Below are 112,119 nucleotides of genomic sequence, written 5' to 3' on the forward strand. Positions count from 1 at the left end.
CCCGGCGGCCAGACCGACCGGATTGGGCAGGTCCAGACCGGCGACACGGGTTTTCAAACGGTCCGACGTGACAGGACCCGGCGAGGGCGCAAGGCCCGAGGTCAGTGCCTTGATCGACAACCCATGCGCGGTTTCGGGATCAAAACGATGCAGGGCGGCCAGCCCCAGTTTCTCGGTCAGTTTCATCCGAAGGAAGCTCCACCTTCTGTCGGCGCGCAGCGGATCAGGCGCGAGGTTTCAACAGCCGCCTGCCGATGTATCACGGCGGTGCGATAAGACGGGTCCGTCACCATTTCCAGAAACGCATGGGCGGTGGGATAGCGGGCGATGAACACCTCGTCCCATGCCTCGTCCTGCGGGCCGATCAGCGTTGTCTGGAATGTGCCGCGCCAGAGGATCGATGCACCGATACGGGCGATGATGGGCGCGGTCTCGGCCCCATAATTGCGATAGGCCTGCGCGCCGGTCAGCCCGGCACCAGCGAGTGGATGGTCAGAGGGATATTCCGCCACAGCACGGAATTTCACCAGATTGAGCATTTCGATCGGGTGTTCCCGGTCGAGGCCTTTGAACGCCTCGAACTGTTCGCGCTCGGGGTCGACGAAACCGGTCATTGCATATCCGCCGGGAACTGGTGGACCTGACCGTCAAAGGGTAGCGGACGTGCCCATATCATGTCCGACATGCGAAGCTGGCGGTAGAGATGCGGAAACAGGGCTCCACCGCGCGAAACCTCCCATTTCAGGTCGTCGCCCATGACGTCGGTGTCGCAGGCCAGCAGCGTCAGGCCATCGACACCGGCAAAATGCTTGGCGGCTGTTTCGGCTGCCTGCGTGGCGGTCGAGAAATGGACGAACCCGTCGGATACATCAATCGGCGCACCATTCGAGGACCCTTGCGCTTGCAACGTCGCCCATTCATCGGCGCGAAGTATCTTGTAAATCAGCATGCAGCCCTGATGCCCCGCGCGAAGGGTAGAATCAAGCCGGATTTCCCCCTTTGACTCTTCGCCGCACAAGGCGCACCATCGCGCAAAACAATCACAGGGAGTTTCACGATGTTCACCCGATTTCTGGCTTCGGCTGCGGTACTCGGCCTGTCGGCTGGCATGGCGGCGGCCGAATATAAGCTGACCATTCTACACACCAATGATTTTCACTCGCGCATTGAGCCGATCAACAAATATGACAGCGGATGCGGTGCCGAAGACAATGCCGAGGGTAAGTGCTTTGGCGGATCGGCGCGTCTGGTGACAGCGGTGGAAGAGGCGCGGGGACGGGCGGAAAATTCGATCCTCGTGGATGGGGGCGATCAGTTTCAGGGTTCTTTGTTCTATACCTACTACAAGGGCAAGGTAGCCGCCGAGTTCATGAACAAGCTGGGCTATAACGCGATGACCGTGGGCAACCACGAATTTGACGATGGCCCCGAGGTGTTGCGCGGTTTCATCGACTCGGTCGATTTTCCTGTCCTGATGTCAAATGCGGATGTCGCGGACGAAGAGCTTTTGACAGACAAAATAAAGAAATCCGCCGTAATCGAGGTGGGCGGTGAAAAGATCGGCCTGATTGGACTGACGCCGGAAGACACACATGATCTTGCGTCGCCCGGTCCGAACATCACCTTCTCGGACCCGGTACCTGCGGTTCAGGCCGAAGTGGATAGGCTGACCGGAGAGGGCGTCAACAAGATCATCGTCCTCAGCCATTCAGGTTATGGGGTCGATCAGCGCGTGGCGCAGGAAACCACGGGTGTCGACGTGATCGTTGGCGGCCATTCGAACACCTATCTGTCGAACACGTCAGACAAAGCGGCGGGGCCGTACCCGACCGTGGTGAATGGGGTGCAGATCGTGCAGGCCTATGCCTATGGCAAGTTCCTGGGTGAACTGAACGTGACTTTCGACGATGATGGCAATGTCGTTTCGGCTGTCGGTGAACCGCTGATCATGGACAATTCCGTAGCCGAAGATCAGGGTTCGCTGGACCGCATAGCCGAACTGGCGGCTCCGCTTGAGGAAATTCGCAACAAGGTTGTGGCCGAGGCGGCAGCGCCAATTGAAGGCGACCGGTCGATTTGCCGTGTGCAGGAATGCGAGATGGGCAACCTTGTCGCGGACGCGATGCTGGCGCGGGTCGCAGAACAGGGCGTCCAGCTTGCGATTGCGAACTCGGGCGGTCTGCGGGCATCGATCGACCCGGGCGAGGTGACCATGGGCGAAGTTCTGACCGTGCTGCCGTTCCAGAACACGCTCTCGACCTTCGAGATCAGCGGCCAAGGCGTCATCGACGCGTTGGAAAACGGGGTGAGCCAGGTGGAAGAGGTCAAGGGCCGTTTCCCGCAGGTGGCAGGGATAACCTTTACCTGGGACCCGTCGGTTGCCCCGAACGAAGGCCGGATTGTCGAGGTGATGGTCGCCAATGGCGATGGATTTGCGCCTATTGATCCCGCAGCCACCTATCTGGTTGTCACAAACAACTATGTCCGCAACGGTGGTGACGGGTACAGCGTCTTCTCAGGTGATGACAAAAACGCCTATGATTTCGGACCAGATCTGGCGGACGTCACGGCCGAATACCTGGCCGAGAACGCGCCTTATCAGCCCTATCTGGACGGGCGCATCAAACAGAAATGATTTTCTGAATCTTTACAAGATAAAGGCCGCCTGTACGGGCGGCCTTTTGCATTCAGTCGAGATCGTATTCCGGCCAAAGCTGGGGATCAAATCCGTCAAGCATCGGCTGGATATGCTCCGCCACCTCGCGCCATCCGCCGATGGAACTGGTCGAGATTTTCTTGCGGACCTGATCGATGCTGGCGGTGCGGACCTGTTTGGTATTCTCTTCGGGATGCATCATCCGTTCATCCCACGCAATGTCGCAGAACGCGGCGACTTTCTGGCTAAAGGTCCTGGGGTCCGAGACGAGCTGTTCATACGGGATCGTCAGGATGCGATCGCCGAACACCTTGTCCCAGTGCGCCATGTACCGCCGGTAGAGATTGGCCGAATGCGCGATTGCTTTCAGGTTTGACGCATAGCGCATACCCGGAGCCGGGAAACGCCTGATCCACTTTGATAGCCCCACATCTCGGGGATCGCGCATCATGTTGATCACGCGGGCAGTAGGAAACGCGGAAAGCAAGAAGCCAACACGTTGATAATTATGTGGCATCTTGTCGACAAATGCGGCGGAACCTTCCGGGATCGGCGGCATCAGCTTGCGGAAATCCCTTGCGTATTCAGTTGCGGCTTTCGCATCGAATGGTTGTTGTTCTTCAACAATGGGAACGGAAAGATCAGCGCCCAGCGTCAGCTCTCCGCAGCCGACAATATCGGGCAGCGAACTCAGCATCATCTCCATCAGGGTCGTGCCGGATCGGGGCTGCCCGATCACGAAGATCGGCTTGGGGCCGTCATCCTCTGTCGCGTAAATAACCTCGTCTCTGGATGGGAAAACATTGCAGGTATCTGCGACCTTTTTCTCTTCCAGATCAAAGTCATACGGATTGGCTTCATGCTGCGCCTCGTTGGCATGTGCAAACTGCGGCAAAGCTGCGGCCATTCCATCACGGCGCGAGATTACCTGTGCTTTGGCAAACTCCAGCACAGAGTTGACGTGATCGCTCTCAGCGATTGCATGGTCGATGGCCTCAGCCAGCGGTCCGGCTTCGTCTTTTGCGACGGACATCGACAGCTGATAAAGCGCTGCGGCACAGTGCGGATTGACCTTAAGGACAGACTGGAAAATACGAGTCGCGGCTGCCTTGTCACCCGACTGATGCAGGTTGTTGGCCATTCCTAAGGCAATATCTTCAATCTCTGGTGCAAGTGCGTAGGCGCGCGCAATATCCGCCGAGCTTTGATCAACAAAACCAATTTTTTCATAAGCCCGTGCGCGGACAGCCAGAAAGTTTGAGTTCTCGGGGTCTTTCTGCAGACGTTGCGTAGCGTGATCGATGATCAGGCGCCAGTTCTTGCCTTTCAACTGAATCTCGTCGATGACGCGATTGAGTTCCTTATTGTTTGGAAACTGATCAAGCTTTTGTTCGGCATAGGACAGCGCGCGCGGTATCTGACCTGTCTGCATCAAAGCGTTCGCGAGGTTTTCGACGAATTGGACATCGTCAGGTTTTATGCGTGATGCCTCGACGAAGTGCGGAATCGACTGCTTATAGCGTTTCATTTCGGTCAGGACGAAACCCGCAATCGCATGATAATCCGAGTCTTTCGGGAACTTTTTGACACCCAACTGCGCTTTCTTCAGGGCTTGGGGCAGTTTGCCCGCATCAAGATCACTCAGCGCTTTGCTTTTGAGGGATTTCACTTGTTGTTGTGCCATCTGGGCGCGCTTGCCTTTGTCTCTGTGAAAAACCGATGCAACTGGTTCATTACCCATGCAGGGGCAGTTTGCAACATTCCTCATCAGGTTGGCTGTATCGGCGACGATCTTTCCTTTCCCGGGTACTCGGGATAGACCACGTGCATGGCTCTGAATTTCCCCGATCTGGCGCAGCTTTACGCTCATGCTTTCGACGACATCATCGACGTGCGCAGCCCGGCGGAATTTGCCGAAGACCACCTGGCGGGTGCGATCAACCTGCCGGTTCTCGACAATGAAGAACGGGCGCGGGTCGGAACGATCTATGTCCAGCAAAGCCCGTTTCTGGCGCGCAAGCTTGGTGCCGCGCTGGTGTTCCGCAATGCGGCCAGCCACGTCGAAAAAAGCCTGAGCCATCATGAGGGCAACTGGCGGCCGCTGGTCTATTGCTGGCGCGGCGGGCAGCGGTCGGGGTCCTTTACGTGGATGCTGCAGCAGATCGGCTGGCGGGCCGAAGTGGTCGAAGGCGGCTATCGCACCTATCGCCGACTGGTGAAGCGCTATCTCTATGACGATCCGTTGCCGCATCGACTGGTTGCGCTGGATGGCTATACCGGCACCGCCAAGACCCAGCTTCTGGCGCATCTGCAGGCGCAGGGCGTGCAGGTGCTGGACCTTGAGGGGCTGGCCAATCATCGCGGGTCTTTGCTGGGCGAAATGCCGGGCGGGCAGCCGAGCCAGAAGGCGTTCGAATCCGCTCTGGCCGCCGCCTTGTGCCGGTTGGATACGGACCGGCCCGTGGTGGTCGAGGCGGAATCGTCCAAGATCGGCGCTCTGATCCTGCCACCCTCCGTGTGGACGGCGTTAAGGGCCGCGCCGCGCATTCAGATCACGGCGTCGCTCGCGGCGCGCACGGCATATCTGGTGGGGGCGTATAACGATATCCTGTCAGATACCCAGCGGTTGCGGGACCGCTTGTCGCCGCTGCGCTTGCATCGCGGCCATGAGGTGGTCGATGGCTGGATGACCCTGATTAAAGCGGGTGATAAGCGGGGGCTGACACGGGCTCTGATGGAACAGCATTATGACCCGGCCTATGCCAAATCCCGACGTGGCCGGGCAGTCGATCTTGTTGCGGAAATCGAGGCCCCGGCGCTGGATAACACGGGCCTTGCGACGACAGCAGAGCGGATCGCGCAGGCGCTGGATCAGCTTTGAAGCCGTAGCCCGGGTTCCCGGTCTATTTGCCCGATGATTGCGGCGGGGTAGCCCGCAGCAATCAAAGTGGCGCAGAGATTGTCAGCCTGATCGGCGGGAACCGCGGCCAGCAACCCTCCGGCGGTTTGCGGGTCGTAAAGCAGGTCTGCCTTACCACCAACGGGCAGATCCGGCGTAATCGCACGGTTGTCGGCATAGAGGGTCGAGCGGATGTTCCGCTCGCTCAGTTCCAGTGCGCCTTGCATCACTGGGATCGCATTCAGATTCAGCGTCGCTCCGCAGCTGGAGGCTTCGCATATTCCCTGCAAATGACCTGCCAGACCAAAGCCGGTGACATCCGTCATCGCATGAGCGACGTGCAGGATATCAGAGGCATCTCCCTGCGGTTGGACCATCTGCGCAAAGGCTGCCGCAACCCATGCCCCGTCGGCCTGACCGGCCATCTCTGCCGCCATCAACACACCGCTGCCAAGGGGTTTGGTCAGGATCAGCGCATCGCCGGGTTTCGCACCACTCAGGGTGATCGGCTCGGCGTCGCACAGGCCGGTCAGCGTGAACCCGATCGTCATCTCATCTCCCATCGAGCTGTGGCCCCCGACGATCTCGGCCCCCGCATGGCGCATGACGTCACTGGCGGTGGTCATGATTTCGGCCATGGTCCGTTGCTGCAACTCTGCTGACATTCGGGGCAGAATGATCGTTGCGGTCGCGGCCTGAGGCTTTGCCCCCATAGCCCAGATATCGCCAAGCGCATGAACGGCGGCAATGCGGGACATCAGCGCGGGATCGTTGGTGAAGCTGCGCAGGTGGTCCGAGGTCATCACTTGCCGCACGCTACCCGTGGTGATCAGCGCCGCATCATCTCCGGGCAGGGGCGTCACATCCGACCGTTCGGGCGATGGCAGAGATTGTAGGGCGCTTTGTAGCGCGCCGCGCCCCACCTTGGCACCGCAACCGCCACACATAGGCTTCTCGCCCAAAGCGTCCTGCACTCCATCGGCATGAAGCCGGGGCAGGGCCGGGGGCTGCATCTGTGGCAACTCGCGAAAGCGGTTCATAAAAGTCTGATCGATGTGGTTTTTCCATTTCCACATCAGCGGACCGCTAAACGACGTGCCCAGCCGCTCGGCCAGAGCAGATTTGCCACCCAGCGAGATCAGCTTCAGATAGTCCTTCTGCGGCGAGTAACGGTGCATCTGACCAGCGCCCAGCGCCGCCCTGAGGTTGTCGAACAGCACCGGCGCTTCGCGCACCGCATAGACCCCTGCCTTGGGGCGCGGATTTTCGGCCAGATGGGCGCAATCTCCGGCGGCGAAAATCGCCGGGTCGCTGGATTGCAGATAGCCGTTCACGCGGACATAGCCGTCTTGAAGATCCAGACCGCTGTCGGTCATCCAATCGTAAGGGCGTGCGCCCGCTGCGCCGGTTATGAACTCTGCCGGAATTGCGCGGCCATCATTCAGTTCGATCCGTCCGGCAGAGATTTGTTTGATCGCGCTGTTTTCAAGCAACTCGACACCGAGCTGTCCCAAGGCCCGCCGGATCGTCGCGCCGGCTTTCGGCACCGTCGCGGTCAGGGCGGTGGCACTGTCGATCAGGGTGACCTGCGCCGTGCGTTCTTTGTTGCGCAACGCATGGGCCATCGCCATCACCAGCTCGACACCGGCAACGCCCCCGCCAATCACGGCCACCGATGCGGGGCCGGACCCGGCCAGATAGGCGGCCCATTGCGCGGCGAACGGACCCAGCGGTTTGGCGGGAACCGCGTGTTCGGTAAAACCGGGCAGGGCGGGCATGTCCGATGTGATGCCTACATTGACCGAGGCGACATCGAATGCCACCGGAGAGTGACCGGGCACGTGGACCAGACGCGCCTCGGGGTCGACGCCCTGAACTGCGCCCAAAATGACACGCGCACCTGCAAAACGCGCCAGCCTGACCAGATCGATATCCAACTCCCACCGGTCATAGTGACCGGCGACAAAACCCGGCAGCATTCCTGAATAGGGTGCGGTCGGGCCGGGATTGATCACCGTAACCCGCGCGCCGGGCAGCGGGTCCATACCCCATTTGCGCAAAAGCAGCGCGTGGGTGTGACCTCCGCCAATCAGCACCAGATCGCGGGTCAGGGGCAGCGGAGGTGTGTGCATGGATCTCAGTTCGTACTGTGGTCAGGGACGTCCTCGACCTGTTCGACCGCGTGGGTGGCCCAAAGCTCATCCTCGCCCGCGTCTGGCAGATCGCTGGGCTTTTCATGGCGGTGTATGTGCCATTTGGCAATGAACAGGGCCGTGATCGGGGCGGTCAGGAACAGGAACAGGGTGATCAGCAGCTCGTGCAGGGACAGTTTGCCCTCAAGCAGAACGGAATGCGCGATCGAGGCCAGCAGCACGCCGCCCACCCCCAGCGTCGTGGCCTTGGTGGGTGCGTGCAGGCGGGACATGGGGTCTTTCAGTTTGATCATGCCGAAAGAGCCGACAAAACCGAATATGCCCGAGACGATCAGGAAGAAGGTGATGAGCAGTTCGAAGATGAATGTCATGCCGCCCTCACTCGATAATATTGCCGCGCAGCATGAAGCGCGCGTAGGCCACGGTTGAGACAAAGCCCAGCATGGCGATGATCATGGCGGATTCGAAGAAAATCTCGGTTTCGACGCTCAGGCCGTAAAGGATCAGCAAGGCGATGGTGTTGATCACCATCGTATCCAGCGCCAGAACACGGGTGCCGACACCTTCCGCCGAAATGATCCGGTACAGGCACAGCATGATGGCCGCGCCGAAACACGCGAAGGCAAAGTAGATCGCATAGGTGATCATTCGAAAATCTCCTTCAGGCGGCGTTCATAGCGTTGCTTGATCTGGTCGCGCACCTCTTCGGGGTGCGGTGCGTCCAGACAATGGACCAGCAGACAATGCCCTTGCGCGGACAGATCGCAACTGACGGTTCCGGGGGTCATGGTGATGGTCCCGGCCAGCACGGTTATGGCCTCGGGCGTGCGAAGCTCAAGCGGGACGCTGACAAAGGCGGGCTGACGGTCCGCGTCGCGTTTGAACAGGATGATGCGGGCCACCGCGATATTGGCCATCACGATATCCCACAGGACCACCAGCATATATTCCGCCACCATGGGCCAATTGCGCAGCTTCGGTCGATCTGGCCAGTAGGGTTGGGTGATGAACGGAATGATGATCCCCAGCAACAGACCAAACACGACCGAGTTCAGCGACCCGTTATTGGCCAGCAGAACCCAGACAAAGGTCAGCAGGACGGTCAGATGGGGGTGCGGAAATACCCGGCGCAGAAGCTTCATCATTCTTCCCCTCCCAGCACGGCCGAGATGTAGTCATCCGGCGTATACAGTTGCACGGCGGTGTTGCTGGCATAATCCAACGCCGGCCCCGCAAACAGCGTCAGCAGGACAAGGCCCAGAAGCGCGCCAAACACCGAAGCGAAGGCGAGACCCGGATAGGGCTCGGGCGCGGTCGGGGCGCTGGCCTCTTCCTCACTAGGTTCAACGGCATCCATTTGCTGCGCATCGTAGCATTTCCAGAAGATCATGGTACCGGCGCGCGCGAGACCCACGATGGTGACGAAGGACCCGATCAGGATCACGGCCCAAACGGCATTGGCATCCGGTGACCCGCGCGAGGCGTCCAGAACCAGCAGCTTGCCGATGAAACCCGACAGCGGCGGCATACCCGCCATTGCAATCGCCCCGACGAAGAACAGGGATGAGATCAGACCGGTTTGCGGCATCGGTGCTGTGGGTGCGATGGCGCCTCCGCGGCGCTGCATCACCATATCCGCCACCAGGAACAGCAGCGCCGTCGCCAATGTGGAATGGAAGATGTAATAAAGCGCTGCAGCCGTCGCGGCCTCGTTGAACAAAGAGATTGCGATCAGCAATGTCCCCATTGAGGCGATGGCGCAGAAGGCCACCATGCGCGCGATGTGCTGTGAACCCAGAATACCGATGGCACCCACCGCCAGGGTGGCCAGCGCCGCCGGTTGCAACCATGCGCCGACCAGCCCTTCGGTTGCGGCAACATCCGGCCCGAAGACCAGCGTATAGACCCGCAGGATCGAATACGCCCCGATCTTGGTCATGATCGCGAACAGCGCCGCCACAGGCAGCGGCGCATTGGCATAGCTGGCGGGCAGCCAGAAATGCAGCGGCAGCACGGCCGCCTTGATACAAAAGACCAGCAACAGCAGGACTGCCCCGACCCGAAGCAAGGCGGTGTCCTCGGGCGGGATTTCGGCCACCCGGACTGCCAGATCGGCCATATTCAGCGTGCCGGTCACCGCATAGATGGTGCCCAGCGCAAACAGAAACAGGGTCGAGCCCAGCAGGTTGTAGGCGACATATTGCACACCGGCCTTCAGACGCACCGCACCGCCCCCATGGGTCATCAGCCCGTAGGAGGCGATCAGCAGGACCTCGAAGAAAACGAACAGGTTGAAAGCATCGCCGGTCAGGAAAGCGCCGCACACACCCATGAGCTGGAAATGGAACAGGGCGTGGAAATGTTTGCCGCGCTCGTCCCAGCCCGAACCTATGGCGTATAAGACGATAGGCAGCGCCAGCAAAGCGGTCAGCAGCACCATCATGGCCGACAGTTTGTCCAGTACCATGACGATGCCAAACGGAGCGGGCCAGTTGCCCAGCTCATAGACCTGGATATCTCCACTTGTGGCCTGAGCGGTGATGGTCAGGGCGATGCCCAGCAACCCCACGACACCCGCGACCGAGAAGATGCGCTGCAGGTCCAGGTGATAGCGCAGGACCATGATGATAAAAGGGGCCAGGATCGCGGGCAGGACGATCGGCGCAACGATCCAGTGATTCATGCGTCTTCTCCCGGCGCGTCCACGCTGTCCTGCGCGGTCATGTCGATATGGTCATCCTTCGAGGACAGATAAGCGGAAAGCGCAATCATCACGATCACCGCCGTCATCCCGAACGAAATCACGATGGCCGTCAGTACCAGCGCCTGCGGCAGCGGATCGGTATAGGGGACGTCCTTGTACTTGTTCAGCACTGCAGGCGCGTTCAGCGCCAGCCGTCCGGTGGCGAACAGGAACACGTTCACCGCGTAAGTGATCAGGGACAGGCCCAGGATCACCGGGAATGTCCGGCGGCGCAGGATCAGGAAAATCCCGGCGGCGGTCATGACGCCTACGGCTGAGGCTACGAGCGCTTCCATCAGGCCTGCTCCTTCTCTTTGTCTTCTTCCGGAGGATCGTCCCGCAGCGGGTTGATATCCATCGGGAACTCTTTGGCCATGCCCGGTTGCCATGCAAAGCGCGACAGGCTTTCCAGCGCCAGCATCACCGCGCCCAGAACTGCAAGGAAGACGCCAGTGTCGAACAGAATAGCGGTGGCCCACTCGAACTCTTCCAGCGGTGGCCAGTGGATATAACCGAAATCGCTGGTCAGGAACGGACGCTCGTTGAACCAGGCACCCAGACCGGTGGCCGCAGCGATCAGTACGCCCCAGCCAATGGTGCCGTGATAGTAGAACCGCTGACGTTCAACAGCCCAGGTATAGCCGCTGGCCATGTACTGCATCAGATAGGCGATGGCCACGATGAGGCCCGCGATAAAGCCGCCTCCGGGCTGGTTATGGCCACGGAAGAAGATATAGGCCCCGACCATCAGGGTAATCGGCATCATCACGCGGGTGACGACCACCATCATCAGCGGGTGCGAATCCCCCGATTGCGGCCAATGCGGTTTGCGGTTCAGCAGGTAGGCGCGCACGTTGCTGCCCAGAACGGATTCTGTCAGCGCAAAGATGATCAATGCTGCGATACCCAGCACGATGATCTCGCCAAAGGTATCAAAGCCCCGGAAGTCGACGAGGATCACGTTGACCACATTTGTGCCGCCGCCGCCCTTGTACGAATTGGCCAGATGGAAATCCGAGATCGTCGGAAACGCGAAATCCCGCATCATCAGCGCATAGATCAACGCGCCCGTGCCAATCCCGGCGACCACCGAAATCGCTGCGTCACGCCAGCGTCGGGCGGCGCTGCTGTCCCACGGTGTCTCGGTCGGCAGGAAATTCAGCGACAGCAGAAGCAGGATCATCGTCACCACCTCGACCGAAATCTGTGTTAGCGCCAGATCAGGAGCCGAGAGATAGTTGAATGCCATCGACACAATCAGGCCGACAACGCCGATCAGTACCAGCGACAGCAGGCGATTGCGGTGGAACCACATGATCGCAATCGTCGCGCCCACCAGACAGACCCAGCCGATGATGGGAATGATCTGCGCCGTCAGCGGCACCCGCGTCTCAACGCCAATGGTTCCGGTGGTATAGGCGTAATAGCCAAGCCCAACGGTGAAGGCGACGAAGATGATCGCATAACGGCTGAGAACGCCATTGTGCAGCTCCTCCGTGATCCAGCGGCTGAGGCGGGTCAGCGCGTCGATGATCGCCTCGAAAATGACTTTCGCCTCGGGGCGGGGCAGGGCGTTCCAGATCTGGTCACCGCGTTTATGCAGCGACAGCAGGAACAGGCCGCCCAGCGTCGCCACAGCCGACATGTAAAGCGCGGGCGTGAAACCGTGCCACAGCTTCAGCGAGTAATAGGGCAGCTTCTCGCCACCGATCACCGCGCTGGACACAACCGCGACAAGCGGGCCAACGATGGCCGCGGAATAGAGGCCGATCAGGACGACCAGCACCACAAGGAATGCCGGGGCCAGCCAAAGACCGACGGGCGGGTCATGCGGATGCGCCGGATAATCCTCGCGTTCGGGGCCCAGAAAAACATGGCCGACAAAGCGGAAGGAATAGGCCGCCGAGAAAAGCGCCGCCAGCAGAGCCAGACCGGGCACCAGATAGTGCGAGTTCAGCCAGGTGGTGTGTACCGTCTCCTCCAGCATCATCTCTTTTGACAGGAACCCGTTCAGCGGCGGCAGGCCCGCCATCGACAAGGCCGCGATGGTGCCGATGGTAAAGGTGATCGGCATCAGGTGGCGCAGGCCACCCAGCCGCTTGACATCGCGCGTTCCGGTCTCGTGGTCGACAATCCCGGCGGTCATGAACAAAGCTGCTTTGAAGGTCGCGTGGTTGATGATGTGAAAGACGGCGGCGACCACGGCGATCTTGGTGCCGAACCCCAGCAGCATGGTCACCAGACCCAGATGCGACACGGTGGAAAACGCCAGCAGCGCCTTGAGGTCGTCCTTGAACAGCGCAATCACAGCACCCAGCAGCATGGTGATCAGGCCGGTGGTGGCGACGATATAGAACCATGCGTCGGTCCCTGCCAATACGGGCCACATCCGCGCCATCAGAAACAGCCCGGCCTTCACCATCGTGGCCGAGTGCAGATAGGCCGAAACCGGCGTCGGCGCGGCCATCGCATGGGGCAACCAGAAGTGGAACGGGAACTGCGCCGACTTGGTGAAACACCCCAGCAGAATCAGGATCAGCGCAGGCATGTAATAAGGCGAGCTTTGGATCAGGTCCTTGTTCTGAAGAATCACGCTCAGGTCATAGGACCCCACGATATTGCCCAGAATCAGCATCCCGGCGATCATCGCCAGGCCACCCGATCCCGTGACAGCCAGCGCCATGCGCGCACCTTGCCGTCCCGCGGGCAGATGCTTCCAATAGCCGATCAGAAGGAATGAGCTAAGCGATGTAAGTTCCCAGAAAATAAGCAGAAGAAGGATGTTGTCCGACAGAACAATTCCGACCATCGCGCCCTGAAACAACAGCAGATAGGTATAGAACTGCCCCATCGGGTCTTCGCGCGACAGATAGAACCGCGCATAGAGAATGATCAGCAGCCCGATACCCAAAATCAGCAGCGCAAACAGAAAACCCAGCCCGTCCAGCATGAAGTTGGCGTTCAGGCCCAGGCCCGGTATCCAGTCGAACCGAGCTGTCACCACCTCTCCGCGCATCACGCTGGGGATATGGATCAGCAATCCCATAAGGGCGAGGAAAGTGGTCAACCCTGCGGCCGAAGCTGCTGCGTTTCGTCCTGCCCGGATCAGGAGGGCTGGAAAAACAGCTCCGAGGAAGGGAAGGGCCGCGATGAGGAATAGGGACAAGTGCGATACTCCGGTCTTGGCGGTCAATATGACTGAATTGCCAAGGATAATTTATTGACTGCTCGGAAATTGCAAGGTTCCGAAGGGCTTTAAAAGGTGCATATTGGATGAGATTTAGCTGCAGGACAATGACGCGAACTTGATCCGAGGCCCGGATTTCCTGAAAGCATAGCGTTTTGTCCTATGGTAAAACCAAGCTGATACTGCGCGAAAGGGACCGCATGGCGGACGCGAGAAACCGGACCCGACGGTGGGTTTTGCTGGGTGGCAGCGCCGCCATCGCCTCGGGCTTTGCGATCCGCGAATACCTTCTGATTCCACAAGATTATGCGGGTGGAAGGCTGGAGGTCGCGCAAGCCCATCAACAAGCTGTCTCGGGTAAGGTGCTTCTGGTCGATATCCGCACCCCGCGCGAATGGCGGGCGACGGGCATAGGGCAGGGCGCGCAGCCGCTGGATATGCGGCGCGAGGATTTCGTGCAGGCGCTGATGCAACTGACGGGGGGCGATGCCTCGGCTCCGGTCGCGTTGATCTGCGCCCGCGGCGTCCGGTCGGCACGGCTGAGCAATCGGCTGACCGAAGCAGGGTTTACCAATGTCATCGATGTGCCCGAAGGGATGCTCGGCTCTGCCGCAGGGCCAGGCTGGGTGCGCGCCGGGTTGCCGGTAAAGGCTTACTCAGAGGGGACGTCATGAAAACGCAATACTGGATGTCTTTCTGTCTGGCATTTGCAGGGCAATCGGCCCTTGCCGCCTGTGGTCCGGATGCGGGCACCTGCGAAACGGAGTCGGGCGCTTATCACATCGAACTTCCCGACGCCGAAAACCCGCCATTGGTGGTTTTCCTGCACGGCTATGGCGGCAGCGGCGCCGGGACTATGAAAAACCGAAGCATGGTCGATCCGTTGCTTGATCGCGGTTATGCCGTGATGGCGCCCGAAGGGCTGGAACGTCCCGACAGGGGCGGTACGAAAAGCTGGAACTTCTATCCGGGATTCGGGGAGCGCGACGAAACCGCGTTTCTAACCGAGGCGGTCGGAGATGCGGCTGCGCGGTTCGGCATCGACGGCAACCGCGTGGTTCTGGGCGGTTTCTCGGCCGGTGCTTTCATGGTGAACTATCTCGCCTGTGACGCGCCCGAGACATTCTCGGCCTATGTACCCGTTTCAGGTGGCTTTTGGCGACCGCATCCCGAGGCCTGCGAAGGGCCGGTGCGGATGTTCCACACCCATGGCTGGACGGACAACGTGGTGCCGCTGGAGGGTCGCCTTCTGGGGGGTGGCAGATTTCATCAGGGCGATATCTTTACCGGGCTGGAGATCTGGCGCGTTGCCAATGGATGCGTCGACACCAAGCCCAGCGGGTTTTCGACCACGGGCCAGTTCATGCGCCGGAATTGGATGGGATGCGCCGAAGGCAGCGCGTTGGAATTTGCGCTGTTTCCGGGTGGTCATACCGTGCCCAAAGGCTGGGCCGATATGATGGTGGACTGGTACGAGGGGTTGCCCGGCAGCTGATCACTCTGCCGGGGTGACGATGCCCTTGCCTTCGATCAGGCGTTTCAGCTCATCACGATAGCGCCGGGCTGACCGGGTGATGGCGGGCTCGCGGACATCTTCGCGCATCCCGACCATCCGGCGTGCGGTGCCCGCCGAGACACCGCTGAGCGCTGAAAGCGGTATTGCCAGCGCCAGGCTGACCGCAATCGGTGCCAACCAGACCGAGACCAGACCGGCGAGAATACCAACGCTCAACGCCACGCCGCTGACGGTCTCAAGCGTGTGGCACAGGACTAGGGTGCGCAGCCCATAGCTACCGCCATCGCGCGCCTGCGGAGACCAGCCTTTTTGAACGCCCAGAGCGGTGCGGAAAACAGCGATCATCTGCTGCACCATCAGGATCGGAGCATATAGGATCGACAGGACGACTTCGGACAGGAACGAGGTGAAGAACTTGCGTGTCCCCCCGAAATCGGAATAACGCACGCCGCTGAGGGGCAGGGCGGCCACACCCAGAACCTTGGGGGCCAGCAGCATCGCATACATCACCAGAATGATCAGCACATGGCGCGTCTCGGACATCTCGGGCCATTGCGGGAACAGCGGGTTGTCGGGGCTGAAATAGTGCAGGACCGAGGCTTCTTTGCCCTGACCGATCAACGCCCACATCACCAGCAGCGCAAACCACAGCGGCGACATCAGATAGCCCACCGCGCCATGGAACATATGGAACCGCGAAACCGCGCGAAACCCGGTCGAGCCCAGCAGTTTCAGGTGTTGCAGGTTGCCCTGACACCAGCGGCGGTCGCGCATGGCGTGGTCGATAAGGGTGGGTGGTGTCTCTTCATACGAACCGCGGATGCGCGGCAGGAACCGCACGGCCCATCCGGCGCGGCGCAGCAATCCGGCCTCGACGAAATCGTGGCTCATGATCAGCTTGTCCTGCCCGCCGAACGAGCGCAGCTTGGGCAGGCCCGCGCTTGAAGCGAAGGCGCGGGTGCGAATGATGGCGTTGTGGCCCCAATAGTTGCCTTCCTGCCCGCACCAGCGCGCAAGGCCTTCGGCGAAGGCGATGCCATAGACGCCATTGGCAAACTGCTGCATCCGGGCAAAGACCGATTGCGCGCCGATCAGTTGCGGATAGCTTTGGATCAGACCCGCGCCGGGATCACGCGCCAGAGCGTCCGTCAAACGGGTGATTGCGCGGCCGGTCATCAGGCTGTCGGCATCCAGAACCAGCATTGCATCCCAATCCGCGCCCCAACGGCTCACCCAATCGGCGATGTTGCCCACTTTACGATCCGTGTTCTGCTCGCGGCGGCGGTAGTACAGCTCAAGTCCCGGTGCCAGCGTGGTGCGCAGCGCCTCGACACTGGCCTGTTCCTGCGCGGCGATCTCGGGGTCGCGCGTGTCGGACAGGATGAACATGGCATAGTGATGCTGACCGCCGCGTTTCTGCAGGTCTTCCAGCATCGTGCGGGCGTTGCCCAGCACGTTCCACGGCACCTCGTTATAGACGGGCGTCAACAGCGCCACACGCAGCGGTTGCGGGCGGCCCTCGCGTTTGGGCTGTTCCTGCCGGGACAGCGAAACCATGCCCAGCAGCACGGTGCAGACGGTGAAGGAAATCCAGAAGAAGTTGAATGAGATCAGCGTCAGCAGGATGCCTTCGATCAGATTGATCCCTTCGGCGCTGAACCAGTCGGACATGACCCATAGCAAACCCAGCGTGGCCGCCATCGCCGGAGAAAAGGCAAGCGCACGCCAGAACCCGGCCGACGGCCCGCGTCCGCCTTCAGGCACCTGTGCATCGCGGAAGCCCTGCGCAAAATTCTGCGCCGGCATCGCCAGAGGCGCCTCGGGCGGCATGATATGAAGGTCGTGGTTCATGTGGTCCAACGGTAAAGCCAGACCTCGGAGGCCGGCTGTTTGTCTTTCAGCAATTGCGCGCGCAATTCGACGTGGTTGCGTTCACCCGGCTGGAACGAGAACGCCAGCCGCAGACCGCCCGTATCGGGGTTGCGTTGCAGCACGCCTTCGGAGGTTTCGGCATGGGGTGAATTCACGAAGATGGTCATGGCCTCGGGGTCGTCGAACAACTCGCTGGGTTCAAAGTCGATGACGGCCAGACGACCTTCGCCAAAGGTATTGTCGCCCATCGCGGTGTTGATCACGCGCGGCATCGGCGTGCGCTGCGGCTCTTCACCCCAGATCAGGCGATAGGACAGGTCGATCTGGCTGCCCGCCGCGTAGGGCTCCATCGGACGCCAATAGGCGACGATATTGTCGTAAATCTCCTGATCCGCCGGGATTTCCACCAGCGTAACCGTGCCTTTGCCCCAATCGCCATTCGGCTCGACCCACAGGCCGGGACGCTTGTGATAGTTCGCCTCCAGGTCGGCATAGTCCGAGAATTCACGCTTGCGCTGCATCAGGCCAAAGCCGCGCGGGTTCATATCGACAAAGGACGAGATTTGCAGACGGGTCGGATTTGCCAGCGGTCGCCAGATCACTTCGCCCGCGCCATTGCGGATCAGCAGTCCGTCGCTGTCATGCACGGCGGGGCGGAAATCGTCGAAACGGCTGTGGTTGGTCTGATCGTACAGGAACATCGACGTGCCCGGCGCAATTCCGACATGCGGTAGTTCGGTACGCGGGAACAGGGTCGCCTCGACCTCCATCACGCAATCCGCGCCAGCGGTGACGTTGAAACGGTAAGCGCCGGTGACGCTGGGGCTGTCCATCAGCGCGTGGACGACCATGTTGCGCTGACCCGGTTTGGGGCGCTCCAGCCAGAACCGGATGAACTCGGGGAACTCCTCGCCATCCGGGTCGCCGGTTTTCAACGCTAGACCGCGTGCGGACAGGCCATAGACCTCGTGCAAACCAATGGCGCGGAAATAGCTTGCCCCCTGCCAGACACAGAACTCATCAGTTTTGCCGGGGCGATGCATCTCGGTGCGCAAACGAAGCCCCGAGAAACCCAGAGTATCGTCGATAGGCAATTGCGGCACATCTTCGGATTTGTCGAACATCGACAGATCAAAAGCGACCGGCTTGGTCATGCCGTCCTCGACCGTCGAAACCTTCACGGTGCGTGGGAAATACAGGCCCGGGGTGAAGAAATCGACGTTGAAGGGTGTCTCGGTTTCGTACCACAGCGCACGGTCCAGCCGGAACCGGATCGAGCGGTACTGCTGATAGGTCAGGTCCTGCCATTCCTGCGGAACCATCTCACGTTCTGCATAGTCACGGCTGGCCAGATCGCGGGCCATGGCGATGACGTCGTTTCGGCTGAACGGAGTCTCTCCACCCGTGGCATAGGCCGCAGGGGCAAAAGCCAAAGCCGTTGAAGAGGCGAGAAATGCGCGACGTGTAAAATTCATTTCTTCGATTTCCAGGGATGAGACTTGAACCAGGCGGCCAGATAGGCCACGCCGATGATCATGGCAAAGCCAATCATGTTAGCGACAAAGACACTGGCGACATCCCGCCCACTCAGGTCCAGTCCGACGCCGATAAGCCGTGCTGCCGCCATGGAAAACACGAATACCGCAAGCGATTGTTGGCCGACCTTGGTGATGACGGTCAGCAGGAATTGCCAGACCCTGGCCGCGGCGCCATGGCCGGTTGCGATCAGGCGGTGGCCGTGTTCGCCCGCAACCACCCAGCCCAGATAGGCCAGCGACAGGAAGTGCATATAGCGGAACAGGCCAAAGTCGGTCTTGTCCCGAAATTCCTTCGTCACCGGCCAGACTTTGCGGATTTCATCCGCCAAATCCGGTGCCGCAGCATTGATCCATGTGAACACTTTCCAGGATCCGAACGGCATCGAGAAGATCAGGAACAGCGCCGCCGCCCAGATCAGGGTTTTCGAGACCGGAGGCGCCGGAATCCAGCCACGCATGAAGGCAAAGCCGGTGAAGAACAGCAATTGCCAGCCGAACGGGTTGAAGAACCACTGACGATCGGACCAGGGTTCGGCCGGAAGATCGAGATAGTCGAATTGTGCCACCAGCCAGATCATGACCGAGGCCAACGCAACGGCCCAGAACCCGATGCGGTGCAGCCCCATGAACAGCGGCATCATCGCCAGAACCACCAGATACATCGGCAGGATGTCAAAGTAGTTGGGCACATAGGTCAGTGTGAACAGCCCCACAATCTGCGGGGCAGGGTCGTTGAAGAAATGCTGCAGGTTCAGCGACGAGATATAGGTTTTCTCGAACAATCCCGACTGATCCAGCGCAGCCATGGTCATGGCAACAAAGAAGAACAGGCCGATATGGGCCCAATAGACCTGCCAGATCCGGAAGGACACGCGCGCGGTGCCCATCCACCAACCCTTGCGCATGAACGCTCCGCCAAAGGCGATTGCCGATGCCATGCCCGAACAGAAGACGAAAATCTCGGTCGCGTCCGAAAACCCGAACCGCGCGGGAATCCACTTGGCCCAGGGGTCGTTCGGAATATGGGCAATCAGGATGATGAACATCGCGATGCCGCGGTAGAAATCCAGCCGCGGATCGCGCGTGCGGGCAGGGGCCGCAGCCATAGCCGCAACCGGAGCAAAATCAGAAGCGGGCGATGCAGTCGCCATACAGTTTCTGTCCTTCTTGGTCTTTTTTGTCGTTATTCGGCGGGGACGCTTTGTGCGTCGCCGCTATCGCGTGCGGCCTCGATCAGAGCGCGGCGGGCGAGGGCATAGTTGTCCTCTCCGCCAGCACGCTTGGCGCGGCGATCGTCCAGGATGTGCTCGACCTCATCCAGACGGCCGGCGCGCAGGCCGGAATCGATTGTGATGCGCTCGAATACATCACGTTGCGCATGGCTGCCACCCGCCAGCTGCATCGAACCGCGCGCGGCGGCCAGATGATCGAAGGCGGTGCCATATTGTCCGTCGCCGAAGGCCTCAAGCCCCAGCGCGGCAGCGACACCCGGATCAGCCATTCGGCGCGTGGTGTCGTCCTTGGCCTGTGCCGCATCCTTATGAATGCGGCCCAGCATCTTGGTGGTTGCGTCGGTACGATTGTCGCCGGTCAGGGCCAGCAGATAGTGCAGATCGGCAAAGATCAGACAGCCATCCTCGGTCCGGGCGGCGCTGAGATCTGCCAGCTCCTCCCAGCGGTTGCCGACATTCACGCCCTCAAGCTCCAACCGCATCAGCAGCGATGTGCCGTTCGAAATGTCGCGGTAATCGTCGGTCTTGTCCTTGCGGATGTGATGATCATAAAGCTCCATCACCTGATCGACCTGACCCAGATCCAGATGCATCAGCGCCTTGTGCCACCAGACATGATAGCGGAAGTTGTTACAATGCGCCCAGGCGTTCTCGCGCCCGGCCAGCCAGTCCAGACCCAGCTGCGCGTTGCCGGTCATTTCATGCACATGCGCCACCGCGTGCAGGCCCCAGGCGTCGTCTGATACCATCCACAGCGCCTGACGGCCTGCAATCTCGGCCTTTTCATAGGCGCCGGTTTCCTCAAGCGCGAAAGAATGACAGCCCAGCAGATAGCCGCGGCCCGGATGGTCTGGCTCATACGCAGGCATCACCCGTTCGATCGAGCGGCGCATGCCTTCCGCATCGCCCAGAACGAAGCGCGTCGCGTGGCTGAGTTTCATCGCCAGCGAATCCTGCGGATGGGCGCGCAGGATTTCTTCAAACTTCTGTACCGATTGCGAGGGATGCCCCGCCAGCCAGATCCCCAGCGCATCGACATAGAGGCGTTCGCGTGCGGTGACCGGCTGCTGCTCCATTGCCGCATTGGCAGCGGCCAGCGCTTCGACCGCGACGGGCAGCATTTCACGCCGGCCCAGCAGAACCATGAACAGACCCTTGACCGCATGACCCAATGCAAAATGCGGCTCAAGCTCCAGCACCTTTCCCAGATGCTGAGGCGTAACCGCCGCATGCGCCATGAACCCGAGCAGAACACCATTCCACGCCTCGACACTGCCGGGCTGGCTCAGGGTGTTCATCTGTCCAAAAACGTCTTGTTTCATGCTCGGATCCAATCTGGTTGCAATTATTACACTCTACGACTTAGCAGAGTGTGCGGGCGCGTCGTAACAGTATCGGCCCTGCTCTCGAATTGGTGAAAGCCCGTGTGTGTAAAACGCGAAAAAAACCGCCGATTCAACGGCATGTTTCAGCAACATGCCGCCGAACCAGGCACAGTGTTTCAATCTTCAAACGGGTTTTCGGCGCTCAGAACCGCATCCGTATCCGCTCCGCAGACCGGTGGTGCGCTGCGATATGTTACGGGCGTGCGCGACAGGTTGAGGGGATTCCCGATCAGTTTCACGTCTCCCGGTTCTGCCTGCATCGCGATCTGCATTCCCCGCGCAGCGACCTGATCGGTGGCAAAGACCTGATCCAGCGTTTGCACGGGTCCGACCGGAACCTTCTGCGCTTCCAGCCCGGCGATCACGGCTTTGGTGTCCAACATCCGAAGGGCAGTGCGCAGCACGGCATTCAGGGCGTCGCGATGTTCCAACCGTGCGGGGTTGGTGGCAAAGCGGGGATCGTCGGCAAGGTCGGGTTTTCCGATGAAACTGCAAAATCTTCTGAACTGACTGTCATTTCCGACCGCCAGAATCACATGGCCATCGGCGGTCTGATAGACCTCGTAAGGCACGATATTGGGGTGACCATTGCCGCGCCGTTGGGGCACCTCGCCCGAGGTCAGATAGTTCACACCCTCATTGATCAGCCACGCGATCTGCGCATCCACCAGCGCCAGATCAATCTGCTGGCCTTCACCGGTCAGGTCGCGATGGCGCAGCGCGGCGAGGATACCGACACAGGCATACATGCCGCACATGACATCGGCGATGCCCACGCCCACCTTCATCGGCGCGCCTTCAGGATCGCCGGTCAGCGACATGATCCCGCCATACCCCTGCGCCATCAGGTCATAACCGGGTTTGCTGGCATTCGGACCCGTTTGCCCATAGCCCGAGATCGAGCAATAGACGAGGCTGGGGAACTCTTCGGAAAGTGTCGCGTAATCCAGACCGTACTTCGCCAGCCCGCCGGGTTTGAAATTCTCGATCAGAATATCCGCATGCGACGCCAGCCGCCGGATTTCGGCCTGACCTTCGGGCGTGGCGATATCGAGCGCCACCGATTTCTTGTTGCGGTTCGACGACATGAAATAGGCGCTCAGATCGGATCGGTTGCCCTCGGTATCTGCCACATAGGGCGGTCCCCATTGCCGCGTATCATCACCTCCGGTAGCGGGGTTTTCGATCTTGATGACAGTGGCGCCCAGATCACCCAGCAGCTGCGTGCAGGTCGGACCGGCCAGAATGCGCGACAGGTCCAGAACCTTGACGCCCTTCAGCGGTCCCTCAGATGCGGCCATCGTATCCTCCACGCTCGATCTCAGCGGCTATCACGGTGAATTTGTCCGCTTTTACAGCATCTTCAAGCGCAGAGCGCAACTCGGAACGATTGCGCACGGTGTGGCCATATCCGCCAAAGGCGCGGCCCATGGCGGCAAAGTCGTGGCGGTCGAAATCGACGCCGCGATTGCCCATCTGGCGCTGGCGTTGCTTCAATTCGATCAGGGCAAGGCTGGCGTCGACAAAAACCAGAAAGATCGGGTTGCCGCCCATTTCGGCGGCGGTCGACAGCTCTCCGGAAACCATCAGGAACCCGGCATCGCCAGAAAAGCTGATTACGGGGCGATCAGGTTCGGCCAGTTTCAGACCGATTGCCATCGGAACGGCGCACCCCATGGTGCAAAGCGCCGAGGACTGGATCAGGCCGCGTTCCTCGGAACACGCCCACATCTGGCTGAGCAAAATACGATGCGCACCACTGTCGGCGGTCGCCAGAGTCTCGGGCGGTAACACGGCGCGGGTTTCGGCGATGATCGCCGCAGGTCCCCAGCCTTCGTTCGTTGGAAACGCCTCGGCCAACGCCGTCTTGACCTGCGCAGGTTCTTCATCGGGCCAGGTCTTGCGGGCGGTGTTGCCCTTGGCGATGGCTTCAAGCGTGGCACCGGTATCGGCGACCAGATTGAGCCCGGCCTGATGCATGTAGTGATCGTTCACCACAGCCGAGATGTCGATGACACGTGTGGTTTCGGGATCCCAGATCTCGCGCCATCCCGGGCGCATCTCGATGGGATCATAGCCCAGACACAACACCAGATCCGCCTTCTCGACCAGCGGAACCAGATGTTTGTCGGCCAGCGGAGACAGGCCTGCCCCGCCCAGACACAGAGGGTGATCTTCGGGCACCACACCTTTGGCCTTGTAGGTGGTGACAAAGGGAATGCTGAAATGTTCCAGAAACGCCCGCACCACGCAGCGCGAGTCGTCATAAAGGACATCCAGACCAATGATTGCGATGGGACGTTCGGCCTCGGCCACCCAGCGGCGGGCTTTTTCCAGACATTCCCCTTCGGGCGCAACGGGGGCGATTTTGGCGAGACGGCGGCGTTTCACGTTCGCCACGCGGGTATCGGCCACCGAGATCGGCACGTCGATATGCACCGGACCGGGGCGCGGCTGGTTGGCCAGCGATACGGCTTTGTCGGCGATGATGTCGGCCCCTTCTGCGGTCAGCATGAACGTGCCCTTGGTGATCGAGCGATAGACCTGCGCATGATCCATAACCTGATGGGTATAAGTCAGCGCCTCATCTGCGTCGACACAACCGGTCAGCACGATCATCGGCACCCGGTCCTGCAGGGCGTTCGCGACAACATTGATCCCGTTCATCGCGCCGGGGCCCAGCGTGGCCACCAGAATTGCAGGCGCACCGTCACGGTGATGCACAGCCTCGGCCATGAACCCGGCCGCGTTTTCGTGCTTGGTCAGATGAAACGCGATGCCCGCGCGTTCCAGCGCATCGACCAGCGTCAGCACCTCGCCGCCCGGCATACCAAAGGCGTGACGGCATCCGGCCTCATAGAGGCGTTGTGCCAGAAGGTCCGCAGCGCGGAGGGACAGGTCCTGCATCAATCAAGCTCCGATCATCGTGTCATGCAGCAGATTGCGGAGGACAGACCCAGACGCAAGCAGGTTCACGCCACTGTGACTATTTGACGGCGCTTTCCGCCACCGCCTGAAATTTACCATCCAGTTCAGCGGCGATCTCGCGCAATGCCTCGCCGCCCTCGTCGGCATACGGGGCAAAGACAAAACCGGGGGTCTTGTAGGACAGCGTCGCGGTGCCGTCTTCATTTTCGGTTACGTAGAACCGAATGGGCGCCTCGATCATCGCATTGGTCGAGGTTTCCAACACCCGCACCGCATAGTCGTTGTTGAAGACCCCGATCACCCGGTTACCCGGTATGGTGATGCCGCGCGCAGCCGCCGCCTTGGTCGGTCCGGCTTGCGTGACAACGATCAGCCCGTTTTCCTTGACGGCGGCCTTGGTGTCAGTGACCAGTTGCTCATAGCTTTTGTCGCTGGGGTAGACTGCCCATCCCGAACGCAGTTGAACGTCTTCGGCCCAGGCAGGCAGGGCCAGCAGGATGAGTGCAGTCCACAGTGCTTTCATGTCTTGGTGCTCCTTTGACGGTCACGACGGTGATGGCAGAAAAGCGGTGAAACCGTGCTCACAATTGCGTGGGCCGTCAAGGGTCGCGCTCAACCGGCGCGTCTTCTCAGCAGATAGATATCCATGATCCAGCCATGATCAGCCCGCGCGCTGGCGCGAGTGTCGATGATCTGCTGCGCCACTTCGGTTAGAGGGCCCTTGATCAGGATTTCTTCTTTCATACCGACATAAGCGCCCCACCAGATGTCATAATCGGCCATCTCAAGGCTCTGGAACGAGCATTCGCCATCCAGCATCACCGCAACGGTCGACGCCGTCCCGGGCCAGCCCTCATCCCAGATACGCCGCCCGGTTGTGACCACATAGGGCGCGCCCAGATCGTTGATCGGGATGGCATGTGCCGCTGTCAGCGCCTGCAGCGCGGTGACGCCGGGGATCACCTTGGTTTTCGGTTGTGGCTTCAACCGCGCCGCGATCCGCAGCGAACTGTCATACAGCGACGGGTCCCCCCAGATCAGCAGCGCCACGTTGCGCGCGCCCGGATGGGCCTCCATCGCCTCGCGCCAGCGCAGGGCTATGGCATCGTGCCACTCATCCACCCCGCGCAGATATCCGTCATCCGAGCGTCGTTTGGGGATGTCGAAATAGGCAATACGCGGCGCGGTTTCGGTGACCTGCGCGATGATGTCTTCGCGCAGCCCGGCCAGATCGGCCTTGTTCTCGCCCTTGCGGGGGATCAGGATCAGGTCCGCCTCGCGGATCGCCCGTGCGCCCTGAAAGGTCACATGATCCGGGTTGCCGGTTCCGATGCCGATCAGGCTCAGCTCAATCATCGTCGAACTCCGCCAGCGGCCCGTACAAGATCAACGCCGGAGCGGTGCCGATTTCGGCACGCAGCGTCTCGGCCAGCGCACCGATGGTCGACCGGTGCAGCTTCTGATCCGGGGTTGAAACGGATTCGGCCATCAGGGCCGGGGTATCCAAAGGCAGGCCGTGCTCATGCAACGCCTCGACGAGCAACGGGAATGTGCGTTTGCCCATGAACACAACCGTGGTTGCGCCAGCATCGGCCAAAGCGGGCAGGTTCAGGTCGCCGGGCAGCTTGCCGCTGACATCGTGGCCGGTGACGAACTGCACCCGCCGCGCGGTCAGCCGCCGGGTCAGCGGGATACCCGCGGCTGCCGCCGCTGCGATGGCCGAGGGGATGCCGGGAATGATTTCGTATTCAATTCCAGCGGTGCGCAAGGCAATCAGTTCTTCTTCAAGCCGTCCGAACATGCCGCCATCGCCGGATTTCAACCGCACCACATGCTGACCGCTGAGGGCATAGTCCACCAACAGACGGCTCACATGGTCTTGCTTGGGCGAAGGGCGGCCTGCGCGTTTGCCAACGCCAACCAGATCGGCATCCTCGCGCGCATGGCTCAGGATCGGGCCGCTGCTGAGGTCGTCAAACAGAACCGCGTCGGCCTTTTGCATCCGGTCCACCGCCTTCAGTGTCAGCAGTTCCGGGTCACCTGGGCCCGAGCCGATGAAAGAGACGAACCCGCTCATGCCGTGGCCTCCGCGATCAGGTGAAAGAACGTGCCGGTCACGTTGCCCCGGACTGATCCTGTCTGCGGCCCTTCGGCCCCTTCGGCGTCAAAGACCCTTGCCAGCGGCGCGTCGGGTTGTTCGATGATCGAGGAATAGTGGAACTCATGCCCCCGCAATGCCGTGCCTTTGGCAAAGCCCGGCATCTCGACCAGCAGTTCCGCCCTGCGATAGCCAAGATTGAACTTGCGCTTCTGATACGAGGTCACAAGCCCCAGCAAACCGGCCATCTGGTGCTGAACCCCGTCCTTGTCGATCAGCGCCTGACCCAGCGCCATATAGCCCCCGCATTCGCCATGCACCGGTCTGGTTTCGGCATGTTTGCGCAGCTCGGTCAGGAAGGTGTCCGCCGCAGCCAGAGTTCCGGCGTGCAATTCAGGATACCCTCCGGGCAGCCAGACCAGATCGGCATCTGCCGCCGGAGCCTCATCCGCAAGCGGCGAGAATGGCAGAATTTCAGCACCCGCCGCCTGCCAGCCTTCCAGCAGGTGCGGATAGGTGAACGAAAACGCGGCATCCCGGGCCAGCGCGATCCGTTGCGCCGGAGGTCGCGGCAGCGCGGCTGACGATGGCCCACCCGGGCCTGAGGAGGCCGCCCGCTTGATTGCTTCAAGGTCCACATGCTCGCGTAGAAACGCGGCATAGCCGACGATTGCGCTTTCGAGATCGGGATGTTCGACCGCCTGTATCAAGCCCAGATGCCGTTCAGGTAAGGTCAGGTCACCGCGACGTGGCAACACGCCCAGAACCGGCAGGCCCGCGCGCTCCATCCCCAGACGGGTCAGGCGCTCATGGCGCGGACTGGCGCAGCGGTTCAGGATCACTCCGGCAAATGGCAGATCGGGGTTGTACATCTTGAACCCCAGCGCCGTGGCCGCCGCCGATTGCGCCTGACCGCCGACATCCAGCACCAGTACGACGGGCCAGCCCATGCGCTGCGCGGTCTCGGCGCTGGACCCGTGGCCCAGCTCGCCGGGTTTGGCGACGCCGTCGAACAGGCCCATCGAGCCCTCGGCCACCACGATGTCCGCGCCCTCGGCCTGCGTTGAGATGGCATTCAGCAACGTCTCACTCATCGCCCAACTGTCGAGGTTGAACGAGGCCCGCCCCGCCGCCGCCCGATGAAAGGCAGGGTCGATATAATCCGGCCCGCTCTTGAACGGCTGTACGGTCAGCCCGTCCTCGGCCAGCGCCCGCAACAAGCCCAGCATGACCGTGGTCTTGCCGGTGCCCGACGATGGCGCCGAAATCAGTATGCCCGGAGGGTTAGTCATCGCCATGGCTCCAGCTTGACCACGGGCTGTCCGCGCTTTGCGGGCGATAGCGGCGGTCATAGGTCTTGGAATACAGGCAGCTTTCGTCAAACCCTTCCCCCGCCAGCGCCGGGCCGACCATGATCAGCGCGGTGCGCGAGATGCTTTCGTCCAGCGCATCCTTCAGAGTTTCCAGCGTCGCGCGGATGATCCGCTCATCCGGCCAACTGGCGCGATAGACGACGGCCACGGGGCAGCCGGCACCGTAAGCCGGGGTCAGGTCGGCGATCACCTTGTCCAGATTGCCGATCGACAGGTGAATAGCCAGCGTCGCACCAGTGCGGGCGAAGTTTTCCAGTGTCTCGCCCTCGGGCATCGACGAGGCGCGACCCGGTGTGCGGGTCAGCACCACCGATTGCGCCAGCCCGGGCAGAGTCAACTCGGTTCCCAGCGCCGCAGCGGCGGCAGCGAATGACGGTACGCCGGGCGTCACGCTGACCGGAATGCCCATCTCTTTCAGTCGGCGGATTTGTTCGCCCATTGCCGACCAGACAGACAGGTCGCCCGAATGCAGGCGCGCCACGTCGTGTCCGGCTTTATGCGCCGCCTCAATCTCGGCCATGATCTGATCCAGATCCATCGGCGCGGTGTTGACGATCTTTGCGCCTTCGGGGCAATGGCTCAGAATCTCTTCTGGCACCAGTGAGCCCGCATAAAGGCACACAGGGCACGACGCGATGATATCGCGGCCGCGCAGTGTCAGCAGGTCGGCGGCGCCCGGTCCGGCGCCAATGAAATGAACGGTCATGATTGTCCTCCGATGGCGATGGCGCAGGTGGCCAGCCGGTCGTCCGAGATGTGTCTGGGTGAGATCAGCCGCGCGCCCGAGCCAAATAGCTTTGCGGCGGCGGCAAGGGCGGATGCTTCGGCCACGCTGCCGGTGCCATAGGTGGCGCGGCTGCGGGGCGAACAGGTGAGGGTGCGCTGCCCGGTCAGGTCCTCGGGCGCGACGAAGTGGATGGGCAGGGAAACGGCATCCGCGAACCGGGTCAGCCCGACGTGACCTTTCTTGTCGCGCACTGTCGCGAGCGCATCGACTTGCTGGCCGATAGCGGCCAGATCGAAGGCGGCACGCAGACTGTCTGCCGTGGCGGCCGAAGAAAAGCCAAGCCCCGCAACGATCATAGCGTCACGCTCCATTGTACGACCGGGTATGCGGATATCCAGCCGCGCCGGGGGCCGAGCGGGGCCGACTGCGCCAGTTCGATGCGCAACAGCTCTCCGCCCAGTTTGTCATGCCATTGCGCCAGCATCGCCTCGCTCTCCAGCGTCACTGCGTTGGCGACCAGCCGGGTACCAGCGGGCAGCGCGGCTTGCAACCAGTCCAGCAGCGCGGCGCTGAGGCCGCCGCCGATAAACACCACATCCGGCCGCGACAGCTCTCCAAGCGCGCCCGGCGCGGTACCATGCACCACTTGCAGCCGATCTTGCCCCAGCGCGTTTGCGTTGCGACGAATGCGTTCGGCCCGGTCGGCGCGCGGTTCGATGGTGGTCGCAGTCAGGGTCGGGTCGCACATCAACCACTCGATACTGATCGAACCGGTGCCGCCGCCGATATCCCACAGATGCTCGCCCCGTTGCGGCGCCAGCGCCGACAGGGTCAGGGCCCGGATCGGGCGTTTGGTGATCTGGCCGTCGGTCTCGAATATCTCATCCGGTTTGCCCGAAGCCTTGGGAAAGGCACGGCCTTCGCCTGCGACCTCAAGCCCGACGCAGACGGGATGTTCGAACGACCCAAGCAGCGCCTCGGTCAGCGACATGCTGCGGGCGCGTTCACGGGGGCCGCCAAGGGCCTCCATCACGTGCAGTTGCGTGCCGGCAAACCCGGTCTCGGTCAGGTAGGTGGCCAACTCGGCCACCGCCTTGCCGTCGCGCAGCAACAGAATAGCGCGCAAGCCCGGCGACAGGTGCGGGCGCAGGCGGGTCAGGGGGGCGGCGTGCAGGCCGAAAGTCTGTGTGCTCTCCAGGGGCCAGCCCAGCCGCGCGGCAGCCAGCGAGAATGACGACTGGCCGGGCAGGGCAGTCCATTCGGCGGCCTCGAAATTGCGGGCAATCACCGAGCCGGCACCGAACCAGAACGGATCGCCCGAGGCCAGCACCACTGTGTGCCGCCCGCGCAAACCCTGCAACAGCGGCAGCCCGTCCGAGAAGGGCACTGGCCATTCCACCCGCTCGGCCCCGGTGTCGGGGATCAGCGACAGGTGGCGTGGCGGTCCCATGATCACCTCGGCCCGGTCCAGCACTTGACGGCTGGCAGGCGACAGGCCATCAAGCCCATCTTCGCCCAGTCCCAGAACGGTCAGCCACGGAGCATCAGACATGACCAACCTCCTTATCCTTGGCGGCACGACCGAGGCCAACGCTTTGGCCAAAGCCGTTTCCGAACAAGGCATTATGGCGGTGTATTCCTATGCCGGACGGGTGGAGAATCCGCGCCCACAGCCCTTGCCACTGCGCGTCGGCGGATTTGGCGGTGCGGACGGGTTGGCGGCATACATTCGCGATCACGGGGTGACCCATGTCGTCGACGCCACCCATCCCTTTGCCGCACAGATGAGCGGCAACGCGATCAAAGCCTGCACAGAAACCGACACGCCCCTGGCGGCGCTGACCCGCGCGGCATGGACTGCGCAGCCGGGCGACCGCTGGCAGCACGTGCCCGATATCGCCGCCGCCGTTCGGGCGCTGGCTGTTGAACCGCAGCGCGTGTTTCTGGCCGTGGGTCGGATGCATCTGGAAGAATTCGCGGCCCAACCGCAGCACCATTATCTGCTGCGGCTGGTGGATGAACCCGAGGCGCTGCCTCTGCCGCATTGTCAGGCCGTGATCTCGCGCGGGCCGTTCACGGTCGAGGGTGACATCGCGCTGATGCGCGACCACGGCACGCAGTTGGTTGTGTCCAAGAACGCGGGTGGCACCGGTGCGCGCGCCAAGCTGGACGCCGCGCGGGCGCTGGGCGTTCCGGTGCTGATGATCGACCGTCCCGCTCTGCTGCAGCGGACGGAACTGACCAAGGTCGCTCAGGTTCTGGACTGGCTGGCTCATCCCTGATCCTCATCCGGGGTGAAACGCGGCGTGTAGACGATGGGTGTACCTGCGCGTTCGATCAGGCGGGTGCGCGACGATCCGACGATCACCACGGTTTGCATATCCGCCATCTCGGGCGTGGCCTCGGCCAGTGTCGAGATCCGGATCGCCTCATCCGCGCGCGACACGGCGCGGGCAAACAGGATCAGCCGTTCCGGTTCACATACCTCACGCAGGATTTCCAGCGTCTTTACAAACCCTTCCGGGCGGGACTTCGAGCGCGGATTATAGAAGGCCATCGAGAAATCAGCCTGCGCCGCAAGACGCAGGCGCTTTTCGATCAGGGACCACGGTTTCAGGTTGTCGCTGAGGTTGATGGCACAGAAATCATGCCCCATCGGCGCACCGGCGCGCGCCGACGCTGCCAGCATCGCTGTAATCCCCGGCAGAACGTCGATCTGAATATCGCGCCATTCTGCGGGGCCGTTTTCCAGCGCTTCGAATACCGCCGCCGCCATGGCAAACACACCCGGATCGCCCGAGGAGACCACGACCACCCGCTTGCCCTCGGCCGCCATTTGCAGCGCATGTTGCGAGCGGTCGATCTCGACCCGGTTGTCGCTGGCGTGCAGCGTCAGCCCTTCGCGTTCGGCCACGCGTGCGACATAGGGGATATAGCCCACAACATCGGTCGCCTCGGCCAGTGCCGCGGTCACTTCGGGGGTTACCAAAGCCTCATTGCCCGGCCCAAGCCCCGCGATCTTGACCCAGCCGCTCATGGCCGACGTCCCTGACCGTGCACCACGATGATCGAGAAATATGGGGTGATCTTGTCGCAAGCCTCGGACAGTTTGGTCACCGTCTGGTTCGGCATCTGCGCATATTCCACGATCCATGCCCGGTCATAGAGGTCGGCGGTTTTCAGCGCGCGCTTCACCTTGTCGATATTGCGCCCGATTTTCATCACCACCAGCGCGTCTGTCTGCGCCATGCGTTCGGCCAGCGTATCCTCGGGCAGGGTACCAACCAGAACCGTCAGCACGTCATCGCCCCAGGTGATCGGGTCTCCGGTCGCGGTCCAGGCGCCTGACATGCCGGTGATCGCGGGCACAACCTCTACCGGAGCTTCATCGCGCAACCGGCTGTAAAGATGCATGAAAGAGCCGTAGAAGAACGGATCACCCTCGCACAGGACAACCACGTCCTCACCCTGTTCCGACAAGGCTTTCAGATGCGCGGTGCAGCTCTGATAGAATTCTGCCAGCAGTTCGTTGTAACGCGGATCGGTGACCGGGATTTCGGTGGTCACCGGGTATTCCATCGGGAATTCGACAGCGCCTTCGGGGATCATTCCGTTAACGATCTTGCGCGCCTGACCGCTGCGGCCCGGCTTGCGAAAGAACGCCACATGCCGCGCGTTGCGCAGCAGGCGGTCGGCCCGGACGCTCATCAGATCGGGGTCACCGGGGCCGAGGCCCACGCCGTATATGGTGCCCATGCTCATTCCGCCCGGCTTGCGATGGCGTTGACCGCCGCCACGGTGATGGCGCTGCCGCCCAGTCGGCCTTTGACAATGCAGGATGGCACCGGTTGCGCCGCCCACAGCGCGTCCTTGGATTCGACCGCGCCGACAAAGCCGACCGGGCAACCGATGATGGCGGCAGGGCGCGGACAGTCGGGGTCTTCCAGCATGTTCAGCAGGTGGAACAGCGCGGTCGGCGCGTTGCCGATGGCGACCACAGCGCCCTGCAGATGCGGGCGCCACAGCTCCAACGCAGCGGCCGAGCGGGTGTTGCTCATCTCGGCAGCCAGCGGGCGCACGCGCTCGTCATGCAGGGTGCAGATCACCTCATTCTCGGCGGGCAGGCGGAAGCGGGTCACGCCTTCGCTGACCATTCGCGCGTCGCACAGGATCGGCGCGCCGCCTTCCAGTGCGGTACGGGCGGCGGTCACGAAACCGGGCGAGAAATGCACGAACTCTTCCAGCCCGACCATGCCTGCGGCGTGGATCATGCGGACGGCGACCTGTTCCTCGTCGGCGTCGAACCGGGCCAGATCGGCCTCGGACCGGATGGTGGCAAAGCTTTCCTTGTAGATCGCCGCGCCGTCGGTTTCGTATTCATAGGGCATCAGGTGAAGTCCATGGTCATAAGTGTTTCGGGGTCGAGGCCGCGCTGGCAGGGCTCATCCCCTGCGCGGCCTTGTTTGACAAGATCAAATCGTCCATCCGCGCCCACCAAAGCGACATCGGCAGGGCCCATGCGGGCACATCCCTTGGCGCAGCCTGAGACATGCAGGCTGCCGGGCACGCGTGGGGCCAGAGCACGGGCGATGTCGCGGGTTTCCACCTGCGCCTGCGGGCAGAACGGTGCGCCGGGGCAGGCGTCGGTGGTCATCAGCGGGTCGGCGCCGTCGGTGACGAACGCCGGGGCGGGTATCGCCGCCCCGCCTTCCAGCAGGATCAGCCGCCACGGGGTGACGCGCAGGGCGAGGGCACCGCTGTCATTGATCAGATCATGCAGCTTGCGCGCAGGCAGCGATCCGAACGCGGCACCATACAGGGTGCCCAGCGTACAGGGCCCGGGCCGAAGTGTTGCCCCCACAGGCCCAGGGGCGCAGCCTTGCCATTCCGGTGACAGTTCTTTGACGATCCGGGCCATGCGGCGGGTTTCGGGCGTGTAAGCCCCGGCGAACCAGCGGGCCAGCGCGATCAGATGGTCGATGGCGCCGGCCTCGGTCACATTGCGACCGGTTTCGCAGCCATCGGCGCGCAGGATCAGACCCTCGGGGCCGATCTCAAGGCGAATATCTGCGGAATCCGAGGCCAGCAGGCACGCAGGCCCTGTGTCGATAGCAAAGCCGAATTTGGCGGGCAGGGCGGGCAGCTCTGCCAGCCTGTCGATCAGTTCTTGCGTCAGACGCGCGGTCAGGTCGCCCGGTTGATAGAGTGGGGTGACCAGAATATTGCGCCGCACTTCGATGCCCGGCTCGGCGTCCAGCAGGTTCAGCGCGGAAAGCTCTTTCAGCAATGGTTGATGGTCGTATTCTTCGACCCCCCGCAACTGCAAATTGGCGCGGTTGGTCAGGTCGATGGTGCCATTGCCGAACTTCTCGGCGAGTGCACACAGGCCCAGCGTCTGTTCGGCATTTAGACGCGCCAGCCGGGGGCGCACCCGCACAACCAGACCGTCGCCCGTCATCATCGGACGATGGGCACCCGGACACCAGCCCTGGACGATCGGGGCGCTCATCGCAAGCCCTCCAATTCGGCGCGGATCGAGTTCCGGCGGGTGTTCCACAGTCCCGCTTCCAGCAATGCGCGGAAGCGGTCCTGCATGGCCTGATGCGCCTTCGGGTTGGCCTCTTGCAGAAAGGCATCCACCTCGGCATCGCCCAGAGTCGCGTCGTGGTACAGATCGAACAGATGCGGCGCGACCGTGCCGGACAGATGTGCGAAGGACGCCATGTGATCCAGCGTCGCCGCGATCTCGGCCGCCCCCCGGAAGCCGTGCCGCTGCATCCCCGCAATCCAGCCGGGATTGGCGGCGCGGGCGTGGACGACGCGGCTGATTTCCTCGGGCAGGGTACGTGCGCGGGGATTGTCCGGGTTGGTATTGTCCAGATGATAGAGCTGCGCTTCGCCGCCCGTGATCTTCTTGGCGGCGGCAAACCCGGCCTCATGCGTGGCGTAGTCATTGGCCAGCAGCAGGTCAGTCTCGGTCAGGTCCTGCAGGTGGACAAAGCTGTCGGCATTGGCGACGCGTTGGATGATGCCCGCCTTGTCCTGTGCGATATGTTCGCCTTCCAGCGCGAATGAACTTGCCTCAAGCCACGCTTCCCCAGCCTGCGCGCGGGCCTCATCGGTATAGATTTCGGACAGTTCGGTCATGTTGACGCCATAGCTGCCCGGCGCTGGGCCAAAGACCCGAACCGCCGGTTCGTGCCCGGCATAGGGGTTCCAGTCAGGCGCTTCATCGCGCGCCGACAGCGCACGGACAGCCTGACCGAACAGTGTGGAAAGGGTGGGGAACACATCCCGGAACAGGCCCGAGACCCGCAAGGTCACATCCAGACGCGGGCGGCTGAGGTCGGTGATCGGCAGAACCTCGATGCCCGAGACCCGCTCGGACCCTTTGTCCCAAACCGGTTTGACGCCCAATAGATGCAACGCCATGGCGAACTCCTCGCCCGCCGTGCGCATGGTGGCCGAGCCCCACAGATCGACAATCAGCCCCTTGGGGTAATCGCCTTCCTCCTGCAGATGTCGCCGCACCAGTTCTTCGGCCAGCTTGACGCCTTGGGTATAGGCCGCACGGGTCGGCACAGAACGCGGATCGGTGGTGTAGAGGTTCCGCCCGGTGGGCAGCACGTCCGAGCGACCGCGATAGGGGGAACCGGACGGCCCGGCCTCGATCCGTTTGCCAGCCAGCGCGTCGACCAGCGCCTGCCGTTCGGCATGGGCCGAGGGGGCGGCGTTGAAATTGCCGGTCACTTCGGGAACGCGGCCAAAGATGTGCAGCCCGTCGCCGAACTGGCTTTCTTTGATGTCGCAGACAAAGCGGTCAATGCGGGTGATCACCTCGGCGGTGCAGGTGGCCTGATCCAGACCCAGATCACTCTCCAGCCCGATGGCCTGCGCCTCGTCCCGGATATCCTCTTGCAGCCGGTCGCGGCGTTTGGGGTCCAACCCGTCGGCGTTCGAGAATTCGTCCAGCAGCGTTTCCAGCCGCACCATCCGGTCCGGTGTGCCGCTTTCCTTCATCGGGGGCGGGATATGCCCCAGTGTGACGGCTCCGATGCGGCGCTTGGCCTGCGCGGCCTCGCCGGGGTCGTTGACGATGAAGGGGTAGATCACCGGCAGATCGCGGATCAGCGCTTCGGGCCAGCAATCGGCGGACAGGGCGACGGATTTTCCGGGCAGCCATTCCAGCGTGCCATGCGCACCAATATGGATCAGGGCGTCAGCACCCAGCCCTTTGCGCAGCCAGAGGTAGAAGGCAACATAGCCATGGCGCGGGGTGCGCGAGAGGTCGTGGTAATCGTCATCGCGCATCTCAGGCGTGCCACGCTCGGGTTGCAGCGCGACCAGCGCTTTGCTGCGACGCAGGGCGGTGAAGTGGAAGGCCCCGTCAGCGAAGGCTGGGTCGTCTTCGGGCTTGCCCCAGACGGTTTCCAGATCAGTACGCAGTTGTTCGGGCAGTTCGGTCAGCGCGGAGAGATAGTCTTCGAGCGACCACGAAATCCAGGCGTCGAGCAGAGTTTCGGCAATCGGTACCGCAGGTGCGGTGTCATAGCCTTCGTCCTGCAGATCGGACAACATAGCCTCAGCCGAGGCCAGCGCGTCGAGGCCCACCGCATGGGCCATCTGCCAGTCCTTGCCGGGGTAGGTGGACAGCACCAGCGCCGGGACCTGTTCTGCCTTGGGTTTGTCGTTCAGCGCCAGCCAGCCGGTCACACGGTCGATGATCGCCTCGATCCGTTCGGGTTCGGCCCGGTGAGCGAAGCGGGAATATTCCAGATGCGGATCGCGCTTGCCCGGTTCCTTGAACGAGGCGATGCCCGCCGAAATCCGCCCGTCCACCTCGGGCAGCACCACGTGCATGGCCAGATCGGCTGGGGACAGGCCACGTTCCGCCTCGGCCCATGCCTTACGGCGCGATGTAGCGAGGGCGACCTGGAATACAGGCACGTTAGCGGCGTCCAGAGGGGATGTGCCCGACGCGCCCTTGCCCGAGAATGAGGTGGCGTTGATGATCGCCGATGGCTGCATCGCCGTAATCGTTTCGCGCAGCCAGTCGGCAGCGGAGGGCGCTTTCAGTGAGGGGGCGTACAGGCCTACGGCTTCAAAACCCCGCGCGCGCAGATTGCGGATCAACGCCGCAACCGGGGCGGTGTCCGCCGAGGTCAGGTAGGCGCGGTAGAAGGTCACAACGATACGTTTCGCGTCACCCGTAAACGCCGTATCGGCCGGGATCACGCCGCGATCCGGGCACCACGCGCCGCATTCGGGCAGCGTCTTGGCCCCCATCACCGGCCCGGCATACAGCCCCGCCGCCAGCGCCATTTGCGCCAATGCGGCCTGCGCCGCGACCTCTCCGCCGGTGTCGCATAGATGCGCCAGCCGCCGCAGCGTCGAGACGGGCAGGGTGGAATAGTCATCCAGCCGCGTGTCTTCACGCCCGTCTGCGGGCAGCACGGCCAGCGCGATGCCTTTGGCCTGCGCCAGTGCCAGAACCTGTTGCAAGCCGTAGGACCAATAGGGCACGCCGCCGATCAGACGGATCAGGATGCCCTTTGCGCCCTCCAACGTCTGTTCGACATAGGTGTCAACCGACAAGGGGTGTTTCAGCGCCGTCAGGTTGGCCAGCCGCATCGTCGGCATCCGCCCTTCGGGCCCGCCACCGCGATGCCAGCCCGCCGCGAAAGCGCCAAGGTCGCTGTCCGAGAACGACAGCACCACCAGATCCGCCGGGCTCTGGCCCAGATCGGTTGGGGTCTCGGTTTCCTCGAGCCCGTGGCTTTCGCGGAAGACGACGTGCATGGCTTACTCGGCGGCCTCGGTCACACCCACGAGGATATCGCGGATCGCGGCTTCCTTGATATCGTCATGCTCGGCGATCACCACCAGACGTGAGCGGCGGTCCTCGCCGGGTTCCCATGGACGGTCATATTGATGACGTACGCGCGCGCCAACCGCCTGTACAAGCAGACGCATCGGCTTGCTCTGAACGGCGGCATAGCCCTTGACGCGCAGGATGTTCAACTCATTGGCCAGACGTTCGATCTTGGCGACCAGATCGAGCGGGTCGGTCTGTTCCGGCAGTTCCACGATGATGCTTTCGAAATCGTCATGTTCGTGGTCGTGGTGGCCGTCATGATGGCTGGGACGCGCGTCCATGTCATCTTCGGCAGCGGCTTCCAGACCCAGCACGACGCGGACATCGACGGCGCCTTCGGCCACTTCGACTACGGGCAGCGGGCGCGGGGCTTCGGCGGCGATGATCTCTTTGGCTTTGGCAACGCCTTCGGGACCGGCCAGATCGGGCTTGGTCAGCAGGATGATATCGGCGCAGGAGATCTGGTCCTCGAACACCTCGGACAGCGGCGTTTCGTGATCGATCGAGTCATCGGCCATGCGCTGGGCATCTACCGCCTCGACATTCGGGGCGAAACGACCGGCGGCGACGGCCTCGGCATCGGCCAGCGCGATCACGCCGTCCACGGTGATTTTCGAACGGATATCCGGCCAGTCAAACGCTTTCAGCAGCGGCTTGGGTAGCGCAAGGCCGGAGGTCTCGATCAGGATGTGATCGGGGCGCGGCTCCAGCGCCATCAACGCCTCGATGGTAGGGATGAAATCATCGGCCACGGTGCAGCAGATGCAGCCATTGGCCAATTCCATGATGTTTTCCGCCGGGCAATCGGGGATGGCGCAGGATTTCAGGATATCGCCATCGACGCCAACATCGCCGAATTCATTGACCACCACGGCCAGACGCTTGCCCTGAGGGTTCTGCATCAGGTGGCGCACCAGCGTGGTTTTGCCCGAGCCCAGAAAGCCGGTGATCACGGTAACGGGGAGTTTTTCGAGGTTCGACATGTCAGACTCCAATCGGGGGAATGCGCGAGGCGCAGTTTTTGCGGAAATGTTCTGGGCGCTCGCGCCATTTGACCAGACCGTCCTCGGTGGCCAGATATTTGGTTGCACCGTCAACGATGACGTCGACATGATCGGTCTCGTTCAGGTTCTCGTAGACGAATGTCCAGCGATCCGGCCCGCCACGCAGCACGATGGAACAGCCCTGATCGCAGTTCGACAGGCATTCGACGGCTCTCAGGTTGACGCCCTCGGGCAGGTCTGCCTGTTCCAGCGCCTGATGCAACAGGGTGCCCGGGCGCTGCGCGTCATCCTCGACGGGCAAGCCGCGACGGCAGGTGGTGCAGACCAGCAGCTCAACCGGTGCGGTCTCGGTCATGTCTCTCATCCCCCCAATCCTATACGTGGGGGACGGGGTCTCATGCGGGTCACATTTGACCCGACACCGGAACACCCCGTCCGGTTTCATCTTCGGGCGCTGGCAGGTCTCCCGGCTTGCGGATATCAGAGCGTCTGCCCTGTCGGATGTCCCGCCTTCCCGGCCTTGCGGCCAGTGGCATTGGGCACCCTCTCCGGTCACGGTCGCGGGGGCGGCTGCGTTTGGCGGATAACCCGTTGACGCATTCCCTTTTCATCTGCTGTTGCAGACACCAACGAAAGGCTCATGCGGCAGCGGCAGGCCGCTTGTCAAGCGAGTCGCGCCGATCTGTGATCAAGCGGATGAAAAAGCGACCTGTAGAGGTCGTTGGGCGGCATATTCTGTTCAGGCCGCAGCGTTGCCTCGTTTAACCGGATCGGCCCGATCCGGTTAAACGCAATATTCGAACGATCGGGTCGGTGCCACGCGATGAAACATCTATGAGGCCTGATCGAAGGCAGAAGCGGAGAGAATTGGATAAATGGCAGCCCGTAGGGGAATCGAACCCCTCTTTCCAGGTTGAAAACCTGGCGTCCTAACCGATAGACGAACGGGCCACTTGGGTCCAGACAAGCAAAGTGGCAGCCCGTAGGGGAATCGAACCCCTCTTTCCAGGTTGAAAACCTGGCGTCCTAACCGATAGACGAACGGGCCACGCTGGCTTGTGGAGGGCCTTTTACGGTTTCACCCCGACCCCCGCAAGCCGAAAAATGCAGGGATGTGAAAGTTTTTTGGTGGGCTTCAGATAGGCTTTATCCGGCTTCTGCCGCGTCCTCCAACCTCAGTTGTACAGATTGGCGCCCACCCCATGTGTTAACCTCAAGCCGGCCCGCAAAATGGAACCGCGCGCCGCCGTGATTTGACAGCTTGTCACCCAGCGGACCATCAAACGCACCGAAGGCGATGGCGTCCAGCCCGCCGGACATTCCGTCAGACAAAGACAGTTTCAGATGCGTCTCGCCCACGCGTTTGGCAAAGCGCACCTGCAGGTCGGGCAGGGCATAGCGTGGGGCAGGGGCCGCGGCCCCGAATGGTCCTGCCTTTTCGATCTGTTCGATCAGATCGACCGTCGCGGCCCCCGGCATCAGCGCCCCGTCCAGTTTCAGATCGGCTGGGCCGCCTTGCCCTGCGCCCTGTTTCGCCAGCAACTCGGACAGCTGCGCCATCGCAGGCTCCAACTGGTCGCGCATCACCGTCAGGCCGGCCGCCATCTTGTGACCACCGCCCTTGACCAGCAGCCCCTCGGCCGCCAGTCGCTGGATCGACGCGCCCAGATCAACGCCCGAGACCGAACGGCCCGAGCCCTTGCCCTCGTCACCGTCAAAGCCGATCACGATGGCAGGGCGGTTCGCGGTTTCTTTCAGGCGCGAGGCGACAATGCCCACCACGCCGGGATGCCAGCCCTCGCCTGCGGCCCAGACCAGTGGCGTGTCCAGCCCGCGTTCCTCGGCCTGTGCCATGGCTGCCGCGCGCACCGCGTTCTCGATGTCGCGCCGTTCCGCGTTCAGAGCATCCAACCGTTCGGACAGGGCTTCGGCCTCGGTGACCGAGTCGGTACTCAGCAACCGCGCACCCAGATCGGCCTGCCCGATCCGCCCACCCGCGTTCACGCGCGGACCTAGCAGAAACCCCAGATGATAGCTGTTGGGGGCGGTGTCCATGCGCGCCACGTCCGACAGCGCCACCAGCCCCGGCCTCTGCCTTTGGGCCATGACTTTCAGCCCCTGCCGCACCAACGCCCGGTTGGCGCCAATCAGCGGTGCAACATCCGCCACCGTCGCCAGCGCCACCAGATCCAGCATCGACATCAGATCCGGCCCTTTGGCACCGGCGGCCCGCAATTGGCGGCCCGCCTCGACCAGCATGAGGAACACCACGGCAGCAGCGCAGAAATAGCCCAGATCGCCGCTTTCGTCCTGCCGGTTCGGATTTACCACTGCGATGCAGTCTGGCAGTGTTTCCCCGCCCAGATGGTGGTCCAGAACAATCACATCCGCACCCGTCGCCGCCGCGATCGGTTCGTGGCTGAGCGTTCCGCAGTCCACGCAGATGATCAGGTCATGGCTGGCCGCCAACTCTTGCATGGCAGGCACGTTCGGCCCATAGCCTTCGTCAATCCTGTCGGGCACATAGAGTGTCGCGATTAGCCCCATCTGACGCAGCCACACCATCAACAACGCCGCCGAACTGCCCCCATCCACATCGTAATCGGCGAACACGGCAATCTTCTGACGCTTGCTTACCGCCTCCAGAAACCGGGTGGCCGCAACTTTCATGTCTTTCATCGAACGCGGATCGGGCAACAGCTCCTTCAGCTTGGGCTCCAGAAACCCGGAGGCCTCCATCACCGGCACGCCGCGCCGTGCCAGCACCTGACACAGGGCGCGCGGCAGATCGGTTTGCTGCGCCATCATCTCAGCCGACCGCTCGACCTCGACCCCCGGTCCAACCCAGCGCCGCCCCGTCAACGATTGCTCAACACCCAGAAACGCCACATCTCACCTCATGCACCAAGGCCGGACCCCTGCGGACCCGGCCTCTTCATCTTTTCACAAATACTCTCGCCGAAGGCAGCGGCGCAAGCCGCTATGCGTCGGTATGCGACCACATGGGCGTGCGGTAAGACATACGCCGGACCGAGCCCGTCTTGGACCGCATCAGCAGCGTCGTTGTCTCGACCCAGCCCGGCTCGCGCTTGATGCGCGGCAGCAGCGATCCACCAGTCACGCCAGTGGCGGCAAAGATCACATCGGCTGTCACCATCTCGTCACGTGCATACACGCGGTCCAGATCGGTGATGCCCGCCTTGGCGGCGCGGCCACGCTCGTCATCATTACGGAACAGCAGGCGGCCAAAGATCTGACCGCCCATGCATTTCAGAGCGGCAGCGGCCAGTACGCCCTCGGGCGCGCCGCCTTGACCCATGTACATGTCGATGCCGGTCACTTCGCTTTCGGCGCAGTGCATGACACCGGCCACGTCGCCATCGGTGATCAGGCGGATCGAGGCACCGGTCTCGCGTACTTCGGCGATCATCGCCTCATGGCGGGGGCGTTCAAGGATGCAAACGGTGATATCGGCAGGCTCACAGCCTTTGGCCTTGGCAAGCGCTTCGACCCGTTCGCGCGGGGTCATGTCCAGATTGACAACATTCTCAGGATAACCGGGGCCAACCGCCAGCTTGTCCATGTAAACGTCGGGCGCGTGTAGCATCGAACCACGCGGGCCCATAGCGATCACGGTCAGGGCGTTGGGCATATCTTTGGCAGTCAGGGTGGTGCCTTCCAGCGGGTCCAGCGCAATGTCCACGCCCGGGCCGCTGCCGGTGCCGACCTCTTCACCGATATACAGCATCGGCGCTTCGTCGCGTTCACCTTCGCCGATCACAACCACGCCCGCGATATCCAGCAGGTTCAGCTGCTCGCGCATGGCGTTTACGGCGGCCTGATCGGCAGCTTTCTCGTCGCCCCGCCCAACCAGCGAGGCCGAGGCCAGTGCGGCCTGTTCCGCAACCCTTGCCAGTCCCAAAGATAGCAGGCGGTCGTTAAAATCGATCTTGGCAGCACTCATGTGTTCGTATCCTCAGGTCAATCAAGCCGTTATACCCGGCATAGCTTGCGTTTCATGCAGGCCGCAAGCTCAAACCTCTTCAATCCGCAGGGCAACGGGCTCGCCCGCGATGACATCCGTATCGCGCAGGCCCTCAAGGGCGACGTCCAGCGTAGCGCGGGTGGTCTTGTGGGTGACGATCAGAACCGGAGCGGTGCTTTCGGCGTGACCATACTGGCGCATCCGGTCGATCGAGACGCCGGCATCCCCCAGAATGGCGGCCACTTTGGCCAACGCGCCGGGTTTGTCCAGCAGGCCCAGCCGCAGATAATACGCTGCTGGCAGACCGGTCACGGCAGGTTTGGCATCCTGCAGCGACGCGGCAGGGCGTCCGAAGGTCGGAATGTGCAGCCCACGGGCCAGATCGCAGACATCGCCCATCACGGCGCTGGCGGTCGGGCCTTCGCCTGCGCCGGGTCCGCGCAGAACAATCTGCTCGACCGAGTCGCCGTCCAGCACGACCATATTGGTGCCGCCTTCCAACTGACCCAGCGGTGAGTCACTGGGAACCAGGCACGGCTGCATCCGCTGTTCCAGACCGCGCGCCGTGCGTTGTGCCACGCCCAGCAGCTTGATCCGATAGCCCATGTCGTCAGCCTGATCGATATCGTCCAGACTGATCTGCTGAATGCCTTCGATCTCGATCCCGTCGAAGTTCGGCTTGGTGCCGAAAGCGATCGACGACAGCAGCGCCAGCTTATGCGCCGCGTCGATGCCGCCCACATCCAGATTTGGATCCGCTTCCAGATAGCCCAGCTGCGCACATTCTTCGAACAGCGCGTTATAGCCCTGCTTCTGCGATTGCATCCGGGTCAGGATATAGTTGCAAGTGCCGTTCATCACACCCATGACACGGGTGATTTCATTACCTGCCAGTCCCTCGGTCAGTGATTTGATGACCGGGATGCCGCCTGCAACAGCGGCCTCGAACCGGATCACGCGACCGGCGGCTTCGGCCTTTTCGGCAAGGTCTTGCCCGTGGATCGCCAGCAGCGCCTTGTTGGCTGTGACGACATCTTTGCCACTGGCCAGTGCCGCCTGGACCGAGGCTTTGGCCGGGCCGTTTTCGCCACCCATCAGTTCGACAAACACATCGATGTCGTCGCGTTTGGCCAGAGCAACCGGATCGGTTTCCCAAGCGTAATCCGACAGGTTTACACCACGATCCTTACTGGCGTCGCGGGCCGACACAGCGGTGATTTCAATCGGACGCCCGGTGCGCGCCTGCAGCAGGTCCGCATGGCGGCGCACGATCTTGACCACGCCCACACCGACTGTTCCCAAACCCGCAATTCCAAGCCGCAGCGCCTGTGTCATTCCCATGGGTCCTTTCGCTCGAAATTCCGCCATCGGCGGGCCATCCTTTGCGCGCTGCCTTATCGGGTTCAGGGCAGGGGTGCAATCCGTCAGCGCACCCGGCGGGCTAGTTTATCTCGGCGTTCTGAAGGGCCTCGGCACGTTTCGCCAGTGCTTCGCCGCGGGATGTCAGCTCTTCTTCGACCTCGGCTGCCTCACTGACCGGATCGACGGGCGCGCCCAGCGCGGCATCCAGCGGAATCAGCTTGGGATAGCGCGCCTTGAGCAACGCGTCTGTTTCGCTGCCCTCCAACTCGGGGATATCGACGCAGGCGGCGGCGGTCAGCAGCAGGAATATCAGCGGCAGAGGCTTCATTGCGATCCCATCGGTTGCAGCATGAGCCCTGTGATGCACCTTTTGCCGGACCGGTTCAAGCGGACTTCTATCTGAACGAATGTTCAGATACTGTCGGGTCATGGCGCGTACACAAGGTTCTCATTCTGATATCACCGGCCCCCGCATCCGCAAGGCGGCGTTGGGGCTGTTTGCCCGTCATGGCTATGCCGCCGTGTCCATGCGGCAGATCGCAGGCGAGGTCGGGGTTCAGGCCGGTGCGCTGTACAACTACACGCCAGACAAGCAAAGCCTGCTTTATCGCCTGATGCGCGAGCATATGCAGGACCTTCTGGCCGCCTATGAAGATCTCACCCGGTTTGACGATCCGCAGGACGCCCTGCGCCAGTTCGTCGGCTTTCACATCCGCTTTCATCTGGAGCGCCCGGACGAGGTGTTCATCGCCTATATGGAACTGCGCAATCTGACGCCCGAGAACTTTGCCGAGATCGAGGCTCTGCGCCGCCAGTACGAGGATTCGCTGGAGAGCATCCTGCAGCGTGGCCACGAAACCGGACGGTTTGCGGTGTCGGACACGAAGATCGCCACGCTGGCGGTGATCGCGATGCTGAACGGTGTCATCACCTGGTATCGCAGCGGCGGGCGGTTGTCGCTGGACGAGGTCGAGCAGGTCTATTGGGACATGGTGCGCAAGGCGGTGTCGGCCTGACCTAGTGCGCCGGGCGAATAAACGTGCCGTTGCGCAATTCCCGGAACGCCTGTTGCAGCTCGGCCTGGGTATTCATGACAATCGGGCCGTGCCAGGCGACGGGTTCATTGATCGGAGCGCCCGAAATCAGCAGGAACCGCACGCCGCTGGGTCCGGCCTGAACCGTCACCTCGTCGCCCGTGCCAAAGCGGATCAGGGTCCTGTCCCCGGACATATCGCGGATATTGACCTCTTGCCCCGCGACCTCTTTTTCCAGCAGAACGCCAGCGGGTTGCGAGGCATCTGCAAAGGCGGCTTCCCCTTCAAACACATAGGCGAATGCACGGCGATAGGTGTCGATGCGAAAGGTCTTTTTCACACCCGCCGGAACGCTGATGTCCAGATATTGCGGATCAGCCGCGATGCCATCGACCGGACCGGTGCGCCCCCAGAATTCGCCCACGATCACGCGCACGATGGTGCCGTCATCATCGGTGATTTCGGGAATGTCGCCACTTTGCACGTCCTGATAGCGCGGAGCGGTCATCTTTTGATCTGAAGGCAGATTACCCCACAACTGGAACCCGTGCATCTGACCGCTGGCGGCGCCTTTCGGCATCTCCTGATGCAGAATACCCGAACCGGCGGTCATCCATTGCACGTCGCCAGCCCCCAGCGTTCCGCTGTTGCCCAACGAGTCGCTGTGTTCGACAGTACCCGACAGCACATAAGTGATCGTCTCGATCCCGCGATGCGGGTGCCACGGGAAACCGGCCATGTAATCTTGCGGATGTTCGTTCCGAAAGTCGTCGAACAGCAGGAACGGGTCCAGTTCCGACGGGTCCTGAAAGCCAAAGGCCCGATGAAGTTTGACGCCCGCACCTTCCATCGTCGGCACGGCCTTGCGGGTTTCCAAAGTGGGTCTGAGCGACATCGGAGCCTCCATCATAGCTGGCCGAAATTTAAGCTGGGCGCGCGATCATTCAATTCGCGCAGAAACACGTTGCCTGTGCAGGGGTGCTCAGACCTGTGCAGGGCTCTGTCCTTTGTGGATCAAAGCCGCTAAAGCAGACGGGAAAGCAGGAGAGATACATGCAAGAAGACGTGTTGGCCACAATCGCGGCCTCGGCCCCGCGCCGCTGGATGGGGGTAGGGATGCTGACCACGATCGGAGGGTTGGTGATCTATGTCGCATTGGCCACCCCGCCTCAGTTGGGCTGGCAGGTGTTCCTGCTGGCGACCGGAGCAGCCTCTTTCTGGCTGTCTCATCACATGTGGACCGCGACCGCAGACAGAATCGAACTGACCCGATCCACCCTGCGCACCGGATCCGGGCAGGTGATATGCAGCGTGGACGAAATCGAAACGGTTGACCGGGGCATGTTTGCCTTCAAGCCGTCAAACGGCTTTCTGATCAAAACCCGCAGCGCTGGCACATTTGCATGGGCCCCTGGTCTGTGGTGGCGTCTGGGGCGCCGCATAGGAATCGGCGGCATGACAGCCGCCGCCGAAACCAAATTCATGTCAGAGATGCTGACGGGGATGCTTGCCGAGCGGGGTTAACCGGCTGCGTTCAGGCACCGCTTGACTCTTCAGCCTCGTCTTCATCATTGTCGACATCTTCAAGATCGATGATCAGTTCCTTGAAAACTGCCGCGATTTCATTTGTGAACCTCGGTCGGGTGAAGACAAAGTTGTCAAATGTTACATTTTTTACAAGGTCTTCGTTGAAGATCGGTGCATATTTGTTCGACGTCTCCACCAAGATCAGAGTGTCCTGATTAGGCATCGGCGGAAGTGAATCGCTGATTGTTTCGACATTGTCGTTGGTCCAGATCCACTGATATCCACGTGCTGTCGACCACTGAACAAAGTGGCGATCCTCGTCCTCGTCAAATACCAGCAGTGACACGCGCATCGCCATCGGCGATCCGTTGTCAACCATCCGCACCATCAGCGTATGCAGTGAGGTAATATAGGTATCGTTGATCGTGCCTGTTTCACGCGAGATGAGGTCACCAATTGTGTAGGCAGCCTTGAGGTTTGCCGCGCTCTGGCGATACCCATCAAACCACGTAAATGTTGCCGTGGCGGTAAAGAGCAGCATCGGGAACATCAAGATGGCTTCAACCGACACCGCGCCGGATTCGCTGCGTTTCAGAACATTCAGGCGTTTGAAGATTTTGGCTATGTGTTTCATCGCTTAAATCGGCTCCTGAACAAACGCGGTGGTCGCGGTTAAAGAGTACTGGCCGGTCTGGTCTGTTATCCCCTTGGCGAGTTTTGACGTCGGGAAAACCGGATTGATCCGCGCGCACGCACGCAGAATCATCAGGTCGTTGGATTGGCCGTTGACGAACGTTCTAACCGGCTTCACTTCTTCAGAGTTATCGGTGCAGTCCGGGTCCTCAGGAAGGATGATGCCCTCAAACGCGCTTTGCTGGATCATTTCGAGCCGCAGATTGTTCGAACAGCTTTTGATGAACAGGGCGCGCTCGCAGATGGTGTCCTTGATGTCATCATGCGCGACGATTTCCCCTGTTCCAAGGCGAATATCGCGAACTGTCATGTCAACTGCGCGTTCCAGCATGGATTGCTGCATGGTAACAATCGCCAGCTCTGCCGCCGATAAACTAAAGAACATGAATGCCGGGAAGAGCAATGCAAACTCAACGGTCACACTGCCGGTCTCTGATCGGCGAAACCGCCGAGTGAGTGAAGCAACCTTACCGATCATTGTGTCAGTCTCAGCTTGCGGATCGAGGACGCGATTGATGCAAATGCATCTTCCAGGTCCAACCCTTTTACATTGTAGACATGGCTATCCGAGCTCGCGCACTTCTGCAGCAGGCTATAGCCGCTGCGCGGGGCTTCGAATGCGATACCATAGACAACGATGCCCTGATCTTTGGCCGAGTTGCAGATGTGCTTCGTGTGCTGGTTCTTTGCAGAGGTCTCCACTTTCGAGAATGCACTGCTATACCATTCGGCCCATGCACTGGACTGCCAGTAATAGTTGTATTGTGCATTCCAGGCCAACGAAACGCGGTTGAAGAGTTCAGGATAGGTCAGGCGGACCGCCTCACCGGGCTCTTCATTCTCGGCAGTTTCCGGGGCAGGTGTTCCATAGGGATGATCATTCCACTCATAGGGCTTGCTGCCGCGTGTATTGCGCTGCGGCCAGAAGAAGTTCGGTTTCCCCTGAGAATGATAGATGGAATAGTCACCTTCGACTGTATTGTAGCTTCCCCAATTCGTGATGTTACCGGAATCAGGGTTGTACCAGACATCCGAGTAGCCTTCCCGCAGCGACGGGTTCAGCATGTACTGATCGGTGTTCTTACCATCGGTCATGACGATGGCGATTTTCAGAACGTCAGTGTTATAGTTCGTCGGACGCTGGCTGAAATTCGCTGGAACGATCTTTGCGGGTGCAAATTCGGGATCCGGATCGGTTTGCGCTGCCAACAGGCCGACGATATCGCGCATGCTGGGATCCAACAGGGCGACACCCCATTTCATGCCGACATCGATCGATGTGTTGCCGTTTGGGGTCAACTGGCTGATATGTTTCAGCAATTTCGCCCGATTATTGGTTACAGGAGTGATTGCGCTGCCGGCGCGAACCGGACAAACCGGGATTCTGATGCCGTTTTCAGAATAGGTGAACGGATCAAAATGCGCGGTACGTTCAAGCGTATCGCCACGGTGCAGGTCCGCATCGCTGTACTGTTCAGGGATGAAGTTCACGCAGTGCGAGTAATTGTGCTCGTTAGTGACGTTGGTGAACTTGTTCAGAAGTTCTTCGCCGGCGTTGACCTGAGTGGCGTATGGAACAATCGAAATCGAAATCTCGTTCTGCCCGGGTTTATCCAGCATCAGGTTTACAAACTGTGATGCGGCGTCTCTCAGAACAGTCATTTTGCTGTAGCGTGGATCGGCGGACGGCTCACTCATCGAACCTGAAATGTCCAGAATCAGCGAAATTTCCACCGCGCCGATTGATTCCTCGGCGGTGCTGGCGGCAGGGGCGAGCAATTCCTTAACGCCGGAAAGACGCATGAAGTGCGTTTTGATGACTGTTTCTGCCGTAGCGGTCACTTTCCGCGAACCAAAGCCTTCTACGACCGTGACATCTTTCAGCTTCTCCCCAAGGCCTGCCTTGTCGAGATAGGCTTCGACGACGGTCTGCGGATCCGCAGTCTGGTCGAGATCCGCCGCGGCAAGTACAGCCCGGTCAAGCGTGGATTGCAGAGCAGCCCGGTCACGCTCGAACTTCATCATGTCCACGCCGATACCTGTGGCTGCAATTAGCGCAAGAAACAAGAATACGGTGAGGATCGTGAATGAGCCCTCCTCATTTTTGGCGAATTGCCGGAAGGCATTAAATTTGTTCACTGGCTTGGCAGAGCCATTATTTGCTAGATTTTTCTTCATATTTGGTGACTCCGCTGAGCAGGCCGAATAAGCCCCCAAGGAAAAAATTACTGTATTACGTTAAATTTCAAACGTGGCGGGAATTGGGCGAAAATGGCTTAGTTTTGGCTGGTTAGCAGAAATTGCGAAGATAATCCGTTGGGTTATGGTGGCTCTGTTGTCAGCTTGTGGACAATTTCAGCGGAGCGCGGGTTATGGGCGACTCAGTTCATTCTGATTTGAGCAGACATATGGATTGATCAAAAAATATGCAGATGATGATTGCAGCGCCGCGCCAGTGGTGCGACAAAACGTCATGACGTTTGTCTGTTACGGGTACGGAGGATTGTATGACCGGAATCAAAGAACCCAGCTTTCGTGAGAGTGTTGACCTGATGTTCAACAGGGCCGCGTCCCTGATGGATCTGCCGCCGGGGCTGGAAGAAAAGATACGGGTCTGCAACGCCACCTATACTGTGCGGTTCGGCGTTCGCCTTCGTGGAAAGATCCAGACATTCACAGGATATCGCTCGGTCCATTCTGAGCATATGGAGCCGGTAAAGGGCGGTATCCGTTATGCGCTGGCGGTGAACCAGGATGAGGTTGAGGCGCTTGCGGCACTGATGACCTATAAATGCGCTCTGGTCGAAACGCCGTTTGGCGGCTCAAAAGGCGGGCTGTGCATCGACCCGCGCCAATATGAAGAACATGAACTGGAGCAGATCACGCGCCGTTTTGCCTATGAGCTGGCCAAGCGTGATTTGATCAACCCGTCCCAGAACGTACCGGCCCCGGATATGGGGACGGGCGAGCGTGAGATGGCCTGGATGGCTGACCAATACGCGCGGATGAACACGACGGATATCAACGCGCGGGCCTGTGTGACGGGCAAGCCGCTGAATGCGGGCGGCATTCAGGGCCGGGTCGAAGCGACCGGGCGCGGTGTGCAATATGCGTTGCGCGAATTCTTCCGGCATCCTGAGGATATCAAAAAGGCCGGTCTGAGCGGCAAGCTGGACGGCAAACGGGTGATCGTGCAGGGGTTGGGGAATGTGGGCTATCACGCTGCCAAGTTCCTGAGCGAAGATGACGGCGCACGCGTTGTCGGTATTATCGAATGGGACGGCGCGCTCTATAATCCCGACGGCATTGATGTGGAAGCAGTCCGCCAGTGGATCGTCAAACATGGCGGCGTCAAGGATTATCCGGATGCGACGCACACCGCCGAAGGGGCGGCTGTTCTGGAAGAGGAATGCGACATCCTGATCCCCGCGGCGCTGGAAGGTGTAATCAACCTTTCGAATGCCGAGCGTATCAAGGCTCCGCTTATCATCGAGGCCGCGAACGGTCCGGTCACGGCGGGCGCAGACGAAATCCTGCGCCAGAAGGGCACCGTGATTATCCCTGACATGTACGCCAACGCGGGCGGTGTGACGGTGTCTTACTTCGAATGGGTCAAGAACCTCAGCCATATCCGCTTTGGCCGGATGCAGCGCCGTCAGGAAGAGGCGCGGCACGAACTGATCGTCAGCGAACTGGAGCGGCTCGATCGCTATCTGGGTGATGCCTGGTCGATGTCTCCGGACTTCAAGGCCAAGTATCTGAAGGGCGCTGGAGAGCTGGAGTTGGTGCGCTCGGGCCTCGATGACACGATGCGGATTGCCTATCAGGCGATGCGTGAGGTCTGGCATAGCCGGTCCGATGTGGATGACCTGCGGACCGCTGCCTATATCGTCGCCATCGACCGCGTCTCGAAGAGTTACCGCGCCAAAGGGCTCTGAGGGTCGAGACAAAAAGACGAACCGGACCAGTTTCATTGGTCCGGTTCCTGCCGGTTCCTGCGGGCCCCAGGGCCGCATGGGGCGGCGACATACGAAGTCCTTCAATAGATTGTATTTGCATCGCTGCGCCGGATTCGCTGTGGTGCAGGCCGCTAGACACGAAAGTGCGGGCGCCGGTCCTGGGTAGCCAGGAAATTTGCGTTTTACCGACGTTTCGTCGCCCAGAGGCAAGTCCATGTCGAAATCAGAGGTGGCGTTTTTCGGTGGCATTGTTACTGCTGACCGCAGTTGATTTGATGTCGACCAGAACCGCACGGAGGTCTGAATGCGTTTTTCCGGCTTGAGAGTTCTCAAGGAAGGGCTGACTGGCAACAAGGGTTGGACGCCGCATTGGCGCGATCCCGAGCCGAAGGCCGAGTATGACATCATCATTATCGGCGGCGGTGGCCATGGGCTGAGCACGGCGTATTACCTTGCCAAGGAACACGGTCTGACCAACGTGGCTGTGTTGGAAAAAGGCTATATCGGCGGCGGCAATATCGGGCGCAATACGACGATTGTGCGCGCGAACTACTTCCTGCAGGGCAATTCTGAGTTTTATTCACATTCGCTGAAACTATGGGAAGGTCTGGAAGAGGACCTGAACTATAACGTCATGCATTCGCAACGCGGGATCATCAACCTGTTCCACTCGGACGGGCAGCGTGATGCGGCGGCGCGGCGGGGCAACATGATGATCAGTCAGGGGGATGACGCGATCCTGCTGAACCGGGATCAACTGCGCGAGATGCTGCCTTATCTGAATTACGACGACCTGCGGTTTCCGCTCTATGGCGGACTCTATCACCCGCGCGGCGGCACCGCGCGGCATGATGCGGTGGCGTGGGGCTATGCGCGTGGCGCCGATCAACGCGGCGTCGATCTGATCCAGAACTGCGAAGTGACCGGCATAGATATCGAAAACGGTGCGGTGCGCGGCGTACAGACCACGCGCGGTTCGATCCGGGCCAAGAAAGTCGCCGTGGTGGTTGCGGGCCGGTCGGGTCAGGTCGCGGCGATGGCCGGGATGCGCCTGCCGGTCGAAAGCCATGTCCTGCAGGCCTTTGTGACCGAAGGGCTGAAACCTTGTCTCGATCACGTCGTGACCTTTGGCATGGGGCATTTCTATATCAGCCAGTCCGACAAGGGCGGGCTGGTTTTTGGCGGAGACCTGGATTTCTACGCCTCTTATGCGGCGCGGGGGAACCTGCCGACCGTGGAAAGCGTGATGGAGGCCGGGATGGCCCTGATGCCGATGATCGGCAAGGCGCGGGTGCTGCGGTCATGGGGCGGGATCATGGATATGTCGCCTGATGGCTCTCCGATCATCGACCGAACGGATATCGGCGGGCTCTATCTGAATTGCGGCTGGAACTACGGCGGGTTCAAGGCGGTTCCGGGCTCGGGGAATGTGTTTGCCCATCTGATCGCCACGGATCGGTATCATGAGAATGCAACCCGGTTCCAGCTTGATCGATTCCGCACCGGGCGTGGAATTCTGGATGAAGAGGGCAAAGGCTCTCAACACAATCTGCATTGAGGATGGCGATGTCGGATTTGAGTATTTCTGAAAAGATGAAGCTGGGGGCGCGGGTATGAGGATCACCTGTCCGCATTGCGGCGAGCGGGATCGCCGCGAGTTTTACTATCGCGGGGCGGCGGTCGATCTGGAGCGTCCTGTGCCGGATGCGGGCGAAGCTGCCTGGGATGACTTTGTTTATCTGCGCGACAACCCGGCCGGTGTGACCCGCGAGCTTTGGTATCACGAAGGCGGTTGCGGCGCCTGGGTCGTGGTGACGCGGGATACGGTCACGCATGAGATTTCGGGAACGCAATTGGCCTCAGAGGTGAACACATGAGGATCGCGGGCAAAGGGCTGATTGATCGCACACAGACGGTACCGTTTGTCTTTGATGGTGTTAGCTACGAAGGGTTTCAGGGCGATACTCTGGCTTCAGCCTTGCTGGCCAACGGCGTTCGCCTCATGGGCCGGTCGTTCAAGTATCACCGCCCGCGCGGTGTTCTGACGGCAGGCAGTGAAGAGCCCAACGCATTGGTGACGGTCGGGCAGGGCGCGGCGCAAGAGCCCAATGTGCGGGCCACCATGCAGGAGATTTATCCGGGACTAGAGGCGCGCAGCCAGAACCGCTGGCCCAGCCTTGGGTTCGATGTGATGGCGGTCAATGATCTGGCCGCGCCATTTCTGGGGGCGGGGTTCTATTACAAGACCTTCATGTGGCCAAAGAGCTTTTGGGAAAAACTCTATGAGCCGGTAATCCGCCGGGCGGCGGGGCTGGGCGCTTTGTCGGGCGAGGATAATGTCGACAAGTACGAAAGCGCCTTTGCCTTCTGTGATTTGCTGGTCATTGGCGCGGGGCCTGCCGGATTGATGGCCGCTTTGACCGCTGCGCGTGCCGGGGCGGATGTCATTCTGGCGGACGAGAACGCGCGGATGGGCGGGCGGCTGTTGGCCGAAACCTATGAGATTGATGGCAAGCCGGGTCACGTCTGGGCGGATGAGGTTCTGGCTGAGCTCGGGGGCATGGACAATGTGCGCCTGATGACCCGCACCACGGTTGCGGGCGCTTATGATCAGGGCACCTTTGCGGCGTTGGAGAAGGTGCTGCATCACACAGATCGCCGCCCGAACGGCGCTCCGCTCGAGACGTATTGGCGGATCGTGGCGAAACGTTCGGTTCTGGCGGCGGGTGCGTTGGAACGTCCGGTGGCATTTCGCGACAATGACCGCCCGGGAATCATGACCGCCGGGGCGGTGCGGGCTTATCTGAACCGCTGGGGCGTCAGCCCGGGGCGGAACGTGACTGTCTTTGGCAATACGGATGACATTCACCGCACCGCGCGCGACCTGCTGGACGCCGGTGTCCACGTGGCCGCAGTGATCGACAGCCGCCACGATGCGCCGTTGTCGGATGACTATGAGGTGCTGCGCGGCGCGCAGGTCTGTGGCAGCGCAGGCCGCAAAGGGTTGGAGTCGATCACCATCCGCCGGGCCAGCGGCGAAGAGAGCATCCAAACCGACTGCCTTGCCATGACCAGCGGTTGGAACCCGTCGGTTCACCTGACCTGCCATATGAATGGCCGCCCGACCTGGAAGCGCGAGATTGAGGCTTTTGTGCCGACACCCGGGGCCGTGCCGGGCATGGTGACGGCAGGGGCGTGCAACGGGGCGTTCTCGACCGCAGCCTGTCTGCGCGAAGGGGTCGAAGCGGCAGAAACCGCGCTGGGCGAACTGGGGCTGAAAGCGCCCAAATCCACCCTGCCACAGGCCGAGGATACGTCTTACGAGATAACCCCGCTCTGGGCGGTTCCGGGCAAAGGCCGGGCGTGGCTGGATTTCCAGAACGACGTTACGGTGAAAGACGTCAAGCAGGCCGCGACCGAGAATTTCCGGTCGGTCGAGCACATGAAGCGCTACACCACGCAGGGCATGGCGACGGATCAGGGCAAGAACTCGAACGTGGCAGCGCTGGCCGTTCTGGCGGACGCAACCGGGCGCGGGATACCTGAAACGGGGACTACAACGTTCCGTCCGCCCTATTCCCCGATCGCGATTGCTGCGCTCGGTGCGGGGAGCGAAGGCGCCGGATTCAAGCCTCAACGCTTTACCACTTCGCACAAGGCAGCCGTGGCACGGAAGGCGCCGATGATCGAAGTGGGCCTGTGGTATCGCCCCAGCTATTTCCCGAAGGATGGAGAGTCCACCTGGCGGCAATCCTGTGACCGAGAGGTGAACATGGTGCGTCAAGCGGTTGGCGTGTGCGATGTGTCAACCCTGGGCAAGATCGATATTCAGGGGCCGGATGCGGGTGCGTTTCTGGATTTCGTCTATTCCAACATGTTCTCGACCTTGAAAGTCGGTCGCGCGCGCTATGGTCTGATGCTGCGCGAGGATGGATTCGTCATGGACGACGGCACCACCGCGCGGCTGGGCGAGACGCATTTCGTCATGACCACAACCACCGCAGGTGCCGGGGATGTGATGAAGCATCTGGAATTCGTACATCAGGGTCTGCGCCCGGATCTGGATGTTTCCTTCACCTCGGTCACTGAGCAATGGGCGCAATTCGCCGTGGCCGGGCCGAAATCGCGAGAGTTGCTGAACACTCTGCTGGACACACCTCTTGATGACAAAAGCTGGCCCTTCATGGCCTGCGGACCGGTATCGGTGCTGGGTGCTTCAGGGCGTCTGTTCCGGATCTCGTTCTCGGGCGAACATGCCTATGAAATCGCCGTGCCCGCGCGCTATGGCGCGAGCCTGTTCGACATGATGGCGGACCGGGCAGAGGCGCTGGGCGGCGGGCTTTACGGGATGGAGGCGATGAATGCCCTGCGGGTCGAGAAAGGGTTCATTACACATTCCGAAATCCATGGACGGACGACAGCCTATGACATCGGCATGGGCCGAATGGTTTCGCAGAAGAAGGATTGCATCGGCAAAACCATGTCGCAACGCCCGGGTCTGGAAGAGCCCGGGCGCGAGCGGCTGGTGGGGCTGAAACCGATTGGCGAAAGCAGGGAACTTCTGGCGGGCGCGCATCTTTACAAGGAAGAGGCTGATCCGGTGCGCGTGAATGATCAGGGCTATCTGACCTCGGTCTGTTATTCGCCCACGCTGGAAACCATGCTGGGGCTGGGCTTTCTTGCCGACGGGCCGGACAGGTACGGAGAGGTGGTGAAAATGGTCGACCACCTGCGCGGTGTCACGACCCTGTGCGAAGTGGTGAACCCGGTCTTCTTTGACCCCGAGGGAGGGCGCGTCCGTGGATAAACTGATTGCAAAAACGCCCTGCGACGGGCTGCTGCCGCTCACCGTCGGTGCTGTGACGCTTAGCGAAGAAGACGCGGGGGCGATCCACTCGATCTCTCCTTTCAAGGGGCATCAGAAGGCCGTTTCCGACGCGCTCAAGGCGGCTCATGGGATGACGTATCCATCAGCCAATCGCGCCACCGGCAAGGCAGGGGCGCGGGCGGTCTGGTTTGGGCCTGCGCATGCAATGCTGATGGGGCCGGTGCCCGACAAAGCTTTGTCGGGGCTTGCTGCCATCGTGGATCAATCGGATGCGTGGACGGTTGTCCGACTGGAAGGCGCCGGGGTCGAGGATGTATTGGCGCGTGTGGTGCCGGTTGATCTGCGCGGTGCGCAGTTCAAGCGGGGCCATACAGCGCGGACTCTGCTGTTTCACATGACCGCTTCGGTCACCCGTGTCGGTGAAAACGCGTTTCAGATCATGGTCTTCCGGTCCATGGCCGGATCGCTGGTTCACGATCTGAAAAGGGCGATGGAAGGCATCGCCGCGCGCGGGTAAGCTGCATTGAATGAAACGAATCCGGGAGACCCCCATGTTGCGTATCGCCATCGTCGCGGCCCTGCTTGCCACCCCTGTGGCGGCTCAGGAAACCAAGGAACAAAGCTGCCAGTATCAAGCGGATGTTGTTGCCGCGATACAGAAGGCACGTCTTGACCGGGTAAAAGAGCGTGATGTGGCGCAAGCGGTTGCGGATAGCAGTCCGACCTGGCCCGAGAACTACAACGCGGCGATTCCGCTGATCGCGCCATGGGTCTATGAGCAAAAGATGCGCGACGTGCGCAAAAAGGAACTTGGAGCGGCCTGGTTGGAGCTGTGTTTGCAGCAATAATCCACAGACCCGGCATTTCCCTGTGGACAACCGCGCGCCATCCCCTTGGCGCGCGATTTCATTTCTGGCAGGTTTGAACGATGTCTTTGCCCCCCGGATTTCTGGATGAACTGCGCACCCGCCTCAGCCTGTCTCAGGTCGTTGGGCGCAAGGTCATGTGGGATCAGCGCAAGTCCAATCAGGGCAAGGGCGACATGTGGGCGCCGTGCCCGTTTCACCATGAGAAGACGGCATCCTTCCATGTCGATGACCAGAAGGGATTCTATTACTGCTTCGGTTGCCACGCCAAAGGCGACGCGATCAGCTTTGTGAAAGAGACCGAGAATGTCTCGTTCATCGAAGCGGTCGAGATTCTGGCGCGCGAGGCCGGGATGCCGATGCCGGCGCGTGATCCAAAGGCGCAACAGAAACAGGATCGGCGCTCGCAATTGGCCGAGGTGATGGAGCAGGCGGTGCAGTTCTTCCGCCTGCAACTCAAGACCGGGGCAGGGACGGATGCGCGCGATTACCTGACCCGTCGAGGGCTGGACGCGCAGGCGCTGGACCGGTGGGAGATCGGCTTTGCACCTGATGGCTGGCAGGCGCTGTGGGATCATCTGACCGGCAAGAACGTGGCCGAGGATCTGATCCTTGGCGCCGGGCTGGCCAAGCCGTCGAACAAGGGCAAAAAGCCCTATGACACCTTTCGCAACCGGATCATGTACCCGATCCGCGACCCGCGCGGGCGCTGCATTGCCTTTGGCGGACGGGCGATGGATCCCAATGACAACGCCAAATATCTGAACTCGCCCGAGACCGAATTGTTCGACAAGGGGCGCAGCCTCTATAACCATGGCCCTGCGCGGCAGGCGGCGGGGAAGGGTCAGCCGCTGATCGTGGCCGAAGGGTACATGGACGTTATCGCGCTGGCTGAGGCGGGCTTTGGCGCTTCGGTTGCGCCTTTGGGAACGGCCATTACGGAACATCAACTGCAACTGCTGTGGCGTATTTCCGATGAACCGATCATCGCGCTGGATGGCGATACGGCCGGTTTACGCGCGGCGATGCGGGCGGTTGATCTTGCTCTGCCGCTGCTGGAGGCCGGAAAATCCCTGCGGTTCGCTTTGATGCCCGAGGGCAAGGACCCAGATGACCTTTTGCGCGCCGAAGGGGCAGGGGCCGTTCAGACGGTACTGGACAGTGCCATTCCCATGGTCAAACTGCTGTGGCAGCGCGAGACCGAAGGCAAGGTATTCGACAGCCCCGAGCGTAAGGCGGCCTTGGATAAATCCCTGCGTGAAAAGATCAAACTGATCCGCGATCCCTCGATCCGGTCTCATTACGGGCAGGAAATTAAGGATCTGCGCTGGCAATTGTTTCGCCTGCAGCGACAATCGCCAAATCGCCCATGGCAACCTCGTGGCAAGTGGCAACCACAAGCGCAGCCTGCCTCGCCCGGTGCCCGCGCGTCGTTTTTGGCGTCATCCGAGACCGCGGATATCCAATTGCGTGAATCCGCCATTCTGGCAATTGCCATTCTGAATCCGCAGGTTGTCGTGCAATTTGAACATCAACTGGAGGAAATGGATTGCCGCGATCCCGACCACGCGGCGCTGCGGGGGGCGATCCTGCGCCATGCGATTGACGATCCGGACAATCTGCAAGACCACATCATTCAAACTTTGGGTCCGGAACCCCTTGAAAACCTGCTGGCCCTTCGCCATGTCGCAGTGATCCCCTGTGTGCACAAACCGGGCGACGTTGAAAAGGCCCAGATGACACTGGCCGAGGAACTCGCAAAGATCAAAGCGCTCCGGGGGTTGGATGCTGAGATTGCCGAAGCGGCGGAGGAATTGTCCGATCTGGCCGATGAGGCGCTGACATATCGGCTGGCGCAAGCCGCCGAAGAGCGCAACCGCACAAGCCGCAGCCAGAATGAGGACAAGGCCGTTTTTGACATCGCCGACAATGGTGCGCGAATCAACCGCGACGAGAAAGACGCGTTTGAGGCCATCATGTCTGGTATCAATTTCGAGCGGAAACGCCGGTAAACTGGTGTTTTCGTAAGGCACTGGAAAAGAAAAACAGGTAAACGGGTGGCCGAATCAGTTTCACGCGCTAATGATTCGGCACAGACGAATCACCCATCCCTGCAGGAGCATTGAATGGCCGCCAAGGATACGAACGAAGACCGCAAATCCGACGAGCAGGAACAGGAAATCTCGCTGGACATGAGCCAGGCCCAGGTCAAGAAGATGATCGCCGAGGCCCGCGAGAAAGGTTACATCACCTACGACCAGCTCAATCAGGTTCTGCCGCCTGATCAGGTCAGCTCGGAACAGATCGAAGATGTTATGTCGATGCTGTCCGAAATGGGCATCAACATCATCGAAGATGAAGAGGCCGAGGAAGAAGAGAACAAAGGCTCGACCGAACTGGTCACCACCGAAGGCCCGCGTGAGGTTGCGCTGGCCGGTGCCGCAACCGAAAAGCTGGACCGTACCGACGACCCCGTGCGCATGTACCTGCGCGAGATGGGTTCGGTCGAACTGCTGAGCCGCGAGGGCGAGATTGCCATCGCCAAACGGATCGAGGCGGGCCGGAACACCATGATCGCTGGGCTGTGCGAAAGCCCGCTGACCTTCCAGGCGATCACCATCTGGCATGACGAACTTCTGTCCGAAGACATTCTGCTACGGGACGTCATCGATCTGGAAACCACCTTCGGCAACCAGATGGACGAAGACGGCGACGTACAGGAGCCAGTCGTTGACACTTCGGCGGTTCAGTCCGCTAAACCTGCCAAAGACGAGGGCCCGGAGCTTGACGCCGATGGCAACCCGCTAAGCAGCGATGATGACGATGACGAGGACGATCAGGCCAATATGTCCCTGGCCGCGATGGAAGCGGCGCTGAAGGATCAGGTTCTGACCACGCTGGAACGCATCTCGACCGACTTCGCGATGCTGAGCGAGATGCAGGACAGCCGGATTTCGGCCACCCTGAACGAGGACGGGACCTTCAGCGAGAAGGATGAAGAGACCTATCAGAAGCTGCGGGCCGAGATCGTCGAACTGGTGAACGGTCTTCACCTGCACAACAACCGGATCGAAGCGCTGATTGACCAGCTCTATGGCATCAACCGCCGCGTCATGTCGCTGGACAGCTCGATGGTGAAGCTGGCCGACCAGGCCCGCATCAACCGCCGTGAATTCATTGACGCCTATCGCGGGCGTGAGCTTGACCCGAACTGGCTGTCCGAGATGGCCGAAAAGCCGGGCCGGGGCTGGCAGATGTTCATCGAACGCTCGACCGAGAAGGTTGAGGAACTGCGCAACGACATGGCCCAAGTCGGGCAATATGTTGGTCTGGACATCCCCGAATTCCGCCGCATCGTGCAGCAGGTTCAGAAGGGTGAAAAAGAGGCGCGTCAGGCCAAGAAGGAAATGGTCGAGGCCAACCTGCGTCTGGTGATCTCGATTGCCAAAAAGTACACGAACCGTGGCCTGCAATTCCTTGATCTTATTCAGGAAGGTAATATCGGCCTGATGAAGGCGGTGGACAAGTTCGAATACCGCCGCGGCTATAAGTTCTCGACCTATGCAACCTGGTGGATTCGTCAGGCGATCACGCGTTCCATCGCGGATCAGGCCCGCACGATCCGTATTCCGGTCCATATGATCGAAACCATCAACAAGCTGGTCCGCACCGGTCGTCAGATGCTGCACGAAATCGGCCGCGAGCCGACGCCGGAGGAACTGGCCGAAAAGCTGCAGATGCCGCTTGAGAAGGTGCGCAAGGTGATGAAGATCGCCAAAGAGCCGATCAGCCTTGAGACGCCCATCGGCGACGAGGAGGACAGCCAGCTAGGCGATTTCATTGAGGACAAGAATGCCGTGCTGCCGCTGGACAGCGCCATTCAGGAAAACCTCAAGGAAACCACAACGCGGGTTCTGGCCTCGCTCACCCCGCGCGAGGAACGGGTGCTGCGGATGCGTTTTGGCATCGGCATGAACACCGACCACACGCTGGAAGAGGTCGGTCAGCAGTTCAGTGTGACCCGCGAACGTATCCGTCAGATCGAGGCGAAAGCGCTGCGGAAGCTGAAGCATCCCAGCCGATCACGAAAACTCCGGTCCTTCCTGGATCAGTAAGTCAAAGGCGCCTTGGGGCGCCTTTTTCTTTGCGCTGCTCACATTGTCCAAACTTCACTTCAAATTGGCGAGAACGCACAAGGCAAGCGTGGCTGTCAATTCTACATCGCGGGTGTCCACTCATGGGACAGGCCGGGGCGAGGTGGAAACGCTGATGACCCCCGGCCACTGTCACCGCAGCGGGCGGTCCACTCTTTTTCGGAATGCGGAAGGTGCCTGTCCGGTCCAGCGTTTGAAGGCGGTGGAAAAGGCGGCCTGATCGGAATAGCCCAGCGAATAGGCAATCTCGGCCAGTGTCATGCCGTTCTTGATGAATGTCTGCGCCAGATCACAGCGCAGGTCCTCGACAATCTCGCGATAGCTGACCCCCTCGTCAGTCAGGCGGCGCGCCAGTGTACGCGGGCTGAGGCCCAGTTGAGCGGCGGCGTCGTTGGCCGGGATGATCCTGCCGGGCATCGACCGGGTGATCAGGCCTTCAACCAGCGCTCGTGTTTTTTGTTTGGGAGACCGTCGCTCGGCCAGCAGACGTTCGCCGTATTCCAGAAGATGCGCGCGCAGGCTGGGATCATAGGTCGGGATCGGGATTTCAAGCGAGGGCAGCGAAAGGATGATCTCAAGCCGCTCAGCCCCGAACGTGACCGGGAACCCGCCGATCTTTGCAAAAGCCTCGGCGTGCTGTCCGACTTCGTGTTGAAAGCGCATCTCGATCGGATGCAGGCAGGTCTGTGTCAAAGCGCGCATCCGACCGATGGCGGCGAATAACAGGAATTCGGTACGGCGGTGATAGCGCGAGAATCCGGGATCTTTCCAATCCGCCTCAAACGATGCCGAATTCCCCGAGATCCGCAAACTGAGGGCAAGCGCGGGGTCGATGATGGCATGAAACCGAGCCGAGTTTTCCAAGACCTGTTTCAGATCGCGCGAATATTTACTGATATAGGCGGTAACGCTGGAGGATGAGTTGAAGCCCAGCCCGGTGCGCGCGCCAAAGGTGATATCTCCGACTGCGTCGCAGGCGTGGCGGACAAACAGCGCCTCTTTATGGGCGCTGTATGACGTGGCCGGAGGGGCAATCTCGGTCCGCGTCAAGGCGCTGCTGTCCAAGACGCGGTCAACGACGGATGCGCCCGCGTGATCTTCGAGCCTGCCCGAGAGCAGCCGTATTCTGGAAATATCAACGTCCATTATCGTGTCTGAAATCAGTTCGAACCTGCAATGCAGCCTAGCGGTAAATCCGCGCGTGGCGCCAGCTTTTGGTTGGATGACAGAAATTCGCAAGAAATTGACCGAACTTGTCAAGACCTACAACCCTGCTCGGCGGTAATGTCGGATCGTTGTCGGGTCAGCGTCCAATGGGGATTGAGGGCTGAGCCTGAGTGGACGGTCCACCAAACCGTGTTACCGGGTTCCCCGACATCTCGACCAATGGTCGCCCATGTCGCATTGCCGACATTTCGCGTCCATGAGAGCATCCGTCAGGCCAGTGGCAACCATATGATTTCCCGTGCAAGATCTGAACGCCCCCGAAACTGATCTGATCGTCTTTGACGGTGAGTGCGTGCTGTGTTCGGGGTTCTTTCGGTTCATGCTGCGCCATGACAAGGATCGGCGGTTCCGCTTTGCCACGGCGCAATCTCCGCTTGGGCAGCGGCTTTATGCGCGGCTCAATTTGCCCACCTCGGATTTTGAGACCAATCTGGTGATCGTCGACGGGCGGGTTCATCAAAGGCTGGATGCCTTTGCCGCCGCGATGCGGGCTTTGCCGGGGTTCTGGCGGGTTCTGGCGCTGTGCCGATATCTGCCGCGGTTTATAAAAGACCCGCTATATCACGCGATTGCCCGGAACCGATACGCTCTGTTTGGCCGGCAAGAGACCTGTCTGGTCCCCGATCCATCGTTGCGGTCACGGTTTGCAACAGATGGTTTCTGAGAGCGACCCGTTCCTGCAGGCTTTGGGGGGCGATCCTGATCTGCCCGTCGCGGTCCGGGCTTTGCATGGCGGTGAAGGTCGTCACCAAGGTCGCTGCAGCATCACGCGGGGTGGGGGTGCATTGGTGGCGCTGGCGCTGCGTGCCGGTCGCTTCCCGCCTGAGGGCAGTGACTTGTCCGTCACCCTCACCATTCAACGCGACAGTGACGGCTGGCACTGGGAACGTGACTTTGATGGTCACATAACCCGGTCGCGGTTGATATTCGATGTGCGGCGCGGCTGTGTCAGAGAACAGATCGGAGCGTTGACGATTTGGATGCGACCAATGCGAACCGAAACGGGGCTGGCCATCGAGATACAGCGCCTCTGCCTGTTCGGGGTGCCGTGCCCCCGGTTCCTGCTGCCCGGATCCAGCTCAACCGAAAGCGAGGACATGCAAGCACGCTTTCGCTTCGACATCTCGGCTCATTTGCCTGGGGGTCGGCTGTTGATCCGGTATCGGGGCTGGTTGATGCCTGATAACGCAAATCGGGGCGCTGATTGAAATGATTGTGAAATGCTCTGTTTCGAAGACTGTGGCAAACTACACTATAATTCGGAAGTAAGAGAGAGAAAGTAATGATGAAACAGTTTATCTCGGGCACTTTTGTCGCCCTGATGGTGCTCAGCTCGCCCGTCACGGCAAGTGCGGCGCGCCTAGGCTTTCAGACCGTAGCGATCAACAACACTGATTTCGAAGTCATCCCGCGCTCTCGTCGCGATGTCGACGGATATTGGTGCGCCGCCGCCGATTTTGCGCGCCGGACCTTGGGTGCCGGTTGGCAGGATCGCATCTATGTCACGCGCGGCTATGGCCAAAGCGTGACGACCGGGCGCAAGACGTCTGTTGCGTTCTCATTGACGATGCCCAAGGATGTGGCGCAACAAAGCAGTTTCTCTGCTGGCTTCAAAGTGGGTGAAAGCATGTCGGTGCAAGGTGCGAACGGGCGGTGCAGTCGTCGTCAGATATTGAACTGATCGGTGCTGCAGACCGAGTTTTCCATCCAGACACAGGGCGTTGGGCTCTATGAGTTCACCGCCCCTGTGCGATCTTGGTTGAAGCCTGACTCGGATGGATTGCTGACCCTTTTCATACGCCATACCTCCTGTTCGCTGCTGATCCAGGAAAATGCCGACCCTGAGGTTCAGACCGATTTGCAAGCGTTCTTTGACCGGTTGGTGCCGTCGTCGGATCATCCGTCGATGGCCTATCTGCGCCACACCTATGAAGGGCCGGATGATATGCCCGCCCACATCAAGGCGGCGATAATGCCCGTTTCACTGTCGATCCCGGTTACAGCGGGGCAGCCTGCCTTGGGCACATGGCAAGGCATTTACCTGTTCGAGCATCGCCGCGCCCCGCATCTGCGCAAGGTCGCGGCACATTTCGCGTGACCCTTTATCTAGCGGTGGAAATTTCCGACTACCCAAATCCTAGCGGCTGCCCTATAGTTGTGGATAAGTGAGCCGAAGTGCTTACAACAAGAGGCGGAACTAGGGACGAGGAGACGGCGGATGCGCTGCCCGTTTTGCGGAAATATCGATACTCAGGTCAAGGATTCACGACCGGCAGAGGATCACGTGGCGATCCGCAGGCGACGGTTTTGCCCGGCCTGCGGCGGCCGGTTCACCACGTATGAACGTGTGCAGCTGCGCGATCTGGTAGTGATCAAAACCAACGGAAAACGCGAGGATTTCGACCGCGACAAGCTTGAGCGCTCGATCCGCATCTCGATGCAGAAACGCCCGATCGAACCCGATCGGATTGATCAGATGATCTCGGGTATCGTGCGCCGTCTGGAAAGCATGGGCGAGACCGACATCCCGTCCAACAAAATCGGTGAAATCGTCATGGAGGCGCTGGCCCGGATTGACACTGTTGCGTATGTTCGCTTTGCAAGTGTCTACAAGAATTTCCAGGCGGCTGATGATTTCGAGGAGTTCGTCCACGAGTTGCGCCCGCCGCAACCCACGACCGATGAGTGACCGAAACAGATAAGCGATTCATGGCGCTGGCCCTGTCTTTGGGGCAGCGCGGTCAGGGACAGTGCTGGCCCAACCCCTCGGTCGGCTGCGTTGTCGTGCGCGATGGGCGGATCGTCGGACGCGGCTGGACCCAGCCCGGCGGGCGCCCTCATGCTGAAACCGAAGCGCTGGCGCAGGCCGGATCCGCGGCACAGGGGGCAACGGCTTATGTCTCGCTTGAACCTTGCGCGCATCACGGAAAGACACCGCCCTGCGCGCAGGCGCTGATCGACGCCAAGGTGGCGCGTGTTGTTTGTGCCATCGAGGACAGCGATCCGCGTGTGGCCGGGCAGGGCTTTGACATGTTGCGCGCTGCCGGGATCGACGTGCAGACCGGTATCATGGCCTATGAGGCCGAGCAGGCCCATGCCGGGTTCTTCCTGAAAACCGAGCAGGGCCGCCCGTTCGTAACGCTTAAACTGGCCAGCAGCTTTGATGGCCGGATCGCAACTGAAACCGGCCACAGCCAATGGATTACCGGCCCCGAGGCGCGGCGTGCAGTGCACGCGATGCGGGCCCGTAATGATGCGGTGATGGTCGGGGCAGGGACGGCCCGTGCGGATGATCCGTCGCTGACGGTGCGTGATCTTGGTGTCGCGCGGCAACCCGTGCGTGTGATCGTCTCACGTTACCTCGATCTGCCGCTTATGGGCCATCTGGCCCGCACCGCGAAAGAGGTTCCGGTCTGGCTGTGCCATGGTCCGCATCCCGACCCTGAACGCGCCCGCGCCTGGGAAGGATTGGGCGCCCGGCTCATCCCCTGTGCGCTGGAAGGCCATCATGTTGACCCGGCAGACCTGCTGCAACAGCTTGGACAGGCTGGACTGACCCGCATCTTCTGCGAGGGCGGGTCCGCTTTGGCCGGATCACTGCTGAAGGCGGATCTGGTGGATGAGCTTGTCGGGTTCACCGCTGGCCTGATGATCGGAGCCGAGGGGCTGCCTGCGATCGGGGCGCTCGGGCTCGATACGCTTGAGACCGCCCCCCGTTTCGATCTGATCGAAACACAGGCTTTGGGCGGAGATATCCTGCATCGTTGGGCACGGACAACCCGCTGACGGTCAGCGCCACAAATGCGCGTATGTCGCCAGTGCACCTTGCAGTTTCGATAGAATGCGATTGACCGGCCCGCTGAAGGCTGGCTCGCCATGCGCCAATCGTTCGATTGCGATCTCGACCGGGCAGGGCTGCCCGGTCACCGGATCGAAATAGCGCGGATAGTCGATCAGCGCGGCATGCACCAAACCCAAAAGCGAAGGCCGCGCGCCGCGCCGCGCCGGGACCGCGCCCAGATCGGTGGTCAATCCCCACCCGGCATAAAACGGCGCGCCCAGAGTGGTGACCTGCACGCCGCGCAACAGGGCCTCGAACCCCATCAGAGAGGTCATGGTCCAGACCTCGTCCACCTGCGTCAGCAGATTTGCGGGATCGGTGCCGGATGCGATCACATCGGCCAGACCTTCCGCCTGTATCTTGCCCTCGCGCAGGTTGGCTTCGACATCCGGGTGCGGTTTGTAGATCAGCACGGCGTCCGGCCATGCCGCGCGCGCCGCTTGCAGCAAGTCGAGATTGGTGCGAACGGTGCTGGTGCCCAGACGGATCGAGGCGTCATCCTCGACCTGACCGGGCACCAAAACGCGATGGCCTTGAGGCAGGTCAGGCATGGGGGTGCCAATGTTATATTTACTCAACGCCTCGGCCAGCAGCCGCGCGATCAGCCGTTCTGCACGGAGCTGTTGATCCGGGCGCAAGGCCTCACGCGTGGCGATCCATTCCTCAAGGCGGCTGGGGCGCGTGGGATCGTAATAGATGCCCAGATCATCGGTCACCAGCGACAGCGGAGGGACAAGTTCCGCACCAAGTCCGCGCGAGCGCAGAAAGCCGTCTTCGACCCGGACAATATCCGTCGCGTCTGCGGCCCGGCTGGCCCAACTCATGTGTGGCTGTGTTTGTGTCGCGGGCGGCTCGGCCACGAAGCGCAGTTTGCCGTATCGGCCAAACATGCGTTGCAGGTGACGACGTTTCCAGACCCGCATGCCAGAGGCGGTCCACCCCCTGTGATCCTCGCGCCAGGCTCGGGTTGTGGCCTCAAACGTGTTCAGCGCGGTTTCAAAGTCACATGACCGGTCATGGAACGGGTCGTACCAGCGCGGGTACAGGATCATGGCTGCTGCAAACAGCTGCGCCCGCGTCAGATTGCGCTGTCGGCGCTGTACGGGAAACTCATCCTGCGTCAGACCCCAGCCCGCATAGAAGGGTTGGCCAAAGACGCGGGGTTTGTGCCCGGCCAGAATGGCCTCGAACCCCATTTGTGACGACACGGTGTAGACACCGATTGCCCCTTCGAACAGCGACCATGGGCTGATCGGGGCTGAGAGGAATTCCACCCGGTCATTCTGGTCTTCATCCGTGAAATGCCCGGCCCGAAAACCCGATGTGGTTTCCGGGTGGGATTTGATCAGGATGCGCGCACCGGGGTTCTCCTCTTGCGCGACGAACAGCATCTCAAGAAAACGCGCTCGGTCCGCGCGGCTTGCTGTCACCGAGGCGTCACCCTGTGTCTGATCAATGACCAGAACGTATCCGGGATCGGGCGGCGTTTGGTCCAGATCAAAGGCGGAATACTTGCTCAGATGCAGTTCGCGCAGGCGGGCCATGCCACCCCGCGCTCGGTCCAGAAGTGCGGTATCGTCCAATGGGTGCGTGGCCAGCAAGGTTTCAAGGTCCGAGGGTGTGGCTGGGTCGAAATGCAGCCCGGATCGATCCAGCAGCAACCCCATGGGCGGCTCGCCCGCCCGTCCGGGGTGGAGCGAGCGTAGAAACGCATCCTCGACCCGCAGCACCGGCACGCCCCGCTTTTCGGCGACGGACAGCCCGCGATGCGCCGTCGGACTGTTGCCCCAGACACCAATCAGATCAGCGTCCTGCGGCAGGCCAAGCCGGATGTCGTAACCGGCCAGCGACAGAATGCGGCGCACCCGCCGTTGGGTCAGGAAGCCGCCATTGTAAACAAAAAGCCGAGAGCGTTCGCCCCCGGCCGATTGTTCCGGATCGGGTCGCATGTATCAGCCGCCCGTCAGCGTCGCCACATTCGCAACCGGCGTCAGCCCTCCGGCGATCAGCGAGATGGATTTTGTCCATTGCGCATATGGGGCCTCGGTCACGTAGATCGTGTCGTCATCGCGGATGACAAAATCCCGTGCGATGAAAAGACCGTTGGGCGCGGTCAGGTTCAGCAGATAGATCATGCGCTGTTCGCCCTGAAGATCAGCGCGGCCCATGACGTTGCGGGCGATGTCCTGACGCTCGTTGCGCAGAATGAAGATGCCGGTCGGGTCCGAGGACAGTGATTGCAGCCCCCCCACCTGCGCCAACGCTTCGAGCGCTGAAAGGTCCTGGCTTTCAAAGGCCACGCGCGATTGCCCGCCTGTGGCCCCCAACGCGATATAGGACCGGCTGTCTTGTTCAACCAATATGCGGTCGCCGCCACGCAGAGCGATATCGGTTTCCGGGTTGCGGAACAGATCGTCATACCAGATCGTTCCGCGTTGCTTGCCGCGAATAACGGTCACCAATGCGATATCCGAGGCCACCGCCACGCCGCCCGCGCTGGCCAGCATGGTCGACAGGGTGCCGGTGGGCCGCTCGATCGGATAAATCCCCGGCGCGCCGATGGTGCCGGTCAGCGAAACAGTCGACCCATCGCCGGGTGTGCGGCTGACCTGAACCTGCGGGTCCGGCGTCTGTTCTTCCAGCTTCGAGGCGATCAGGGTGCGCAACTGCTCGGGCGTGTTGCCCGCAGCACGAACACGCCCCGCGTAAGGCACGAAGATGTAACCATCACTGTCGACCTGCAATTCGCTCAGATTGGCGGCGCCGCCTGCTGCTGAGGTCAGCAAGCCGTCTTCAACGTTTTCCCAGACGGTCAGGTTTAGCGTGTCGCCGGGACGAACCGTGTCCGACGCAACGCTTTGGGCGCTGCGGAAGGACTGCGAAAATCCGTATTGCGGAACGGCTGCGGTGGCGCGCGTGACGCGGTCATCGACTTCGACGACGAAGGCGTTGCCACCGTTCACGGTAGACCCGGACAGGATTTCGGTTTTGTTCGGGCCGGATTTCGGAAGCTGGCATGCTGCCAGCAGGCCAAGGGCTGCCACAAGGGAAGCCCCCCGTATCCATCGGGTAGGAAAGCGCTGCACTGCCGATTTACCTCAGTCGTCTTGATTTTGGGCAGGTTACCCGGTTGGTTTTCAAACTACCAGCGACAGTTGAGTGGAGCTAGCGAACAAGCTGCAACTGTGGCGCAGGGGTCGCGTTGCGGTTCAGAACTGCCTGATAGGGGTCCTGGGGGTGAAGCATCATATCGACCGCCCGCCGCAGCAACTGGCGTCGCCCGCGACGCGAATAGAAACCGCCCGGTACCTGGCTGGTTTCCAGCAAAAACTGCCGATAGGTCCGATAGGCGCTGTTATCGGGGAGGTCCGGAGCAGCAAAGAACGCCTCAAGGCTCTGCCCCGACACGAATTCCGGCTTGTCATAGACGGACCGCCCGAAAATCCGCAGGGGGATGCCGCGCCACAGCACCTGTTGTCCCGCGGTCGAGTTCACGGTGACCGCCGATCTGGCATCCGTAAGCAGCCCGGCCAATTTGCCGCCGGGGACATAATGCACCCGATCTTCAAGGCCCTGCGCACGCGCAAAGTCGCGGGCAAGGTGCCGCAATGGCTCACGATGGTTTTCCAGCGGATGTTCCTTGATGACAAGGTGATGATGGGTGGGCGCCCCTTTGGCGAAACCCGCGATCACCTGTTCAAGAAAGGCGCTCATGCAGTTGAAATCCGAATGCGACCGGACAGAGCTGTCATGTCCCAGCTGCAGCAGGACCAGATGATAGGGAAACCCGTTCCACCGAACCTTTGCCGTGGCAAGCGCGCGCTGAAGGCGATGAAAAGGCATCAGGATCAGACGTTTGAAATACAGCCGAAACTCTTTTGAAACCGGCAGATCCCTATGCCTGCGGAAGTTGCGGTAGCGGCGGTTCATGAACAGAACGAACCAGTGATACAACGCCCCGTAGAAGATGTGATGGCGCATATCCCCCCAATGGGTCGGCGGCGGAGGCGTTGCCCCCTCGGACCGCGCAAGGGCGGCCTGCATGTCCGCCACATCCAGCTCCATCAATCGAGAGTTCCCGTTCGAGCCGCCGCGCTCATACGTCACCCACCAGGGGCGCAGATACCCTTCCTCGAACACATGAACGGTCAGGCCAAGCTCTTGTGCGATGGACACAGCCTGGGCATGTACCGGTCGGGTGTCACCATAAAGCACGATATCGGTCACATCATGCGTGCGCACCAGGTTGCGGAATGTCTGCGGCCAATGCTCGGGTTCGCCCAAATAGGGGATATAGCTGCTGCGATCACGCCAGAACACCTGATCCCCGGCATTGAAACCAACCCGCCAGACCTGCGCCCCCGCCGCACGCAGCATCCGACCCAACGCGTTGAAGAACGGGCCGTGAGGTCCTTGCAGGAACATGAACACGCGCCGGTCAGGGCGAGGGGGGATGGATGTCATTCCGTCTGCTCGTGTCTTGGTCTTGTGGTGCGTATTGTTAAAATTATGCCTCTTTGTCACATTGGCGGCAAGGAGGGCTTGCCGGTTCGCCCATCGGTCTTTACCTGCACCCTTAACGCTAGGCTTTGAGGGTTGCCAAAATGTTTACAGGGATCGTCACCGATATAGGCACTGTCACCGAACTGGACCAACAGGGCGACCTGCGGGCCCGGATCGAAACCGCCTATGACACCGCGGGCATCGATATCGGCGCCTCGATTGCCAGCGACGGGGTTTGTCTGACCGTGATCGCGCTGGGGGATGACTGGTATGACGTGCAGATCAGCGCCGAGACGGTTTCGAAAACCAATCTGGCCAGCTGGGCGGTTGGGAAACGGATCAATCTGGAACGCGCCCTGAAAGTGGGTGATGAACTGGGCGGCCATATCGTTTCGGGGCATGTCGACGGCGTGGCCGAGGTTGTGGCGGTAAAGGACGAAGGCGACAGCACCCGGGTGACCCTGCGCGCGCCAAAGGATTTGGCGCGGTTCATCGCGCCGAAAGGCTCGGTTGCGCTGAACGGCACGTCACTAACCGTCAACGATGTGAATGACTGCGATTTCGGCATCAACTTCATCCCGCATACCAAAGAGGTCACGACCTGGGGCGATGTGGCGGTCGGAGATCAGGTGAATCTCGAGATCGACACGCTGGCACGCTATGTTGCGCGCCTGGCCGAGATGTCCTGACCGGCAAATACGTCGCGTCCGAACCTGCCCGCGCCGTTTGCGCTCTGGCCTTTGGACGCGGGGTGGTCTATCCCGCCTTGCAGAAATGCTCTTGTGAAAGGCTGCCCCATGAGCTTTGAAACCCCCGGTCCGGTCGAGGCCCAGCTGCGCGACGCGATCAGCCCGATCGAAGAGATCATCGACGAGGCGCGCGCGGGCCGGATGTATATTCTGGTCGATCACGAGGATCGCGAAAACGAAGGCGATCTGGTCATCGCCGCCGAGTTCGCCGATGCCGAGGCGATCAATTTCATGGCCACCCACGGGCGCGGTCTGATCTGTCTGCCGATGACGGCGGAACGGGTCGACAATCTGGGCCTGCCGATGATGGCCGTAAACAACTCGTCCCGGCACGAAACTGCGTTCACCGTTTCGATTGAGGCGCGCGAAGGTGTCAGCACCGGGATTTCCGCCGCCGACCGGGCGCTGACCGTGGCGACGGCGATCAACGAACAGAACACGATGGCCCATATCGCCACCCCCGGTCACATCTTCCCTCTGCGCGCTAAGCGGGGCGGGGTGCTGGTGCGCGCAGGCCATACCGAGGCTGCCGTAGATATCTCGCGTTTGGCCGGGTTGAACCCTTCCGGCGTGATCTGCGAGATCATGAAAGCGGACGGCACCATGGCGCGGCTGCCTGATCTGGTGGAATTCGCGCAGCAGCATGACATGAAGATCGGAACGATCAGCGACCTGATCGCGTACCGGTCGCGCAATGACAATCTGGTGGTCGAAACCTCGCGCGAAACTGTCACGTCGGAATATGGTGGCGAGTGGGAGATGCGGATCTTCACCGATCAGACCCACGGCATCGAGCATGTTGTGATGATCAAGGGCGACATCACCACGCCCGAGCCGGTACTGACCCGCACTCACGCCTTGCACGAAGCGCCCGACATTCTGGGGCTGGGGCCAAAATCGCCGCAGGAACTGCCGCGCGCGATGGAGAAAATCGCGGAAGAGGGGCGCGGCGTCGTCTGTCTGTTCCGCCAGCCGCGCAATTCGCTCTATGCGGCGGATGACGAAGGCCCGCGGACCATCAAGCAAACCGGACTGGGCGCGCAAATCCTGTCCAAGATGGGCGTTCAGGAACTGGTGTTGCTGACCGACTCGCCGGAAACCGTATATCTGGGGCTCGACGCGTTTGGCTTGTCCATCGTCGGCACCCGCTCGATCCTGAAGGAAGACTGATCATGGCTGCTCAAGACGAACACGGCGTTCTGCCGACACCCGAATTCGAGAAGCCGGTGAAGTTGCTGATCGTGGCGGCGCCGTTCTATCGCGCCATCGCCGACAATCTGATTTCCGGTGCCAAGGCCGAAATCGAAGCGGCGGGCGGCACCTGCGAAGTCGTCGAAGTGCCCGGCGCGCTGGAAATCCCCACCGCCATCGCCATGGCCGACCGTCAGTGCAATTTCGACGGTTATGTCGCGCTGGGCTGCGTCATTCGCGGCGAGACCACGCATTATGAAACCGTCTGTAATGATTCCAGCCGGGCCATCCAGTTGATGGGGCTTCAGGGGCTGTGCATCGGCAACGGCATCCTGACCGTGGAAAACAACGATCAGGCCGAAGTGCGCGCGAATCCGGAAAAGATGAATAAAGGTGGCGGAGCGGCCGTTGCGGCCTTGCATCTGATCGCGCTCAGCCGTAAGTGGGGCGCTTCCAAAAAGGGCGTGGGCTTCAAGCCGCCGTCCGAGTCCATCCTTGTGGCGGGCGACAGCAACGGACCCACGACAGCATGACCAAGACAGACGCGCCGAAACCGGCCAACCAGAAACGCCTGATGAAATCTGCCGCCCGGCTTTATGCCGTGCAGGCGTTGTTCCAGATGGAGCAATCGGGCCAGACGACCGAGCAGGTTGTGACCGAGTTTCTGGATCACCGGTTCGGAGCCGTCTACGAGGGCGAGGAAATGCTGGATGGCGACATCAGCGTTTTCCGTAGACTGGTTGACGATGCAGTGAACTATCAGGCCCCGATCGACCAGATGACCGACCGGGCATTGGTGGCCAAATGGCCCATCGCGCGCATCGACCCGACCTTGCGCGCTGTGTTCCGTGCGGCGGGGGCTGAACTGACCCAAAGCGACACGCCGCCCAAGGTGGTTATCACCGAGTTTGTCGACGTGGCCCGGGCCTTTTTCCCCGAAGGCAAAGAGCCGAAATTCGTCAACGCCGTGTTGGATCACATGGCGCGCGAGGCGCAGCCCGAGGCATTCTGACACCTTTACCCGGACCAGATATGCGCTAACCTGAATATTATAGCGCTATGAGGTTCGCCATGCCCAAACTGATCCGCCTATATATCACACAAGTTGCCTGGGGATTTGCCATTTCGGCTGTGTTTGTCGGCGTTTTGCTGGCGTTGAACGTGGCCAACCTGCGGCATCTGATCCTGAGTTCCGAGATCGGCCTGATCGCCTTGGCGATGATCTGGTTCATGAACGGCATCGTGTTCGCAGGTGTTCAGTTCGCCTATAAGATCATGAGCATGGCCGAAAAGCCGCAAGGCCCCCGGCGGGGAACACCGGTCGTTAACACGTTCAAGCCTGCTCTGGCGAAACAGGAAGCCCGCGCAGAGCGCTGAATTTCCGTGGAAAATGTGGCGGGACCACCAGTCAACCGTGCGGTTTGATTCCCGAGGACCTGTATGTACAGGTGGGCGCCGGGTAATCAGGCCAGGACCTGAACAGAGCCAGCCCCCTCGGAATTGCTTAAGGCCACCAGAATGCTACCTGTCACAAGAAGGGCAGAACCCGCCAAAGGCCTAACTAGGGCGTATGGCGGGCGCGTACAAGGGGTCAGGCGTCAACAGTTTCGTGCAATGTGGTGCGCATCTTGCCGAAATGCTCGTCCCAGCCATTGTCCAACGCAAGGATCAGGCCAAAGGCGTCAGCACCCTGCGGCAGACCTTCATGGACCAGCCCCAGACGGGTGCCGCCTGCTACAGGTTCCAGCGTCCATTTCACCACGCTGACCGCATCACCCATCGGTTTCACCGTGAATGTATATTCCAGGTATTGCGGCTTGCGAGCCTCGCGCACTTCGCCCCAGATCAAAAGGTCGCCGCTGGTGGTGCCGAACATCTCTAGCTTGTCGCCCTGAGCAAGCGGACGTTTGGGTTTGTGAAACCACTCGGCCAGGTGTTCCGGCTGTGTGAGATAGGCCCAGACGGTCTCGGGTTCGGCCCGCAGGAAGATAGTTTTCTGCAAAACGGCATTCGTCATTTCTCTTTCCTTTCAATTGCTTCTTTCAGGATTGCAAGGCGGTCGTCCCAGAAACGGTCAAAGTAGCTGAGCCAGTCGAGGACCGGAGCCATCCCCATTGGCTCAAGGCGATTGATGCGTTCACGTCCGCGCGCCTCGACAGTGATCAACCCTCCGTCAGACAAGACTGTCAGGTGCTTTTTGACGGCGGCGCGCGTCATGTCGAAGCGATCGGTCAATTGCCCGATCGTCATGTCTTGCGCCGCCAGCATCTGAACGATGTCGCGGCGGGTTGGGTCCGCAAGCGCACGGAACGCGTTTTGGGTTTGCGTGTTCATCGGATACCTCAGATGGAGTACCATTTGGTTTCATATAAATGAGATACTAAATGGTATCATGTCAAGCCTCTTGAAATTTGTTCATGAATTGTTCACATTTGCCTCATGACGCTGGACCTGCAACCCGGACAGAAACTTGCGCGCGGTGTTTCGCGCCACTTGGCGAGCCATGGCTATGTTTCGATTGAAGAATTCGTCCCGTCCCGAGGGCTGCGGGTCGATGTCATGGGCCTTGGACCCAAGGGCGAGATTTGGGTGGTCGAATGCAAATCCAGCCGCGCCGATTATCAGTCGGATTCCAAGTGGCAGGGCTATCTGGAATGGTGCGACCGATTCTTTTGGGCCGTAGATACGGATTTCCCGACCGAGCTGTTGCCGGCTGAAACAGGCCTGATCATTGCTGACGCATACGACGCCGAAATCATCCGTATGGGGCCTGAAAGCAAGCTGGCCCCGGCGCGGCGCAAGAAGATGGTGCAGAAATTTGCGGTGGACGCGGCCCGCAGGTTGCAGGCGCTACGTGACCCCCGGCTTTAGCCTGTGACCGCCCGCGCAGCCTGAGCGGCGGCGCGGATTTCTTCGGCGATCTCTTCAGCTTCCTCGGGGTCGAAATCCATCGGAATCTCGATGCCGGCACCCTCGATGAACAGGCGCACCATGCCCTGATCGGTCGGCCCGATCTGAAGATTCGCTTCGATGTCGCGTTCGGTGTTGATGCCCATATGTGCCTCCGGGAAATGCGCCTTGGTGCTAACGCGCGGCGGGTTGAGAATCAAGCGCACTATGAGGTCAGATAAGGCATGGAAAGCATCATACTCAGACCCTTCTGCGACAAGGATGCGCCTTGGCTGGTCGCGCAACACGACGTCCTCTATTCCCGCGACGAAGGGTTTGATGACAGTTTCGGTGCTTTGGTCGCCCGTATCCTTGCGGATTTCGTCGCTGACCACGACCGTGCGTGCGAACAGGGCTGGATCGCTGAACGTGCGGGCACGCGTCTTGGCAGCATCTTCTGTGTCAGACAGGATGCCCAAACGGCCAAGCTGCGCCTGTTTCTGTTGGTGCCCGAAGCACGCGGGCAGGGGCTGGGCAAACGATTGCTGACCACCTGCATGAGCTTTGCGCGCGATGTCGGATATCGCGAGATGGTGCTGTGGACTCATGAAAGCCACGCTGCTGCCTGCGCGCTGTATCGTGCGTTTGGATGGGAGCTGACCGGCAGCAAGCCGGTGCATTCTTTCGGAGTCGATCTGATAGAACAAAGCTGGCGAATTCAGCTTTAATCCCCTTGCAATCCCCGCACGCCTTCGCTAAATCGCCCCTCACGAGTGCCGCCTTAGCTCAGTTGGTTAGAGCGCTGGATTGTGGATCCAGAGGTCCCCTGTTCAAGCCAGGGAGGCGGTACCATTTTCCAAAGATCGGGAACGGTTTGCCCTTGGTGGGTCTTCAGGTATATCCGGTGCTTGGCGAAAACCGCATCCTGACGACGTGAAAAGACATGCCGGACAAGAACCTGACAGATATCCGAAGAAGCGCGCGCCTGTCCGTTGCACCCATGATGGACTGGACCGATAAGAACTGTCGGTATCTGCATCGTCTGCTCAGTTCCGAAACTCTGCTTTATACGGAAATGGTCACCGCCCCTGCTTTGGTGCGCGGCGGGGCGCTGCATCTGTTGGATTACAACCCGCAAGAGCATCCGGTGGCGTTGCAGTTGGGGGGCTCGGATGCACGGGAACTGGCCCAGGCGGCGGCTCTGGGTGCTGAGGCCGGGTATGATGAGATCAACCTGAACTGTGGCTGCCCGTCCGATCGGGTGCAGTCCGGGACATTCGGCGCAGTTTTGATGCGCGAGCCTGAACGGGTTGCGGACTGTGTTAAGGCGATGCGAGAGGCGGTGGATGTCGAAGTCACCGTGAAATGCCGGATTGGCGTCGATGAGCAGGAGCCTGACGAGGTGCTGCCCGCTTTTCTTGAGCAGATTCGCAATGCCGGGTGTGGACGCGTCACTATCCATGCGCGCAAAGCGTGGTTGCAAGGGTTAAGTCCTAAGGAAAACAGGGATATTCCGCCTCTGGACTATGATCTTGTGCACCGGATGAAGGCTGAATTTCCGGACATGCACATCTCGATCAACGGTGGCATCACCTCGCTTGCGCAGGCGCAACGGCATCTGGAGGCCGGGTTGGATGGTGTCATGATTGGACGCGCGGCCTATCATCAGCCGACGGATATTCTGGCCGCTGCCGATCCGCTGATCTTCGGAACGGGTAAAGTCGCCGATCCCATTGAGGTGGTGCAGAAAATGCTGCCCTATGTCGAGGCGCATCTTGCCGAAGGGGGGCGCTTGCACCAGATCACCCGGCATATGCTGGGCCTGTTCGCGGGTCGTCCCGGCGCGCGGGGGTGGCGGCGGATGCTGTCCGAGGGCGCGGTACGCGAGGGGGCTGGCCCGGATGTGATCTTGCAGGCGCTGGACTCTGTCGCGTCACTGTCGCAGGTGGAACAGGTGGTTTGAGACGGCCCCGGGCCGGTATGGGGGAACTATGCCCGAGATGATGTTGCTGGCCCAGATGCTGGGCCTTCTGCTTGTGATCGGCGCACTGGCCGGGGTGCTGGCCGGGTTATTGGGCGTCGGGGGTGGCATCGTTTTGGTGCCTGCGTTTTTCTATGCGTTTCAGACGCTTGGATATGGCGGGCCGCAATTGATGCAGCTGTGCCTGGCGACCTCGCTGGCGACAATCATTGTCACCTCGGTTCGGTCGGTTCTGAGCCACAACAAGAAAGGCGCGGTCGATTGGGACATCTTGCGCAGTTGGGGGCCGGGTATTGCTGTGGGCGCCATGGTTGGCGTTCTGGTGGCCTCGGCGCTGCGAACGGAGTTTCTGCAGGCGCTGTTCGGTGCGCTGGGCGTGGTGATCGGCCTGTATCTCGGTTTGGGCAAATCCGAATGGCGCTTGGGGGATGCCATGCCGAAAGGTCTGCGCCGCGCCGCGCTTTCGCCTTCGGTGGGATTTCTTTCGGTTCTGATGGGGATCGGTGGGGGCAGCTTCGGCGTGCCGCTGATGAGCCTTTATAACACACCCATTCACCGCGCCGTGGCGACGGCGGCGGGGTTTGGCGTGATCATCGCGGTGCCCTCGGTGATCGGGTTTCTGTTCCTGAACATCGCCCCGGAACACCGCCCGCCATGGACCATCGGTGCGGTCAATCTGGTAGCTTTCGGGATCATCGTGGCGATGACCATGATTACTGCCCCGTGGGGGGTAAAACTGGCCCATGCAATGGACCCGAAGCCGCTGAGGCGGGTGTTTGCGGTCTTTCTGACACTGATTGCGCTGAACATGCTGAGAAAGGCATTGGGGTGGTAGAGACCTTTCATGCCCGAGGCTGGGTAAAGTTTCCCTATGATCCGGTGCTGGCGGATTGGGTGACCCATGCGCTGCCTTCGGCGCGGGCGTCGGTCTGCGATCCCGCGCATGCCGAATGGCATGACTGTGAGGGCACATGGTTCATCGGCGTCGACGCGCTGGACAACGACGCGCAGGGCAGGGTGGCGGACTCGCCCGTCCTGAGCGGTGCAGCGATTGCGTCGGCATATCAGCAATTCGGGCCGATTGATCTGCACAAAGGGCAGGTTTCAGTGATTTATCCGGGCTACCCGCAGCCCCGGCGTGGCGAAAGCGAGGCTGCTGCAGGGTATCGTGCGCGACGGGATGCGGCGCATGTGGACGGGCTGAAACCGATGGGACCTGACCGGCGGCGTCGGGTCGATGAACCGCATGCGTGGATACTGGGAATTCCGCTGACCGAGGCCAGCGCAGATGCGGCGCCGATGGTGCTTTGGGACGGCAGTCACAAGATCCTGGGTGATGCGTTCCACGACGCGTTGAAGGATGTGCCAAATGATCAACTGGCCAGCGCGGATATCACCGACATTTATCAGGCCGCCCGCCGCGACGTGTTCGAAACCTGCCCTCGGATCGAACTGCCGGCGCGTCCCGGCGAGGCCTATCTGCTACATCGCCACTGTCTGCATGGTGTTGCGCCTTGGGGTCCGGATGCCAACGCAGGGCCGGATGGACGGATGATCGCTTATTTCCGCCCCGAGTTGCCCGGCGGAGTAGCGCAATGGCTCGAATCTCCGTAACCTCCTGCCATTATTTGGCTTTGGAGAGTTGGTTCGATGATTACGGTTCACACAAACGCCGATGGCACACTGATCGAGGTCGAGCTGTCGGGTGAGGTCACCAGCGCCGATTATGCCTCCACGCTGGTTCCCGCGATTGAGGCGGCACTGGAAGAACATGACGCCATCCGCCTGCTGGCGATCGTGACGTCCGAGTTCAAGGGATACGATCTGGGCGCGGCCTGGTCGGACACCAAGCTGGGGCTCAGTCACTGGCGCGGATTCGACCGGATCGGTGTTGTGGCCGATCAGGGGTGGGTGCAAACCAGCGTGCGTCTGGCCGCGCCGATCCTGCCATGCCCGGTGCATGTGTTTGGCCTGGAAGAGCTGGAGGTGGCGCGCCGTTGGATGCGCGAGTCTCTGGGCGCGATCCACGTGACCGATCTGGGTGGGCCCTGCGTTCAGATCAGCCTGATGGGGAAGCTCGATTCCGAAGAGTACAAACAGGCACAATCCGATCTCGACGCGTTGCTGCAAAACCGCGAGGGGTTCCGGCTGCTGATCGATCTGCGGGAGTTTGACGGCTGGCAGGGGCTGTCGGCGATGGGGGCGCATTTCCGCCTTGCTGCCGGGCATATCGGTGTGTTGGACCGCGCCGCGATTGTTGGGGACAAGACCTGGCAGAAGATGGCGCAACGCATGGCCAGCCACGTGCTGGGCACGCGCACCGAGTATTTCCCGGCAGAGGATTACGAAAACGCCAAGTCCTGGTTGGCGGCGGGTTGAAACTGCTCTGTCAAATATGAGTGCTCAGAGTGACGCCGCGTCATAAAACACGCGGCCAAGCGCCCTGTGAAACCGGCAAGATACTGAAGTGTCACAAAGAAGCTTGAAAGGGGTGGATTTCTGCGAAATTGCCGCGGATTTTCCCCCTTATTCAGAATCCGATCCCCCCTAGATGCGCGGCATTGCTGCTAACAACCCAGACTTGCGACCGCGCAACGCTGTTGACCTTAGAAGGTGAACAGTCGACGGCGTTTTGTCTGGACCCTGGTGGGAGGGGAAAAATGCCTTTGAGAAAATTGCTTTCCACTGTTTTCGATGGAAACACTCTGCCTTCGTCAGCGGGCAACAAGATGTTGCGTGATCAACCTCAAAAATCCAGTGACGCCAAGCGAATGGAGAAGGCCGAGATTATGGCCCTGTTTCGACACGATCTGTCCGCAACACCGACCCTGCAGAAGACCCGGCAGAAACATGAACCTGAGGCGCGCAGGTGATCAGTCGCGGCTCATCCGAGCCGCGCGCCCGCCGCGACGCTTGGCCAGACGCGGTTTGCGCTCTGGCAATTCCTGCATGATTTCGGCACGCTCGGAACTGTCCATCTTGGACCAGCGAGAGATTTCGTCGATGGTGCGATAGCAGCCGGTGCAGATGCGTTCGGTCGGATGCACGACGCAAATCTGGACGCACGGGCTTTCGACCTCGTTCCGTTTCCAAACCATGTTTGTCATCTGCGTTTTCCGATCCGTTAAAGAAAGCGCAATCTGTCCAGCGCTCCTTGCAAGATATAACCGGCTGCGACGTGATCAATAACCTGTCCGCGACGCTTTCGTGTCGTATCCGCCTCAAGCAGGGCCTTTTCTGCGGCCACGGTGCTCAGACGCTCGTCCCAGAAGCCTATGGGCAAATCGGTCAGACGCGACAGATTCCGTGCAAAAGCGCGGGTGGATTGGCAGCGGGGACCTTCGCTGCCGTCCATATTCCGGGGCAGGCCCAGGACAATGCCGCCAATCTCACGCTCGGTCACGATCTCGATCAGCCGGGCCGAATCCAGGGTGAATTTCTTGCGCCGCACCGTCTCAAGCGGGGTGGCGACGCCGCGCATCCGGTCCGAGACGGCAACGCCGATGGTCTTTTCCCCCAGATCCAGCCCCATCAGGGCGGACATCGGGGTCAGGGATGTGGCGAAATCTTCAAACGCGTCGTGGATCATTGCGCGATTCCGGCCTGCAGGGCGGCGGCATCGATCATCTGCAACGCTTCGTCGTTGCCAGCAAACACTTCCATCGCCTCATCCCGGATGTCGATGGCGCGCTGGCCTTCACCCAATACGCCCAACGCGGCGATCAGCCGGGCCCATTCCTCGGGCGTGCCGCCTTCGGTCGCCAGCCGGTTCGAGAGGCCATCGACCATACCCCGGATCAGCTCTTGCCGCTCTTCCGGCGACATCTCGGCGGCTGCGCTTACATCGTCCTGACTAGGCCCCGAGGCTGCGAAGTCGGGCGCGTTGAACACACCGGCACGGAACGCCAGCTCATCGATTTGCGCACGGATCGCGTTCGCCCAGGGCGCGCCGGGCGGGGCATCATTCAGGGTTTCAACCCAAACGCGGTAGGCCCTGTCCGGTCGTCCGATCTGTGCCAGCATCTGACCCCAGTAATATCGGGCAGGACCCAGTTTAGGTTTGCGTTCCAGCGCCTGCCGAAGGGCGGTTTCAGCTTCGGGCGAGACATAACCCCCGGCAGCCAGAATCATCATCTCGGCCAGGTCGGCATAAGCCTCTGCAGGGGCGTTGGTCCCAGACAGTTCGATGACCCGCGATTGCGCCTCATATCCTGCCTTGAAGTTCCCGGCATTGGTTTCATGCTGCGCCAGCAGGATATGTCCCTGCAGATCGTCCGGACGTTGGGCCACGGTTTCGCGCAGGCGGTTCAGCAAGGTGGCATAGCTTTTTTCCAGCGGCGGCGTCTGAATCGGGGTCGCCCCCTCTTCGGCGTCTGTCTGGCTGGGTCGGCTGGCACGCAGCTCATCCGCCATCTCCATCCGGGCGGTCAAAGGCATATCCGGAAACCCGGCAGCACCCATCTGGCGGTACATGGCCAGAGCACCCCCCACCAGCACAATAGCCATCAGTCCCAAGGTAATGGCCGTCGCGGCGCGCGACGGTCCTGCCGCCCCGGCCTCGGCTCGCATCTGGGCATCCGCAGCCAGAATGCGGCGTGAGATTTCGGTGCGCACACGCTCGGCATCCGCTTCGGCGATCACGCCTCGGGCCAGGTCTTTGTCGACGCTCGCCAACTGCTCGCGATAGACTCTGAGGTCATAGGCGGCCGTCGGCTCGTCCGAGCGTCGCCCCCGCAGTAGCGTGAAGCCCAGAAATACGGTAATCAGCAGTGCGATCAGGAATATGAGAACCCAGAACGGCATGGTCCCTCCGAAACAGTTGCCCTGATTTAGACCTCTGAGCCCGGCGACAAAAGGGACAAAAGGCCGCGAAGCGCGCTCATGTCGCAATAGCGCAATATTGCGACGTTGCATGGCACGGGTAAAATGTCGCCGCGCGGCATACCTGCGCCAATCACCGGACCGGATGGATTCGCTTATGAAACACTACTCAGCCTTTGCTGTGGCGCGTGAAGCGCTGCGCTATCACACCGGATGGGAGCGCGCATGGCGTTCGCCCCAGCCCAAAAAGCGCTATGACGTCATCATTGTCGGCGCGGGTGGCCACGGTCTTGCGACCGCGTATTACCTGGGCAAGAACTATGGCATCCAGAATGTCGCCGTGATCGAAAAGGGCTGGCTGGGCGGTGGCAACACCGGCCGGAACACGACCATCATCCGGTCGAACTATCTGCAGGACCCGTCGGCGGCGATCTATGAAAAAGCGCGCAGCCTGTATGAGGATCTGAGCCAGGACCTGAACTACAACATCATGTTCAGCCCGCGCGGCGTGATGATGCTGGCCCAGACCCAGCACGAGATTCGCGGCTATCAGCGCACGGCCCACGCCAATGCGCTGCAGGGTGTAAAGACCGAATGGATCAAGCCCGAGCGCGTCAAGGAACTGGTGCCGATCATCAATCTGGACGGTCCGCGCTATCCGGTTCTGGGCGCGCTGTGGCAGGAACGCGGCGGCACTGCCCGCCACGATGCGGTCGCTTGGGGCTATGCCCGCGCCTGTTCGGCCATGGGCATGGATATCATCCAGCAATGCGAAGTGACCGGCGTGCGTTCCGACAATGGCCGCGTTGTGGGTGTCGACACCACCAAGGGCGCCATTGATTGCGACAAGCTGGGCATCGTGGTTGCGGGCCATTCCGGTCAGCTGGCCGAGATGGCGGGCTTCCGTCTGCCGCTTGAAGCCATTGCGCTGCAGGCGCTGGTCTCGGAACCGATCAAACCCTGCATGGACGTGGTCGTGATGGCCAACACCGTGCATGGCTATATGTCTCAGTCCGACAAGGGTGAGATGGTGATCGGCGGTGGCACCGACGGGTTCAACAACTTCACCCAGCGCGGCAGCTTCCACCATATTGAGGAAACCGTGCGCGCATTGGTCGAAACCTTCCCGATGATCTCGCGCCTGAAGATGCTGCGCCAGTGGGGCGGGATCGTGGACATGACCGGCGACCGCTCGCCGATCCTGTCGAAAACCCCGCTGCAGGGCTGCTTCATCAACGGCGGCTGGGGCACCGGCGGCTTCAAGGCCATCCCGGGTTCGGGTTGGGGCATGGCGCAGCTGATGGCCACCGGCCATTCGCCGCTGACCGAAGCCTTCTCGATGGACCGCTTCAAAGAGGGCCGCTTCATCGACGAAAGCGTCGCCGCCGGGGTGGCGCACTAAGGGTCCGGCCCGAACGTGCCACTTCAAAGAATTTCGGTTGGCCCCGGTGCCAACCACCCGTCAAAAGGATGAACACATGCTGATCCTGAATTGCCCTTGTTGCGGCGTGGACGCAGAAGAAACCGAACTGGCCGCTGGCGGCGAGGCGCATCTGAAGCGTTTCGGCCCCGGCTCGTCGGATGACGAATTCCACGACTACCTGTTCATGCGCGAAAACCCCAAAGGCGTGCATTTCGAACGCTGGCGCCATGCCAATGGCTGCGGCAAGTGGTTCCACGCCGCCCGCTGCACGCAGACGCTCGAGGTGTTCGGCACCTATTCGGCGCAAACCACCGAGCCACCGCAGGAGATCAAGGACGCGATCACAGCCAAACGCCCCGGCTGGACGTGGAGAGCGTTCTCCTGATGCTTCATCTTCTCCAAAATACTCCCGCCGGAGGCTCCGACGTCTCCATCTGCGAAAGGTCCGCACAATGAGCACCCGTCTCGCACAACAAGGCCGGCTGATTGACCGGTCGAAACAGGTCACCTTTACCTTCAACGGCACCTCGATGCAGGGGTACGAGGGCGATACGCTCGCCTCGGCCCTGCTGGCCAATGATCAGATGATGATGGGCCGGTCGTTCAAATACCACCGCCCGCGCGGCGTCGTCGCCAGCGGCGCGGAAGAGCCGAACGCGCTTGTCGGTCTGGGCGAGGGCAACCGGTTCGAACCGAACCAGCGCGCCACCACGACCGAGCTGTTCAACGGTCTGACTTCTGTGTCGCAGAACCACTGGCCGAATCTTGAATTCGACATTGGTGCGATCAACACGCATCTGTCGCGCTTCTTGCCGGCGGGCTTCTACTACAAGATGTTCATCCATCCGAAACCGTTCTGGAAGCATGTCTACGAGCCGTTCATTCGCCAGTCGGCAGGTCTGGGCAAAGCGCCTGACAAGGACAACCGCGACGCGGATACCTATGAACACTTCTATGCCTTCACCGACGTTCTGGTGATCGGCGGCGGTGTCGCCGGTCTGCAGGCGGCCAAAGCGGCTGCTGCATCCGGTGCCAAGGTCATGCTGATCGAGCAGACGGCGCATTGGGGCGGTCGTGCTCCGGTTGATGGCGGCACCGTTGACGGGCAGCCTGTGGATAAGTTCGTGGAACAATTGGTTTCCGAATTCGAAACAATGGACAACGTCACCATGCGCAATCGCTGCATGGGCGCGGGGGTCTATGACCACGGTTATGTGCTGGGATATGAGCGTCTGACCGACCACAAACCGGGCACTCAGGGGCCACGTCACCGCCTGTGGCGCATCCGCGCCAAGCAGGTTGTCACAGCCACCGGAGCCATTGAACGCCCACTATCTTTTGCGGGCAACGATGTGCCGGGCGTGATGCTGGCCTCGGCCATGCGCGACTATGTGGTGAACTGGGGTGTGACCCCGGGCGAGCGTGTGATCGTTGCCACCAATAATGACGACGCATATCGCACCGCGATCATCCTGAAACAGGCGGGTGTGGATGTTTTGCGCGTAGTGGATGCCCGTGCATCTGCCGGTCCGCTTGCCGAAGAGGCGCGTCAACTGGGTATTCGCGTTGATCCCGGCAAGGCCATTGCCAAGGTCAAAGGCGGCAAGCGCGTCAAAAAAGTTGCCATCTGCAATCAGGAAGGCGTCGGCGGTGCCCGCGAAGAGATCGAGGCCGACGCGGTCGCGATGTCGGGCGGCTGGTCTCCGGTCGTGCACATGTGGTCGCATTGCGGCGGCAAGCTGATCTGGGACGAAGCCAACGCCCATTTCCGCCCCGACCCCGAGCGTCCGCCGCTGGGCGCGAATGGCGAAGGCTTCGTTGTTGCGGCTGGTTCGTCCAACGGCCCATTGGCCCTGGGCGATGTGCTGGCCGATGCGCAAACCGCAGGCGAGGCCGCGGCCAATGGCGCCGGGTTCACGCCGAAAACCGCAGAAGCACCCAAGGGTGAAACCACGGCCGAGGCTGCGATGCAGGCCGTCTGGCTGATGCCTGCCAATGCCGAAGTGCAGCTGCGTATGAAATCCTGGCTGGACTTCCAGAACGACGTCAAAGTGTCCGACGTGCAACTGGCTGCGCGCGAAGGCTATGAGAGTGTTGAGCACACCAAGCGCTACACCACTCTGGGAATGGCAACCGATCAGGGTAAGCTGAGCAATATCAACGGTCTGGCGATCCTTGCTGATGCGCTGGATTCGGAAATTCCGAAGGTTGGCACCACCACCTTCCGTCCGCCCTATACGCCCATCTCGCTGGCATCGATTGGTGGTGAAGCGCGTGGTGAGGTGTTCCAGCCGATCCGTCAAACGCCGATGCATAACTGGCACGATGAGAACGGAGCCGATTGGGAGCCGGTCGGTCACTGGCGCCGGACCTATGCCTATGTCCGTCCCGGTGAATCGGTGCATGACGCGGTGAATCGCGAAGTGAAGAACACCCGCGAAAACCTCGGCCTGCTGGACGCTTCGACACTCGGTAAGCTGATTGTCAAAGGCCCGGATGCGGGCAAGTTCCTGGACATGCTGTACACCAACATGATGTCCACGCTGAAGGTCGGCAAATGCCGCTATGGCCTGATGTGTTCGGAAAATGGTTTCCTGATCGACGATGGCGTTGTTGCCCGCATCGATGACGACACTTGGCTGTGCCATACCACCACCGGCGGTGCCGAACGCATCCATGGTCACATGGAAGAATGGCTGCAAACCGAATGGTGGGACTGGAAAGTCTATGTCGCCAACGTGACCGAGCAATACGCTCAGGTCGCTGTGGTCGGTCCCAACGCCCGCAAGGTGCTTGAGAAGCTGAACGCGCAGGCGGGCGGCGGCATGGATCTGTCGAAAGAAGCGCTGCCGTTCATGGAATGGCGCGACGGCAAGATCGGCGAATTCGACGCACGGGCTTACCGCATCTCGTTCTCGGGTGAGCTATCTTATGAGATCGCGGTCCCTGCATCGCAGGGTCAGGCGTTCTGGGATGCTCTGGTCGAGGCGGGGCAGGAGTTCGGGGTGATGCCTTACGGCACCGAATGTCTGCACATCCTGCGGGCCGAGAAGGGCTTTATCATGATCGGCGACGAGACCGACGGCACCGTGATCCCACAGGATCTGGGTCTGCACTGGGCGCTGTCGAAAAAGAAAGAGGATTACCTCGGCAAACGCGCCCATTCGCGCAGCCACATGGCCGATCCAGAGCGTTGGAAACTGGTCGGTCTCGAGACTGTGGATGGATCGGTTCTGCCGGACGGTGCTTATGCGGTCGGCGAGGGCGTCAACGCCAACGGTCAGCGCAACATGATCGGGCGTGTGACCTCGACCTATTACTCGGCCAATCTGGGCAAGGGCATCGCCATGGGCCTGATCAAGCACGGCCCCGACCGGATGGGCGAGATTGTCGAGTTCCCGGGAACCGATGGCAAAATCTACAAAGCCAAGATCGTGGACCCGATCTTCTATGACAAGGACGGGGAGAAGCAGAATGTCTGAACCCATCAGCGCACTGAACCACGCCAGCTATGAGGGCATCGCCAAGGTCGCCGAATGCGGTCTGCAGGGCATGATCACCCTGCGCGGCGATCTGTCCGACAAGGTGCTGGCCAAGGCCGTCAAGGACGCCACCGGCCAGAAAGTACCCGGCCAGCGCGAGGCTCTGGTCAACGGTGACACCGGCGTGGCCTGGATGTCCACCGACGAATTGCTGGTGCTGGTGCCGTATGCCGAGGTCGAGGCCAAACTGGCTGATATGGCAGGCGCGCTCAGCGGCACGCACGCTTTGGCGGTGAACGTGTCGGATGCCCGCGCGGTGTTCAGCGTCTCGGGGCCTAATGCGCGCGAAGTGCTGGGCAAGGTCGCCCCGGTCGAGCTGTCGTCCGAGGCGTTCCAGCCCGGCCAGATCCGCCGCTCGCGGCTTGCACAGGTGGCGGGAGCGTTCTGGATGGACGACGCCGAAACCTTCCGCGTGGTCTGCTTCCGTTCGGAAGCGGATTACGTGTTCAAACTGCTCAAGGTTGCGGCGCAGCCGGGCAGTGAGGTTGGGGTTTACTAGCTCCAGCCCTCTGGTAGAATTTAAAAGGCCGCCTGTTTTGAGGCGGTCTTTTTGTTTTAGAAATCCGATCAAATTATCCAATAAGTCTGCGTGAAAATGCGCATCTCCAGCTGAAATCTGGGTATTGCCATAGCTAGAACCTAAAATACTTCTTTCTCGCATTGCGCGAAGAAAACAGGAGAGGTATCGTCTGACGGTCAATAGTATTATGGTAGAAGATCATATCTAAAAATGAATTTTTATAAGAGTTTAATGGTTTGTTTTGCAGCCGTTTCAACGATGCCGGTGGCTGCTGTTTCAGAAACTTACAAAGAAAGCTTTGAGTGTAAGTTTGCGCGTGGGCTAGCCAATCGCCCGACACCGGAACGCCTGGTGTTTTCGGTTGACCAATTCGGTCGATCGGCACTGATACACGATATCGAGATTCCGAAAATCGACACAGCTTCCGGCTCGGGCCGAATTAGACGAGATACGCCCAAATTGCTGTCGATTGCCTGGGTTGGCAGCAACTATACCTTTTCTGCGACGGGTCGCACCTATCCGTCTAACGAGAGTCGTTATGACGCGATTGATCTGCTCAATCTGGAGTTTTCGGTAATGCTGGATCGCAAAACGATGAAAGCCATCGCGAAATCGAAGAGCACTATCAGTTATCTTCCACGAGACGGTTTTGCAGAAGGAAACTGTCGGGTAATTCCGACCCCAAAATAGTTATTTGAAGGTTGATTCATTATGAGAATACTACTTACCGCGCTGACCCTTGCTGTTGCTGGAGGGGTGGCCCAAGCTGAAATCAAAAACTACGATTGTGAACTTCACAGCATGGAGGCGCAGGGTTGGATTCCGAGCAGGGTGCTGCTGAGTGTCGATCCCGAAAACAAGACCGCCCGAGCTTATGATGGGGCAATACGGGCATCAAATGAACTTGCGAATACGCCGGTTGAGACCCCTGCCAGTGCGAAATACAAGCTGACGCGTAAGGGCGAGTATCGTATGTCTTGGCGTGTGACCTTGTCTTCCAACAGCACGCGTCAGTACCGGGTCGCTTACACTGCGACCGTTGATCCCAAGACCAATGCGTTCAAGATGTCGGCGGCCTTTCCACAAGCCAACGTCGGCAACCGCCCCAGCGGAGTTGGCTCGTGCAAGTCGGTATCGTCGCCTAGCCTGTTTTAATTTAATGGGTTTCGATGGGGATTGGGCTCGATCAACCGGCGAACAGGAACGTCTGGTACCCGGTTAGCGCCTCCTCCTCAGTCAAGCCTTCAACACCAACTTCGGTCCCGTCGCTTTTGCGGCAGGATCGGTAAAATCCCAACTGCTTGGCAATCGCTTGCATCCTGTACTGGCGTTCACGTTCCGCCAGTAAAGGCGCATGAGTCGAGAGCAGGAATGCAGGTCGTTGCTTAGCAAGAAACGGGATAAGTGTTGGCAGTACAAAAAACTCTGCCCCCTCGATGTCCATCTTGACCAGCGCCACATTGGATAAGTCGTTCACGGTTTCAAACTGATCCCATGCAATCGTCAACGCATCGCTTCCATGTGCGCCGTCATGCAGCAGGGAACTGGTGGAATCACCGGGCTCGCCGCGGACCGAAGCCATCCGGGCGACGCCGAATGTGTCAGACAGCGCGACCCCAAAGGCTGAAACGTTACGAATGTCGTTCAGGTCTAGATTCCACGCCAGATGACGAAATGCAGTGGGATCGGGCTCGAAACACCAGACATGGCGGGCACGGCGGGCAGCATAGAGGACTGTCGGGCCGATCCAGGCGCCGATGTCCAGATAGTCACTGTCGGGCGACAGATACTTGTCGAGCACCGCAAATGTCTCGGGCTCCCACTGGCCGACCGCAGCCTTGCGCCAGAATTTCGAATGATAGGGGTCCAGTCGAAACGGCTCGCCGTTCAGGTTGCCCTCATAATAGCCGCGGGCGCGGTAGAACATCTTGCGCGCCTCAATCAGCATCGCGGACCTCCGGGTTTTCTGATCTCTGCCCTTGACCTGCGGCATTTGCCAAAGCATTTAACCTTTGGAACGCAACAATCATTTTCAACAGGGGGCCGAGATGGCTTTTGAACTTCCTGATCTTCCTTATGCACATGACGCGCTGGCCGCCAAGGGTATGTCCGCGGAAACGCTGGAATATCACCACGACCTGCACCACAAGGCCTATGTCGACAACGGCAACAAGCTGATTGCCGGAACCGAATGGGACGGCAAGTCGCTGGAAGACATCATCGTTGGCACCTATGACGCGAACGCCGTGGCCCAGAACGGTATTTTCAACAACATCAGCCAGCTGTGGAACCACAACCAGTTCTGGGAGATGATGGGCCCCGGTGGCAACGCAATGCCCGGTGAACTGGAAAAGGCTCTGACCGAAAGCTTTGGCTCGGTTGACGAATTCAAGTCGCAGTTCAGCGCTGCCGGTGCCGGTCAGTTCGGTTCGGGCTGGGCTTGGCTGGTCAAGAACGCAGACGGTTCGCTGGCCGTGACTAAGACCGAGAACGGCGTGAACCCGCTGTGCTTTGGTCAGACTGCGCTGCTGGGTTGTGACGTATGGGAGCATTCCTACTACATCGATTTCCGCAACAAGCGCCCGGCTTACCTGTCGAACTTCCTCGACAATCTGGTGAACTGGGAAAACGTCGCATCGCGCATGTGATCTGAGCTTCCCGTTCGGGAACAAGGGCCTGCTGGTGGAGACGCTGGCAGGCCCTGCTTGTTTGGAACGATGTCAGCACCGCGCCTCGTGATCAGTGTCGAACGACAGTTCCAAGCCTAATCTGGACATTGACAAGCCGCTATGCCCACTGTGAGCCATGTCGCTGACGGAAGACCTGAAGCAAATTCTAGAAACTGCCCTGCAAACCGATCCCAGTTTTCGGCGGATCGAGAAGGCCGTGATAGACAGCTGCATTCGTGACTGCCGACGATGCGCTTTGGAAGGCTCAAAAGAGGCATTTCTGCTTTCCGCGATGCGCCTATTGGCACTTCCTAACAATGGGCACACACGGTTGATCCCGAATGATGCGATCTCGGTGCTCCCGCTGAGGTTCGTGAGCGTGGGGCGTTCGGTGCAACTCATAGGGGCGGCACCAGGGGTAGCTGCGCCGCGAGGCGAGTTGATTGCAGTCAACGGTGCAGATTTGAGCCAAATCCAAGCCACCTCCCATAAGCTTCTGGCGGGAACGCGCCAAAGAAAACGGGTCATCGGACCGATGCTTTTGGCTTGGCCGTATGCCCTGGCGCATCTGGGGTTTTCTTCAAAAGACGATACGACCGAGTATCGAGTGCAAGAGGAGAATGGGCGGATAACCAATTTGAAAGTGGAAAATGGAAATACTGTTCCTGCATCAACGCTTTATCCGAGAAACGAGCACGGCAAGGCTGATCCAGACTGGGAACCCGAGACCTTTGTGGAGATAATGGACCGGCAAGAGCTTGGGATATCAATAGCGTTGCCAAGCTTTTTGGATCCGACCGAAAGTGCGCTGCCCAATGCCATCTCAGATGCAGCGGACCGCGTAGGCGCCTGCTCAAGCAAAACACTCTTGATTGACGTTCGCGGAAATACGGGCGGCGATTTTCTTCTGACGATGCCTTTGATCAACGCGATCTCGCAAAGCGCGAGTAAGCAGGTTGTTGTGCTTGTCGATAAATTCACGTTTTCCGCAGCGATCGTGTTTGTAGCCATCCTTAAACATCGTTTGGGAGATAGGCTCAAACTCATCGGGGAAGAAATGGGCGATGGGTTGACGTTCTTTGCAGAGGGCGGGCTGCTCGATTTGCCGACAAGCGGAGCGGTGGTTCGATACTCATCAGCCTTTCACGACTGGAAGAATGGAACGACCGACGAAACCACTCCGCCCGAGATCGTGCAGCAAATCGTACCCGCCGGGGTGCTGAACTTGGACCGGAAATGGGTCGCAGGACCCGCTGATGCGGACGCACAAGGTGCGTTCTATCAACGCGTACTCAAAGGCCTGAGCGATTAGACGAACCGCCAGTAAGCCCGCTTGGCTGACTATAAAGATTGTGTCATGCGAGCGTGCTGATCCAACTCGACGACGCAGCTGCGGGAGAAAACCTGCCGATACGTCAACTTTCGACCCAAGACCTATTGTACCGGCCCGCATAACCCCTAGCTATAGTAGGCGGAGGGAGAGAGCCGCCAATACATACAGGACTGATCACGCAGCGCGCGGAAACACCAAGGCCGCGCGAAAGATAAGTTGTGCCCGAGGGACCGGGAAAGCCACGTTAATCTTTGCAGGAGACTATAATGGCCGCACTTGAACAGGGAACTTGGGTTATCATTGCTGACGGAGAGAAAGCTTTGGTGATGGAGAACATCACCGATGCGCAGGACCCCAATCTTGTCGTTGTATCCGTCGAAGAACAGGAGGTGACCCCGGTTAAACCCTCCGACAGGGCAGGGCGCAGGCCCGATACCGGCCCCAACCAGAAATCCGCCGTGGAAGAAGACACCTGGAAGGCTCATGCCAAGTCCTTGTTCGTTCAGGACGTGGCCAATCTGCTGAACCGGAAGGGGTTGAAAGGGGCCTATAAAAGACTGGTTCTGGTTGCCAGCCCGCCTGTGCTGGGGCTGCTGCGGCGCAGGTTGCACAGCGAAGTGCTGGCGAAAGTGGTGGCCGAGGTCGACAAGACGCTGACCAACCACCCGCTGCATAAGGTCGAGCGGATTCTGAAATCGCGGCTTGCCAAGCCCGCCTGATCATCAGCGAAGGCACGGGCGGTTTGGACCGCCCGGTTGCCGGTCTATTAGTTCAGAAAGTCGCGTAGCCGGGTCATGGCCTCATCCGGCGATGCGACCCAGGTGATAAACTCGGCCAGTGATGCATCGGCAAAGCCCTGATCGATGACCTGATCCAGCAGCGTGTGCAATGCGTCCCAGTAGCCATCGACATTCAACACCAGAATGGGTTTGTCATGCAGACCCAACTGCCGCCATGTAAGCGCCTCGAACAGCTCATCCAACGATCCGGGGCCGCCCGGCAGCACGATCACCGCATCGGCGTTCATGATCATGACCTTCTTGCGCTCGTGCATGGTCTCGGTGACCACAAAGCGCGTGAGATCGGTCTTGCCGACTTCGCGCTGTAACAGGTGAACGGGAATGACCCCGAACGTGTCCCCACCGGCGGACTGCGCGGCGCGTGCGACCTCGCCCATCAAGCCCACATCGCCTGCGCCATAGACCAGACGCCAGCCTTCATTGGCCAATAAGGTGCCTAAAGATCGGGCCGCGCTGGAATAGGCCGGATTCGCACCATTGCGTGACCCGCAATACACACACACGGATTTCTGGGGCATGGGTCGGTCTCTCTGCTCTTGTGTTCGGGGTTTTGACCCCTGATAGCGGGATTGATAGGCTGGCTCAACCGCTCCTTGGAATGCCTGGCACTCAGGGTGTTTATGGGGCGGAGTGAAAGGAAAACAATGAACGCCAATTCGGGAAGCGGAAGCTCGGGCACCTTCATATGGGGGCTGATTGCCGGGCTCGTTGCAGTGCTGGCTGCGGGCGGGGTGTATCTGTCGGGTCTCTTTGGCCCTGCGCCAGAGCAACAGGCACCTGAGGTCGCCGAAGTGGCGCAGCCAAGCGATGAATCCACCGAGGCCACGCCAGAGCCCGAGGCAACACCGGCTGATGAGGCACCTGCTAAAGCGGCAGAGGCGGAAGCGGAGCCCGAAAGCGAAGAGGTCGCCGCGCCTGCCGCGCAGACCCCCGTTCTGGATCAGATATTCGTCGAACCCGACGGCAACGCCGTTCTGTCTGGCAATGCCGAGCCGGGGACCGAGATCGACGTGCTGCTGGACGGAGAATCCGTGCACAGCTTTACCGTCGACAGCAGCGGTCAGTTTGCCGAATTCGTCACCATCCCCTTTGCGGATGCTGCACGCGGGCTGGTGCTGGAGGCGCAGGGTGAAGGTGAGCCTGTACGCTCGGATGATTACCTGATCGCTGCGTTGCCCAAGCCGCCTGCGCCTGAGCAAGCCGCCCCGTCAGTCGAAGAGCCAAGCACTGAGGTGGCCGAGGCCGCATCGGAAGCCGAAGAACCAAATGTGGAAACTGCTGAGGCGGAGACGACGCCAGATCCTGAGGCCCCTGAGTCGGAAACGGCCGAAGCGGAGCCGTCCGAAGATGCCAGCACCGAACCGCAGGTGACCGAGCAGGCCGAAGCGACGCCCGAGGCGCAGCCGGCAGCGGACGCACCGCAAGCCGACGAAGCGCGGGACCAGCAGGTCGCCATCATCCGGTCCGGCGAAGAGGGGGTAGAGCTGGTTCAGCCGCCCACCGTCGCGGATGTTCCGCCCAAGCAGATTGCCCTGGATACGATTGGTTATTCTGATACAGGCGACGTGGAACTGACCGGGCGCGCGCAGGACGGATCGGCCGTGCGGCTCTATCTCAACAACCGCTTGATCGCCGACCTGCCACCCGCCCCGGACGGCCAGTGGCGCGGCGAGGTGGAAGGCATCGATCCGGGCGTCTATACTTTGCGCGTGGACGAGGTTGCGCCTGACGGCACCGTGGTCAGCAGGCTTGAGACACCGTTCAAACGCGAACCCGTCGAAGTGTTACGCGCTGCCGAAGAGACCGAGCAGGGTGAAACGCCGCAAGAGGCGCCGCTGATCCGGTCTGTCACCGTGCAACAGGGCGATACGCTCTGGGCGATTTCTCGTGAACGGTTTGGCGACGGTATCTTGTATGTCAGGCTGTTCGAGGCCAACCGGGATTCGATCCGCGATCCCGACCTGATCTATCCGGGGCAGATTTTCACAATCCCCGAGTAAAAATTCGCTCGGGCCCCGCAGGGCCAGAGCTTCTCTGACCGCAGTCAAGGTACGTGATGAGACGATCCACAGCCCTGCAATCCGACACCGACGAACATCGTTCCGGCTGGCGCACGATCCGCAAGGTCGCGCCGTATCTGTGGCCTGATGATGAGCCTTGGGTGAAGCGGCGCGTCGTGCTGGCGATGATGATGCTGGTGGTGGCCAAGCTGATCGCGGTCTATACGCCGATCCTCTACAAGGGCGCGGTCGACGGATTGGCGGGCGAGGGCGTGCCGCCTCTGGCGTTGGGCGCAGTCGGCTTGACGGTGGCCTATGGCGTCGCGCGCATGATGACGGTGGGCTTCCAGCAATTGCGCGATGCGTCCTTTGCCCCGGTCGGGCAGCGGGCGCTGCGCGCACTGGCGCTGGAGACGTTCAAGCACATCCATCAGCTGTCGATGCGCTACCACGTCACCCGCCGCACCGGCGGGCTGAGCCGGATCATCGAGCGTGGCGTGAAAGGGGTCGAGTTCCTGCTGCGGTTCCTGTTGTTCTCAATCGGGCCATTGATCCTGGAACTGCTGCTGGTTGCCATCATCCTGATGTGGCTGTTCGACGTCTGGTATCTGGTCGTCGTGGCGGCGACCATCGCGCTTTATATCTGGTTCACTTTCGCCGTGACCGAGTGGCGTGTGAAACTGCGCCGCGAGATGAACGATCAGGACACCGAGGCCAACCAGCGTGCCATCGACAGCCTGCTGAATTTCGAAACCGTCAAGTATTTCAACGCCGAAGCGCGCGAAGCTGAACGCTATGATGTCTCGATGAAGGGGTATGCCACGGCCGCGTTGAAGACCGCTTATTCGCTGGCTTTCCTGAATTTTGGCCAGTCCTTTCTGATCACCTGTGGCCTGATCGGCGTTATGGTTCTCGCTGCGGTTGGGGTTCAGAACGGGTCGCTCACGGTAGGCGATTTCGTGATGGTCAACGCCTACATGATTCAGATCACCGTGCCGCTGAACTTTCTGGGAACGGTTTACCGCGAAATCCGCCAGTCCTTGGTGGATATGGGCCAGATGTTCGATCTGCTGGAGCAACCTGCCGAGGTCACCGAGAAACCCTGCGCGCCGAACCTGAAGGTGAATGGCGGCGAAGTCACACTGGACAATGTGCGCTTTGGGTATGAGGCGGATCGGGAGATCCTCAGGGGTGTGTCCCTCACGGTTCCGGCAGGGCAGACCGTGGCCATCGTGGGGGCCACCGGGTCGGGCAAGTCCACAATCGGGCGGTTGCTGTTTCGGTTTTATGATGTCACCGGCGGCGCGTTGAAGATCGACGGGCAGGACGTGCGTGATGTCAGCCAGAACAGCCTGCACGCGGCCATTGGTGTCGTGCCTCAGGACACGGTGCTGTTCAACGACACGATCCGCTACAATATCGCATATGGCCGGGAAGGAGCGACGCAGGAAGATGTCGAGGCAGCGGCCAAGGCGGCTCAGATCCATGATTTTATCGCCAGCCTGCCCGAGGGCTATGACACCAAGGTGGGCGAGCGTGGTCTGAAACTGTCCGGGGGCGAGAAGCAGCGGGTCGGCATTGCACGAACGTTGCTCAAGAACCCTCCGATCCTGTTGCTGGACGAGGCGACCTCGGCGCTGGATACCGACACCGAACAGGACATCAAGGATGCGCTGGCCCGCGCGGGCGAGGGGCGCACGGTGATCACCATCGCCCATCGCCTCAGCACTATTGCCGAGGCCGACCGGATCGTCGTTCTGGAACGCGGCGAGATCATCGAACAGGGCACCCATGACGAATTGCTGGCGCGCGAAGGCCGCTATGCTCAGCTTTGGAGCCGTCAGCAATCGGATGCGCAGGCGGCCTGATCCCGCGCGCTCGATATGCTATTATGAGGCTTTGACAGGCGAAGGATTTGCTATGTTTGGAGTTCTCAAAAGCCTAAGCCCCCCAATGGTCGCCGCCCTGATCCTGTTGCCCGGGATCGCCCTTGCTGACCCCATTGTAGGTGTCTGGAAGACCGAGCCGGATCGTAAGGACCTGACCTCTCACATCAAAATCACCGCGTGCGGTGACAAGTTCTGCGGTCAGATTCTGTCGGCCTATGATCCGTCAGGCAAAGAGGTACAGACCCCGAATATCGGTAAAAAACTGTTCTGGGATGTCGCCAGCGAAGGTGGCGGCAAATATGGCGGCGGTGAGTTCTGGGTGCCGTTGATCAATGTCGAAGCGGTGCCACAGATGACGCTGAAGGGCGATACGCTGCAGGTCAAAGGGTGCGAGCATCTGGTCTGTGCACACCAGACCTGGTCACGACTGAAGGGCTAAGAAAAAGGGCCGGTGGAACCGGCCCTTATCGTGTTATTCAGCTGCTTTAAGCGGTGGTCCCGGCGGTTGATCCGGGTCCTGTTTGACCTCGGTCGCGGCGCTCTCATTCCACACAATCTCGGTCGCCTGCATGTCGCGCGCGCTTTGACCAATGGTCATGTCCTGCGCGATCTTGCCTGAGCGTCCCTGTGTGGCCCGCGCCAGCGCCTTGCCGCCCCAGATCGCATAGGTCGTCACCCAAACCCGCAGCGCCAGCAGCGAGGGCGTCACGATCAGCGTCAGCACCGTCGCGGTGCCCAGACCGAACACCACCGCAGTGGCCAACTGCTTCCACCACAGCGCCGTTGGACTGTCGATCGAATAGCCGCCATTGATGAAGTCCAGCGACAGACCGAACATCATCGGCGTCAGACCGGCCATGGTGGTCAGAGTGGTTAGCAGAACGGGACGAATGCGTGCCTCGGCTGTGCGGACGATGGCCTCGATCCGGGGCATGTAGCGGCTGTATTCCTGATAGGTATCGATCAGAACAATATTGTTGTTCACCACGATCCCGGCCAGCGCCACGATGCCTGTCCCGGTCATGATGATCGAGAAAGGCTGTTGCATCACCATCATACCGATCAGCACACCGGTGGTCGAAAGCACAACAGCCAACAGTACCAGCACCGAGTTGAAGAACGAGTTGAACTGGGCCAGCAGGATCACGAACATCAGACCCAATGCGGCAAGGAATGCGCTGGACAGGAAGGCCTGGCTTTCGGCCTGATCTTCCTGATCCCCGGTCCATTCCCAAGAGATGGTGCGACCAAACGGATCGGTCTGCAGCCATTCTGTCAGCACCGCAATCCGCTCGTTCGGGTTGATCAGGGCAAAACTGGCGCTGCCATCCTCGATGCTTGCACGCAACTGACCGACATTCTCAGCACCGGTCAGTTGCACCAGCTCATAGTCGCTGCCATCAGGTCCAGTAATGACCGCATTGTCAGGAGTCGCACCTTCGATCAGCGGACGCACAACGGCCAGCCGCTCTTGGCTGCCATCCGGACCATCGGTCACAACCTTGCTCAGACCCGGCTCAACATCGGCTTTCACATCATAGTACCGCTCCTGATCGACACGGTTGATCTCTGCCAGTTTAGCGACCGGCTGGCGGGTCACGAAGTTTGACAGCGGCACCAGACCGTCCGGCGTGCGGACCTTGAGTGTATCAAGCGTCGACAGCACTCGGTCCTGATCGGGCAGGCGGACGCGAATCTCGATCTCTTCATCAGTCGAATCCGGGCGCATCTCACCCAGCAAGATGCCGCGGGTCACAAGCTGTACCATCGCACCAACGGTGGCGACGTCGGCACCAAATCGACCGGCCTTGGCGACATCCACGTCGATCTGCCAGTCAATACCCGGCAGGGGCAGGGTGTCTTCGATCTTGATCAGTCCGGGGGTCTGTTCGAACGCCTCACGTGCGGCGAGAGTGGAGGTGGTCAGCTCTTCCCATCCGTCGCCCTTGATGCGCAGGTGGACAGGTTTGGCCGATGCAGGACCCTGTTCCAGCGCCTGAATATCAACGATGAAGCCAGGAAGAGTTGCCAGTTCTGCCGTCAGTTCGTCCAGAACATAGTTGCCGTCATATTCTGCTGCGACCACTTCCTTTTCAAAACCGAGCAAGCCAGCAATCGGCCCCCAGAACCAACCGGTGATTTGCTCGGAACTGTTCGGGCGATCTTCCCAGGGAATAAGCTCGAACTGAACCCGGCCGATGGTGTCCGCGGGGGCTTCGGCGCCGCCATTGTTCTGATTGAGCCCACCTTCGCCCGCAAAGGCAAATACGTTGATGACAGACGGGTGCGCTGCAATGACCTCCTCGGTGGCCATTACCATTTCATCCTTTTCCCGCAGCGACAGGTTGCCCCGTGCCCGCACATAGGCTGTGGCCTGTTCGGGTTCGCTTTCGACAAAGAACTCGACACCGCGGTTGTTCTCTCCAAAGGCGGTCATGACGCTGATGACGGCGAAACCGACCACAGCAATCGACACGATTGGCATGATCGGATTGCCGACCAGGAATTTGACCACATAGCCGAACGGCGTGTGCTCCTTGGCCGTATGCACATGATCATCCGGCGCGCGCTGGATCTTGGCCGCGCTCAGCGTGACCGAACCCGCAAAGGCACCGAAGAGGAACATCAGCGCCCCGGCAATCGCGCCGCCGGGCAGCAGATAACCGGGATTCAGCATCTGCATCGCGCCGAGGAAGATCATATAGAGCGATGGCGGCACCAAGAGCGCGCGCAGCCACCAGGGCGCGCGTGCGCGCAGCCAGTTGGAACTGCGCTCGAAACTGCGGCTCATCCGGCCCGATACGCCGCCCACGACCGGAAGATAGAGCAGTGCTACGATCAGCGAGGCGGACAGAACGAAAATCAGCGTGATCGGCAGCATCTTCATGAACTCGCCGGGAATGCCGGGCCAGAACAGCATCGGAAGGAAGGCGCATAAGGTCGTGGCAGTCGACGAGACAATCGGCCAGAACATCCGTTGCGCAGCCTCGACATAGGCGTGCATCGGACCGACGCCTTCTTTGATGCGCTTGTCGGCGTATTCCACCACAACGATGGCACCATCGACCAGCATGCCCACGGCAAGGATCAGACCGAACATCACCATGTTCGAGATTGTGACCCCGATCATCGCCAGAAAGGCAAAACACAGCAGGAAGGACGTCGGAATTGCAAAGCCCACCAGCAACGCGGCGCGTGTCCCCAGCGACGCCAGAACCACGATCATCACCAGTGCCACGGCGGTCAGGACCGAGCCTTCAAGTTGACGCACCATTGAATCAACGATGCGGCTCTGGTCGTTCGAGGTGCCCACATCAACAGCGGCCTGCAACTCGGCTGGCCATTTGGTCTGGGCCTCGGCGACGGTGGCTTTGATCAGCGCGACCGTGTCGATCAGATTGTAGCCCTTGCGCTTGACCACCTGCAGCGCGACGGTGGGTTCCCCGTTGAACCGGGCCGTGCCTGCGCGGTCCTCGAAGGTATAGTTGATCTCGGCCAGTTCACCCAGGGTGACCACGCGGTCGCCATTGACCTTGACCGGCAGGCCATAGACGTCCTGCGCGGTTTTGAAGGACGAGGGGATCTTGACCGAGAACGTTCCCTGCTCGGTCTCGACCTCACCGGCGGCAATCAACTGGTTGTTGTTCTTCACCACATTGATCAATTCGGCGGCGGTGACGTTGTAAGCCTCCAGCCGCAGCGGATCGATCACGACCTCAAGCATCTCGTCGCGGTTACCGGCGATACCGGCTTCAAGCACCGCATCCAACGCTTCAAGCTCGTCCTGCAGGTCTTTGGCAACACGCGCCATAGTGCGTTCGGGCACCGGGCCGGTCAGGTTGACGATGACGATAGGGAACTCCGAGAAGTTGACCTCGGTAATCGTGTATTGCTCGGCCCCATCCGGGAATTCGGCCTGTGCGCTGTTCATGGCGTCGCGCACATCCGCGATGGTGGCGGATTTGTCCCAACCGAACTCGAACTCCAGCAGTATGCCCGCGTAGCTCTCGGCGGCGGTGGCGGTCATCTTGTCCAGCCCGTCGAGATCGGCCATCTCTGTTTCCATCGGCTTGATCAGCAGGCTTTCGCTGTCCTCGGCTGAAATGCCCGGAAATTGCACCGAGACGAACAGCATCGGGATGTCGATGTCCGGTTCACCTTCTTTCGGCAGGCCGACATATGCGTATCCGCCGATAACCAGCGAGATCGCGATGAAGGCCAGAACCATTCTGGCCCGACCAGCGGCCCAACTGACAATGCCCGTCATTGCGAAGCTTCCCTGTAGGTCGGGGCGACGGTCACGCCACGAGTGACGAATTCCTGCCCGATCACGATGACATCAGCGGTTTCCGGCAAGCCGCCGACCCAGACACCTTCGGCGGTGTCGCGCAGCAAGCGGATGGGTACGAAGTCCACGACATTGCCCGCGCCCACGGTGCGCACACCCAACTGGCCTTCATTGTTCAGCGTCAGGGCTGATTGCGGCAGCAGATGCGCTTTGACGCCCTCGGCGGCGATCTGGATGTTTGCGGTCTGGCCATCCCGGATCAGCAATTCCGGGTTGGGAACGGTGATTTCTACCTCGAAGGTCCGTGTCGTTTCATCCGCCGAACGGCTGAGGAAGGTCACGCGCCCTTCGACCTGCAATCCGGTAACCAGTTGCGCCGACGCCATCGAGCCGACGATGATCCGGTTGACCTCGGTCTCAGGTACGAAGCCGACCAGCTTGATCGGGTCCAGCTGGATTACGGTCGCGCAGAGCGAACCGGGCTGCATCAGGCTGCCAAGTTCGGCTGTGTCGCTTTCCAGCAGCCCCTTGAACGGCGCTTCGATGGTCAGGCGGTCGATCTCGCGCTGTGCCGCGGCGACCGCTGCGGTGGCGGCTTCGATCCCGGCCTGCGTTGCTTCCAGCCCGGCTTCGGCAGATTTGATACCAGCTTTGGCTGAGCTCATCTCGGCCTCGCTTGAGATACGGCGGGTTTCCGACCCGAACCCGGTTTCCGACAGTTTGCGCGCGGCGGTCAGGTTGATCTCGGCCTCGGCCAGACGCGCGTGCGCCTCTTGCAGGCGCGCTTCGGCCTCGGGCACGCGGCTTTGGGCCTCCAGCTTCGCGGCTTTCGCCTCGGCAAGGCTTGCGGGGCGGGTGCCCGGATCAAGCTCACACAGCAGATCGCCGGTTTCGACGAAGGCACCCTTGCGCTTGGGTTCGGACACGACGGTCGAAATCGTCTCGGCCAGCACCTCGACCTGACGGTTGGCCTTGGTCTGTCCGCGCAGTTGCACAGCGCTGCCAATCTCGCGCGCGGATGACCGCAAGGCGACGACACCGATGACATCGGCAACCTGCGCCGGAGTGGCTTCCGTGGCGTCAACTGATGTCTCTGTCTGCTCGTCACCACGACCGGCAAAGGCAAACAGCGCGTCGCGCTCAAACACAAGGAAATACAATGCGACGATAACCAATACGGCGTTGATGAATGAAATCAAACGCATGCGGTGTCTTCTCCAGATCTGATCGCCCACCCGGGTGCGGCGTCTATGCCTTGAAATGGGGTCGGGTCCGTGGCTTTTCCATACTGAACTGAATAGTTCGGTTTAGTTTTTTACGCAAGACCCGGGGGCAACTGCGCAAATGTGTGAATTCGGGCACTTGGCTTGGCCCGATGGCCGGGGTATGACATGGCGCTAGAAAACCGGACTGAAGCCTGAGAGGCAGGGATGAGCGACACCGACAGTTTTATTGATGAGGTCACCGAAGAGGTGCGCCGGGATCGCATGTTCCTGCTCTTGCGTCGCTGGGGGTGGGTCGGTGTGGTCGCCGTTGTTGCCATCGTCGGTGGGGCAGCGTTCAACGAATACCGCAAGGCCCGGGACACGGGCCAGGCCGAAGCGCTGGGGGATGCGATCCTGTCTGCGCTGGCCGAAAACGGTTCGGCTGAACGGGCGACCAGCCTGCAATCGGTCGGGACGCAATCAGCTGGCGGAGACGCGGTTCTGAACATGCTGCTGTCGGCCGCGCAGGTCGAGGCCGGGTCCGAGCAGGACGCCGTGAACAGCCTGAACGCCATCGCAACGCAGGGTGATCTGCCCGAAATCTATCGCGCAATTGCAAGTTTCAAAGCGCTGTTGCTGCAGACAGACACGATGCCGGTTGCCGACCGCCGTCAGCAATTCGAAGCGCTTGCGACGCCGGGCGCGCCCATGCGGCTGTTGGCCGAAGAACAGCTGGCTTTGATCGATGTTTCCGAGGGCGACACACAGGCTGCGCTGGATCGGTTGCAGGCGCTGCGTCAGGACGCAGAAGCCGGCATTGATCTGCAGCAACGTGCGGCGCAGTTGATCGTAGCGCTGGGCGGCAAGCCCGAGCCCGTTGCCCAACAACAAGGCTGACGCGGCGGCGAAACAGACTATCACAGGCGAGTTCATTTGATCATGGTTACACGTTACTTCTCACGCTTTGGATTGCCGGTTGCGGCGATTGCCCTGACCGCGCTGAGCGCCTGTCAGGAACCCGAGGTCATTCTGCCGGGCGAACGGGAAGATATTCGTCCTGCCATCGACAACGAAACGGTTGAGACGCGCGGGGCCAAGCCGATCAGTGTTCCGGCCCAAAGCCGGAACGCCAGCTGGGCGCAAAGCCCTGGCACCCCGGCGTTTCGGACCACAAACGCGGCACTCAGTTCGACGCCCCAACGAATCTGGTCGACCAATATCGGAAGCGGCGATAGCCGCAAACAACGCATCACCGCCGATCCGGTTGTTGCGGGCGGGCTGATCTATACGCTTGATTCCGGTGCCAATGTCTCGGCGGTAACGCCTCAAGGGCAGGTCGCCTGGAGCACGAATCTGATCCCGGCCACCGAGAAAGAGGCGGACGCCACCGGAGGCGGACTCGCCTATGCTGATGGGGTCCTTTACGTCTCATCCGGGTTTGGCCGCCTGACTGCGCTGGACGCCAAAACGGGGGCGCAGAGATGGCAAAAGCGCCTGAACGCGACCGGCAGCGGCGCGCCTTTGGTCAATGGTGGTATCCTATATCTGGTTGCCGGGGATGAAACCGGCTGGGCGGTGAACACCAAGGATGGCCGGATCATCTGGCAGATCGATGGCACACCAAGCGTTGGTAACGTTCTGGGCGCACCTGCGCCGGTCATTGCGTCAGAGTTTTCGGTCTTCGCCTTTGGCTCTGGCGATGTCGCGGCGACCTTCCGTCGTGGCGGCATCCTGCGCTGGAATGCGTCGGTCGCGGGCGGGCGCCGTGGTCGCGCATCGGCGCAGATCGTGGATGTGACCGCAGGGCCGATGGTGTCTGGCAATGCAATCCTGATCGGCAACCACTCGGGCCGCACCGTTTCGTTCGACGTCGATTCCGGCGAGCGGAACTGGACCGCGCCCGAAGGTGCCGTCGATACGGTCTGGCCCGCCGGAAACAGCGTCTTTCTGATCAGCGACCGCAGCCAGCTGGTGCGGTTGAACGCAGCGGACGGGGCCATTGTCTGGGCCATCGACCTGCCCGGCTTTGTCAAGGACCGACCGGGACGCCGCGGACCGATCTTTGCCCATTACGGCCCGATCATGGCTGGCGGACGGTTGGTCGTGGCCTCGAATGACGGTTATCTGCGCTTCTTCAATCCTGTCGACGGCGCGCTGGTGCATCAGGTTGAAGTGCCGGGTGGCGCGACGACAGCACCGGTTGTGGCGGGTCAGACGCTCTATGTCGTGTCGACCAAGGGTGAACTGCACGCTTTCCGTTGACGACAAGATGCGTTAAAGGGCGCATCTTGAGTCTTGAAAGTTTGAAATCATGTCGCTGACCCTCGCCATCGTGGGGCGCCCGAATGTGGGCAAATCCACTCTGTTCAATCGCCTCGTGGGCAAACGTCTGGCTTTGGTCGACGACCAGCCCGGCGTGACGCGTGACCTGCGCGAAGGCGAAGGGCGTCTGGGTGATCTGCGCTTTACCGTGATCGATACCGCGGGTCTTGAGGATGCCACCGATGACAGCCTGCAGGGCCGGATGCGCCGCCTGACCGAGCGTGCGGTGGACATGGCCGATGTCTGCCTGTTCATGATCGACGCGCGTGTGGGCCTGACGCCCACCGATGAGATGTTTGCAGAGATTCTGCGCAAACGGTCCAAACATGTGATCCTTGCCGCCAACAAGGCCGAAGGCTCGGCAGCGGATGCCGGGGTTCTTGAAGCGTATAACCTCGGTCTCGGTGAGCCTGTGCGCCTGTCGGGTGAACACGGCGAAGGGATGACCGACCTTTACGCGCAACTGATGCCTCTGGCCGATGCCGCCGAGGAAGCGCGGGCCGATGAAACGCCGCAAACCGATATCGAACTGGATGAAGACGGTGAGGGCGAAGCCCCGCTGATCACGGCTGACAAACCCTTGCAGGTGGCTGTGGTTGGTCGCCCGAATGCGGGCAAGTCCACCCTGATCAACAAGATCATCGGCGAAGACCGCCTGCTGACCGGTCCCGAAGCCGGCATCACCCGCGATGCGATCAGCCTGCGGATCGACTGGGCCGACCCGGATGGTGGCAGCACTCCGATGCGGATTTTCGACACTGCGGGTATGCGCAAGAAGGCGAAAGTGCAGGAGAAGCTGGAAAAGCTCTCGGTGTCAGACGGCTTGCGCGCGGTCAAGTTCGCCGAAGTAGTGGTGGTCCTGCTGGACGCGGCGATTCCGTTTGAGCAGCAGGATCTGCGCATTGCCGATCTGGCCGAGCGTGAAGGCCGCGCCGTGGTTGTCGCCGTCAACAAATGGGACATCGAAGAGGACAAGCAGGAAAAACTGCGTGACCTGAAAGAGTCCTTCGAGCGCCTGCTGCCACAACTGCGTGGCGCGCCCTTGATCACCGTCTCTGCCAAAACAGGCCGGGGGTTGGAGCGTCTGCGCGCGGCCATCCTGCGGGCCCATGACGTCTGGAACCGCCGTGTTCCGACGGCTGCGCTGAACCGCTGGCTGACCGCGATGCTGGAACAGCACCCGCCGCCAGCGCCGCAGGGCCGCCGGATCAAGCTGCGCTATATGACACAGGCCAAGACCCGCCCGCCGGGATTCGTGGTTATGTGCTCGCATCCCGACAAGATGCCCGAAAGCTATAACCGCTATCTGGTCAACGGCCTGCGCGAAGATTTCGACATGCCGGGCACCCCGATCCGGCTGACGCTGCGCGGGCAGGGGGACAAGAACCCCTATAAGGGACGCCGCAAGAAAAACGCAGGCGCCCTGGCCAAGCATCTAAAGGGACGCGCGTAACTGCGCTAATTTGCAGCGTTTTCAGACAGGGGGCGTGACAGCCCCTTTTTCGCGCGCTAGCATTCACGAGCGTGCATTTGTTTCGTGCGCAGCTTGTCTGCGGGATTTCCGCACATAATTTTTTGGGAACAGATAATAACCGGACCACCCTAGGGAGCGGGCGCGATGGATCTGAGGGAATATACAAGACAATACGCGGTGCAGGACAACCGGCTTGCCGCGCTCAGCTATTTCGGAACATTCGTAGTGTATTTCGCATCGCTGACCCTGGCGATCGTTTATGTCGACCGCTGGTATGTCATGATCCCGGCGGGGATCGTTTTTGCCTTCTCGGCTGTGCGTCTTTACGTGCTGCAGCATGATTGCGGACATCATTCCCTGTTCGAGACGCGGCAGCAAAACGAATGGGCGGGCCATGGGCTGTCGCCGTTTACCTTCGCACCATTCGAAGTGATGAAACAGAATCACAATCTGCACCATGCCGGGATCGGCAATCTTGAACATCGTGAGACCGGCGAAATTCATACCATGACGCTGCGCGAGTGGAACAGCTCGGATTGGAAAAAACGTTTGTTCTACAGGCTTTACCGCAATCCCTTCATTCTGGTTCCCGTGGGCGCGCTGTTTACCTATTTCATTCGCTATCGCTGGCCCAAGAACACCGTTCGCTTCGGCGTGATGGGCGTGCTGCTGCACAACCTGTCGATCGTCGTGTTTCTGGGGCTGCTTTATCTGATCGCGGGCAGCACGGGTATTCTGGTCTGGCTGGTGTTTTCACTGCTGGGCGGGATGCTGGGCGTGTTTCTGGTGTATCTGCAGCATAATTTCGAGGACACCTATTGGGATCGTCGCCCCGATCTGGACCCGCAACTTGCGGCGTTGCAGGGGTCATCAGCGCTGGATTTCGGATGGTGGTTTGACAATGCGGTGGCGTGCATCACATTGCATGACATCCACCATTTCAACGCGCGTATCCCGTCCTACCGGCTGCGCGCCTGCCACTATAACCTGCCGCCCGAATATACCCCGCGCCGGATCAAATTCCCCGAGGCGGTAGCGGCGCTGAACCTGAAACTGTGGGATGAAGAGGCCAAACGTCTGGTCCCGTTCCCCAAATGGCCACAGGGGCAGGGGCTGGTTCAGACCGGCTGATGAAGGCCTGAGGCAATCGGCCTGATGCTCTTGTCGGGGTTTGCAGGCCATGTATGTACAAGCATAAGGGACGACAGGAAAGGACCCGCAATGACTGCAGTTTCTGATGTGCGCGGTGTGGGACCGGCGCTGGCACAAGCGCTGAGCGCAAACGGCTTCAAGACGGCTGCGGCTGTTGCAAATGCCAAGCCCGAAGATTTGGCTAAGGTACCGCGTATCGGCACTGCGCGGGCGACAGTCCTGATTGCCGCCGCAAAAGAGGCGGTGGCTAAACCGACCCCGGCCAAGGCTCCTGCACGCCGGGCTCCCAACCGAAAACCCCCGGCGCGTCGTGCATCCGTGCGCAGTACAGCAGCTGCGAAGAAAGCCGATGCCGAGCGTAAGGCCAGGGCTGAACGAGAGGCAGCGGAAAAGCGCGCTGCGGCAGAGCTGGCAGCGGCTGAGGCCAAGGCGAAAAAGAAGGCGAAAGCCAAGGCCAAGGCCGAGAAGGCCGCCCGGAAGAAATCCGAGATGGAGGCCGTCTTCTCCAAAGCCAAGGAAAAGGTCAAAGAGAAAGCCAAGAAGGACAAGAAGTCCAAAGGCGACGGCAAAAAGAAGGCCGATAAGAAGAAGTCGGACAAGAAGAAGGCCGACAAGAAATCCAGCAAAAAGAAGAACAAGAAAAAGGCGAAGAAGTAATACCTTCTCCGCCGTGGTTTATCCAACCGGCACCATTTGAGTGCCGGTTTTATTATGCCAGGGTGCCATCGGTCTGCAGGGTCAGCTTGCCGCCCAGATAGGGGGCCAGAACTTCGGGCAGGCTGACCGTGCCATCAGCGTTCTGCCCGTTCTCCAGCACCGCGATCAGGCAGCGCCCAACCGCAAGGCCCGATCCGTTCAGCGTGTGCACGTATTCCGGCTTGCCGCCACCTTCGGGGCGGAAACGGGCGTTCATCCGACGGGCCTGGAAATCACCGGTGGTCGAGACCGAGCTGATCTCGCGATATGTGTTCTGCCCGGGCAGCCAGGCTTCGATATCAAAGGTCCGCCGCGCGCCAAAGCCCATATCGCCCGTGCAAAGAACGACGGTGCGATAGGGGATGCCCATCTGCTCCAGCAGGTCTTCAGCACAGCGCAACATGCGCTTTTGCTCGTCATCAGACTTGTCCGGATGCGTGACCGAAACCATCTCGACCTTTTCGAACTGGTGCTGGCGCAGCATTCCGGCGGTATCCTTGCCCGCGCTGCCCGCCTCGGACCGGAAACAGACTGTGTGGGCCGTCATGCGGATGGGCAGGGCGCTTTCTTCCAGAATGTCACCGGATACAGAATAGGTCAGCGTGACTTCGGATGTCGGGATCAGCCACCAGCCATTTGTTGTCTGATAGCTGTCTTCGCCGAATTTCGGCAGTTTATCCGTGCCATACATCGCCTCGTCCCGCACCAGAACCGGCGTCTGCGTCTCGGTCAGCCCGTTTTTGTCGATATGTGTATCCAGCATGAATTGCGCCAGCGCCCGGTGAATGCGTGCCACGCCTTTGGTCAGGTTCACAAAACGGCTGCCGCTGGTTTTGGCTGCGGTTTCGAAATCCATCGCCGCAGCGACGGCGGGAATCTCATAGTGCTCTTTGGGGGTGAATGCGAAGTTTCGCGGAGTGCCCCAGCGGTTGACCTCGACATTATCGTCCTCATCTGCACCTTCCGGCACGTCCTCGGCCGGCAGGTTGGCGATGCGGGCCAGTTGATCGATCAACAGCGCGTCCAAATCTTTGGCTTCGGTCTGCATCCGAGCAATCTCGGCCTTTTTCTCGGCGACCAGAGCGCGCAGGCGTTCGAATTCAGCCTCATCGCCGCGTCCTTTGGCGGCGCCTACCTCTTTGCTGGCCTTATTCTGTTCGGCCTGAGCTGTCTCGGCGGCGAGAATCTTGGCCCGGCGGCTTTCGTCCAGCCTCAGCAGGTCTGACGACACCGGCGCGTCCCCACGGCGCGCAAGGGCGGCGTCGAAGGCGGCTGGGTTTTCGCGAATGGCGCGGATGTCGTGCATGGTTCAGATCCTTAAATGCGTGAATCACTGCAACCGCTTATGCACCATCTGAAAGGCGGGGTGTAGCACCTTAAGACTTATCCGTTTCCTCGTGGGTTTCATGTGCCAGATGGCCATCCCATTCCCCGACCGGGATTTTCGGCTCAGGCGGGTCGGCCATGTAGGACGGCGTCATGATCTGCACATTGTTCTCGTTGAATACGGCCACGATATTGCGATGCAGGTCCGAGCGGATTTTGGGAATACTGCTGCCCCGCGTTGTGAAACCGTTGATCTGATAATTGATCGCGTAATCGGCCAGCGCTGTCCATAAAACAAAGGGTTCAGGCTTGACCTTGATGCCCTTGGTGCGGTGGGCGGCCTCGATCAGCATCGCCTCGACCTTCTCGGGCGGTTCCTCATATCCGATACCGACAGTTGTATGTAACAACAGCCCATTGCCATCCGTTTTCTTCGAGAAATTCACCACATCCGAATTCATCAACTGGGCGTTGGGGATCGAGATCAACTCATTCTTGATCGATTTCAGATGCGTCTCCATCAGCTTGATACGCACCACGTCGCCGACATGTTCTCCGATCTGGATGCGATCCCCGATCGAGGTCGAGCGGCGGTAGATCACAAAGAGCCCCGCCAGCATGTTCGATACGACCGAGTTCGCGCCCAGCGACAGCATGGCACCGACCAGGATGGTCAGCCCCTGAAAGGCCGCAGAATCCGAGCCCGGAATATAGGGCACTGCAAAGACCAGGGCGATCAGGATCACGACGACCCGCGCGATGTTGAAAGTGGGGTTCACCCAATGCTTTTCGAAATCACCCATTTCGAACGAGCCCGCTTCGACCGCATCGAAGAACACGCGCATGCCGCGAATAATATACAGCGTTATCCAAGTGATAAGCACCAGCATGATCAGGTTCGGAATATAGCTGAGGACGCCCCTGAAGATCAGCAGAACCGGTTCGGTCAGATAGGTCAGCAGCAGCTGGGCGAAATACCGGGTTTCGGCAAAGGCCAGCAGCACGAAGGACAGGTAATAGTAAAAGCCGAGGAAAAAGATCACCAGCAGGATGAAATTCAGGCCATAGCGGATCAGCGCCGCAATGGCTTCTGCCTGCACGCTTTTGGCCGTCGCGGTTTCGACGTCTTTGAGATAGCGCTTGACCAGTTCCAAGGTGCGCCGCCGGATCCTGCGGTGCAGCCACAGGATGACCACGATGAACAACGCAAAGCCAAGGGTCCACGCGGCTGCCTCAATCGCGCCCGATACGCGCGCTTGCTCGGTGCGGTTTGCGCGGTAACTTTCGATCGACTGCTTGATTGCATCACCGTGCAACACGCTGAGAACGCTCAGATCCATCTGATCAAGTTCGGAATCCGCATCCGTGACGATGGATATCTGTACGCCGTTGGCAAAAATCCGGGTGCCGAATTCCGAATCTTCGAAAGTTATGGACACTTCCTTGGCGTCAGAGGCTTCGGCGACCTCAATGATCTTGTCCTGCACCCGCTCGGCGCGTTCCTGCGCCGGTAGCGCGCTGGAGCCGCGCAGATGGAACAGCGTATCGCCATCCACGATCACAGGCGCCTTGAACACATCTGACAGCGCCTCGTCGGCGGCGGGCGCTTCATTGGCTGCGTCCTGCGCCCAGGTTGGCAGCGCAAGCAGGCTGAGCCAGACAGCCGCAGCCAGCAGGCGGGTAAGTGTGCCAAGGGTTTGGATTGATTGAATCATTGGGCCTCCTGAGGGGCAACTATATCGAACGGGGACCGCCTGCCTAGAACATATCTGCAACGCCGTTCAGGAAACCTTGCGCGCCGATCCGGCAAAGGGGGCCGCCTTTGCTTGCAAACGCCCGATCCAAAGCATAGGTTCCCGCAAACTTTGCAGAGAGTCCTCTGCATCATCAGAACAAAGGAATATCCCATGGAAGGTGGCGCAATCGCCCAGTTTCTCCCGCTGATCCTGATCTTTGCGATCATGTATTTCCTGCTGATCCGTCCGCAGCAGAAAAAGATGAAGGAACATCAGGCCATGGTCGAGGCCGTGCGCCGGGGCGATCAGGTTGTCACCCAGGGTGGGCTGATCGGTAAAGTGTCGAAGGTCAAGGAAGGCGAGAACGAGATTGAGGTCGAGCTTGCCGAAAACGTCAAGGTGCGTGTGGTCAAATCGACCATCGCCCAGGTTCTGAACAAGACCGAACCTGCGAAGTAACTTCGCGCGACAATTCCTTGAAAAGGCAGGGTAATGCTGCAAATTGATACCTGGAAGCGGGTTCTGATCTGGTCGGTCTGTGTGATCGGCCTGCTCTTGGCCCTGCCGAATGCGTTTTACACGCGTGTTGAGCAATCCAACGATGCCAAGACCGCGATCGAGCTGGGCATCGACACGCCCGAGATGCAGGCTGAAGCCGGGCAATGGCCCAACTGGCTGCCGTCGTCTCTGGTCAACCTCGGGCTTGATTTGCGCGGCGGTGCGCATCTGCTGGCCGAGGTCAAGGTCGACGATGTCTACGAATCCCGGATGGAGGCGATGTGGCCCGAAATCCGCGACGCGCTGCGTGATGAACGCGCGACCGTTGGCACGATCCGCCGTCAGGACTCGGCTCCTGATCAGATTCGCCTGCGCATCAGCCAGCCCGAAGGCATGTCCCGCGCTTTGGAGGTTGTGCGCGGCCTGGCCCGTCAGGTGCAGACACTGACTGGGGCAGGGGCCACTGATATCGAGGCTTTCGCCGATGGAGACACCATCGTGGTGCAACTATCCGAGGCCGAGAAGCTGGCCTCGGATGACCGTACCGTGCGCCAGTCGCTGGAAATCATCCGCCGCCGGATCGATGAGGTCGGCACCCGGGAACCCACCATTCAGCGCCAGGGCGCAGACCGTATCCTGATCCAGGTGCCGGGCATTGGCAGCGCTGGTGAGTTGAAAGAGATCATCGGAACCACGGCTCAGCTGACGTTCAACCCTGTGGTTGGTCGCGGCTCTGATCCCGATGCGGTTCCGGGCATTGGTGAAAAGATCATTCCCTCGTTGGATGAAGACGGGGTCTATTACACTCTGGAATCTGCCCCCGTGGTAACCGGTGAAGAACTGGTCGATGCCCAACCCTCGTTCGATCAGAACGGTCGCCCGGCTGTCAGTTTCCGCTTCAATACCTCAGGCGCGCGCAAATTCGGCGACTACACGCTGGAAAATATCGGCGCACCCTTCGCTATTGTTCTGGATGATGAGGTGATCTCGGCCCCCGTGATCCAAAGCCACATTCCCGGCGGCTCGGGTATCATCACCGGCAATTTTACCGTTGAGGAAAGCACTAATCTGGCCGTTCTGCTGCGCGCAGGCGCATTGCCCGCCGGGTTGGATTTCCTTGAAGAGCGCACCATTGGTCCCGAACTGGGGCAGGATAGCATCGACGCGGGTAAGGTGGCGACCATTGTGGCCTTTGTCGCGGTACTGGCCTTCATGGCGCTCAGCTATGGTCTGTTCGGCCTCTTTGCCAATATCGCGCTGGTGCTGAATGTCGGCCTGTTGTTTGGCATGTTGTCACTGATCGGGGCCACGCTGACTCTGCCGGGGATCGCGGGTATCGTTCTGACCGTGGGTATGGCGGTGGACGCCAACGTGCTGATTTTCGAACGCATCCGCGAGGAACTGAAATCCGCCAAAGGCCCGGCACGTGCTATCGAGTTGGGCTATGAAA

The 112,119-nt window shown here is 60.6% G+C and carries 106 protein-coding genes, 3 tRNA genes and 1 riboswitch (2 of these 110 only partly in view); of the genes, 52 read left to right on the forward strand and 57 right to left on the reverse strand.

All coding sequences use genetic code 11. The features are described from left to right. The 3 genes in view from ACR0K9_RS01650 to ACR0K9_RS01660 are tightly spaced (each overlapping or abutting the next) and all read right to left on the reverse strand, a layout consistent with a single transcriptional unit that may run on beyond the window. On the reverse strand, window positions 1-186 hold the start of the coding sequence (locus ACR0K9_RS01650; protein ID WP_480820234.1) for a quinone-dependent dihydroorotate dehydrogenase. Its footprint begins 873 nt before the window's first position; the window shows 186 of its 1,059 coding nt (coding positions 1-186); its start codon is at window positions 184-186; its stop codon lies beyond the left edge, outside the window. Continuing rightward, window positions 183-614, reverse strand: coding sequence for a DUF1330 domain-containing protein (locus ACR0K9_RS01655; protein WP_480820236.1), 432 nt, complete (start codon window positions 612-614; stop codon window positions 183-185). The genes ACR0K9_RS01650 and ACR0K9_RS01655 overlap by 4 nt, the downstream gene beginning before the upstream one ends. Continuing rightward, window positions 611-949: a DUF952 domain-containing protein gene (locus ACR0K9_RS01660; protein WP_480820238.1), complete on the reverse strand. Its 339-nt coding sequence runs from the start codon at window positions 947-949 to the stop codon at window positions 611-613. Before ACR0K9_RS01660 ends, ACR0K9_RS01655 begins: the two co-directional genes overlap by 4 nt. A 108-nt stretch (window positions 950-1,057) precedes the next feature. Here ACR0K9_RS01660 and ACR0K9_RS01665 point away from each other — a divergent pair, with 108 nt between their 5' ends. After that, a complete protein-coding gene (locus ACR0K9_RS01665) occupies window positions 1,058-2,635 on the forward strand; it encodes a bifunctional metallophosphatase/5'-nucleotidase (protein WP_480820240.1) in 1,578 nt (525 codons plus the stop codon). A gap of 52 nt (window positions 2,636-2,687) precedes the next feature. On the opposite strand, the gene ACR0K9_RS01670 is transcribed toward ACR0K9_RS01665, so the two are convergent. Then, window positions 2,688-4,340, reverse strand: a complete 1,653-nt coding sequence (locus tag ACR0K9_RS01670) for a tetratricopeptide repeat-containing sulfotransferase family protein (protein ID WP_480820242.1) — start codon at window positions 4,338-4,340, stop codon at window positions 2,688-2,690. 144 nt (window positions 4,341-4,484) lie between these two features. On the opposite strand from ACR0K9_RS01670, the gene mnmH reads away from it, so the two are divergent. Beyond that, the gene (mnmH, locus tag ACR0K9_RS01675; RefSeq protein WP_480820244.1) at window positions 4,485-5,537 is read left to right on the forward strand and encodes a tRNA 2-selenouridine(34) synthase MnmH; all 1,053 of its coding nucleotides are present in this window, start codon (window positions 4,485-4,487) and stop codon (window positions 5,535-5,537) included. Here mnmH and selD read toward each other — a convergent pair. Genes selD through ACR0K9_RS01710 form a run of 7 tightly spaced genes read right to left on the reverse strand, consistent with a single transcriptional unit; the run spans window position 5,528 to window position 13,617 of the window. Next, complete coding sequence (gene selD, locus ACR0K9_RS01680; protein WP_480820246.1) at window positions 5,528-7,687, reverse strand: selenide, water dikinase SelD; 2,160 nt, start codon at window positions 7,685-7,687, stop codon at window positions 5,528-5,530. The two genes, mnmH and selD, sit on opposite strands and share 10 nt — an antisense overlap. A 5-nt stretch (window positions 7,688-7,692) precedes the next feature. After that, on the reverse strand, window positions 7,693-8,079 hold the full coding sequence (locus tag ACR0K9_RS01685) for a Na+/H+ antiporter subunit G (protein WP_480531480.1): 387 nt from the start codon (window positions 8,077-8,079) through the stop codon (window positions 7,693-7,695). A gap of 7 nt (window positions 8,080-8,086) precedes the next feature. Further along, on the reverse strand, window positions 8,087-8,356 hold the full coding sequence (locus ACR0K9_RS01690; RefSeq protein ID WP_480531482.1) for a K+/H+ antiporter subunit F: 270 nt from the start codon (window positions 8,354-8,356) through the stop codon (window positions 8,087-8,089). Then, the gene (locus ACR0K9_RS01695; protein ID WP_480820621.1) at window positions 8,353-8,850 is read right to left on the reverse strand and encodes a Na+/H+ antiporter subunit E; all 498 of its coding nucleotides are present in this window, start codon (window positions 8,848-8,850) and stop codon (window positions 8,353-8,355) included. Before ACR0K9_RS01695 ends, ACR0K9_RS01690 begins: the two co-directional genes overlap by 4 nt. After that, a complete protein-coding gene (locus ACR0K9_RS01700; protein WP_480531484.1) occupies window positions 8,850-10,391 on the reverse strand; it encodes a monovalent cation/H+ antiporter subunit D in 1,542 nt (513 codons plus the stop codon). Before ACR0K9_RS01700 ends, ACR0K9_RS01695 begins: the two co-directional genes overlap by 1 nt. Beyond that, entirely contained in the window at window positions 10,388-10,747 is a 360-nt protein-coding gene (locus ACR0K9_RS01705; protein WP_480531486.1) for a Na+/H+ antiporter subunit C, read from the reverse strand. The genes ACR0K9_RS01700 and ACR0K9_RS01705 overlap by 4 nt, the downstream gene beginning before the upstream one ends. Continuing rightward, window positions 10,747-13,617, reverse strand: coding sequence for a monovalent cation/H+ antiporter subunit A (locus ACR0K9_RS01710; RefSeq protein WP_480820248.1), 2,871 nt, complete (start codon window positions 13,615-13,617; stop codon window positions 10,747-10,749). The genes ACR0K9_RS01705 and ACR0K9_RS01710 overlap by 1 nt, the downstream gene beginning before the upstream one ends. Before the next feature lie 221 nt (window positions 13,618-13,838). On the opposite strand from ACR0K9_RS01710, the gene ACR0K9_RS01715 reads away from it, so the two are divergent. Together ACR0K9_RS01715 and ACR0K9_RS01720 are read left to right on the forward strand one after the other, a co-directional pair. Beyond that, the gene (locus ACR0K9_RS01715) at window positions 13,839-14,312 is read left to right on the forward strand and encodes a rhodanese-like domain-containing protein (protein WP_480820250.1); all 474 of its coding nucleotides are present in this window, start codon (window positions 13,839-13,841) and stop codon (window positions 14,310-14,312) included. Further along, complete coding sequence (locus ACR0K9_RS01720) at window positions 14,309-15,133, forward strand: CE1 family esterase (RefSeq protein WP_480820252.1); 825 nt, start codon at window positions 14,309-14,311, stop codon at window positions 15,131-15,133. The genes ACR0K9_RS01715 and ACR0K9_RS01720 overlap by 4 nt, the downstream gene beginning before the upstream one ends. On the opposite strand, the gene mdoH is transcribed toward ACR0K9_RS01720, so the two are convergent. From mdoH to cbiE, 13 genes are all read right to left on the reverse strand, one after another. Next, window positions 15,134-17,005, reverse strand: a complete 1,872-nt coding sequence (mdoH, locus tag ACR0K9_RS01725) for a glucans biosynthesis glucosyltransferase MdoH (RefSeq protein ID WP_480820254.1) — start codon at window positions 17,003-17,005, stop codon at window positions 15,134-15,136. Further along, window positions 17,002-18,501 (reverse strand): OpgD/OpgG family glucan biosynthesis protein, encoded by a 1,500-nt coding sequence (locus ACR0K9_RS01730; RefSeq protein WP_480820256.1) that lies wholly within the window; start codon window positions 18,499-18,501, stop codon window positions 17,002-17,004. Before ACR0K9_RS01730 ends, mdoH begins: the two co-directional genes overlap by 4 nt. After that, window positions 18,498-19,715 (reverse strand): OpgC family protein, encoded by a 1,218-nt coding sequence (locus ACR0K9_RS01735; RefSeq protein WP_480820258.1) that lies wholly within the window; start codon window positions 19,713-19,715, stop codon window positions 18,498-18,500. Before ACR0K9_RS01735 ends, ACR0K9_RS01730 begins: the two co-directional genes overlap by 4 nt. Window positions 19,716-19,747: 32 nt before the next feature. Further along, complete coding sequence (locus tag ACR0K9_RS01740) at window positions 19,748-21,118, reverse strand: tetratricopeptide repeat protein (protein ID WP_480820260.1); 1,371 nt, start codon at window positions 21,116-21,118, stop codon at window positions 19,748-19,750. 179 nt (window positions 21,119-21,297) lie between these two features. Beyond that, window positions 21,298-22,482: a CaiB/BaiF CoA transferase family protein gene (locus tag ACR0K9_RS01745; protein ID WP_480820262.1), complete on the reverse strand. Its 1,185-nt coding sequence runs from the start codon at window positions 22,480-22,482 to the stop codon at window positions 21,298-21,300. Next, complete coding sequence (locus ACR0K9_RS01750; protein ID WP_480820264.1) at window positions 22,469-24,088, reverse strand: thiamine pyrophosphate-binding protein; 1,620 nt, start codon at window positions 24,086-24,088, stop codon at window positions 22,469-22,471. The genes ACR0K9_RS01745 and ACR0K9_RS01750 overlap by 14 nt, the downstream gene beginning before the upstream one ends. A gap of 79 nt (window positions 24,089-24,167) precedes the next feature. Continuing rightward, on the reverse strand, window positions 24,168-24,632 hold the full coding sequence (locus ACR0K9_RS01755; protein WP_480820266.1) for a DUF302 domain-containing protein: 465 nt from the start codon (window positions 24,630-24,632) through the stop codon (window positions 24,168-24,170). Window positions 24,633-24,721: 89 nt separating this feature from the next. Further along, complete coding sequence (gene cobF / locus ACR0K9_RS01760; RefSeq protein WP_480820268.1) at window positions 24,722-25,465, reverse strand: precorrin-6A synthase (deacetylating); 744 nt, start codon at window positions 25,463-25,465, stop codon at window positions 24,722-24,724. After that, window positions 25,458-26,186, reverse strand: a complete 729-nt coding sequence (cobA, locus tag ACR0K9_RS01765) for a uroporphyrinogen-III C-methyltransferase (protein WP_480820270.1) — start codon at window positions 26,184-26,186, stop codon at window positions 25,458-25,460. The genes cobF and cobA overlap by 8 nt, the downstream gene beginning before the upstream one ends. Next, window positions 26,183-27,505 (reverse strand): cobyrinic acid a,c-diamide synthase CobB, encoded by a 1,323-nt coding sequence (locus tag ACR0K9_RS01770; protein ID WP_480820272.1) that lies wholly within the window; start codon window positions 27,503-27,505, stop codon window positions 26,183-26,185. Before ACR0K9_RS01770 ends, cobA begins: the two co-directional genes overlap by 4 nt. Further along, window positions 27,492-28,286: a precorrin-4 C(11)-methyltransferase gene (gene cobM, locus ACR0K9_RS01775; RefSeq protein WP_480820274.1), complete on the reverse strand. Its 795-nt coding sequence runs from the start codon at window positions 28,284-28,286 to the stop codon at window positions 27,492-27,494. Before cobM ends, ACR0K9_RS01770 begins: the two co-directional genes overlap by 14 nt. Continuing rightward, on the reverse strand, window positions 28,283-28,663 hold the full coding sequence (locus ACR0K9_RS01780) for a cobalamin biosynthesis protein (RefSeq protein ID WP_480820623.1): 381 nt from the start codon (window positions 28,661-28,663) through the stop codon (window positions 28,283-28,285). Before ACR0K9_RS01780 ends, cobM begins: the two co-directional genes overlap by 4 nt. Then, window positions 28,660-29,859, reverse strand: coding sequence for a precorrin-6y C5,15-methyltransferase (decarboxylating) subunit CbiE (gene cbiE, locus ACR0K9_RS01785; protein WP_480820276.1), 1,200 nt, complete (start codon window positions 29,857-29,859; stop codon window positions 28,660-28,662). The genes ACR0K9_RS01780 and cbiE overlap by 4 nt, the downstream gene beginning before the upstream one ends. Here cbiE and ACR0K9_RS01790 point away from each other — a divergent pair. After that, on the forward strand, window positions 29,858-30,589 hold the full coding sequence (locus ACR0K9_RS01790) for a cobalt-precorrin-6A reductase (RefSeq protein ID WP_480820278.1): 732 nt from the start codon (window positions 29,858-29,860) through the stop codon (window positions 30,587-30,589). The genes cbiE and ACR0K9_RS01790 overlap by 2 nt on opposite strands. Here ACR0K9_RS01790 and cobJ read toward each other — a convergent pair. The 13 genes from cobJ to ACR0K9_RS01855 all read right to left on the reverse strand — a co-directional run bounded on the left by cobJ (window position 30,580) and on the right by ACR0K9_RS01855 (window position 43,861). Then, window positions 30,580-31,344: a precorrin-3B C(17)-methyltransferase gene (gene cobJ, locus ACR0K9_RS01795; protein ID WP_480820280.1), complete on the reverse strand. Its 765-nt coding sequence runs from the start codon at window positions 31,342-31,344 to the stop codon at window positions 30,580-30,582. The genes ACR0K9_RS01790 and cobJ overlap by 10 nt on opposite strands. Beyond that, the gene (locus ACR0K9_RS01800; protein WP_480820282.1) at window positions 31,341-32,069 is read right to left on the reverse strand and encodes a precorrin-2 C(20)-methyltransferase; all 729 of its coding nucleotides are present in this window, start codon (window positions 32,067-32,069) and stop codon (window positions 31,341-31,343) included. Before ACR0K9_RS01800 ends, cobJ begins: the two co-directional genes overlap by 4 nt. Continuing rightward, window positions 32,066-32,695 (reverse strand): precorrin-8X methylmutase, encoded by a 630-nt coding sequence (locus ACR0K9_RS01805; RefSeq protein ID WP_480820284.1) that lies wholly within the window; start codon window positions 32,693-32,695, stop codon window positions 32,066-32,068. Before ACR0K9_RS01805 ends, ACR0K9_RS01800 begins: the two co-directional genes overlap by 4 nt. Beyond that, window positions 32,695-33,816: a cobalamin biosynthesis protein CobG gene (locus ACR0K9_RS01810; RefSeq protein ID WP_480820286.1), complete on the reverse strand. Its 1,122-nt coding sequence runs from the start codon at window positions 33,814-33,816 to the stop codon at window positions 32,695-32,697. Before ACR0K9_RS01810 ends, ACR0K9_RS01805 begins: the two co-directional genes overlap by 1 nt. After that, complete coding sequence (gene cobN, locus ACR0K9_RS01815) at window positions 33,813-37,106, reverse strand: cobaltochelatase subunit CobN (protein WP_480820288.1); 3,294 nt, start codon at window positions 37,104-37,106, stop codon at window positions 33,813-33,815. Before cobN ends, ACR0K9_RS01810 begins: the two co-directional genes overlap by 4 nt. Window positions 37,107-37,109: 3 nt before the next feature. After that, a complete protein-coding gene (gene cobW / locus ACR0K9_RS01820; RefSeq protein ID WP_480820290.1) occupies window positions 37,110-38,165 on the reverse strand; it encodes a cobalamin biosynthesis protein CobW in 1,056 nt (351 codons plus the stop codon). 1 nt (window position 38,166) lies between these two features. Then, window positions 38,167-38,541 carry a DUF1636 family protein gene (locus tag ACR0K9_RS01825; RefSeq protein WP_480820292.1) on the reverse strand — a complete coding sequence of 125 codons (375 nt, stop codon included), beginning with the start codon at window positions 38,539-38,541 and terminating at the stop codon, window positions 38,167-38,169. A gap of 84 nt (window positions 38,542-38,625) precedes the next feature. Beyond that, a riboswitch (cobalamin riboswitch) is annotated at window positions 38,626-38,832 on the reverse strand. Window positions 38,833-39,062: 230 nt separating this feature from the next. Continuing rightward, a tRNA-Glu gene (locus tag ACR0K9_RS01830) sits at window positions 39,063-39,137 on the reverse strand. Between the two features lie 22 nt (window positions 39,138-39,159). Continuing rightward, window positions 39,160-39,234 (reverse strand) — tRNA-Glu (locus tag ACR0K9_RS01835). A gap of 98 nt (window positions 39,235-39,332) precedes the next feature. Further along, on the reverse strand, window positions 39,333-41,075 hold the full coding sequence (recJ, locus tag ACR0K9_RS01840; RefSeq protein WP_480820294.1) for a single-stranded-DNA-specific exonuclease RecJ: 1,743 nt from the start codon (window positions 41,073-41,075) through the stop codon (window positions 39,333-39,335). Window positions 41,076-41,166: 91 nt separating this feature from the next. Next, window positions 41,167-42,150 (reverse strand): class II fructose-bisphosphatase, encoded by a 984-nt coding sequence (gene glpX / locus ACR0K9_RS01845; RefSeq protein ID WP_480531531.1) that lies wholly within the window; start codon window positions 42,148-42,150, stop codon window positions 41,167-41,169. Between the two features lie 69 nt (window positions 42,151-42,219). Then, the gene (locus ACR0K9_RS01850) at window positions 42,220-43,506 is read right to left on the reverse strand and encodes a homoserine dehydrogenase (RefSeq protein ID WP_480820296.1); all 1,287 of its coding nucleotides are present in this window, start codon (window positions 43,504-43,506) and stop codon (window positions 42,220-42,222) included. A 106-nt stretch (window positions 43,507-43,612) separates the two neighbouring features. Further along, entirely contained in the window at window positions 43,613-43,861 is a 249-nt protein-coding gene (locus tag ACR0K9_RS01855; protein ID WP_480820298.1) for a hypothetical protein, read from the reverse strand. Window positions 43,862-43,961: 100 nt separating this feature from the next. On the opposite strand from ACR0K9_RS01855, the gene ACR0K9_RS01860 reads away from it, so the two are divergent. Then, entirely contained in the window at window positions 43,962-44,549 is a 588-nt protein-coding gene (locus ACR0K9_RS01860) for a TetR/AcrR family transcriptional regulator (protein ID WP_480820300.1), read from the forward strand. Window position 44,550: 1 nt separating this feature from the next. Here the strand turns inward: ACR0K9_RS01860 and ACR0K9_RS01865 are convergent, their stop codons facing one another. After that, on the reverse strand, window positions 44,551-45,462 hold the full coding sequence (locus ACR0K9_RS01865; protein WP_480531539.1) for a pirin family protein: 912 nt from the start codon (window positions 45,460-45,462) through the stop codon (window positions 44,551-44,553). Window positions 45,463-45,620: 158 nt separating this feature from the next. Here ACR0K9_RS01865 and ACR0K9_RS01870 point away from each other — a divergent pair, with 158 nt between their 5' ends. Then, window positions 45,621-46,091, forward strand: a complete 471-nt coding sequence (locus ACR0K9_RS01870; RefSeq protein WP_480820302.1) for a hypothetical protein — start codon at window positions 45,621-45,623, stop codon at window positions 46,089-46,091. 10 nt (window positions 46,092-46,101) lie between these two features. Here ACR0K9_RS01870 and ACR0K9_RS01875 read toward each other — a convergent pair whose 3' ends face one another. From ACR0K9_RS01875 to ACR0K9_RS01885, 3 genes are read right to left on the reverse strand one after another with little or no spacing between them, the layout of a single operon-like run. Next, complete coding sequence (locus tag ACR0K9_RS01875) at window positions 46,102-46,728, reverse strand: TadE/TadG family type IV pilus assembly protein (protein ID WP_480820304.1); 627 nt, start codon at window positions 46,726-46,728, stop codon at window positions 46,102-46,104. Between the two features lie 3 nt (window positions 46,729-46,731). After that, window positions 46,732-47,265, reverse strand: a complete 534-nt coding sequence (locus ACR0K9_RS01880) for a TadE/TadG family type IV pilus assembly protein (RefSeq protein WP_480820306.1) — start codon at window positions 47,263-47,265, stop codon at window positions 46,732-46,734. After that, window positions 47,262-48,965: a Tad domain-containing protein gene (locus ACR0K9_RS01885; protein WP_480820308.1), complete on the reverse strand. Its 1,704-nt coding sequence runs from the start codon at window positions 48,963-48,965 to the stop codon at window positions 47,262-47,264. The genes ACR0K9_RS01880 and ACR0K9_RS01885 overlap by 4 nt, the downstream gene beginning before the upstream one ends. A 329-nt stretch (window positions 48,966-49,294) precedes the next feature. Here ACR0K9_RS01885 and ACR0K9_RS01890 point away from each other — a divergent pair, with 329 nt between their 5' ends. From ACR0K9_RS01890 to rpoD, 8 genes are all read left to right on the forward strand, one after another. Continuing rightward, on the forward strand, window positions 49,295-50,725 hold the full coding sequence (locus ACR0K9_RS01890) for a Glu/Leu/Phe/Val family dehydrogenase (RefSeq protein WP_480531549.1): 1,431 nt from the start codon (window positions 49,295-49,297) through the stop codon (window positions 50,723-50,725). A gap of 325 nt (window positions 50,726-51,050) precedes the next feature. Further along, window positions 51,051-52,304, forward strand: coding sequence for a sarcosine oxidase subunit beta family protein (locus ACR0K9_RS01895; RefSeq protein ID WP_480531551.1), 1,254 nt, complete (start codon window positions 51,051-51,053; stop codon window positions 52,302-52,304). Window positions 52,305-52,359: 55 nt separating this feature from the next. Further along, window positions 52,360-52,623 carry a sarcosine oxidase subunit delta gene (locus tag ACR0K9_RS01900; RefSeq protein ID WP_480820310.1) on the forward strand — a complete coding sequence of 88 codons (264 nt, stop codon included), beginning with the start codon at window positions 52,360-52,362 and terminating at the stop codon, window positions 52,621-52,623. Beyond that, on the forward strand, window positions 52,620-55,553 hold the full coding sequence (locus ACR0K9_RS01905; protein WP_480820312.1) for a sarcosine oxidase subunit alpha family protein: 2,934 nt from the start codon (window positions 52,620-52,622) through the stop codon (window positions 55,551-55,553). Before ACR0K9_RS01900 ends, ACR0K9_RS01905 begins: the two co-directional genes overlap by 4 nt. After that, a complete protein-coding gene (locus ACR0K9_RS01910; RefSeq protein ID WP_480820314.1) occupies window positions 55,546-56,091 on the forward strand; it encodes a sarcosine oxidase subunit gamma in 546 nt (181 codons plus the stop codon). Before ACR0K9_RS01905 ends, ACR0K9_RS01910 begins: the two co-directional genes overlap by 8 nt. A gap of 34 nt (window positions 56,092-56,125) precedes the next feature. Then, a complete protein-coding gene (locus tag ACR0K9_RS01915) occupies window positions 56,126-56,422 on the forward strand; it encodes a hypothetical protein (RefSeq protein WP_480820315.1) in 297 nt (98 codons plus the stop codon). Between the two features lie 80 nt (window positions 56,423-56,502). Continuing rightward, entirely contained in the window at window positions 56,503-58,452 is a 1,950-nt protein-coding gene (gene dnaG, locus ACR0K9_RS01920) for a DNA primase (protein ID WP_480820317.1), read from the forward strand. Between the two features lie 114 nt (window positions 58,453-58,566). Then, the gene (rpoD, locus tag ACR0K9_RS01925) at window positions 58,567-60,555 is read left to right on the forward strand and encodes an RNA polymerase sigma factor RpoD (RefSeq protein WP_480820319.1); all 1,989 of its coding nucleotides are present in this window, start codon (window positions 58,567-58,569) and stop codon (window positions 60,553-60,555) included. A gap of 171 nt (window positions 60,556-60,726) precedes the next feature. On the opposite strand, the gene ACR0K9_RS01930 is transcribed toward rpoD, so the two are convergent. Further along, window positions 60,727-61,740 carry a helix-turn-helix domain-containing protein gene (locus ACR0K9_RS01930; protein ID WP_480820321.1) on the reverse strand — a complete coding sequence of 338 codons (1,014 nt, stop codon included), beginning with the start codon at window positions 61,738-61,740 and terminating at the stop codon, window positions 60,727-60,729. A gap of 319 nt (window positions 61,741-62,059) precedes the next feature. On the opposite strand from ACR0K9_RS01930, the gene ACR0K9_RS01935 reads away from it, so the two are divergent. From ACR0K9_RS01935 to ribD, 6 genes are all read left to right on the forward strand, one after another. Continuing rightward, a complete protein-coding gene (locus tag ACR0K9_RS01935) occupies window positions 62,060-62,485 on the forward strand; it encodes a thiol-disulfide oxidoreductase DCC family protein (protein ID WP_480531567.1) in 426 nt (141 codons plus the stop codon). Then, the gene (locus ACR0K9_RS01940; protein WP_480820323.1) at window positions 62,475-63,029 is read left to right on the forward strand and encodes a DUF4166 domain-containing protein; all 555 of its coding nucleotides are present in this window, start codon (window positions 62,475-62,477) and stop codon (window positions 63,027-63,029) included. The genes ACR0K9_RS01935 and ACR0K9_RS01940 overlap by 11 nt, the downstream gene beginning before the upstream one ends. A 74-nt stretch (window positions 63,030-63,103) precedes the next feature. Continuing rightward, entirely contained in the window at window positions 63,104-63,502 is a 399-nt protein-coding gene (locus tag ACR0K9_RS01945; protein WP_480820325.1) for a hypothetical protein, read from the forward strand. Window positions 63,503-63,508: 6 nt separating this feature from the next. Further along, on the forward strand, window positions 63,509-63,919 hold the full coding sequence (locus ACR0K9_RS01950) for a secondary thiamine-phosphate synthase enzyme YjbQ (protein ID WP_480820625.1): 411 nt from the start codon (window positions 63,509-63,511) through the stop codon (window positions 63,917-63,919). 120 nt (window positions 63,920-64,039) lie between these two features. Next, on the forward strand, window positions 64,040-64,510 hold the full coding sequence (nrdR, locus tag ACR0K9_RS01955) for a transcriptional regulator NrdR (protein ID WP_480469369.1): 471 nt from the start codon (window positions 64,040-64,042) through the stop codon (window positions 64,508-64,510). Further along, entirely contained in the window at window positions 64,507-65,607 is a 1,101-nt protein-coding gene (gene ribD / locus ACR0K9_RS01960; protein WP_480820327.1) for a bifunctional diaminohydroxyphosphoribosylaminopyrimidine deaminase/5-amino-6-(5-phosphoribosylamino)uracil reductase RibD, read from the forward strand. The genes nrdR and ribD overlap by 4 nt, the downstream gene beginning before the upstream one ends. Before the next feature lie 3 nt (window positions 65,608-65,610). Here ribD and ACR0K9_RS01965 read toward each other — a convergent pair whose 3' ends face one another. The 3 genes from ACR0K9_RS01965 to ACR0K9_RS01975 form a co-directional block, all read right to left on the reverse strand. Further along, window positions 65,611-67,611, reverse strand: coding sequence for a capsular polysaccharide biosynthesis protein (locus ACR0K9_RS01965; RefSeq protein WP_480820329.1), 2,001 nt, complete (start codon window positions 67,609-67,611; stop codon window positions 65,611-65,613). A 3-nt stretch (window positions 67,612-67,614) separates the two neighbouring features. Then, window positions 67,615-68,748, reverse strand: coding sequence for a polysaccharide biosynthesis/export family protein (locus tag ACR0K9_RS01970; RefSeq protein WP_480531577.1), 1,134 nt, complete (start codon window positions 68,746-68,748; stop codon window positions 67,615-67,617). A 79-nt stretch (window positions 68,749-68,827) separates the two neighbouring features. Further along, entirely contained in the window at window positions 68,828-70,126 is a 1,299-nt protein-coding gene (locus ACR0K9_RS01975; protein ID WP_480820331.1) for a capsule biosynthesis protein, read from the reverse strand. Window positions 70,127-70,266: 140 nt separating this feature from the next. Here ACR0K9_RS01975 and ACR0K9_RS01980 point away from each other — a divergent pair, with 140 nt between their 5' ends. The 5 genes from ACR0K9_RS01980 to ACR0K9_RS02000 all read left to right on the forward strand — a co-directional run bounded on the left by ACR0K9_RS01980 (window position 70,267) and on the right by ACR0K9_RS02000 (window position 73,482). Further along, window positions 70,267-70,854: a riboflavin synthase gene (locus tag ACR0K9_RS01980; protein ID WP_480820333.1), complete on the forward strand. Its 588-nt coding sequence runs from the start codon at window positions 70,267-70,269 to the stop codon at window positions 70,852-70,854. A gap of 108 nt (window positions 70,855-70,962) precedes the next feature. After that, entirely contained in the window at window positions 70,963-72,084 is a 1,122-nt protein-coding gene (gene ribB, locus ACR0K9_RS01985; protein ID WP_480820335.1) for a 3,4-dihydroxy-2-butanone-4-phosphate synthase, read from the forward strand. Between the two features lie 2 nt (window positions 72,085-72,086). Then, window positions 72,087-72,638: a 6,7-dimethyl-8-ribityllumazine synthase gene (locus ACR0K9_RS01990; protein ID WP_480820337.1), complete on the forward strand. Its 552-nt coding sequence runs from the start codon at window positions 72,087-72,089 to the stop codon at window positions 72,636-72,638. Next, window positions 72,635-73,117: a transcription antitermination factor NusB gene (gene nusB, locus ACR0K9_RS01995; RefSeq protein ID WP_480820339.1), complete on the forward strand. Its 483-nt coding sequence runs from the start codon at window positions 72,635-72,637 to the stop codon at window positions 73,115-73,117. Before ACR0K9_RS01990 ends, nusB begins: the two co-directional genes overlap by 4 nt. A 59-nt stretch (window positions 73,118-73,176) precedes the next feature. Continuing rightward, window positions 73,177-73,482: a hypothetical protein gene (locus ACR0K9_RS02000; protein ID WP_480820341.1), complete on the forward strand. Its 306-nt coding sequence runs from the start codon at window positions 73,177-73,179 to the stop codon at window positions 73,480-73,482. Window positions 73,483-73,696: 214 nt separating this feature from the next. Here the strand turns inward: ACR0K9_RS02000 and ACR0K9_RS02005 are convergent, their stop codons facing one another. Together ACR0K9_RS02005 and ACR0K9_RS02010 are read right to left on the reverse strand one after the other, a co-directional pair. Then, window positions 73,697-74,122, reverse strand: coding sequence for an SRPBCC family protein (locus ACR0K9_RS02005; protein WP_480820343.1), 426 nt, complete (start codon window positions 74,120-74,122; stop codon window positions 73,697-73,699). Beyond that, window positions 74,119-74,439 (reverse strand): ArsR/SmtB family transcription factor, encoded by a 321-nt coding sequence (locus ACR0K9_RS02010; protein WP_480820345.1) that lies wholly within the window; start codon window positions 74,437-74,439, stop codon window positions 74,119-74,121. Before ACR0K9_RS02010 ends, ACR0K9_RS02005 begins: the two co-directional genes overlap by 4 nt. Window positions 74,440-74,544: 105 nt before the next feature. On the opposite strand from ACR0K9_RS02010, the gene ACR0K9_RS02015 reads away from it, so the two are divergent. Next, window positions 74,545-74,976, forward strand: a complete 432-nt coding sequence (locus ACR0K9_RS02015) for an MmcB family DNA repair protein (protein WP_480820347.1) — start codon at window positions 74,545-74,547, stop codon at window positions 74,974-74,976. On the opposite strand, the gene ACR0K9_RS02020 is transcribed toward ACR0K9_RS02015, so the two are convergent. Further along, window positions 74,973-75,161 carry a DUF6324 family protein gene (locus ACR0K9_RS02020; RefSeq protein WP_480531597.1) on the reverse strand — a complete coding sequence of 63 codons (189 nt, stop codon included), beginning with the start codon at window positions 75,159-75,161 and terminating at the stop codon, window positions 74,973-74,975. The two genes, ACR0K9_RS02015 and ACR0K9_RS02020, sit on opposite strands and share 4 nt — an antisense overlap. Window positions 75,162-75,239: 78 nt before the next feature. Between ACR0K9_RS02020 and ACR0K9_RS02025 the strand changes: the two genes are divergently transcribed. The 6 genes from ACR0K9_RS02025 to ACR0K9_RS02050 all read left to right on the forward strand — a co-directional run bounded on the left by ACR0K9_RS02025 (window position 75,240) and on the right by ACR0K9_RS02050 (window position 79,354). Continuing rightward, a complete protein-coding gene (locus tag ACR0K9_RS02025; RefSeq protein ID WP_480820349.1) occupies window positions 75,240-75,722 on the forward strand; it encodes an N-acetyltransferase family protein in 483 nt (160 codons plus the stop codon). Window positions 75,723-75,769: 47 nt separating this feature from the next. Continuing rightward, a tRNA-His gene (locus ACR0K9_RS02030) sits at window positions 75,770-75,846 on the forward strand. A gap of 91 nt (window positions 75,847-75,937) precedes the next feature. Beyond that, complete coding sequence (gene dusA / locus ACR0K9_RS02035; RefSeq protein WP_480820351.1) at window positions 75,938-76,957, forward strand: tRNA dihydrouridine(20/20a) synthase DusA; 1,020 nt, start codon at window positions 75,938-75,940, stop codon at window positions 76,955-76,957. Between the two features lie 28 nt (window positions 76,958-76,985). Beyond that, window positions 76,986-77,810: a sulfite exporter TauE/SafE family protein gene (locus ACR0K9_RS02040; protein ID WP_480820353.1), complete on the forward strand. Its 825-nt coding sequence runs from the start codon at window positions 76,986-76,988 to the stop codon at window positions 77,808-77,810. Continuing rightward, entirely contained in the window at window positions 77,804-78,589 is a 786-nt protein-coding gene (locus ACR0K9_RS02045; RefSeq protein ID WP_480820355.1) for a hypothetical protein, read from the forward strand. Before ACR0K9_RS02040 ends, ACR0K9_RS02045 begins: the two co-directional genes overlap by 7 nt. 36 nt (window positions 78,590-78,625) lie before the next feature. Beyond that, a complete protein-coding gene (locus tag ACR0K9_RS02050) occupies window positions 78,626-79,354 on the forward strand; it encodes a SpoIIAA family protein (RefSeq protein ID WP_480820357.1) in 729 nt (242 codons plus the stop codon). Window positions 79,355-79,848: 494 nt separating this feature from the next. Here ACR0K9_RS02050 and ACR0K9_RS02055 read toward each other — a convergent pair whose 3' ends face one another. The 3 genes from ACR0K9_RS02055 to ccmI are packed head-to-tail and all read right to left on the reverse strand — an operon-like array spanning window position 79,849 to window position 81,778. Further along, complete coding sequence (locus tag ACR0K9_RS02055) at window positions 79,849-80,082, reverse strand: DUF1289 domain-containing protein (RefSeq protein WP_480531611.1); 234 nt, start codon at window positions 80,080-80,082, stop codon at window positions 79,849-79,851. 17 nt (window positions 80,083-80,099) lie between these two features. Beyond that, entirely contained in the window at window positions 80,100-80,564 is a 465-nt protein-coding gene (gene ruvX, locus ACR0K9_RS02060; RefSeq protein ID WP_480531613.1) for a Holliday junction resolvase RuvX, read from the reverse strand. Then, window positions 80,561-81,778 carry a c-type cytochrome biogenesis protein CcmI gene (gene ccmI, locus ACR0K9_RS02065; protein ID WP_480820359.1) on the reverse strand — a complete coding sequence of 406 codons (1,218 nt, stop codon included), beginning with the start codon at window positions 81,776-81,778 and terminating at the stop codon, window positions 80,561-80,563. Before ccmI ends, ruvX begins: the two co-directional genes overlap by 4 nt. A gap of 175 nt (window positions 81,779-81,953) precedes the next feature. Here ccmI and ACR0K9_RS02070 point away from each other — a divergent pair, with 175 nt between their 5' ends. The 6 genes from ACR0K9_RS02070 to ACR0K9_RS02095 all read left to right on the forward strand — a co-directional run bounded on the left by ACR0K9_RS02070 (window position 81,954) and on the right by ACR0K9_RS02095 (window position 88,436). Then, entirely contained in the window at window positions 81,954-83,198 is a 1,245-nt protein-coding gene (locus ACR0K9_RS02070) for a sarcosine oxidase subunit beta family protein (RefSeq protein ID WP_480820361.1), read from the forward strand. A 76-nt stretch (window positions 83,199-83,274) separates the two neighbouring features. Next, window positions 83,275-83,604, forward strand: a complete 330-nt coding sequence (locus tag ACR0K9_RS02075) for a sarcosine oxidase subunit delta (RefSeq protein WP_480531619.1) — start codon at window positions 83,275-83,277, stop codon at window positions 83,602-83,604. A gap of 67 nt (window positions 83,605-83,671) precedes the next feature. Beyond that, window positions 83,672-86,701, forward strand: a complete 3,030-nt coding sequence (locus ACR0K9_RS02080; RefSeq protein WP_480820362.1) for a sarcosine oxidase subunit alpha family protein — start codon at window positions 83,672-83,674, stop codon at window positions 86,699-86,701. After that, window positions 86,694-87,260, forward strand: a complete 567-nt coding sequence (locus ACR0K9_RS02085; RefSeq protein WP_480820364.1) for a sarcosine oxidase subunit gamma — start codon at window positions 86,694-86,696, stop codon at window positions 87,258-87,260. The genes ACR0K9_RS02080 and ACR0K9_RS02085 overlap by 8 nt, the downstream gene beginning before the upstream one ends. 231 nt (window positions 87,261-87,491) lie before the next feature. Then, window positions 87,492-87,971, forward strand: a complete 480-nt coding sequence (locus ACR0K9_RS02090; protein WP_480820366.1) for a hypothetical protein — start codon at window positions 87,492-87,494, stop codon at window positions 87,969-87,971. A gap of 21 nt (window positions 87,972-87,992) precedes the next feature. Then, entirely contained in the window at window positions 87,993-88,436 is a 444-nt protein-coding gene (locus tag ACR0K9_RS02095; protein ID WP_480820368.1) for a hypothetical protein, read from the forward strand. Window positions 88,437-88,467: 31 nt separating this feature from the next. On the opposite strand, the gene ACR0K9_RS02100 is transcribed toward ACR0K9_RS02095, so the two are convergent. Beyond that, complete coding sequence (locus ACR0K9_RS02100; RefSeq protein WP_480820370.1) at window positions 88,468-89,229, reverse strand: FkbM family methyltransferase; 762 nt, start codon at window positions 89,227-89,229, stop codon at window positions 88,468-88,470. A 100-nt stretch (window positions 89,230-89,329) separates the two neighbouring features. Here ACR0K9_RS02100 and ACR0K9_RS02105 point away from each other — a divergent pair, with 100 nt between their 5' ends. The 3 genes from ACR0K9_RS02105 (at window position 89,330) to ACR0K9_RS02115 (ending at window position 92,002) form a co-directional block, all read left to right on the forward strand. After that, window positions 89,330-89,929: a superoxide dismutase gene (locus ACR0K9_RS02105; RefSeq protein ID WP_170564764.1), complete on the forward strand. Its 600-nt coding sequence runs from the start codon at window positions 89,330-89,332 to the stop codon at window positions 89,927-89,929. Between the two features lie 157 nt (window positions 89,930-90,086). After that, window positions 90,087-91,262: a S41 family peptidase gene (locus ACR0K9_RS02110; protein WP_480820372.1), complete on the forward strand. Its 1,176-nt coding sequence runs from the start codon at window positions 90,087-90,089 to the stop codon at window positions 91,260-91,262. A 287-nt stretch (window positions 91,263-91,549) separates the two neighbouring features. Further along, the gene (locus tag ACR0K9_RS02115) at window positions 91,550-92,002 is read left to right on the forward strand and encodes a baeRF12 domain-containing protein (RefSeq protein WP_480820374.1); all 453 of its coding nucleotides are present in this window, start codon (window positions 91,550-91,552) and stop codon (window positions 92,000-92,002) included. A gap of 47 nt (window positions 92,003-92,049) precedes the next feature. Here the strand turns inward: ACR0K9_RS02115 and ACR0K9_RS02120 are convergent, their stop codons facing one another. After that, entirely contained in the window at window positions 92,050-92,601 is a 552-nt protein-coding gene (locus ACR0K9_RS02120; protein ID WP_480820376.1) for an LOG family protein, read from the reverse strand. 126 nt (window positions 92,602-92,727) lie between these two features. Here ACR0K9_RS02120 and ACR0K9_RS02125 point away from each other — a divergent pair, with 126 nt between their 5' ends. Genes ACR0K9_RS02125 through ACR0K9_RS02135 form a run of 3 tightly spaced genes read left to right on the forward strand, consistent with a single transcriptional unit; the run spans window position 92,728 to window position 96,411 of the window. Further along, a complete protein-coding gene (locus ACR0K9_RS02125) occupies window positions 92,728-94,083 on the forward strand; it encodes a LysM peptidoglycan-binding domain-containing protein (RefSeq protein WP_480820378.1) in 1,356 nt (451 codons plus the stop codon). Window positions 94,084-94,139: 56 nt separating this feature from the next. Continuing rightward, complete coding sequence (locus ACR0K9_RS02130) at window positions 94,140-95,951, forward strand: ABCB family ABC transporter ATP-binding protein/permease (RefSeq protein ID WP_480531638.1); 1,812 nt, start codon at window positions 94,140-94,142, stop codon at window positions 95,949-95,951. A 52-nt stretch (window positions 95,952-96,003) separates the two neighbouring features. Continuing rightward, complete coding sequence (locus ACR0K9_RS02135) at window positions 96,004-96,411, forward strand: DUF2147 domain-containing protein (protein WP_480820380.1); 408 nt, start codon at window positions 96,004-96,006, stop codon at window positions 96,409-96,411. Window positions 96,412-96,444: 33 nt separating this feature from the next. Here ACR0K9_RS02135 and ACR0K9_RS02140 read toward each other — a convergent pair whose 3' ends face one another. Next, window positions 96,445-100,239, reverse strand: coding sequence for an efflux RND transporter permease subunit (locus ACR0K9_RS02140; RefSeq protein WP_480820382.1), 3,795 nt, complete (start codon window positions 100,237-100,239; stop codon window positions 96,445-96,447). Further along, entirely contained in the window at window positions 100,236-101,465 is a 1,230-nt protein-coding gene (locus ACR0K9_RS02145; RefSeq protein ID WP_480531644.1) for an efflux RND transporter periplasmic adaptor subunit, read from the reverse strand. Before ACR0K9_RS02145 ends, ACR0K9_RS02140 begins: the two co-directional genes overlap by 4 nt. Window positions 101,466-101,690: 225 nt before the next feature. Here ACR0K9_RS02145 and ACR0K9_RS02150 point away from each other — a divergent pair, with 225 nt between their 5' ends. The 5 genes from ACR0K9_RS02150 (at window position 101,691) to ACR0K9_RS02170 (ending at window position 107,070) form a co-directional block, all read left to right on the forward strand. Continuing rightward, window positions 101,691-102,362: a hypothetical protein gene (locus tag ACR0K9_RS02150; RefSeq protein ID WP_480820384.1), complete on the forward strand. Its 672-nt coding sequence runs from the start codon at window positions 101,691-101,693 to the stop codon at window positions 102,360-102,362. 42 nt (window positions 102,363-102,404) lie between these two features. Further along, window positions 102,405-103,727 (forward strand): PQQ-like beta-propeller repeat protein, encoded by a 1,323-nt coding sequence (locus tag ACR0K9_RS02155; protein WP_480820386.1) that lies wholly within the window; start codon window positions 102,405-102,407, stop codon window positions 103,725-103,727. Window positions 103,728-103,776: 49 nt separating this feature from the next. Then, window positions 103,777-105,240 (forward strand): ribosome biogenesis GTPase Der, encoded by a 1,464-nt coding sequence (der, locus tag ACR0K9_RS02160; protein WP_480820388.1) that lies wholly within the window; start codon window positions 103,777-103,779, stop codon window positions 105,238-105,240. 165 nt (window positions 105,241-105,405) lie between these two features. Next, entirely contained in the window at window positions 105,406-106,392 is a 987-nt protein-coding gene (locus tag ACR0K9_RS02165; RefSeq protein WP_480820390.1) for a fatty acid desaturase, read from the forward strand. 90 nt (window positions 106,393-106,482) lie between these two features. Then, the gene (locus tag ACR0K9_RS02170) at window positions 106,483-107,070 is read left to right on the forward strand and encodes a helix-hairpin-helix domain-containing protein (RefSeq protein WP_480820392.1); all 588 of its coding nucleotides are present in this window, start codon (window positions 106,483-106,485) and stop codon (window positions 107,068-107,070) included. A gap of 52 nt (window positions 107,071-107,122) precedes the next feature. Here the strand turns inward: ACR0K9_RS02170 and serS are convergent, their stop codons facing one another. Next, on the reverse strand, window positions 107,123-108,415 hold the full coding sequence (serS, locus tag ACR0K9_RS02175) for a serine--tRNA ligase (RefSeq protein ID WP_480820394.1): 1,293 nt from the start codon (window positions 108,413-108,415) through the stop codon (window positions 107,123-107,125). A 70-nt stretch (window positions 108,416-108,485) separates the two neighbouring features. Further along, a complete protein-coding gene (locus ACR0K9_RS02180; protein ID WP_480820396.1) occupies window positions 108,486-110,150 on the reverse strand; it encodes a mechanosensitive ion channel family protein in 1,665 nt (554 codons plus the stop codon). A 192-nt stretch (window positions 110,151-110,342) separates the two neighbouring features. Here ACR0K9_RS02180 and yajC point away from each other — a divergent pair, with 192 nt between their 5' ends. Together yajC and secD are read left to right on the forward strand one after the other, a co-directional pair. Then, entirely contained in the window at window positions 110,343-110,630 is a 288-nt protein-coding gene (gene yajC / locus ACR0K9_RS02185) for a preprotein translocase subunit YajC (RefSeq protein WP_170325331.1), read from the forward strand. A gap of 33 nt (window positions 110,631-110,663) precedes the next feature. Continuing rightward, window positions 110,664-112,119, forward strand: the 5' portion of a protein-coding gene (secD, locus tag ACR0K9_RS02190; RefSeq protein ID WP_480820398.1) for a protein translocase subunit SecD. It continues 206 nt past the right edge of the window; 1,456 of the gene's 1,662 nt are visible here — the first part of the coding sequence; the start codon lies at window positions 110,664-110,666; the stop codon falls past the right edge of the window.

The organism is Ruegeria sp. L12, from assembly GCF_056531745.1.

What these genes read in the sequence shown, in the direction of transcription:
- ACR0K9_RS01740 (WP_480820260.1), bottom strand. Translation starts at nt 21,118, where the DNA reads ATGAAACAAGACGTTTTTGGACAGATGAACACCCTGAGCCAGCCCGGC.
- ACR0K9_RS01940 (WP_480820323.1), top strand. Translation starts at nt 62,475, where the DNA reads ATGGTTTCTGAGAGCGACCCGTTCCTGCAGGCTTTGGGGGGCGATCCT.
- ACR0K9_RS02100 (WP_480820370.1), bottom strand. Translation starts at nt 89,229, where the DNA reads ATGCTGATTGAGGCGCGCAAGATGTTCTACCGCGCCCGCGGCTATTAT.
- ACR0K9_RS02055 (WP_480531611.1), bottom strand. Translation starts at nt 80,082, where the DNA reads ATGACAAACATGGTTTGGAAACGGAACGAGGTCGAAAGCCCGTGCGTC.
- der (WP_480820388.1), top strand. Translation starts at nt 103,777, where the DNA reads ATGTCGCTGACCCTCGCCATCGTGGGGCGCCCGAATGTGGGCAAATCC.
- ACR0K9_RS01720 (WP_480820252.1), top strand. Translation starts at nt 14,309, where the DNA reads ATGAAAACGCAATACTGGATGTCTTTCTGTCTGGCATTTGCAGGGCAA.
- ACR0K9_RS01980 (WP_480820333.1), top strand. Translation starts at nt 70,267, where the DNA reads ATGTTTACAGGGATCGTCACCGATATAGGCACTGTCACCGAACTGGAC.
- ACR0K9_RS01745 (WP_480820262.1), bottom strand. Translation starts at nt 22,482, where the DNA reads ATGGCCGCATCTGAGGGACCGCTGAAGGGCGTCAAGGTTCTGGACCTG.
- ACR0K9_RS02110 (WP_480820372.1), top strand. Translation starts at nt 90,087, where the DNA reads ATGTCGCTGACGGAAGACCTGAAGCAAATTCTAGAAACTGCCCTGCAA.
- selD (WP_480820246.1), bottom strand. Translation starts at nt 7,687, where the DNA reads ATGCACACACCTCCGCTGCCCCTGACCCGCGATCTGGTGCTGATTGGC.
- ACR0K9_RS02170 (WP_480820392.1), top strand. Translation starts at nt 106,483, where the DNA reads ATGACTGCAGTTTCTGATGTGCGCGGTGTGGGACCGGCGCTGGCACAA.
- ACR0K9_RS01855 (WP_480820298.1), bottom strand. Translation starts at nt 43,861, where the DNA reads ATGAAGCCTCTGCCGCTGATATTCCTGCTGCTGACCGCCGCCGCCTGC.
- ACR0K9_RS02025 (WP_480820349.1), top strand. Translation starts at nt 75,240, where the DNA reads ATGGAAAGCATCATACTCAGACCCTTCTGCGACAAGGATGCGCCTTGG.
- ACR0K9_RS01770 (WP_480820272.1), bottom strand. Translation starts at nt 27,505, where the DNA reads ATGGCGATGACTAACCCTCCGGGCATACTGATTTCGGCGCCATCGTCG.
- nrdR (WP_480469369.1), top strand. Translation starts at nt 64,040, where the DNA reads ATGCGCTGCCCGTTTTGCGGAAATATCGATACTCAGGTCAAGGATTCA.
- ribB (WP_480820335.1), top strand. Translation starts at nt 70,963, where the DNA reads ATGAGCTTTGAAACCCCCGGTCCGGTCGAGGCCCAGCTGCGCGACGCG.
- ACR0K9_RS02145 (WP_480531644.1), bottom strand. Translation starts at nt 101,465, where the DNA reads ATGCGTTTGATTTCATTCATCAACGCCGTATTGGTTATCGTCGCATTG.
- ACR0K9_RS01890 (WP_480531549.1), top strand. Translation starts at nt 49,295, where the DNA reads ATGACCGGAATCAAAGAACCCAGCTTTCGTGAGAGTGTTGACCTGATG.
- dnaG (WP_480820317.1), top strand. Translation starts at nt 56,503, where the DNA reads ATGTCTTTGCCCCCCGGATTTCTGGATGAACTGCGCACCCGCCTCAGC.
- ACR0K9_RS01825 (WP_480820292.1), bottom strand. Translation starts at nt 38,541, where the DNA reads ATGACCGAGACCGCACCGGTTGAGCTGCTGGTCTGCACCACCTGCCGT.
- ACR0K9_RS01880 (WP_480820306.1), bottom strand. Translation starts at nt 47,265, where the DNA reads ATGATCGGTAAGGTTGCTTCACTCACTCGGCGGTTTCGCCGATCAGAG.
- ACR0K9_RS01755 (WP_480820266.1), bottom strand. Translation starts at nt 24,632, where the DNA reads ATGAAAGCACTGTGGACTGCACTCATCCTGCTGGCCCTGCCTGCCTGG.
- ACR0K9_RS01930 (WP_480820321.1), bottom strand. Translation starts at nt 61,740, where the DNA reads ATGGACGTTGATATTTCCAGAATACGGCTGCTCTCGGGCAGGCTCGAA.
- ruvX (WP_480531613.1), bottom strand. Translation starts at nt 80,564, where the DNA reads ATGATCCACGACGCGTTTGAAGATTTCGCCACATCCCTGACCCCGATG.
- cobJ (WP_480820280.1), bottom strand. Translation starts at nt 31,344, where the DNA reads ATGAGCGGCTGGGTCAAGATCGCGGGGCTTGGGCCGGGCAATGAGGCT.
- ACR0K9_RS02090 (WP_480820366.1), top strand. Translation starts at nt 87,492, where the DNA reads ATGAATTTTTATAAGAGTTTAATGGTTTGTTTTGCAGCCGTTTCAACG.
- ACR0K9_RS01905 (WP_480820312.1), top strand. Translation starts at nt 52,620, where the DNA reads ATGAGGATCGCGGGCAAAGGGCTGATTGATCGCACACAGACGGTACCG.
- ACR0K9_RS01705 (WP_480531486.1), bottom strand. Translation starts at nt 10,747, where the DNA reads ATGGAAGCGCTCGTAGCCTCAGCCGTAGGCGTCATGACCGCCGCCGGG.
- serS (WP_480820394.1), bottom strand. Translation starts at nt 108,415, where the DNA reads ATGCACGACATCCGCGCCATTCGCGAAAACCCAGCCGCCTTCGACGCC.
- ACR0K9_RS01715 (WP_480820250.1), top strand. Translation starts at nt 13,839, where the DNA reads ATGGCGGACGCGAGAAACCGGACCCGACGGTGGGTTTTGCTGGGTGGC.
- ACR0K9_RS01735 (WP_480820258.1), bottom strand. Translation starts at nt 19,715, where the DNA reads ATGGCGACTGCATCGCCCGCTTCTGATTTTGCTCCGGTTGCGGCTATG.
- ACR0K9_RS01730 (WP_480820256.1), bottom strand. Translation starts at nt 18,501, where the DNA reads ATGAATTTTACACGTCGCGCATTTCTCGCCTCTTCAACGGCTTTGGCT.
- cobN (WP_480820288.1), bottom strand. Translation starts at nt 37,106, where the DNA reads ATGCACGTCGTCTTCCGCGAAAGCCACGGGCTCGAGGAAACCGAGACC.
- ccmI (WP_480820359.1), bottom strand. Translation starts at nt 81,778, where the DNA reads ATGCCGTTCTGGGTTCTCATATTCCTGATCGCACTGCTGATTACCGTA.
- cbiE (WP_480820276.1), bottom strand. Translation starts at nt 29,859, where the DNA reads ATGTCTGATGCTCCGTGGCTGACCGTTCTGGGACTGGGCGAAGATGGG.
- ACR0K9_RS01945 (WP_480820325.1), top strand. Translation starts at nt 63,104, where the DNA reads ATGATGAAACAGTTTATCTCGGGCACTTTTGTCGCCCTGATGGTGCTC.
- ACR0K9_RS01810 (WP_480820286.1), bottom strand. Translation starts at nt 33,816, where the DNA reads ATGAGCGCCCCGATCGTCCAGGGCTGGTGTCCGGGTGCCCATCGTCCG.
- ACR0K9_RS01655 (WP_480820236.1), bottom strand. Translation starts at nt 614, where the DNA reads ATGACCGGTTTCGTCGACCCCGAGCGCGAACAGTTCGAGGCGTTCAAA.
- ACR0K9_RS02020 (WP_480531597.1), bottom strand. Translation starts at nt 75,161, where the DNA reads ATGGGCATCAACACCGAACGCGACATCGAAGCGAATCTTCAGATCGGG.
- ACR0K9_RS02115 (WP_480820374.1), top strand. Translation starts at nt 91,550, where the DNA reads ATGGCCGCACTTGAACAGGGAACTTGGGTTATCATTGCTGACGGAGAG.
- ACR0K9_RS02135 (WP_480820380.1), top strand. Translation starts at nt 96,004, where the DNA reads ATGTTTGGAGTTCTCAAAAGCCTAAGCCCCCCAATGGTCGCCGCCCTG.
- ACR0K9_RS01965 (WP_480820329.1), bottom strand. Translation starts at nt 67,611, where the DNA reads ATGCGACCCGATCCGGAACAATCGGCCGGGGGCGAACGCTCTCGGCTT.
- cobA (WP_480820270.1), bottom strand. Translation starts at nt 26,186, where the DNA reads ATGAGCGGGTTCGTCTCTTTCATCGGCTCGGGCCCAGGTGACCCGGAA.
- ACR0K9_RS01875 (WP_480820304.1), bottom strand. Translation starts at nt 46,728, where the DNA reads ATGAAACACATAGCCAAAATCTTCAAACGCCTGAATGTTCTGAAACGC.
- ACR0K9_RS02130 (WP_480531638.1), top strand. Translation starts at nt 94,140, where the DNA reads ATGAGACGATCCACAGCCCTGCAATCCGACACCGACGAACATCGTTCC.
- ACR0K9_RS01665 (WP_480820240.1), top strand. Translation starts at nt 1,058, where the DNA reads ATGTTCACCCGATTTCTGGCTTCGGCTGCGGTACTCGGCCTGTCGGCT.
- ACR0K9_RS01990 (WP_480820337.1), top strand. Translation starts at nt 72,087, where the DNA reads ATGGCTGCTCAAGACGAACACGGCGTTCTGCCGACACCCGAATTCGAG.
- ACR0K9_RS02080 (WP_480820362.1), top strand. Translation starts at nt 83,672, where the DNA reads ATGAGCACCCGTCTCGCACAACAAGGCCGGCTGATTGACCGGTCGAAA.
- ACR0K9_RS01975 (WP_480820331.1), bottom strand. Translation starts at nt 70,126, where the DNA reads ATGACATCCATCCCCCCTCGCCCTGACCGGCGCGTGTTCATGTTCCTG.
- ACR0K9_RS02005 (WP_480820343.1), bottom strand. Translation starts at nt 74,122, where the DNA reads ATGACGAATGCCGTTTTGCAGAAAACTATCTTCCTGCGGGCCGAACCC.
- ACR0K9_RS02165 (WP_480820390.1), top strand. Translation starts at nt 105,406, where the DNA reads ATGGATCTGAGGGAATATACAAGACAATACGCGGTGCAGGACAACCGG.
- ACR0K9_RS01750 (WP_480820264.1), bottom strand. Translation starts at nt 24,088, where the DNA reads ATGCAGGACCTGTCCCTCCGCGCTGCGGACCTTCTGGCACAACGCCTC.
- ACR0K9_RS02140 (WP_480820382.1), bottom strand. Translation starts at nt 100,239, where the DNA reads ATGACGGGCATTGTCAGTTGGGCCGCTGGTCGGGCCAGAATGGTTCTG.
- ACR0K9_RS01805 (WP_480820284.1), bottom strand. Translation starts at nt 32,695, where the DNA reads ATGCCCTATGAATACGAAACCGACGGCGCGGCGATCTACAAGGAAAGC.
- mdoH (WP_480820254.1), bottom strand. Translation starts at nt 17,005, where the DNA reads ATGAACCACGACCTTCATATCATGCCGCCCGAGGCGCCTCTGGCGATG.
- ACR0K9_RS02085 (WP_480820364.1), top strand. Translation starts at nt 86,694, where the DNA reads ATGTCTGAACCCATCAGCGCACTGAACCACGCCAGCTATGAGGGCATC.
- ACR0K9_RS01790 (WP_480820278.1), top strand. Translation starts at nt 29,858, where the DNA reads ATGACCAACCTCCTTATCCTTGGCGGCACGACCGAGGCCAACGCTTTG.
- ACR0K9_RS01870 (WP_480820302.1), top strand. Translation starts at nt 45,621, where the DNA reads ATGCAAGAAGACGTGTTGGCCACAATCGCGGCCTCGGCCCCGCGCCGC.
- ACR0K9_RS01660 (WP_480820238.1), bottom strand. Translation starts at nt 949, where the DNA reads ATGCTGATTTACAAGATACTTCGCGCCGATGAATGGGCGACGTTGCAA.
- ACR0K9_RS02070 (WP_480820361.1), top strand. Translation starts at nt 81,954, where the DNA reads ATGAAACACTACTCAGCCTTTGCTGTGGCGCGTGAAGCGCTGCGCTAT.
- ACR0K9_RS02015 (WP_480820347.1), top strand. Translation starts at nt 74,545, where the DNA reads ATGACGCTGGACCTGCAACCCGGACAGAAACTTGCGCGCGGTGTTTCG.
- ACR0K9_RS01800 (WP_480820282.1), bottom strand. Translation starts at nt 32,069, where the DNA reads ATGAGCATGGGCACCATATACGGCGTGGGCCTCGGCCCCGGTGACCCC.
- ACR0K9_RS02120 (WP_480820376.1), bottom strand. Translation starts at nt 92,601, where the DNA reads ATGCCCCAGAAATCCGTGTGTGTGTATTGCGGGTCACGCAATGGTGCG.
- ACR0K9_RS01865 (WP_480531539.1), bottom strand. Translation starts at nt 45,462, where the DNA reads ATGTCGCTCAGACCCACTTTGGAAACCCGCAAGGCCGTGCCGACGATG.
- ACR0K9_RS01780 (WP_480820623.1), bottom strand. Translation starts at nt 28,663, where the DNA reads ATGATCGTTGCGGGGCTTGGCTTTTCTTCGGCCGCCACGGCAGACAGT.
- cobF (WP_480820268.1), bottom strand. Translation starts at nt 25,465, where the DNA reads ATGATTGAGCTGAGCCTGATCGGCATCGGAACCGGCAACCCGGATCAT.
- ACR0K9_RS02155 (WP_480820386.1), top strand. Translation starts at nt 102,405, where the DNA reads ATGGTTACACGTTACTTCTCACGCTTTGGATTGCCGGTTGCGGCGATT.
- ACR0K9_RS02000 (WP_480820341.1), top strand. Translation starts at nt 73,177, where the DNA reads ATGCCCAAACTGATCCGCCTATATATCACACAAGTTGCCTGGGGATTT.
- ACR0K9_RS01915 (WP_480820315.1), top strand. Translation starts at nt 56,126, where the DNA reads ATGTTGCGTATCGCCATCGTCGCGGCCCTGCTTGCCACCCCTGTGGCG.
- cobW (WP_480820290.1), bottom strand. Translation starts at nt 38,165, where the DNA reads ATGTCGAACCTCGAAAAACTCCCCGTTACCGTGATCACCGGCTTTCTG.
- rpoD (WP_480820319.1), top strand. Translation starts at nt 58,567, where the DNA reads ATGGCCGCCAAGGATACGAACGAAGACCGCAAATCCGACGAGCAGGAA.
- mnmH (WP_480820244.1), top strand. Translation starts at nt 4,485, where the DNA reads ATGGCTCTGAATTTCCCCGATCTGGCGCAGCTTTACGCTCATGCTTTC.
- ACR0K9_RS01700 (WP_480531484.1), bottom strand. Translation starts at nt 10,391, where the DNA reads ATGAATCACTGGATCGTTGCGCCGATCGTCCTGCCCGCGATCCTGGCC.
- ACR0K9_RS01670 (WP_480820242.1), bottom strand. Translation starts at nt 4,340, where the DNA reads ATGGCACAACAACAAGTGAAATCCCTCAAAAGCAAAGCGCTGAGTGAT.
- cobM (WP_480820274.1), bottom strand. Translation starts at nt 28,286, where the DNA reads ATGACCGTTCATTTCATTGGCGCCGGACCGGGCGCCGCCGACCTGCTG.
- ACR0K9_RS02125 (WP_480820378.1), top strand. Translation starts at nt 92,728, where the DNA reads ATGAACGCCAATTCGGGAAGCGGAAGCTCGGGCACCTTCATATGGGGG.
- ACR0K9_RS02095 (WP_480820368.1), top strand. Translation starts at nt 87,993, where the DNA reads ATGAGAATACTACTTACCGCGCTGACCCTTGCTGTTGCTGGAGGGGTG.
- ACR0K9_RS02010 (WP_480820345.1), bottom strand. Translation starts at nt 74,439, where the DNA reads ATGAACACGCAAACCCAAAACGCGTTCCGTGCGCTTGCGGACCCAACC.
- ACR0K9_RS02150 (WP_480820384.1), top strand. Translation starts at nt 101,691, where the DNA reads ATGAGCGACACCGACAGTTTTATTGATGAGGTCACCGAAGAGGTGCGC.
- ACR0K9_RS01860 (WP_480820300.1), top strand. Translation starts at nt 43,962, where the DNA reads ATGGCGCGTACACAAGGTTCTCATTCTGATATCACCGGCCCCCGCATC.
- ACR0K9_RS02105 (WP_170564764.1), top strand. Translation starts at nt 89,330, where the DNA reads ATGGCTTTTGAACTTCCTGATCTTCCTTATGCACATGACGCGCTGGCC.
- ACR0K9_RS02050 (WP_480820357.1), top strand. Translation starts at nt 78,626, where the DNA reads ATGATTACGGTTCACACAAACGCCGATGGCACACTGATCGAGGTCGAG.
- ACR0K9_RS01685 (WP_480531480.1), bottom strand. Translation starts at nt 8,079, where the DNA reads ATGACATTCATCTTCGAACTGCTCATCACCTTCTTCCTGATCGTCTCG.
- ACR0K9_RS01895 (WP_480531551.1), top strand. Translation starts at nt 51,051, where the DNA reads ATGCGTTTTTCCGGCTTGAGAGTTCTCAAGGAAGGGCTGACTGGCAAC.
- ACR0K9_RS01885 (WP_480820308.1), bottom strand. Translation starts at nt 48,965, where the DNA reads ATGAAGAAAAATCTAGCAAATAATGGCTCTGCCAAGCCAGTGAACAAA.
- ACR0K9_RS02180 (WP_480820396.1), bottom strand. Translation starts at nt 110,150, where the DNA reads ATGATTCAATCAATCCAAACCCTTGGCACACTTACCCGCCTGCTGGCT.
- ACR0K9_RS02040 (WP_480820353.1), top strand. Translation starts at nt 76,986, where the DNA reads ATGCCCGAGATGATGTTGCTGGCCCAGATGCTGGGCCTTCTGCTTGTG.
- dusA (WP_480820351.1), top strand. Translation starts at nt 75,938, where the DNA reads ATGCCGGACAAGAACCTGACAGATATCCGAAGAAGCGCGCGCCTGTCC.
- glpX (WP_480531531.1), bottom strand. Translation starts at nt 42,150, where the DNA reads ATGAGTGCTGCCAAGATCGATTTTAACGACCGCCTGCTATCTTTGGGA.
- ACR0K9_RS01850 (WP_480820296.1), bottom strand. Translation starts at nt 43,506, where the DNA reads ATGACACAGGCGCTGCGGCTTGGAATTGCGGGTTTGGGAACAGTCGGT.
- ACR0K9_RS01690 (WP_480531482.1), bottom strand. Translation starts at nt 8,356, where the DNA reads ATGATCACCTATGCGATCTACTTTGCCTTCGCGTGTTTCGGCGCGGCC.
- nusB (WP_480820339.1), top strand. Translation starts at nt 72,635, where the DNA reads ATGACCAAGACAGACGCGCCGAAACCGGCCAACCAGAAACGCCTGATG.
- yajC (WP_170325331.1), top strand. Translation starts at nt 110,343, where the DNA reads ATGGAAGGTGGCGCAATCGCCCAGTTTCTCCCGCTGATCCTGATCTTT.
- ACR0K9_RS02075 (WP_480531619.1), top strand. Translation starts at nt 83,275, where the DNA reads ATGCTGATCCTGAATTGCCCTTGTTGCGGCGTGGACGCAGAAGAAACC.
- ACR0K9_RS01695 (WP_480820621.1), bottom strand. Translation starts at nt 8,850, where the DNA reads ATGAAGCTTCTGCGCCGGGTATTTCCGCACCCCCATCTGACCGTCCTG.
- ACR0K9_RS01900 (WP_480820310.1), top strand. Translation starts at nt 52,360, where the DNA reads ATGAGGATCACCTGTCCGCATTGCGGCGAGCGGGATCGCCGCGAGTTT.